The sequence below is a fragment of the Cupriavidus sp. SS-3 genome, from assembly GCF_035818815.1.
Taxonomy (GTDB): domain Bacteria; phylum Pseudomonadota; class Gammaproteobacteria; order Burkholderiales; family Burkholderiaceae; genus Cupriavidus; species Cupriavidus taiwanensis_C.
Genome location: NZ_JAYLVT010000005.1, coordinates 224,663 through 332,280 on the forward strand (window position 1 = coordinate 224,663; position 107,618 = coordinate 332,280).

The 107,618-nt window shown below is 68.4% G+C and carries 107 protein-coding genes and 1 pseudogene (1 of these 108 cut by a window edge); 31 read left to right on the plus strand and 77 right to left on the minus strand.

The annotated features are described in order from the left end of the window. Both U9J39_RS10640 and U9J39_RS10645 read right to left on the minus strand, forming a co-directional pair. On the minus strand, window positions 1–1,307 hold the 5' portion of the coding sequence (locus U9J39_RS10640; RefSeq protein ID WP_115708033.1) for a M16 family metallopeptidase. The gene continues 76 nt to the left of window position 1, outside the view; the window shows 1,307 of its 1,383 coding nt (coding positions 1–1,307); the start codon lies at window positions 1,305–1,307; its stop codon lies beyond the left edge, outside the window. A 10-nt stretch (window positions 1,308–1,317) separates the two neighbouring features. Then, on the minus strand, window positions 1,318–2,865 hold the full coding sequence (locus U9J39_RS10645; protein ID WP_326347020.1) for a M16 family metallopeptidase: 1,548 nt from the start codon (window positions 2,863–2,865) through the stop codon (window positions 1,318–1,320). A gap of 227 nt (window positions 2,866–3,092) precedes the next feature. On the opposite strand from U9J39_RS10645, the gene ftsY reads away from it, so the two are divergent. After that, window positions 3,093–4,274, plus strand: coding sequence for a signal recognition particle-docking protein FtsY (ftsY, locus tag U9J39_RS10650; RefSeq protein WP_326347021.1), 1,182 nt, complete (start codon window positions 3,093–3,095; stop codon window positions 4,272–4,274). 69 nt (window positions 4,275–4,343) lie between these two features. On the opposite strand, the gene maiA is transcribed toward ftsY, so the two are convergent. Next, the gene (gene maiA / locus U9J39_RS10655; protein WP_116312105.1) at window positions 4,344–4,991 is read right to left on the minus strand and encodes a maleylacetoacetate isomerase; all 648 of its coding nucleotides are present in this window, start codon (window positions 4,989–4,991) and stop codon (window positions 4,344–4,346) included. A 3-nt stretch (window positions 4,992–4,994) separates the two neighbouring features. Then, window positions 4,995–5,696, minus strand: coding sequence for a fumarylacetoacetate hydrolase family protein (locus U9J39_RS10660; protein ID WP_326347022.1), 702 nt, complete (start codon window positions 5,694–5,696; stop codon window positions 4,995–4,997). Window positions 5,697–5,903: 207 nt separating this feature from the next. On the opposite strand from U9J39_RS10660, the gene U9J39_RS10665 reads away from it, so the two are divergent. From U9J39_RS10665 to ybiB, 5 genes are all read left to right on the plus strand, one after another. Then, window positions 5,904–6,548: an ANTAR domain-containing response regulator gene (locus U9J39_RS10665; RefSeq protein ID WP_115708025.1), complete on the plus strand. Its 645-nt coding sequence runs from the start codon at window positions 5,904–5,906 to the stop codon at window positions 6,546–6,548. 374 nt (window positions 6,549–6,922) lie between these two features. Beyond that, window positions 6,923–8,251, plus strand: coding sequence for a CmpA/NrtA family ABC transporter substrate-binding protein (locus tag U9J39_RS10670; RefSeq protein ID WP_116312103.1), 1,329 nt, complete (start codon window positions 6,923–6,925; stop codon window positions 8,249–8,251). Between the two features lie 31 nt (window positions 8,252–8,282). After that, a complete protein-coding gene (gene ntrB / locus U9J39_RS10675) occupies window positions 8,283–9,173 on the plus strand; it encodes a nitrate ABC transporter permease (protein ID WP_116312102.1) in 891 nt (296 codons plus the stop codon). A gap of 18 nt (window positions 9,174–9,191) precedes the next feature. Continuing rightward, a complete protein-coding gene (locus tag U9J39_RS10680) occupies window positions 9,192–9,995 on the plus strand; it encodes an ABC transporter ATP-binding protein (protein ID WP_116312101.1) in 804 nt (267 codons plus the stop codon). A gap of 85 nt (window positions 9,996–10,080) precedes the next feature. After that, window positions 10,081–11,073: a DNA-binding protein YbiB gene (ybiB, locus tag U9J39_RS10685; RefSeq protein WP_116312100.1), complete on the plus strand. Its 993-nt coding sequence runs from the start codon at window positions 10,081–10,083 to the stop codon at window positions 11,071–11,073. Window positions 11,074–11,092: 19 nt separating this feature from the next. On the opposite strand, the gene U9J39_RS10690 is transcribed toward ybiB, so the two are convergent. Continuing rightward, the gene (locus tag U9J39_RS10690) at window positions 11,093–11,968 is read right to left on the minus strand and encodes a pirin family protein (RefSeq protein ID WP_115708016.1); all 876 of its coding nucleotides are present in this window, start codon (window positions 11,966–11,968) and stop codon (window positions 11,093–11,095) included. A 345-nt stretch (window positions 11,969–12,313) separates the two neighbouring features. Here U9J39_RS10690 and rpoH point away from each other — a divergent pair, with 345 nt between their 5' ends. Then, window positions 12,314–13,243, plus strand: coding sequence for an RNA polymerase sigma factor RpoH (gene rpoH, locus U9J39_RS10695; protein WP_092307491.1), 930 nt, complete (start codon window positions 12,314–12,316; stop codon window positions 13,241–13,243). 104 nt (window positions 13,244–13,347) lie between these two features. Here rpoH and U9J39_RS10700 read toward each other — a convergent pair whose 3' ends face one another. From U9J39_RS10700 to U9J39_RS10720, 5 genes are all read right to left on the minus strand, one after another. Beyond that, window positions 13,348–13,968 carry an SCO family protein gene (locus U9J39_RS10700; RefSeq protein ID WP_115708014.1) on the minus strand — a complete coding sequence of 207 codons (621 nt, stop codon included), beginning with the start codon at window positions 13,966–13,968 and terminating at the stop codon, window positions 13,348–13,350. A 113-nt stretch (window positions 13,969–14,081) separates the two neighbouring features. Continuing rightward, a complete protein-coding gene (gene cyoE, locus U9J39_RS10705) occupies window positions 14,082–15,026 on the minus strand; it encodes a heme o synthase (protein WP_115708012.1) in 945 nt (314 codons plus the stop codon). Continuing rightward, window positions 15,023–16,126: a COX15/CtaA family protein gene (locus U9J39_RS10710; RefSeq protein ID WP_115679284.1), complete on the minus strand. Its 1,104-nt coding sequence runs from the start codon at window positions 16,124–16,126 to the stop codon at window positions 15,023–15,025. The genes cyoE and U9J39_RS10710 overlap by 4 nt, the downstream gene beginning before the upstream one ends. A gap of 9 nt (window positions 16,127–16,135) precedes the next feature. After that, complete coding sequence (locus tag U9J39_RS10715; protein ID WP_116313223.1) at window positions 16,136–16,786, minus strand: SCO family protein; 651 nt, start codon at window positions 16,784–16,786, stop codon at window positions 16,136–16,138. Window positions 16,787–16,857: 71 nt separating this feature from the next. Further along, window positions 16,858–17,613 carry an SURF1 family protein gene (locus U9J39_RS10720; protein ID WP_116312099.1) on the minus strand — a complete coding sequence of 252 codons (756 nt, stop codon included), beginning with the start codon at window positions 17,611–17,613 and terminating at the stop codon, window positions 16,858–16,860. Between the two features lie 90 nt (window positions 17,614–17,703). Here U9J39_RS10720 and U9J39_RS10725 point away from each other — a divergent pair, with 90 nt between their 5' ends. Continuing rightward, a complete protein-coding gene (locus U9J39_RS10725; protein WP_012351630.1) occupies window positions 17,704–17,913 on the plus strand; it encodes a twin transmembrane helix small protein in 210 nt (69 codons plus the stop codon). 144 nt (window positions 17,914–18,057) lie between these two features. On the opposite strand, the gene U9J39_RS10730 is transcribed toward U9J39_RS10725, so the two are convergent. The 8 genes from U9J39_RS10730 to U9J39_RS10765 form a co-directional block, all read right to left on the minus strand. Next, entirely contained in the window at window positions 18,058–18,918 is an 861-nt protein-coding gene (locus U9J39_RS10730) for a cytochrome c oxidase subunit 3 (RefSeq protein WP_115705699.1), read from the minus strand. 144 nt (window positions 18,919–19,062) lie between these two features. Next, the gene (locus U9J39_RS10735) at window positions 19,063–19,287 is read right to left on the minus strand and encodes a DUF2970 domain-containing protein (RefSeq protein WP_062796590.1); all 225 of its coding nucleotides are present in this window, start codon (window positions 19,285–19,287) and stop codon (window positions 19,063–19,065) included. A 37-nt stretch (window positions 19,288–19,324) separates the two neighbouring features. Continuing rightward, complete coding sequence (locus tag U9J39_RS10740) at window positions 19,325–19,948, minus strand: cytochrome c oxidase assembly protein (protein ID WP_116312098.1); 624 nt, start codon at window positions 19,946–19,948, stop codon at window positions 19,325–19,327. Between the two features lie 17 nt (window positions 19,949–19,965). Beyond that, entirely contained in the window at window positions 19,966–20,097 is a 132-nt protein-coding gene (locus U9J39_RS10745) for a cytochrome oxidase small assembly protein (RefSeq protein ID WP_217449847.1), read from the minus strand. 75 nt (window positions 20,098–20,172) lie between these two features. Then, entirely contained in the window at window positions 20,173–21,780 is a 1,608-nt protein-coding gene (ctaD, locus tag U9J39_RS10750; RefSeq protein ID WP_018008672.1) for a cytochrome c oxidase subunit I, read from the minus strand. 38 nt (window positions 21,781–21,818) lie between these two features. After that, the gene (gene coxB, locus U9J39_RS10755) at window positions 21,819–23,081 is read right to left on the minus strand and encodes a cytochrome c oxidase subunit II (RefSeq protein ID WP_115708004.1); all 1,263 of its coding nucleotides are present in this window, start codon (window positions 23,079–23,081) and stop codon (window positions 21,819–21,821) included. 58 nt (window positions 23,082–23,139) lie between these two features. Continuing rightward, a complete protein-coding gene (locus U9J39_RS10760; RefSeq protein ID WP_018008670.1) occupies window positions 23,140–23,649 on the minus strand; it encodes a DUF2244 domain-containing protein in 510 nt (169 codons plus the stop codon). A gap of 269 nt (window positions 23,650–23,918) precedes the next feature. Continuing rightward, a complete protein-coding gene (locus tag U9J39_RS10765) occupies window positions 23,919–24,872 on the minus strand; it encodes a methyltransferase domain-containing protein (protein WP_172581716.1) in 954 nt (317 codons plus the stop codon). On the opposite strand from U9J39_RS10765, the gene U9J39_RS10770 reads away from it, so the two are divergent. After that, entirely contained in the window at window positions 24,861–25,718 is an 858-nt protein-coding gene (locus U9J39_RS10770) for a ComF family protein (protein ID WP_240987644.1), read from the plus strand. The genes U9J39_RS10765 and U9J39_RS10770 overlap by 12 nt on opposite strands. Before the next feature lie 96 nt (window positions 25,719–25,814). Next, entirely contained in the window at window positions 25,815–26,285 is a 471-nt protein-coding gene (trmL, locus tag U9J39_RS10775) for a tRNA (uridine(34)/cytosine(34)/5-carboxymethylaminomethyluridine(34)-2'-O)-methyltransferase TrmL (protein ID WP_115708000.1), read from the plus strand. 15 nt (window positions 26,286–26,300) lie between these two features. On the opposite strand, the gene U9J39_RS10780 is transcribed toward trmL, so the two are convergent. From U9J39_RS10780 to U9J39_RS10800, 5 genes are all read right to left on the minus strand, one after another. Further along, window positions 26,301–27,278: a Bug family tripartite tricarboxylate transporter substrate binding protein gene (locus U9J39_RS10780; protein WP_115679274.1), complete on the minus strand. Its 978-nt coding sequence runs from the start codon at window positions 27,276–27,278 to the stop codon at window positions 26,301–26,303. 39 nt (window positions 27,279–27,317) lie between these two features. Continuing rightward, the gene (locus tag U9J39_RS10785; protein WP_326347023.1) at window positions 27,318–28,334 is read right to left on the minus strand and encodes an NAD(P)H-dependent glycerol-3-phosphate dehydrogenase; all 1,017 of its coding nucleotides are present in this window, start codon (window positions 28,332–28,334) and stop codon (window positions 27,318–27,320) included. A 114-nt stretch (window positions 28,335–28,448) separates the two neighbouring features. Continuing rightward, window positions 28,449–28,970: a protein-export chaperone SecB gene (gene secB / locus U9J39_RS10790; RefSeq protein ID WP_062796574.1), complete on the minus strand. Its 522-nt coding sequence runs from the start codon at window positions 28,968–28,970 to the stop codon at window positions 28,449–28,451. A 204-nt stretch (window positions 28,971–29,174) separates the two neighbouring features. Continuing rightward, the gene (gene grxC, locus U9J39_RS10795) at window positions 29,175–29,432 is read right to left on the minus strand and encodes a glutaredoxin 3 (protein ID WP_012351615.1); all 258 of its coding nucleotides are present in this window, start codon (window positions 29,430–29,432) and stop codon (window positions 29,175–29,177) included. A 79-nt stretch (window positions 29,433–29,511) separates the two neighbouring features. Next, window positions 29,512–29,925, minus strand: a complete 414-nt coding sequence (locus U9J39_RS10800; RefSeq protein ID WP_326347024.1) for a rhodanese-like domain-containing protein — start codon at window positions 29,923–29,925, stop codon at window positions 29,512–29,514. Window positions 29,926–30,125: 200 nt separating this feature from the next. Between U9J39_RS10800 and gpmA the strand changes: the two genes are divergently transcribed. The 3 genes from gpmA (at window position 30,126) to U9J39_RS10815 (ending at window position 33,488) form a co-directional block, all read left to right on the plus strand. Next, window positions 30,126–30,872 carry a 2,3-diphosphoglycerate-dependent phosphoglycerate mutase gene (gene gpmA, locus U9J39_RS10805; RefSeq protein ID WP_115679271.1) on the plus strand — a complete coding sequence of 249 codons (747 nt, stop codon included), beginning with the start codon at window positions 30,126–30,128 and terminating at the stop codon, window positions 30,870–30,872. A gap of 179 nt (window positions 30,873–31,051) precedes the next feature. Beyond that, window positions 31,052–32,659, plus strand: a complete 1,608-nt coding sequence (locus tag U9J39_RS10810; RefSeq protein WP_326347025.1) for a S41 family peptidase — start codon at window positions 31,052–31,054, stop codon at window positions 32,657–32,659. A gap of 31 nt (window positions 32,660–32,690) precedes the next feature. Next, window positions 32,691–33,488, plus strand: a complete 798-nt coding sequence (locus U9J39_RS10815; RefSeq protein ID WP_115705679.1) for a HesA/MoeB/ThiF family protein — start codon at window positions 32,691–32,693, stop codon at window positions 33,486–33,488. Window positions 33,489–33,571: 83 nt separating this feature from the next. Here the strand turns inward: U9J39_RS10815 and mnmH are convergent, their stop codons facing one another. The 12 genes from mnmH to U9J39_RS10875 form a co-directional block, all read right to left on the minus strand. Then, a complete protein-coding gene (gene mnmH, locus U9J39_RS10820) occupies window positions 33,572–34,678 on the minus strand; it encodes a tRNA 2-selenouridine(34) synthase MnmH (protein ID WP_326347026.1) in 1,107 nt (368 codons plus the stop codon). 11 nt (window positions 34,679–34,689) lie between these two features. Continuing rightward, window positions 34,690–35,733 (minus strand): selenide, water dikinase SelD, encoded by a 1,044-nt coding sequence (gene selD / locus U9J39_RS10825; RefSeq protein WP_115707988.1) that lies wholly within the window; start codon window positions 35,731–35,733, stop codon window positions 34,690–34,692. A 185-nt stretch (window positions 35,734–35,918) separates the two neighbouring features. Then, window positions 35,919–36,398: a bacterioferritin gene (gene bfr, locus U9J39_RS10830; protein ID WP_012351604.1), complete on the minus strand. Its 480-nt coding sequence runs from the start codon at window positions 36,396–36,398 to the stop codon at window positions 35,919–35,921. Between the two features lie 123 nt (window positions 36,399–36,521). After that, window positions 36,522–36,827, minus strand: coding sequence for a (2Fe-2S)-binding protein (locus tag U9J39_RS10835; RefSeq protein ID WP_026164535.1), 306 nt, complete (start codon window positions 36,825–36,827; stop codon window positions 36,522–36,524). 214 nt (window positions 36,828–37,041) lie between these two features. After that, window positions 37,042–38,814: a phosphoenolpyruvate--protein phosphotransferase gene (gene ptsP / locus U9J39_RS10840; protein ID WP_326347027.1), complete on the minus strand. Its 1,773-nt coding sequence runs from the start codon at window positions 38,812–38,814 to the stop codon at window positions 37,042–37,044. Window positions 38,815–38,863: 49 nt separating this feature from the next. Next, window positions 38,864–39,133, minus strand: a complete 270-nt coding sequence (locus tag U9J39_RS10845; protein ID WP_115679265.1) for an HPr family phosphocarrier protein — start codon at window positions 39,131–39,133, stop codon at window positions 38,864–38,866. Further along, window positions 39,102–39,557 (minus strand): PTS sugar transporter subunit IIA, encoded by a 456-nt coding sequence (locus U9J39_RS10850; protein WP_012351600.1) that lies wholly within the window; start codon window positions 39,555–39,557, stop codon window positions 39,102–39,104. Before U9J39_RS10850 ends, U9J39_RS10845 begins: the two co-directional genes overlap by 32 nt. 78 nt (window positions 39,558–39,635) lie before the next feature. Further along, the gene (gene gshB, locus U9J39_RS10855; protein ID WP_326347028.1) at window positions 39,636–40,601 is read right to left on the minus strand and encodes a glutathione synthase; all 966 of its coding nucleotides are present in this window, start codon (window positions 40,599–40,601) and stop codon (window positions 39,636–39,638) included. A gap of 8 nt (window positions 40,602–40,609) precedes the next feature. Beyond that, window positions 40,610–41,905: a glutamate--cysteine ligase gene (gene gshA, locus U9J39_RS10860; RefSeq protein ID WP_062802025.1), complete on the minus strand. Its 1,296-nt coding sequence runs from the start codon at window positions 41,903–41,905 to the stop codon at window positions 40,610–40,612. A 558-nt stretch (window positions 41,906–42,463) separates the two neighbouring features. Then, window positions 42,464–44,023: an ammonium transporter gene (gene amt, locus U9J39_RS10865; protein WP_326347029.1), complete on the minus strand. Its 1,560-nt coding sequence runs from the start codon at window positions 44,021–44,023 to the stop codon at window positions 42,464–42,466. 32 nt (window positions 44,024–44,055) lie between these two features. Then, window positions 44,056–44,394 (minus strand): P-II family nitrogen regulator, encoded by a 339-nt coding sequence (locus tag U9J39_RS10870; RefSeq protein WP_115679261.1) that lies wholly within the window; start codon window positions 44,392–44,394, stop codon window positions 44,056–44,058. Between the two features lie 52 nt (window positions 44,395–44,446). Next, window positions 44,447–45,229 carry a TorF family putative porin gene (locus tag U9J39_RS10875; protein ID WP_115679260.1) on the minus strand — a complete coding sequence of 261 codons (783 nt, stop codon included), beginning with the start codon at window positions 45,227–45,229 and terminating at the stop codon, window positions 44,447–44,449. Between the two features lie 389 nt (window positions 45,230–45,618). Between U9J39_RS10875 and U9J39_RS10880 the strand changes: the two genes are divergently transcribed. Then, on the plus strand, window positions 45,619–45,897 hold the full coding sequence (locus tag U9J39_RS10880) for an accessory factor UbiK family protein (protein ID WP_012351595.1): 279 nt from the start codon (window positions 45,619–45,621) through the stop codon (window positions 45,895–45,897). Between the two features lie 88 nt (window positions 45,898–45,985). Next, window positions 45,986–47,527, plus strand: a complete 1,542-nt coding sequence (locus U9J39_RS10885) for a YifB family Mg chelatase-like AAA ATPase (protein WP_326347030.1) — start codon at window positions 45,986–45,988, stop codon at window positions 47,525–47,527. Between the two features lie 30 nt (window positions 47,528–47,557). Here the strand turns inward: U9J39_RS10885 and U9J39_RS10890 are convergent, their stop codons facing one another. From U9J39_RS10890 to U9J39_RS10980, 19 genes and pseudogenes are all read right to left on the minus strand, one after another. Next, on the minus strand, window positions 47,558–48,694 hold the full coding sequence (locus U9J39_RS10890) for a porin (protein ID WP_326347031.1): 1,137 nt from the start codon (window positions 48,692–48,694) through the stop codon (window positions 47,558–47,560). A gap of 194 nt (window positions 48,695–48,888) precedes the next feature. Continuing rightward, the gene (locus U9J39_RS10895; protein WP_326347032.1) at window positions 48,889–49,389 is read right to left on the minus strand and encodes an aromatic-ring-hydroxylating dioxygenase subunit beta; all 501 of its coding nucleotides are present in this window, start codon (window positions 49,387–49,389) and stop codon (window positions 48,889–48,891) included. Continuing rightward, complete coding sequence (locus U9J39_RS10900) at window positions 49,386–50,720, minus strand: aromatic ring-hydroxylating dioxygenase subunit alpha (protein ID WP_326347033.1); 1,335 nt, start codon at window positions 50,718–50,720, stop codon at window positions 49,386–49,388. Before U9J39_RS10900 ends, U9J39_RS10895 begins: the two co-directional genes overlap by 4 nt. A 16-nt stretch (window positions 50,721–50,736) precedes the next feature. Then, on the minus strand, window positions 50,737–51,726 hold the full coding sequence (locus U9J39_RS10905) for a PDR/VanB family oxidoreductase (protein ID WP_326347034.1): 990 nt from the start codon (window positions 51,724–51,726) through the stop codon (window positions 50,737–50,739). Further along, window positions 51,723–53,060, minus strand: a complete 1,338-nt coding sequence (locus U9J39_RS10910) for an aromatic ring-hydroxylating dioxygenase subunit alpha (RefSeq protein WP_326347035.1) — start codon at window positions 53,058–53,060, stop codon at window positions 51,723–51,725. The genes U9J39_RS10905 and U9J39_RS10910 overlap by 4 nt, the downstream gene beginning before the upstream one ends. After that, on the minus strand, window positions 53,057–53,599 hold the full coding sequence (locus U9J39_RS10915; RefSeq protein WP_326347036.1) for a V4R domain-containing protein: 543 nt from the start codon (window positions 53,597–53,599) through the stop codon (window positions 53,057–53,059). The genes U9J39_RS10910 and U9J39_RS10915 overlap by 4 nt, the downstream gene beginning before the upstream one ends. A gap of 16 nt (window positions 53,600–53,615) precedes the next feature. Beyond that, complete coding sequence (locus U9J39_RS10920) at window positions 53,616–54,947, minus strand: MFS transporter (RefSeq protein WP_240987703.1); 1,332 nt, start codon at window positions 54,945–54,947, stop codon at window positions 53,616–53,618. A 38-nt stretch (window positions 54,948–54,985) separates the two neighbouring features. Then, window positions 54,986–55,972 carry an amidohydrolase family protein gene (locus U9J39_RS10925; RefSeq protein WP_326347037.1) on the minus strand — a complete coding sequence of 329 codons (987 nt, stop codon included), beginning with the start codon at window positions 55,970–55,972 and terminating at the stop codon, window positions 54,986–54,988. Between the two features lie 3 nt (window positions 55,973–55,975). Beyond that, window positions 55,976–56,926: a VOC family protein gene (locus U9J39_RS10930; protein WP_326347038.1), complete on the minus strand. Its 951-nt coding sequence runs from the start codon at window positions 56,924–56,926 to the stop codon at window positions 55,976–55,978. Then, window positions 56,923–58,515, minus strand: coding sequence for an FAD-dependent monooxygenase (locus U9J39_RS10935; protein WP_115707968.1), 1,593 nt, complete (start codon window positions 58,513–58,515; stop codon window positions 56,923–56,925). Before U9J39_RS10935 ends, U9J39_RS10930 begins: the two co-directional genes overlap by 4 nt. Then, window positions 58,512–59,276: pseudogene (locus tag U9J39_RS10940) on the minus strand (SDR family NAD(P)-dependent oxidoreductase). The gene U9J39_RS10935 and the pseudogene U9J39_RS10940 overlap by 4 nt, the downstream one beginning before the upstream one ends. After that, on the minus strand, window positions 59,260–60,204 hold the full coding sequence (locus U9J39_RS10945; RefSeq protein WP_115707967.1) for a fumarylacetoacetate hydrolase family protein: 945 nt from the start codon (window positions 60,202–60,204) through the stop codon (window positions 59,260–59,262). Before U9J39_RS10945 ends, U9J39_RS10940 begins: the two are co-directional and overlap by 17 nt. Window positions 60,205–60,234: 30 nt before the next feature. Further along, window positions 60,235–60,633, minus strand: a complete 399-nt coding sequence (locus U9J39_RS10950) for a RidA family protein (RefSeq protein WP_115679247.1) — start codon at window positions 60,631–60,633, stop codon at window positions 60,235–60,237. Continuing rightward, window positions 60,630–61,754, minus strand: a complete 1,125-nt coding sequence (locus U9J39_RS10955) for an Ldh family oxidoreductase (protein WP_197722696.1) — start codon at window positions 61,752–61,754, stop codon at window positions 60,630–60,632. Before U9J39_RS10955 ends, U9J39_RS10950 begins: the two co-directional genes overlap by 4 nt. Beyond that, the gene (locus tag U9J39_RS10960; RefSeq protein ID WP_115679246.1) at window positions 61,735–62,151 is read right to left on the minus strand and encodes a cupin domain-containing protein; all 417 of its coding nucleotides are present in this window, start codon (window positions 62,149–62,151) and stop codon (window positions 61,735–61,737) included. The genes U9J39_RS10955 and U9J39_RS10960 overlap by 20 nt, the downstream gene beginning before the upstream one ends. Window positions 62,152–62,206: 55 nt before the next feature. Then, window positions 62,207–62,965, minus strand: coding sequence for an SDR family NAD(P)-dependent oxidoreductase (locus tag U9J39_RS10965; protein WP_115679245.1), 759 nt, complete (start codon window positions 62,963–62,965; stop codon window positions 62,207–62,209). Next, complete coding sequence (locus U9J39_RS10970) at window positions 62,962–63,366, minus strand: Zn-ribbon domain-containing OB-fold protein (RefSeq protein WP_115707966.1); 405 nt, start codon at window positions 63,364–63,366, stop codon at window positions 62,962–62,964. The genes U9J39_RS10965 and U9J39_RS10970 overlap by 4 nt, the downstream gene beginning before the upstream one ends. Further along, window positions 63,363–64,547: a thiolase family protein gene (locus U9J39_RS10975; RefSeq protein WP_326347039.1), complete on the minus strand. Its 1,185-nt coding sequence runs from the start codon at window positions 64,545–64,547 to the stop codon at window positions 63,363–63,365. Before U9J39_RS10975 ends, U9J39_RS10970 begins: the two co-directional genes overlap by 4 nt. A 22-nt stretch (window positions 64,548–64,569) precedes the next feature. Further along, window positions 64,570–66,189, minus strand: coding sequence for an AMP-binding protein (locus U9J39_RS10980; protein WP_326347057.1), 1,620 nt, complete (start codon window positions 66,187–66,189; stop codon window positions 64,570–64,572). 227 nt (window positions 66,190–66,416) lie between these two features. On the opposite strand from U9J39_RS10980, the gene U9J39_RS10985 reads away from it, so the two are divergent. Beyond that, on the plus strand, window positions 66,417–66,926 hold the full coding sequence (locus U9J39_RS10985) for a MarR family winged helix-turn-helix transcriptional regulator (protein ID WP_115679241.1): 510 nt from the start codon (window positions 66,417–66,419) through the stop codon (window positions 66,924–66,926). 25 nt (window positions 66,927–66,951) lie between these two features. Here U9J39_RS10985 and zwf read toward each other — a convergent pair whose 3' ends face one another. Further along, window positions 66,952–68,439: a glucose-6-phosphate dehydrogenase gene (gene zwf / locus U9J39_RS10990; RefSeq protein WP_115707958.1), complete on the minus strand. Its 1,488-nt coding sequence runs from the start codon at window positions 68,437–68,439 to the stop codon at window positions 66,952–66,954. Between the two features lie 560 nt (window positions 68,440–68,999). Between zwf and U9J39_RS10995 the strand changes: the two genes are divergently transcribed. Further along, window positions 69,000–69,722: a GntR family transcriptional regulator gene (locus U9J39_RS10995; protein ID WP_115707956.1), complete on the plus strand. Its 723-nt coding sequence runs from the start codon at window positions 69,000–69,002 to the stop codon at window positions 69,720–69,722. Here U9J39_RS10995 and U9J39_RS11000 read toward each other — a convergent pair. The 3 genes from U9J39_RS11000 to U9J39_RS11010 all read right to left on the minus strand — a co-directional run bounded on the left by U9J39_RS11000 (window position 69,704) and on the right by U9J39_RS11010 (window position 71,295). Then, window positions 69,704–69,892, minus strand: a complete 189-nt coding sequence (locus tag U9J39_RS11000) for a hypothetical protein (RefSeq protein ID WP_111521806.1) — start codon at window positions 69,890–69,892, stop codon at window positions 69,704–69,706. The two genes, U9J39_RS10995 and U9J39_RS11000, sit on opposite strands and share 19 nt — an antisense overlap. A gap of 77 nt (window positions 69,893–69,969) precedes the next feature. Beyond that, entirely contained in the window at window positions 69,970–70,611 is a 642-nt protein-coding gene (locus tag U9J39_RS11005; RefSeq protein ID WP_115679238.1) for a LysE family transporter, read from the minus strand. An 81-nt stretch (window positions 70,612–70,692) separates the two neighbouring features. Beyond that, window positions 70,693–71,295, minus strand: a complete 603-nt coding sequence (locus U9J39_RS11010) for a hypothetical protein (RefSeq protein ID WP_326347040.1) — start codon at window positions 71,293–71,295, stop codon at window positions 70,693–70,695. Window positions 71,296–71,435: 140 nt separating this feature from the next. On the opposite strand from U9J39_RS11010, the gene U9J39_RS11015 reads away from it, so the two are divergent. From U9J39_RS11015 to U9J39_RS11025, 3 genes are all read left to right on the plus strand, one after another. Next, window positions 71,436–71,939: a thioredoxin fold domain-containing protein gene (locus tag U9J39_RS11015; RefSeq protein ID WP_116312084.1), complete on the plus strand. Its 504-nt coding sequence runs from the start codon at window positions 71,436–71,438 to the stop codon at window positions 71,937–71,939. 134 nt (window positions 71,940–72,073) lie between these two features. After that, window positions 72,074–72,607, plus strand: coding sequence for a TlpA disulfide reductase family protein (locus tag U9J39_RS11020; RefSeq protein ID WP_115679235.1), 534 nt, complete (start codon window positions 72,074–72,076; stop codon window positions 72,605–72,607). A 152-nt stretch (window positions 72,608–72,759) separates the two neighbouring features. Beyond that, complete coding sequence (locus tag U9J39_RS11025; RefSeq protein WP_326347041.1) at window positions 72,760–74,868, plus strand: ATP-dependent helicase; 2,109 nt, start codon at window positions 72,760–72,762, stop codon at window positions 74,866–74,868. Between the two features lie 18 nt (window positions 74,869–74,886). On the opposite strand, the gene U9J39_RS11030 is transcribed toward U9J39_RS11025, so the two are convergent. From U9J39_RS11030 to U9J39_RS11050, 5 genes are all read right to left on the minus strand, one after another. Continuing rightward, window positions 74,887–76,083, minus strand: a complete 1,197-nt coding sequence (locus U9J39_RS11030; RefSeq protein ID WP_116312082.1) for a class I SAM-dependent rRNA methyltransferase — start codon at window positions 76,081–76,083, stop codon at window positions 74,887–74,889. Window positions 76,084–76,203: 120 nt separating this feature from the next. Continuing rightward, complete coding sequence (locus U9J39_RS11035) at window positions 76,204–76,512, minus strand: YbeD family protein (RefSeq protein ID WP_111521801.1); 309 nt, start codon at window positions 76,510–76,512, stop codon at window positions 76,204–76,206. Between the two features lie 61 nt (window positions 76,513–76,573). Beyond that, window positions 76,574–77,773 (minus strand): D-alanyl-D-alanine carboxypeptidase family protein, encoded by a 1,200-nt coding sequence (locus U9J39_RS11040; RefSeq protein ID WP_116312081.1) that lies wholly within the window; start codon window positions 77,771–77,773, stop codon window positions 76,574–76,576. Window positions 77,774–77,835: 62 nt separating this feature from the next. After that, complete coding sequence (locus U9J39_RS11045) at window positions 77,836–78,477, minus strand: alpha/beta hydrolase (RefSeq protein WP_012351581.1); 642 nt, start codon at window positions 78,475–78,477, stop codon at window positions 77,836–77,838. 168 nt (window positions 78,478–78,645) lie between these two features. Next, a complete protein-coding gene (locus U9J39_RS11050) occupies window positions 78,646–78,966 on the minus strand; it encodes a (2Fe-2S) ferredoxin domain-containing protein (RefSeq protein WP_012351580.1) in 321 nt (106 codons plus the stop codon). 388 nt (window positions 78,967–79,354) lie between these two features. Here U9J39_RS11050 and U9J39_RS11055 point away from each other — a divergent pair, with 388 nt between their 5' ends. The 8 genes from U9J39_RS11055 to U9J39_RS11090 all read left to right on the plus strand — a co-directional run bounded on the left by U9J39_RS11055 (window position 79,355) and on the right by U9J39_RS11090 (window position 89,200). After that, window positions 79,355–80,656 carry a dicarboxylate/amino acid:cation symporter gene (locus U9J39_RS11055; RefSeq protein WP_326347042.1) on the plus strand — a complete coding sequence of 434 codons (1,302 nt, stop codon included), beginning with the start codon at window positions 79,355–79,357 and terminating at the stop codon, window positions 80,654–80,656. A 79-nt stretch (window positions 80,657–80,735) separates the two neighbouring features. Continuing rightward, window positions 80,736–82,739, plus strand: a complete 2,004-nt coding sequence (locus tag U9J39_RS11060) for a sensor histidine kinase (protein ID WP_326347043.1) — start codon at window positions 80,736–80,738, stop codon at window positions 82,737–82,739. Between the two features lie 11 nt (window positions 82,740–82,750). Then, window positions 82,751–84,076, plus strand: coding sequence for a sigma-54-dependent transcriptional regulator (locus U9J39_RS11065; protein WP_115679231.1), 1,326 nt, complete (start codon window positions 82,751–82,753; stop codon window positions 84,074–84,076). A 249-nt stretch (window positions 84,077–84,325) separates the two neighbouring features. Beyond that, window positions 84,326–85,459, plus strand: a complete 1,134-nt coding sequence (locus tag U9J39_RS11070) for an NAD(P)/FAD-dependent oxidoreductase (protein WP_326347044.1) — start codon at window positions 84,326–84,328, stop codon at window positions 85,457–85,459. Between the two features lie 9 nt (window positions 85,460–85,468). Next, the gene (gene creB / locus U9J39_RS11075) at window positions 85,469–86,164 is read left to right on the plus strand and encodes a two-component system response regulator CreB (RefSeq protein WP_277343476.1); all 696 of its coding nucleotides are present in this window, start codon (window positions 85,469–85,471) and stop codon (window positions 86,162–86,164) included. A 9-nt stretch (window positions 86,165–86,173) separates the two neighbouring features. Next, entirely contained in the window at window positions 86,174–87,604 is a 1,431-nt protein-coding gene (creC, locus tag U9J39_RS11080; protein WP_326347045.1) for a two-component system sensor histidine kinase CreC, read from the plus strand. A 131-nt stretch (window positions 87,605–87,735) separates the two neighbouring features. Next, a complete protein-coding gene (locus tag U9J39_RS11085; protein ID WP_326347046.1) occupies window positions 87,736–88,713 on the plus strand; it encodes an NAD(P)H-dependent flavin oxidoreductase in 978 nt (325 codons plus the stop codon). 85 nt (window positions 88,714–88,798) lie between these two features. Continuing rightward, window positions 88,799–89,200: a YbaN family protein gene (locus tag U9J39_RS11090; protein WP_115707940.1), complete on the plus strand. Its 402-nt coding sequence runs from the start codon at window positions 88,799–88,801 to the stop codon at window positions 89,198–89,200. A gap of 78 nt (window positions 89,201–89,278) precedes the next feature. Here the strand turns inward: U9J39_RS11090 and U9J39_RS11095 are convergent, their stop codons facing one another. The 7 genes from U9J39_RS11095 to U9J39_RS11125 form a co-directional block, all read right to left on the minus strand. After that, entirely contained in the window at window positions 89,279–90,529 is a 1,251-nt protein-coding gene (locus U9J39_RS11095) for a phenylacetate--CoA ligase family protein (protein ID WP_115679228.1), read from the minus strand. Window positions 90,530–90,702: 173 nt separating this feature from the next. After that, window positions 90,703–91,518, minus strand: a complete 816-nt coding sequence (locus U9J39_RS11100) for an ABC transporter ATP-binding protein (protein ID WP_018003769.1) — start codon at window positions 91,516–91,518, stop codon at window positions 90,703–90,705. Window positions 91,519–91,629: 111 nt separating this feature from the next. Then, a complete protein-coding gene (locus tag U9J39_RS11105; protein ID WP_115707936.1) occupies window positions 91,630–92,967 on the minus strand; it encodes an ABC transporter substrate-binding protein in 1,338 nt (445 codons plus the stop codon). 93 nt (window positions 92,968–93,060) lie between these two features. After that, window positions 93,061–94,137, minus strand: coding sequence for a branched-chain amino acid ABC transporter permease (locus U9J39_RS11110; RefSeq protein ID WP_115707934.1), 1,077 nt, complete (start codon window positions 94,135–94,137; stop codon window positions 93,061–93,063). 120 nt (window positions 94,138–94,257) lie between these two features. Further along, complete coding sequence (locus tag U9J39_RS11115) at window positions 94,258–95,172, minus strand: branched-chain amino acid ABC transporter permease (RefSeq protein WP_062796483.1); 915 nt, start codon at window positions 95,170–95,172, stop codon at window positions 94,258–94,260. 11 nt (window positions 95,173–95,183) lie between these two features. Then, window positions 95,184–96,146 carry an ABC transporter ATP-binding protein gene (locus U9J39_RS11120; protein WP_115707933.1) on the minus strand — a complete coding sequence of 321 codons (963 nt, stop codon included), beginning with the start codon at window positions 96,144–96,146 and terminating at the stop codon, window positions 95,184–95,186. Between the two features lie 31 nt (window positions 96,147–96,177). After that, the gene (locus tag U9J39_RS11125; protein WP_326347047.1) at window positions 96,178–98,136 is read right to left on the minus strand and encodes an AMP-dependent synthetase/ligase; all 1,959 of its coding nucleotides are present in this window, start codon (window positions 98,134–98,136) and stop codon (window positions 96,178–96,180) included. Window positions 98,137–98,416: 280 nt separating this feature from the next. Here U9J39_RS11125 and U9J39_RS11130 point away from each other — a divergent pair, with 280 nt between their 5' ends. Both U9J39_RS11130 and U9J39_RS11135 read left to right on the plus strand, forming a co-directional pair. Beyond that, window positions 98,417–99,085 (plus strand): Crp/Fnr family transcriptional regulator, encoded by a 669-nt coding sequence (locus U9J39_RS11130; protein ID WP_012351564.1) that lies wholly within the window; start codon window positions 98,417–98,419, stop codon window positions 99,083–99,085. 1 nt (window position 99,086) lies between these two features. Then, window positions 99,087–99,509: a DUF3293 domain-containing protein gene (locus tag U9J39_RS11135; protein WP_115681368.1), complete on the plus strand. Its 423-nt coding sequence runs from the start codon at window positions 99,087–99,089 to the stop codon at window positions 99,507–99,509. 39 nt (window positions 99,510–99,548) lie between these two features. Here the strand turns inward: U9J39_RS11135 and U9J39_RS11140 are convergent, their stop codons facing one another. From U9J39_RS11140 to U9J39_RS11165, 6 genes are all read right to left on the minus strand, one after another. After that, a complete protein-coding gene (locus U9J39_RS11140) occupies window positions 99,549–99,857 on the minus strand; it encodes a hypothetical protein (protein WP_326347048.1) in 309 nt (102 codons plus the stop codon). A gap of 170 nt (window positions 99,858–100,027) precedes the next feature. Further along, on the minus strand, window positions 100,028–100,180 hold the full coding sequence (locus tag U9J39_RS11145) for a hypothetical protein (RefSeq protein ID WP_326347049.1): 153 nt from the start codon (window positions 100,178–100,180) through the stop codon (window positions 100,028–100,030). 197 nt (window positions 100,181–100,377) lie between these two features. Next, complete coding sequence (locus U9J39_RS11150) at window positions 100,378–101,232, minus strand: 3-hydroxybutyryl-CoA dehydrogenase (RefSeq protein ID WP_442784897.1); 855 nt, start codon at window positions 101,230–101,232, stop codon at window positions 100,378–100,380. 44 nt (window positions 101,233–101,276) lie between these two features. Beyond that, window positions 101,277–101,714: an HIT family protein gene (locus tag U9J39_RS11155; protein ID WP_115679221.1), complete on the minus strand. Its 438-nt coding sequence runs from the start codon at window positions 101,712–101,714 to the stop codon at window positions 101,277–101,279. A 158-nt stretch (window positions 101,715–101,872) separates the two neighbouring features. Then, window positions 101,873–105,172 carry a fused isobutyryl-CoA mutase/GTPase IcmF gene (gene icmF / locus U9J39_RS11160; protein ID WP_326347050.1) on the minus strand — a complete coding sequence of 1,100 codons (3,300 nt, stop codon included), beginning with the start codon at window positions 105,170–105,172 and terminating at the stop codon, window positions 101,873–101,875. 265 nt (window positions 105,173–105,437) lie between these two features. Continuing rightward, complete coding sequence (locus U9J39_RS11165) at window positions 105,438–105,785, minus strand: DUF2917 domain-containing protein (protein ID WP_115679219.1); 348 nt, start codon at window positions 105,783–105,785, stop codon at window positions 105,438–105,440. 201 nt (window positions 105,786–105,986) lie between these two features. On the opposite strand from U9J39_RS11165, the gene U9J39_RS11170 reads away from it, so the two are divergent. Next, entirely contained in the window at window positions 105,987–107,396 is a 1,410-nt protein-coding gene (locus tag U9J39_RS11170) for an aminotransferase-like domain-containing protein (protein ID WP_326347051.1), read from the plus strand. 3 nt (window positions 107,397–107,399) lie between these two features. On the opposite strand, the gene U9J39_RS11175 is transcribed toward U9J39_RS11170, so the two are convergent. After that, the coding region (locus U9J39_RS11175; protein ID WP_326347052.1) for an amino acid permease C-terminal domain-containing protein at window positions 107,400–107,618 on the minus strand (219 nt) is incomplete at its 5' end.

Sequence of the window (107,618 nt, forward strand, 5' to 3'; positions counted from 1 at the left end):
TGGCGCTGGAACGCCGCCCTGACCTGTTCGCGCGTGACCTTGCCGATCTGCGCGGTCCAGGTATCGAGGTAATCGAGCGGCAGCCCGTACCAGCCGATATTGGCGACGTTGGTCAGCAGCTTGCGGTTGTTGTCGATGCGCAGCGGAAAGCCGTTGATCAGGTTGTCCTTGGCCGCGCGCAGCTCCTTTTCGCTCGGGCCTTCGGCGACAAAGCGCGTCAGCACCTGGCGCACCAGCGCCAGCGCCTCGTCGGTCTGGGCCTTCTTGGTCTGCAGGCTGATGCCGAACGGCCCCGGCTGCTTGGACGGTGCGAAGTAGCTGTCCACGCCGTAGGTCAGGCCGCGCTTCTCGCGCACTTCGTCGGTCAGGCGCGAGCTGAAGCCACCGCCGCCCAGCACGTAGTTGCCCACCAGCAGCGCGAAATAGTCGGGGTCGCCGCGCGCGATCGCCGGCTGGCCCAGCGCCACGCTGGACTGCTGCGCCGGGTGCGGCAGGCGCTGCTCGCTGGGCGCGATCTTCAGTTTCACCTGCGGCAGCGCCGGTGCGGCGCGGCCGGGCGGCAGCCCGCGCGTCAACTGCTCGGCGATGGCCTCGGCCTGCTTGCGGTCGACCGCGCCGATCAGTGTCACCACCGCGCGCTGCGCGCCGTAGTTGTCGCGCCAGAAACCGACGATGTCGTCGCGCGTGATCGACGCCACGCTCTCGGGGGTCGCGGCGACGCCGTAGGGATGGTCGGGATACATGGCCCGGGCCAGCGCCTTGTCGGCGATCACGCCCGGCTTGGTGTCGGCTTCGCGGATGGCGGTGATCAGGCGCTGCTTCTCGCGACCGACCACGGCATCCGGGTAGGTCGGCGCCTTGATCAGCTGCGCGGCCAGCGCGACCGACTGGTCCAGTTCCGGCTGCGCGGTCAGGGTGCGCAGCCCGATGCCGCCGCGGTCGCCGCCGGCCGCGCCGCCGAAGGCGGCCCCGGTATCGGCAAAGGCATCGGCGATCCTGGCCTCGTCGCGCGCCGGCTGGCCGTCCTGCGCGGCCGCGCCCTTGTCCAGCAGGGCCGCGGTCAGCGTGGCCAGCCCGGCCTTGCCCTGCGGGTCATAGCGGCTGCCGGCGTCGAAGTCGATATTGATATCGAGCATCGGGATTGACGGGCTGTGCACGAGGAATACCCGGGCGCCGGTGGATGCGGTCCAGTGTTCGATCGGGATCGCTGCCTGCGCCAGTTGCGCGGCCAGCAGCACCACGGCGCCCAATGCGGCGCCGGCCAGTTTGCGCAGCGGACGCGGCGCGGAAGTGACGGACTGGGTCATCGCCTTGTTCTCAGTGGCGCAGGCCCGAAGGGGCCTGCGACTTGGGCTTGTTCGGATCGATCGGCTGCGGCACCAGGGTGGCCACGGTCAGGTTGTCGTCGTTGAAGTACTTGGCGGCGACGGCTTGCACCTGCGCCGGCGTGACGGCCTTGATCTTGTCGAGCATGCGATCGATCTGGCGCCAGGAGATCTCCGAGATCTCGGACACGCCGATCTCCATGCCCTGCCCGAATACCGAATCGCGCTTGTAGATCTGGCCGGCCACCACCTGCGCCTTGACGCGCTTGAGCTCCTCCGGCGACACGCCCTCGCGGGCGATGCGCTGGATCTCCGCGCGCAACGCGCGCTCGATCTCGTCGGTGTTGTGGCCCGCCGCCGGCGTGCCGTCGAGCACGAACAGCGACTCGCCGCGGTTGATGCTGTCGTAGCCGACATTGACGTCGTCGGCCAGGCGCTGCTCGCGCACCAGTTCGCGGGTCAGGCGCGCGTTGTCGTAGCCGTTGAGCACGGCCGCCAGCACCTCGAGCGCATAGGGGTCGACGTCTTTCTCGACGTCGCGCAGGCGCGGCACCTTGTAGGCCATCACCATGTACTGGTTCTCGGCGGGTGCCTTGACCCAGATGCGCTTGATGCCCTTCTGCGCCGGCTCTTCCTGGTCCTTGCGCACCGGCAGCGCGCGTGGCTTGAGCTTGCCGTAGTAGCGCTCGGCCAGCGCCCTCACTTCCTCGGCCTTGACGTCGCCCGTGACGATCACCGTGGCGTTGTTGGGCACATACCAGTGGCGATACCAGTCCTTGACGTCGTCCACGCGCATGTTGACCAGGTCGTCCATCCAGCCGATCACCGGGTGCCGGTAGGCGGCCGCGGTGTAGACCGTCGCCAGCAGCTGCTCATAGACCGTACCGCGCGCGGAGTCGTCGGTACGCAGGCGGCGTTCTTCCATCACCACCTTCATCTCGCGCTCGAACTCGTCCTTGGTGATGACGAGGTTGGCCATGCGGTCGGCTTCCAGCTCCATCATCTTCGGCAGGTACTGCTTGCCGATCTGCTGGTAGTACATGGTGAAGTCGCGGTTGGTCATGGCGTTCTCGCGCCCGCCCAGGGCCGCCACCTGCTTCGAGAACTCGCCCACGCCGACCTTGGGCGTGCCCTTGAACATCATGTGTTCCAGCATGTGGGCCACGCCAGTGGTGCCACTGACCTCGTCGATGCCGCCCACGCGGTACCAGACCTGGTGTGCCACGGTCGGGGCGCGGTGGTCTTCCTTGACGATCAGCCGCAGCCCGTTGGACAGGCGGTACTCGGTCGTGCCGTGGGCGGTGGCGCCGGCGGGCGCGGTCTGCGCCGCCGGCATCGGCGAGGCCACCACGCCCTGCGCCGCCGCGGGCAGCGACCACGGCAGCAGCGCCAGCAGCAGCGTGGGAATGACACGCCGCGCCAGTCGCGCGGCGGGCGTGGATGGCGCCTGCAAGGGCGGTGCGTGGCGTTGGCTGCGCGTTTGGGCGGTGGCGTTGCTGCCCGGTACGCCCGTTGCGGTCATGACAGCGCAATGGTTCATGCGACCCCGTCTGCTAAAATTTTGCCGATCGATTCGCGTGCGCGACGCTGCGCGCGAATCTGCCATGTAGTGAACTCATGTAGCGAACTATACGCAATCGCCGGCGGGGACCACAACGGTTTCTCCCCTGCCATCGCGAAGCCTGCGTAACCCATTGATTAATCACCGGTTGCCTGCGGCAGTGGCTGCCGCCAGGGTTTCGGCCCCGGTATTGACCCCGTTCCCCAATGTTTAGTTTCTGGAAGAAGCGCAAGGCCGAGCCGGCGCCCGTCGAGGCGCCAGTGGAGGCCGCCGTCGAGGCGCCCGCGCCAGCCCCGGCCCCCGCGCCGGAGGTCCCCGCACCCGCCCCGGCACCGTCCCCGACACCAACGCCAACGCCCACGCCAGCCCCCGCGACCGTGCCGGTTCCCGTGCCCGTCCCGGTGCCGGCACAAGTGCCTCCGCCCGCGCCGGCGCCGGTGGCTGCCGAGGCGCTGGAACTGGTGCCGCCGCCCGCCCCCAGCGCAGAAGCCAGGCAGGGCTGGATGCAGCGCCTGCGCACCGGCCTGTCCAAGACCAGCCGCAACCTCGGCACGCTGTTCGTCGGCGTCAAGGTCGACGAGGACCTGTTCGAGGAACTGGAAACCGCGCTGCTGATGGCCGACGCCGGCGTCGAGGCCACCGAATACCTGCTGGGCGAACTGCGCAAGCGCGTCAGGTCCGAACGCATCGAAACCGCCGAGGGCGTCAAGGCGGCGCTGCGCGAGCTGCTGACGCAGCTGCTGCGCCCGCTCGAAAAGACCATGGCGCTGGGCCGCGAGCAGCCGCTGGTGATGATGATCGCGGGCGTCAACGGCGCCGGCAAGACCACCAGCATCGGCAAGCTGTGCAAGCACTTCCAGCGCTATGACCAGAAGGTGCTGCTGGCCGCCGGCGACACCTTCCGCGCCGCCGCGCGCGAGCAGCTGGCGATCTGGGGCGAACGCAACAACGTCACCGTGGTGGCGCAGGAAAGCGGCGATCCCGCGGCGGTGATCTTCGACGCCGTGAACGCCGCCAAGGCGCGCGGCATCGATATCGTCATGGCCGACACCGCCGGGCGCCTGCCTACGCAGCTGCACCTGATGGAAGAGCTGAAGAAGGTCAAGCGCGTGATCAGCAAGGCCATGCCCAGCGCCCCGCACGAGGTGCTGCTGGTGATCGACGCCAATACCGGACAGAACGCCCTGCAGCAAACCCGCGCCTTCGACGACGCGCTCGGGCTCACCGGCCTGATCGTGACCAAGCTCGACGGCACCGCCAAGGGCGGCATCCTGGCGGCGATCGCGCGCCAGCGCCCGGTGCCGGTCTATTTCATCGGCGTGGGCGAGAAGGTGGAAGACCTGCAGCCGTTCAAGGCGGAGGAGTTCGCCGAGGCGCTGCTGGGTTAAATCTCGACGTCCTCCAAGACAAAACACCCCGGCAGTGCCGGGGTGTTTGCGCTTTGCCGGGGTGCAATACTATTCCGCGTCGGGCTGCGACTTCGGCTCCGCCTTCTGGAACGCCGGCAGCGCCATGCACGCTTCATAGATCTTCGCGATCGCCGGATAGCGCGCCACGTCGATATTGAAGCGTTGAGCGTTGAACACCTGCGGCACCAGGCACAGGTCGGCCAGCGTGGGCGTGTCGCCGAAGCAGAAGCGCCCGGCCTTGCCGCTGCGCTCGAGGTTGGCTTGCAGCGAGGCGAAGCCCAGCTCGATCCAGTGGCGGTACCAGGCGTCCTTGACCTCGTCGGCCACGCCCACCGTGTGCTTCAGGTACTTCAGCACGCGCAGGTTGTTCAGCGGATGGATCTCGCAGGCGATCTCCTGCGCCAGGCCACGCACATAGGCGCGGTCCAGCGCCGTGCCGGGCAGCAGCTTCGGCTCGGGATGGACCTCGTCGAGGTACTCGACGATGGCCAGCGATTGCTGCAGCACGTGCTCGCCGTCGGCCAGCGCCGGTACCAGCCCGTCGGGGTTCACCGCGCGGAACTCCGGCTTGAGCTGCTGGCCGCCTTCCTTGAGCAGGTGCACCGGCACGTAGTCATAGGACAGGCCCTTGAGTTCCAGCGCGATACGCACGCGGAACGAGGCCGAACTGCGGAAATAGCTGTAAAGCTTGAGCATCGGTCAGACTACCTTGATGGTGAGATCGCCCACGCCGCCGACGTGGCACTGCATGACATCGCCCTTGACCACCGGGCCCACGCCCTCGGGCGTGCCGCTGAAGATCAGGTCGCCGGGCTGCAGCTCGAACAGCTTCGACAGGTACGACACCATCTCCGGCACCGACCAGATCAGGTCCGACAGGTCGCCGCGCTGCTTTTCGACGCCGTTGACCGACAGCGTGACCTCGCCCTTTTGCGGATGGCCGATGGCCGCGACCGGCACTATCGGGCCGATCGGCGCAGAACGGTCGAAGGCCTTGCCGGTCTCCCAGGGGCGGCCGGTCTTCTTCGATTCGTTCTGCAGGTCGCGGCGCGTCATGTCCAGGCCCACGGCATAGCCGAACACATGGCCGGCGGCCTGCTCGACCGGGATGTCGCGGCCGCCCTTGCCGATCGCCACCACCAGCTCAACTTCATAGTGGCAGTTGCTGGTGCCCGGCGGATAAGGGAAGGCGCCCTCGGTGCCGTCGGCGACATAGCTGACGGCATCGGACGGCTTGCAGAAGAAGAACGGCGGCTCGCGGTCCGGGTCCGAACCCATTTCCCGGGCATGGGCGGCATAGTTGCGGCCGACGCAGTACACGCGCCGGACCGGAAAGCTGGCGTGGCTGCCGCGCACAGGCACGCCAACGGGCGCGGGCGGGGCGAACACGAATTCGGTCATTCATCTCTCCAGATAGGTCAGATCGGTGCTGCGACGGGGCCCGGTGCCGGGCGCAGCAGGCCAACAGGATACACCGCGCGCTGTGCCCTGCGTACGGCCGCATACAATGGATCCAGGCACGCTTGCAAACGCCGCCGCACCGGACTGGCGCACCATCCGAGGCCCCCCGGCGCGAATCTTGCATGGCGCACTGCAACAGAGCCAGCCATGACAAGACGCCATCCGCCCCCCTCGCCCACGCCAGCGAACCCGGCCACCCCCGCCGCCGGCCGGGTGCTGCGTATCCTGCTCGTGCGCGACCCGCTCGACGCCGATCCCCTGAACGTCGAGACCATCCGCAGCGGGCTGGTGAACGCTGGCTTCACCGAGATCCAGGTAGTCGACGCGGACCTGCGGCTGCCCGACGTGATCAACGCCAGCCAGCCTGACATGCTGATCATCGCGTCCGAGTCCGCGGCGCGCGACACCATCGAGCACGTGTGCGTCTCGACCCAGCATGCCCCGCGCCCGATCGTGCTGTTCACCGACAATGACGACAGCCAGCGCATCAAGGCCGCACTCAGCGCGGGCATTACCGCCTATATCGTCGACGGCCTGCGCGCGGAGCGCGTCAAGACCGTGCTCGACGTCGCCTATGCACGCTTCGAGCTGGACCAGCAGCTGCGCGCCGAACTCGACGCCACGCGGCTGAAGCTGGCCGAGCGCAAGGTGGTGGAGCGCGCCAAGGGCCTGCTGATGCAGGCGCGCGGGCTGAGCGAGGAAGACGCCTACAAGCGCCTGCGCAGCATGGCGATGGAACGCGGGCTGAAGCTTGTGGATGCCGCGCAGCGCGTGATCGACGTCATGGGCTGAGCCCTGCCATCGCCGTCGCGGTGCAACGCCGCACGCGGCTGGTGCGCTGCACCCTCCTGGCGCCGCCCTCCTTCCCGCCTCGCCGGTCCATCTCCGCCAGAGTGCGGCGGCTGTGTCCGGACCGCGTCACGTACGCACCGACCTCGCCCATTTCGCCCCGCTCCGGCACTACGTTCCCCGAAATGCTGCACCGCATGATGCTGGCACACGGCTTGCGTCATGCTGGTATCGGCCAACGGCGGCCGATCGACAATTCAGGCGGACATGGCCAACGCGGGCCGCGTCACGCCACGGACAACGGCGTCCCCGCAACGCACCGGTCTTCTGGCGAAGCCGGCGGCGGCAGGGGACGCTTTTTTTCTTGGAGCCAAGCAATGCCCACTCGCCTTAGCCATGCCAGGCCGCTGCACGCAGCCGTCCAGAACGCCGACGCCGCTGTCGACGCGGTACCGGCCAGCAGCGGCCGGCGCCGTGCGCTGGCCACCATCGCCGGCGCCAGCGTGATGACGCTGGTCGATCCGCTGGTGCGCGCCGGCGCCTGGGCGGCGGGCTCCGACGCGCCGGAGAAGACCGAGGTGCGCATCGGCTTTATTCCGCTGACGGACTGCGCCTCGGTGGTCATGGCAGCCACGCTCGGGCTCGACAAGAAATACGGCATCAAGATCACGCCGACCAAGGAAGCCTCCTGGGCGGGCGTGCGCGACAAGCTGGTCAATGGCGAGCTGGACGCCGCCCACGTGCTCTACGGCCTGGTCTATGGCGTGCAGCTCGGGATCGGCGGGCCGAAAAAGGACATGGCCGTGCTGATGAGCCTGAACCACAACGGCCAGGCCATCACGCTGTCGTCCAAGCTGGCCGAGAAGGGTGTGCGGGACGGCGCCAGCCTGAAAGCGCTGATGGCAAAGGAAAAGCGCGACTACACCTTCGCCCAGACCTTCCCGACCGGCACGCACGCGATGTGGCTGTACTACTGGCTGGCGGCCAACGGCATCAACCCGATGCAGGACGCCAAGGCCATCACGGTGCCGCCGCCGCAGATGGTGGCCAACATGCGCGTGGGCAATATGGATGGTTTCTGCGTGGGCGAGCCGTGGGGCGCGCGCGCGATCGCCGACAAGATCGGCTTTACCGCCGAGACCACGCAGGCGATCTGGAAGAACCACCCGGAAAAGACCCTGGGCACCACCGCGGAGTTCGTGCAGAAGCATCCGAACACGGCGCGCGCGATGGTGGCGGCGGTACTCGAGGCCTCCAAGTTCATCGATGCGTCGGCGTCCAACCGCCGCAAGACCGCCGAAACCATCGCCGCCAAGTCCTACGTCAACACCGACATGGACATCATCCTCGACCGCATGCTGGGCCGCTACACCAACGGGCTGGGCAAGACCTGGGACGACCCCGACGCGATGAAGTTCTACCAGGACGGCAATGCGAACTTCCCGTTCCTGTCCGACGGCATGTGGTTCCTGACGCAGCACAAGCGCTGGGGCCTGCTCAAGGCCCACCCGGATTACCTCGCCGTGGCCAGGCAGGTCAACCGCATCGACATCTACAAGCAGGCCGCCACCGCCGCGCAGGTGCCGCTGCCCAAGAGCGACATGCGCAGCTCGAAGCTGATCGACGGCGTGGTCTGGGACGGCAAGGACCCGAAAGCCTACGCCGACGGTTTCAAGATCAAGGCCGCCGGCACGCCCGCCGCCTGATCCGCTGTGCCCCTGACCAAAGGAGCCCGACATGAATGCCATTGCCTCCACCACGCCCGATGCCGCAGCCGACCCCGACACCAAGGAACGGACACGCCGGCGCGAACAGGAAATCTCCGCGCAGGCCCGGCGCGCGGCACGCCGCGAGACCGCTGCCGCGCTGGTGCTCAAGGCGGTGCCGCCGCTGCTGGGCTTCGCCCTGTTCGTACTGGCCTGGCACGGCATCGCCAGCATGATCCCGGCCATCCCCACGCCGGGCGCGACATGGAACGCCGCGGTGCCGCTCTTTGCCGACCCGTTCTACCGCAACGGTCCCAATGACCAGGGCATCGGCTGGAACGTGCTGGCGTCGCTGGCGCGCGTGGCAGCAGGCTTCGGCCTGGCCGCGCTGGTCGGCATCCCGGCCGGCTTCCTGATCGGGCGCTTCGCCTTCCTGAACGCCATGACCGCGCCGGTGATCAGCCTGCTGCGGCCGGTTTCGCCGCTGGCATGGCTGCCGATCGGGCTGCTGCTGTTCAAGGCGGCCAATCCGGCCGCGATCTGGGCGATCTTCATCTGCTCGATCTGGCCGATGGTGATCAACACCGCGGTGGGTGTCACGCGCGTGCCGCAGGACTACCTGAACGTGGCGCGCGTGCTCGACCTGTCGGAATGGAAGGTGTTCACGCGGGTGCTGTTCCCCGCGGTGCTGCCCTACATGCTGACCGGCGTGCGGCTGTCGATCGGCACCGCGTGGCTGGTGATCGTCGCGGCCGAGATGCTCACCGGCGGCACCGGCATCGGCTTCTGGCTGTGGGACGAATGGAACAACCTGAAGGTCGAGCACATCGTGATCGCGATCTTCGTGATCGGCATCATCGGGCTGCTGCTGGAGCACGCGCTGCTGGCGCTGGCCCGGCGCTTCAGCTACGGCACCAACTGATACGCGGGGAGAATCGCCATGGACAAGTTCGTCAGCATCGAAAACGTCGGCCAGACCTTCAAGACCCGCAAGGGACCGTTCGTCGCCCTGCGCGATATCAACCTGCATATCGCCGAGGGCGAGTTCATCACGCTGATCGGCCATTCCGGCTGCGGCAAGTCCACGCTGCTGAACCTGGTCGCGGGACTGGCCACGCCCACCGCGGGCGCGCTGATCTGCGCCGGGCGCGAGATCGCCGGGCCGGGGCCGGAGCGCGCGGTGGTGTTCCAGAACCATTCGCTGCTGCCGTGGCTGACGTGCTTCGAGAACGTCTACCTGGGCGTGGAGCGCGTCTTCGCCACCAGCGAGAGCAAGCCGCAGCTCAAGGCGCGTACGCACGACACGCTGGCGCTGGTGGGCCTGACGCACGCCGAGAACAAGTATCCGCACGAGATCTCCGGCGGCATGAAGCAGCGCGTGGGCATTGCCCGCGCGCTGGCGATGGCGCCCAAGGTGCTGCTGATGGACGAGCCCTTCGGCGCGCTAGATGCGCTCACGCGTGCGCACCTGCAGGACGAGCTGATCAAGATCGTGGCAGGCACCCGCAGCACGGTGGTGATGGTGACGCACGATGTCGACGAGGCCGTGCTGCTGGCGGACCGCATCGTGATGATGACCAACGGCCCGGCGGCCACCATCGGCGAAATCCTCAAGGTGGACCTGCCGCGCCCGCGCGACCGCGTGGCGCTGGCGGACGATCCGGCCTACCACCGCTGCCGCACCGCGGTGCTGGACTTCCTCTACCGCAAGCAGCGCAATCCGGCGCTGCTGCAAGCGGCGTAGCGGCGCGGTGGCGTGCCCGGCGGCCATGGGCGAGGCCGCCGCGCTCCGCTATCATGAACCCAGAACACACTACCCCCACGCCACCATGACCACGACCGCCGCCCCATTTCCCGCCGCCCGCTTTATCAAGGAGATCGGCCGCGGCGTCAACGGCGCGCGCGCGCTGCCGCGCGAGGACGCGCAGGCCCTGTTCGACGCCATGCTGGCGGGCCGCGTGTCCGACCTGGAGCTGGGCGCCATCCTGATGGCTTATCGCATCAAGGGCGAGGCCCCGCACGAGCTGGCCGGCATGCTGGAGGCCGCGCATGCGCACTGCGAGCCGCTGCCGGCGCCGCCGGACCGGCAGGTGGTGGTGATCCCCAGCTACAACGGCGCGCGCAAGCAGCCCAACCTGGTGCCGCTGCTGGCGCTGTTGCTGGCCCGCGAAGGCGTCCCCGTGCTGGTGCACGGCACGCGCGAGTTCGAGGGGCGCGTGACCAGCATGGCGCTGTTCGAGGCCCTGGGCGTGCCCCTGTGCGCGAGCACCGCCGAAGCCGCGGCCAGGCTGCGCGATGGGGACGGCAATGGCCCGCTGGCGGTGCTGCCGGTGGATGTGCTGTCGCCCGGGCTGTCGCGGCTGCTGGAGCGGCGCACCGTGATCGGCCTGCGCAATTCGTCGCATACGGTGGCCAAGATGCTGCAGCCGGTGGGCGAGCACTCGCCCGCCGAAGGCCTGCGGCTGTACAGCTACACGCACCCTGAATACCGCGAGACGCTGACCGACTACTTCTCCCACGAACCCGCCAACGTGCTGCTGGCGCGCGGCACCGAGGGCGAGGTGGTGGCCGATGCCCGGCGCACCGGCCGCATCGACTGGCTGCATGAAGGCCACCAGCACACACTGGTGGGCCAGGCCGGCGGCTCGATCGGCGATGTGCCGGAGCTTCCGCCGGGCAGCGATGCCGGCCTGACCGTGGCCTGGATCCGGCGCGTGCTGGACGGCGCGGTGCCGGTGCCGGCGCCGATAACCATCCAGATCGAGGCTATCCGCGAATGCCTGCGCCAGGGCACCCGCGTGACCTGGGCCAGTCCGGTCTGAGCCAGCCCCGGCACCACCGTCAGGGCTTGCGCGGGGGCAGCGGAATGCGCTCGGTCTCGCCGGGCACGCGCGGGAACTGGTCGTCCTCCCAGCGCTGGGCCGCGGCCTCGATCGCCACCTTGCTGCTGGCAACGAAGTTCCAGTAGATAAAGCGGTGCCCGTCGGTCGGGTCCCCGCCGAGCAGCATCACGCGCGACGGCGCCGTGGCCGTCAGCGTGGCCGGCTGGCCCGGCGTGAGCACCACCATGTGCTCGGCCGGCAGCGGCTCGCCGTCGAGCGCGACCGCGCCGTCGACCGGATAGATGCCGCGCTCGGCGTGGTCGGCGGGAATCTCCACGCTGGCGCCCGCGTCCAGCTCGATTGCCACGTACAGCGTGCGGCTGAAGACCTGGACCGGCGAGGTCTGGCCGAACGCATCGCCGGCAATCACCACCATGCGCAGGCCGGGCCGCTCGATGCGCGGCAGCGTCGCGGCGGGATGGTGGAAAAACGACGGTTCGGCGCCCTCGTGCTGCCGCGGCAGCGCCACCCAGGTCTGGATGCCGTGCAGGCGTGCGCCCTCTGGCCGCACGTGCTCGGGCGATCGCTCCGAATGCACGATGCCGTGGCCGGCGGTCATCCAGTTGACGTCGCCAGGGCGGATCGCCTGGTCGCTGCCAAGGCTGTCGCGATGGATGATCTCGCCCTCGAACAGGTAGGTGACCGTGGCCAGGCCGATATGGGGATGCGGACGCACATCGGCGCCCTGGCCCGGTGGCAGCTGCACCGGTCCCATATGGTCGAAGAAGATAAACGGCCCGACGGTCTGGGTTGCCGCGGCGGGCAGCAGCCGGCGCACGGTGAAATCGCCCAGGTCGCGCACATGCGGCTTGAGCAAGTGTTCGATAACAGACATAACTCCTCCGATCCGATAAGAGAGGCTCGCAAGCATGCCAGTGCGCTGCCCGCCGGTCGAGTGTAGTCGCTGGTGGAACAGAGCATTGCGACGGCCGGCAGAACCCCGTTGCCACCCCGGGCTCTAACTACCAGTGCGCGGCGGCAGCGGTATCGTTGCCGTCTCATTTCGATCCACCTGACTATCCGAACAGACAGATCGATACTTGGGAACTATCGGAGCCACCGGCACTCCAATTAGCACTCACCCGGCCAGAGTGCTAAGATGCGTTGCAGTGCCGCCGATTCCCCCAAGGGGCCGCGGCGCACCGGCAACCAAACCGCCGGACGCGAAAGGAGCCATTGAGTGAACGCAGTCTTGTCTGCCGACCAAACCCTGACGAACAACCGTCTGCCGACGGTGCCCCGGAACACGGGCAGCTTTGCGCTGACCTTTCCGGCGACCGTGGGCAACCTCGACAGCTACATCCAGGCTGTCCACCGCATTCCGCTGCTGACCGCGGAGGAAGAGCAACGCCTGGCGCGCGAGCTGCGCGACCACGATTCCGTCGATGCGGCCCGCCGCCTGGTGATGTCGCACCTGCGGCTGGTGGTGTCGATCGCCCGCCAGTACCTCGGTTACGGCCTGCCCCATGCCGACCTGATCCAGGAAGGCAATATCGGCCTGATGAAGGCGGTGAAGCGTTTCGATCCGGACCAGGGTGTGCGCCTGGTGTCGTACGCGATGCACTGGATCAAGGCCGAAATCCATGAATACGTGCTGAAGAACTGGCGCATGGTCAAGGTGGCCACCACCAAGGCCCAGCGCAAGCTGTTCTTCAACCTGCGCAGCCACAAGCAGGGCGGGCACACCTTCACGCCGGAACAGGTCGAGGCCGTGGCGCGCGAGCTGAACGTCAAGCCCGAAGAAGTGATGGAGATGGAAACCCGCCTGTCGGGCGGCGATCTGGCGCTTGAAGGCCAGGTCGACGACGGCGAAGAGGAATTCGCCCCCATCGCCTACCTGGCTGACAATCACAATGAGCCGACGCGCGTGATGGAAGCCAAGCGCCACGACCGCATGCAGGTCGAGGGGCTCGAAGAAGCGCTGGGCAAGCTCGACGAGCGTAGCCGCCGCATCATCGAGGCGCGCTGGCTCAACGTCGAGGACGACGGCTCCGGCGGCGCCACGCTGCATGAGCTGGCCGACGAGTTCGGCGTATCGGCCGAGCGCATCCGCCAGATCGAGGCGGCGGCGATGAAGAAGATGAAGGGCGCGCTGCAGGCATTCGCCTGATCCCCAGCCGCAACCATGCAAAAGGCCGGTCCCTGGACCGGCCTTTTTTGTTGCCCGCGAAGCGTTGGTGCGACGTTATGCCGCACCCGTGCGCCCCGCTTGCGTCAGGACATCAGCTGCTTCAGGTCGTGCGCGATGGGCTCCGGACCCTGGCCATGGCGGATGAACAGCCGCAGCTTGCCCTGCGGGTCGAACACATAGCTGCCGGCCGAGTGATCCACGGTGTAGTTGTTGGGTGAACTGCCCGGCACCTTGGCATAGAACACCTTGAAGTCCTTGGCCAGCTTCTGCAGCGCGGCCTCGTCGGCCGGGCGCAGCCCGACGAAGCGGGGATCGAAGGCGGGCACGTACTGCGCCAGCAGCGCCTGCGTATCGCGCTCCGGATCCACCGTGACGAACAGCACCTGCACGCGGTCCGCGTCCGGCCCCAGCTGCTCCATCACCGCCTTCAGTTCGGCCATGGTGGTGGGGCAGACATCCGGGCAGTGGGTGTAGCCGAAGAACATCACCACGGCCTTGCCCTTGTAGTCCGCCAGGGTGCGCACCTTGCCGGTATGGTCGGTCAGCGAAAAGTCCTTGCCGAAGTCTGCGGCGCCGGTGATATCGACATTGCGAAACGAGGCCTTCTGCTGTCCGCAGGCGGCTACGGCCAGGGCCAGCGCGGCCAGCAGGGAAAAGCGGCGGAAGGCGGCGAACAGGCCGGAAACGGGGCTGAGGCGTGGCATGCGGGGGACCGGTCAGGAATGAGAAGGAGACAGCATGCAGTATCGCCGATCATGCTGCCGCGCTCGCGCCGGCGCGGCAAGATGCCGCAGCCGGGACACGCGAAAAGAGCAGGTCAGACCTGCGGCACGAACTTGAAGTAGTGGTCGACCAGCAGCGCCGCGAACAGCAGCGACAGGTACAGGATCGAGAAGCGGAAGGTGCGCTGCGCCAGTTCGTCCGAATAGTTCCGGTACAGCTTCCAGGCATAGGCGAGGAAGCCCGCCCCAAGCGCCAGCGCGGCCGCCAGGTAGATGTAGCCGCTCATGCCGTAGACAAAGGGCAGCAGCGTCGCCGCGATCATGATCAGCGTGTACAGCAGGATATGCAGCAGCGTGTAGCGCTCGCCGTGCGTCACCGGCAGCATCGGCAGCCCGGACTTGGCGTAGTCGGCGCGGCGGTACAGCGCCAGCGCCCAGAAGTGCGGCGGGGTCCAGGTGAAGATGATCAGCACCAGGAACCAGGCCTCGGCCGGCACCTCGCCCGCCACCGCGGCCCAGCCCAGCGCCGGCGGCATCGCCCCGGACAGGCCGCCGATGACGATGTTCTGCGGCGTGGCCGGCTTGAGCAGGATGGTGTAGACCACCGCATAACCCAGGAAGGTGGCAAAGGTCAGCCACATGGTCAGGTCGTTGGCGTAGACGTGCAGCAGCCACATGCCCGCGCCGCCCAGGATGGCGGAGAACACCAGCGTCTGCCGCGTGGTGATCTCGCCGGTGGCGGACGGGCGCCAGGCGGTGCGGCGCATCAGTGCATCGATCTTCTGCTCGACCAGGCAATTGATGGCGAAGGCCGCGCCGGCCAGCAGCCAGATGCCGGCGGCGCCGCCGATCAGCACCGACCAAGGCACCATGCCGGGCGTGGCGAGGAACATGCCGATGATGGCGCAGAACACGGCCAGCTGCGTCACGCGCGGCTTGGTCAGGGCGGCATATTGCCGGGCCAGGTGCCGTATGCGGCTCAACCTGCCCAGGGAATGGGGATGGGTAGCGGTAACCACGGAAGGGGTCTTGTCTTTCATGTGGCGCGGGCGGCAGTCGGCACGGCAGCGGGGGCGCCGGCGGCCCGGGTCGTCAGCCCGATATTGTAGTGGAGACGGACCAGCAGCAGCAGCAGCACCGCGGCGCCGCCGTTATGCGCGACCGCCGCCACCAGCGGCCAGTCGAACACGATATTCGACATCCCGGTGGCCAGTTGCAGCACCAGCGTCGCCAGCAGCCAGCCGGCGGCGCGGCTGAGCCCTTCGAGCCGGCGCGCACGCAGGGCGAACCATGCCAGGTAGCCCAGCACGATCACGGCAAAGCCGCGATGCACCCAGTGGATCGCCACCAGCGCCGCGTGCGGGATGTAGTCGCCGTCCGCGGTCATGCCCAGCTGGCGCCACAGCGTAAAGCCATGGCGGAAGTCCATCTCCGGCACCAGCTGGCCATTGCACAGCGGGAAGTCGGTGCAGGCCAGCACCGCGTAATTGGTGCTGACCCAGCCGCCCAGGAAGATCTGGATCACCAGCAGCAGCAGGCCGATGCGCACCGGCCAGCGCAGACGCGCCGCCTGCGGCGCGACCGGGTGCGGCGGGTCGTTGCGCGAGCCCAGCTGGATCAGCACCGCCAGCAGCGCCATGCCGAGCATCAGGTGCGTGACGACGATGATGGGCTGCAGCTTCAGGGTCACGGTGAAGGCGCCGAAGGCGCCCTGCACGCACACCAGCAGCAGCACCCCGGTGGCGAACCACGGCGACTGCTTCAGTTCGCGCCGCTTGACCCACGCCAGCACCATCAGCGTGATGATCAGCACGCCGACGGCCATGGCGAAGTAGCGGTGGATCATCTCGATCCATGCCTTGGCCAGCGTCACCGGTCCGCTGGGCATGGCGGTCTCGGCCGCGCGGATCGGCTCCATGGCGGCATGCGGGTTGGAATGCCCGTAGCAGCCCGGCCAGTCCGGGCAACCCAGCCCGGAGTCGGTCAGCCGCGTGAAGCTGCCGAACATGATCAGGTCCAGCGTCAGGAACGCCGTGATCCAGGCAAGCTTGCGGTACTTGTTGCGGTCACCCTTCACCATCACGTAGGACAGCGGAAACAGCGCGATCAGGACGCCGATAATGGCCAGTTGCAGCAGCATGCCGTCCCCTCAGCCGATGCGCGAGACCTTGAGCAGCTTCTTCAGGTCGCCGCTCATTTTCTTGGGATCCGGGTCCTGCGGGAAGCGCATCATCAGGTTGCCCAGCGGGTCGACCAGGAACAGCGTGTCCTCGGCGCGCTTGCCCGGCTCGGCCGGCAACCACTGCTGCGCGGCCTGGCGGTCGATACGCAGGAAGCGCACGCCCGCGTAGGGCTCGTTGTAGGCAGAGACCAGGCGTTCGTCGATCTTGCCGTCGTCGGTCACCAGCCACACCGGCACGATGCGCAGGCGGTCCTGCCCCTGCCCGGCGCGGATCTGGCGGATGGTGAACAGCTTCTTCGCGCAGGCCTCGTCGCAGGCCGACGGATCGGCGCTGACCAGCAGCCACTTGCCGCGGAACTGCTCCAGCGGCACGGCCTGGCCCTGCTCGTCGGTGACGCGCACCGGCGGCATCGGCCGCTGCGGGTCGACCAGCGCGCCGTAGTTGGTGGCGCCGCCGCGCGGCTTGATCACGTAGTAGGTAAAGTACGAGGCAATCACCGGCGACGCGCATACCAGCAGCAGCATCAGCATCTGCAGGCGGCCACGGCGCGTGCGCGCGTCGATGCGGGGGTCGCGCGGCGAAGCCGCGGCGGCCGGAGCGGAGTCTTGCTGTGCCATGGAGTACGTCTGTCCTTTGTTCGGCAAGCCCATGCACCGGTACGCGGCGCAAGGGCGGTCAATTCATTCGATCAGGGTGCGGCCAGCCGCCGTGCGCGGCGCCAGCCCAGCACAACCACCAGCACCACCGTCAGCGCGGCCAGCCCGAACCACTGGAAGGCATAGCCATAGTGGCGCTCGGCGCCGACGTCGGCTGGCAGCCAGTCGCGCGCCAGGCCGTCGCCGCTATCGCTGCGCTGCTCGATCACCAGCGGGTGCAGGGCCAGCCCGGTTTCGGCGGCATACGGCGCGATCTCGAGGTTCTGGCGGATCCGGCTGCCGGCCGCCTCCTGGCCCAGGCTATAGACCCGCGGCACACCGGCCAGTGCCGTGCCGGTGATGGTCACCTCGCCCTCGGGCGTCGGGAACGGCGCGATCCGGGTGCGGTCCTGTGCATCGCGCGGCAGCCAGCCGCGCAGCACCAGCACCGCGCGTTGAGCGCCGGCCTCATCGGGCGCCGCGCCGATCACCAGCGGCGTCACCACCAGGAAGCCGGCGCGGCTGTCGCCGCTGCGGCCGCCGGTGCCGTGGGGGCGATTATCCAGCAATACGGTGCGCGATGCGTCGAAGCGACCGGTCACGCGCACCACGCGATCGGTCACAACTTGTGACAGCGGCGCCGTGCCGAGCATGACGGGCGGCTGCGCGCCGAGCGCCTGCAGCCGCGCGGCGCGAGCTTCCTTCTCATGCGCGCGATCGAGCTGCCAGTGGCCCAGCGCGCAGGTCACCGCGATCACGACCATTGCGGCGGCCAGCGGCAAGGGGCTGGCGAAGCGGCGCCAGCTCATCGCCGCGGCGGCACTGCGCAGCGGGTGCCGGTGCGATAATGGCCCTGTGCGCCGCACGTCGCGCCGCGCCTGCCCCCAATCCGCCCCGCCATGCGCTTTGTCATCATCATCGCCTTCATCCTGATCATCGCCAGCCTGGCCTCGGCCCTGTTCTTCATGATGCGCGACCGCGGCAAGACGCCCAACATGATGCGCTCGCTGATGCTGCGCGTGGGCTTCTCGGTGGCGCTGTTCCTGTTCATCCTGTTCTCGAGCTGGATGGGCTGGATCCACAGCACTGGCATCCGCATGGCGCCTTGAACGGGCGCGCCGCGCCGGCTCCGACCGCAGCCCGCAAAAGACAAACGCCGCAGGCTGGCCAGGCCCCTGCGGCGTTTCTCTTTTGCGTTGGCGCCGGCGGTCCCGGTCAGTCCCGGGGCCCGCCGGCCGGTACGGCAGCCGGATTTACAGCCAGTACACCACGATGTAGAGGAACAGCCACACCACGTCAACGAAGTGCCAGTACCAGGCCGCGCCTTCGAAGGCGAAGTGGTGCTCGGGGGTGAAGTGGCCCTTCAGCACGCGGATCAGCACCACCGCCAGCATGATCGCGCCCATGGTCACATGGAAACCGTGGAAGCCAGTCAGCAGGAAGAAGGTCGAGCCGTAGATGCCCGAGCTCAGCTTCAGGTTCAGGTCCGAGTAGGCGTGCATGTACTCGTACACCTGGAAGCCCATGAAGATCGCGCCCAGCAGGATGGTCAGCGACAGGCCCTGGATCAGCTGGCTGCGCTTGCCGGCCAGCAGCGCGTGGTGCGCCCACGTCAGCGTCACGCCCGACATCAGCAGCAGCGCGGTGTTGATGGTCGGAATCGGCCACGGGCCCATGGTCTGGAAGTTTTCCACCACGCCGGCCGGGCCGGTGTTGGGCCATACCGCGGCAAAGTCGGGCCACAGGATCTTGTTGTTCAGGTCGCCGAGCCACGGCATGGCGATGGCGCGGGCATAGAACAGCGCGCCGAAGAACGCGGCGAAGAACATCACCTCGGAGAAGATGAACCAGCCCATCGACCAGCGGAACGACAGGTCGATGTTCTTGCCGTACATGCCGCCTTCGGACTCGCTGATGGCGTCGCCAAACCAGCTCTTGAGCACGAACAGGAACCACAGCAGGCCGAAGCCGCACAGGTACGGCGCCCAGGGCTGCCCGTTTACCCAACCGGCGGCGCCGGCGCCCGTCATCAGCAGGCCGAAGCTTGCGGTGATGGGGTGGCGCGACGGGCCCGGTACGAAGTAGTACGGAGCGTTTGCGCGATTCGCACTCATTCTTTTATCTCCAGCTCAGAGTCTTTGATTCAGTATTCGTTGTCCCCGCCTTGGCACTGCAGGCCAACCGCCTCCTCTGGTTGGCCCCGCCGCCGCGGTTGCTTTGTTCTGCGACTGCTTTTGTTGTCTACCCTTCCTGCCCTGCTACGCCGCCGCCTGGCTGACCACCATGCGCACGATCACGACCAGGACCGCGATGAACACCGCCGCCGCGATCAGCCCGGCGATCACCACATGCACCGGGTTCAGCCGGGCCATGTCGCGTTCGTGCTCCGCGCCCTTGCGCAAGCCGATGAACGACCACAGCACCGCGCGCATGGTCTGCGCAAACGACAGCTTGCGCTTGACCGCGTCCTTCATCTCATCCATCGCCCGTCCTCCGCTTGACCGGCCCCGGCCGCTCGCTTCAGATGCCCTTGCCGGCCGGTGCGGGCTGCGGCGCCAGCTGGCCTTCGGGCGCCTGCGCCACCGGCGCGCCCACCTCGAAGAAGGTGTACGACAGCGTAATGCTCTTCACATCCTTGGGCAGCGCGGGATCGATCACGAACACCACCGGCATCTCGCGCGCCTCGTTCGCCTTGAGCGTCTGCTGCTTGAAGCAGAAGCACTCCAGCTTCATGAAATACTGGGTCGCCTGCTTGGGCGCGTAGCTCGGGATGGCCTGCGCCGAGATCTCGCGCGGCTGCCCGTTGGCCACCTCGTAGACGATCGTCGCCATCTCGCCGGGATGCACTTCCATGCTGTTCTTCACCGGCCGGAAGGCGAAGGGCCCGCGCGCGTTGGAGTCGAACTCCACCGTGATGGTGCGGCTCTTGTCGATCTGCGTGTTTTTCACCGTGCCATGCAGTTCGCGCGTGGTGATCACGTTGAGGCCGGTGATTTCACAGATCTTCTTGTACAGCGGCACCAGCGCGTAGCCAAAGCCGAACATCACGGCAACGATCACGACCAGCCGCAGCATCATGCCGCGGTTGAACCGCTTGTCCGCTTCCTTGTCCGCTTCCCTTCGCGACTGCTGCTCGATGCTCATCTCGCTACCCTGCCGCCTCAGCCAAGGAATTTCATCTTGGCGAAGAACCCCAGAAAGAAAACCACCACGATCGACAACAGGATCAGGCCAAGGCGCCGGTTGGCGGCCTTGTGGTCCGGGCGTGACGGGCTTTTGTCTGGAGACTGCATAACGGTCTTGATACCTGCCGGCGCGGAGGGACGAACGCTGTCGCCCCTCCGCGGCCTGGTTACGCGGGTACCGCCTTAGCGGACCTGCGGGGGAACTTCAAAGGTGTGGAACGGCGCCGGCGACGGCACGGTCCACTCCAGGCCCTCGGCGCCATCCCAGGGCTTGTCCGAGGCCTGCTGGCCGCCGCGGTACGACGGCAGCACCACGAAGAAGAAGAAATACACCTGCATCAGGCCGAAGCCGAGCGCACCGATCGACGCGATCGCGTTGAAGTCGGCGAACTGGGTCGGGTAGTCGGCATAGCGGCGCGGCATGCCGGCCAGGCCCAGGAAGTGCATCGGGAAGAAGGTCACGTTGAAGAAGATCAGCGAACCCCAGAAGTGGATCTGGCCGCGAGCCTCGTTGTACATGAACCCGCTCCACTTCGGACCCCAGTAGTAGAAGCCCGCGAACAGCGCGAACAGCGAGCCGGCCACCAGCACATAGTGGAAGTGCGCGACGATGAAGTAGGTGTCCTGCAGCTGGATGTCGATCGGGGCCACGGCCGGCATCAGGCCGGTGAAGCCGCCGATGGTGAACACGAAGATAAAGCCGATCGCGAACAGCATCGGGGTCTCGAAGGTCATCGAGCCGCGCCACATGGTGGCGATCCAGTTGAAGATCTTCACGGCCGTCGGCACCGCGATCAGCATGGTCGCGTACATGAAGAACAGCTGGCCGGTCACCGGCATGCCGGTGGTGAACATGTGGTGCGCCCACACGATGAACGACAGGATGGCGATCGACGCGGTGGCATACACCATCGAGCTGTAGCCGAACAGGCGCTTGCGCGCGAACGCCGGCACCACGTGCGAGATGATCCCGAATGCCGGCAGGATCATGATGTAGACCTCGGGGTGGCCGAAGAACCAGAAGATATGCTGGTACATCACCGGGTCGCCGCCGCCGGCGGCCGAGAAGAAGCTCGTGCCGAAGTGGCGATCGGTCAGCACCATGGTGATGGCGCCGGCCAGCACCGGCATCACGGCGATCAGCAGGTAGGCGGTGATCAGCCAGGTCCAGCAGAACATCGGCATCTTCATCAGCGTCATGCCGGGGGCGCGCATGTTGAGGATGGTCACGATGATGTTGATCGAGCCCATGATCGACGACGCGCCCATGATGTGCATGGCGAAGATGGCCATGTCCATGCCCGGGCCCATCTGCACCGACAGCGGCGCGTACAGGGTCCAGCCCGCGGCGGTGGCGCCGCCCGGCACGAAGAACGAGCCGGCCAGCAGCAGCGCGGCCGGCGGCATCAGCCAGAAGCTGAAGTTGTTCATGCGCGCGAACGCCATGTCGGAGGCGCCGATCTGCAGCGGGATCATCCAGTTGGCGAAGCCGACGAAGGCCGGCATGATCGCGCCGAACACCATCACCAGGCCGTGCATGGTGGTGAACTGGTTGAACAGCTCGGGGCGGAAGAACTGCAGGCCGGGCTCGAACAGTTCCAGGCGGATCAGCAGTGCCAGCACGCCGCCCGACAGCAGCATGATGAACGAGAACAGCAGGTACAGCGTACCGATGTCCTTGTGGTTGGTGGCGAACAGCCAGCGGCGCCAGCCATGCGGGTGATCGTGCGCGTGGTCGTCATGCGCGTGATCGTGCGGATGGGCGAGTGCGTCCGGGGTAGCAGTACTCATCGCAAATGCTCCTCTAATCCTGTTCTGTCTTCAGCGGGTCAGCCCGCGACGCGGTTGCCCGCGAGGCTGGCCTGCTTGTCAGCCTGAGCGGCCGGCTTGGCCTCGGCCTTCGGCGCTTCGCCGCCGGCCGCGCCGCCGCCTTCGGGGAACTTGCCCGCGCGGGCGCCCACGAATTCGCTCGGCTGGATCACTTCACCCGTCTTGTTGCCCCAGGCGTTGCGCGTATAGGTCATGACCGTGGCCAGCTCGGTGTCCGACAGCTGCTTCCACGACGGCATGCCGCCCTTGCCTTCCAGCAGCATGTGCATCTGGCCGGCCTTCGGGCCGGTCACGATCTTGGAGCCGTCCAGCGCCGGGAACGCGCCGCCGCCCTTGCCGTTGGGCTGGTGGCAGACCGCGCAGTTGGCCGCGTAGATCTTCTCGCCGCGCACCTTGGCTTCGTCCAGGGTCCAGGTCTTGTTGGGATCGTCGGCCTTGGCCGCCAGCTCCTTCTTCTTGCCGTCGACCCACTTGGTGTAGTCGGCGTCGGAGACCACGCGCACCACGATCGGCATGAAGGCGTGTTCCTTGCCGCACAGCTCGGCGCACTGGCCGCGGTACACGCCGATCTTCTCGGCCTTGAACCAGGTGTCGCGCACGAAGCCCGGGATCGCATCCTGCTTGACGCCGAAGGCCGGGATCATCCAGGCGTGGATCACGTCGTTGGCGGTGGTGACGATGCGGATCTTCTTGTTGACCGGCACGACCAGCTCGTTGTCCACCTCCATCAGGTAGGTGTTCGACTTGGCCTGCTCGTTGTTGATCTGCTCGCGCGGAGTGGTCAGGGTCGAGACGAAGGAGATGCCCTCGCCTTCGCCCTTCAGGTAGTCATAGCCCCACTTCCACTGGTAGCCGGTGGCCTTGATGGTGACGTCGGAGTTGGTGGTGTCCTTCATCGCGACCACGGTCTTGGTGGCCGGCAGGGCCATCGCGATCACGATCAGGAACGGGACGATGGTCCACACCACCTCGACGGTGATGCTCTCGTGGAAGGAGGCGGGCTTGGCGCCCTTGGCCTTGCGGTGCGTGAAGATGGAATAAAACATCACCGCGAACACCGCGATGAAGATCACCGTGCAGATGATCAGCATCATCCAGTTCAGCCAGTGAATCTGTTCGGCGATCTTGGTAACCGGCTCGGTCAGGTTGAGCTGGCGCACGGCGGGGCCGCCCGGCATGTCGCTGACCGCGGATGCCGCCTGGCTGGCAAGCAGGGACGCGCCGGCCAGACAAACTGCGGATGCCTTCTTCCACATTTTCATTTGTTATCTACCCAATTTACAGATTCAAATCTGTCCCCGCCGCCGCTTGTGCCGCCTCTCAGAGGCGGCGCAAGGCCGCTGCGAGCTCCTGCGCGAACTTGCGTCGCCGGTACGGGTCCACGTAACACCCCACCTGTACCGCACGCCTGCCCGAGCGCAGTGTCACCAGCGCGCGGAACGATTCACCCAGTTCGATCCGCACCCAGCACGGATTGAATTCCTGGCGCGTCACCCGTCCGGCGCTGGCTGTCTCCACGACCAGCGTGCCGTCGGTGATGCTGACGCGCTCATAGTCCGTCGCATGGCGCGCATACACAAGCAGGGCGATGCCCAGCCCGATCAGCTCGATGCTGGCAAAGGGCAGCACGAGCCACGACCCTTGCCAGGCGAAAAACAACGCGATGGCAAGCGAAACCGTGAGGATCGAGAGGTAAAACCAGCCGACCTGGCGTGGACTCAGCGAGCAATTCCGCTTCATCAGCCAGTCGTGGGGCGAGGAGGAAGGTCCGTCGAGATTTCCGCCGGAGTCACCACCTGCCGTCTGGAATGCGATACCCAAGTCTTGCATCGCCAACCACTCTGCATCGGATGCACACCCGGGACGATGGCGTCCGGACCGCACAGTGCGTGCAAACCAGGACGTTCTTGTGCCAGGGGACCACTGCGACAAACTGGCGCATTATAGGGCGCTTCCCATACACGGACAAGGGCGCGCCTTGACCACAAGGCTTGCGCGCCGCCTGATTCTGTGCATGGGCCGTAATGCTGCCATCGCCCTGCCCGCCGCGCCGGCTCTATGTTTGCGGCAATCCGCCACCGGCGCAAGTTAACTCAGTTTTAACCTGCGCGACGCGGTTTTGCACGGCCGATCTGGTCCAGCGGCACCACCGCGCGGCCCTCGCCGTCACGCGCCTGCGCGCCGCGCGGCGCCAGCTTCCAGGCATGGCCGTAGACGATCTCGAAGCTCAGCGGGATCACGCCCTCGGCGTTGCGCCGCCGCTCCAGCGCCTGCGTCAGCGCCTGGTACCAGCCGCGGCCGCGCAGGCCCTGCGGCGGCGCCCCGGCCGGCGCGCGCAGGCCGCCGAAGGCCTGCACCTCGCGCAGCAGCGTGGCGGGCGACTCGTAGGTCACGGTCAGGGTCTCCATGTCCATCACCGGGGTCGACCAGCCGCTGTGCACCAGCATGTCGCCGATGTCGTGCATGTCGACAAAGCGCAACGTATGGGGCACGTCGTCGACCTCGGCGAAGGCCGCGCGCAGCTCCTTCAGGGAGTCGGGGCCGAACAGCGAGAACAGCACCAGCCCCTCGTCGCGCGCCACCCGGTGCCACTCCGGGAACACGCGGTGCGGCTCCGGATGCCAGTGCAGGGCCAGGTTGGACCACAGCAGGTCGAAGCTCGCGGGCGCAAAAGGCAGTGTGGCAAGATCGCCCTGGACCAGGTCGAACAGCGGCCGCTTGCCCAGCATGCGGCCGATCCAGCCGGGCCGGCGCTGCGGATCGCGCTGGCCGGCCTCGGCCAGCATCGCGCCGGAGATGTCCAGGCCGGCGATCTGCGCATCCGGAAAGCGTGCGCGCAGCCCGGCCAGGCCCTGGCCGTGGCCGCAGCCGATATCGAGCGCACGCTGCGGCGCCAGGCGGATCACCTCCATGCGCTCCTGCATGCGGCGCCCGATCTCGCCCAGCAGGAAATCGAGCTGGCCGAAGCCGCGGCTGCGCCGGTCGAAGGCGAGCCGGGTCAGGCGCGCGGGCGGCAGGAAGGCATCGGGAGAATCGGCGGCATGCAGGGACACGGGCAGACAGGGCAGCAAGGAAAACAGGAACCGGCGCGCGGGCGGGCTCTGCCCAAGGCGCCGGACGAACAAGGCCGCCGCGCCCGATGGGCCGCGACCGGACGGCAAGTATACGCGCGCGCCGCGCAGGCTGCCGGCGCTGCCGGCCGCGCCTGGTCCAGTGCGCGCGAACAGTTGTTGCCGAGCGCCTGCGCGCTGTGCGGGACGGTGCAGCGGCAGGTGGTGTGCGCGCCCTGCGCCGCCGACCTGCTGCGCCCGGTGCGGCGCTGCCCGGTGTGCGCGCTGGCGCTGGGGCGGCATTTCCACTGCCCGGCCTGCGGCGCCTCGCCGCGCGCCTTCGACCATGCCCATACGCTGGGCGACTACGCCTCGCCGCAGGACCAGCTGGTGCTGGCGCTCAAGTTCGGCCACGCCCTGCCGCTGGCGGCGTGGCTCGCCGCCAGGCTGGCGGAGGGCTTGCCCGGGGCCTGGGCCGCGGTCCGGCATGCCGCACCCGACCTGATCGTGCCGGTGCCGCTGTCGCCGCAACGGCTGGCCGCGCGCGGCTTCAACCAGGCCTGGGAAATCGCGCGGCCGCTGGCGCGCCGCCTGGGCCTGCGCGCCGACCCGGTGCTGCTGCAACGCCAGCGCGACACCGGCAGCCAGCGCGCGCTGGACCTCGCCGCGCGGCAGGTGAACCTGCGCGGTGCGTTCGCGCCCACGCGCGCCACGCGGCTCGACGGCCTGCACGTGGCGCTGGTGGACGATGTGATGACTTCCGGCGCGACCCTGCACGAGGCCGCCGCCGCGCTCAAGGCGCGGGGCGCGGCCCGGGTCAGCGTGATCGTCGCGCTGCGCACGCCATAGCGGGCGGGATGACAGGGGCACAGGCGCGCGGTAAGCTGCGCACCGTTCTGACGAAGGGCGCCCCAGCGCCCGCCATCGCCCGCCATCGCCCGCATCATGTTCAACGTCGTCCTGGTCGAACCGGAAATCCCGCCCAACACTGGCAATGTGATCCGCCTGTGTGCCAACACCGGCGCGCAGCTGCATCTGGTCAAACCCCTGGGATTTCCGCTGGAAGACGCACGCATGCGCCGCGCGGGACTGGATTACCACGAGTACGCCACCATGCGCGTGCACGACAGCTGGGATGCGCTGATGGCCAGCGAACAACCCGACCCGACGCGCATGTTCGCCCTGACCACGCGCGGCTCCACCCCGTTCGGCCAGGTGGCGTTCCGGCCGGGCGACTGGTTCGTGTTCGGCTCCGAGACGCGCGGACTGTCGCCCGAGCGCCGCGAGTGGTTCCCGCCCGCGCAGCGCATCCGGCTGCCGATGCGGCCGGACAACCGCAGCCTGAATCTGTCCAATACGGTTGCCGTGGTGGTGTTCGAAGCCTGGCGGCAGAACGGCTTCGCGGGCGGCAGCTGAAGCTGCCGCGGCGGCTTACTCCGGCTGCACGCCGGCTGCGCGGATTACCTTGTCCCAGCGCGCCTTCTCGCTCGCCATGGTCTGCCGCAGCGATGCCGGCGCGGTGCCGGCCGGCACGAAATACTGCGCGCGCATCTTGTCGCGCACGTCGGCGCTACCGATGATTGCCACCAGTTCGCGATAGAGCCGGTCGATCACCGCCTGCGGCGTGCCCGCGGGCGCCAGCACGGCCTGCCAGGAAATCGCCTCGAAGCCGGGGTAGCCGGATTCCGCCACCGTAGGCACCGACGGCAGCACCGCGGTGCGCCCCGTGGTGGTCACCGCCAGCACGCGCAGCTTGCCGGCGTTGACCTGCGGCATCGCGATCGCCGGCACCATGAAGGCCGCCTGCACCTGCCCGCCGACCATCGCCGTGGTGACCTGCGGGAAGCCGGGATACGGCACGTGCTGCAGGTCGACGCCCGCCATCGCTTTCAGCTGCTCCATCGCCAGGTGCGAGGCGCTGCCGTTGCCGGGCGAGCCATAATTCAGCTCACCCGCCCGGGACCGCGCCAGCGCGACGAACTCGCGCAGGTTGTGCACCGGCAGCCTTGCATCGACCACCAGCACATTGGGCGAGGTCGCCACCAGCGTGACCGGCGCCAGCTGGCGGAACGGGTCGTAGTTGAGGTTGCGCGACAGCGTGGGCGCGGTCACGAGCGGACCGTTGATGGTGAACAGCAGCGTGTAGCCGTCCGGCGCGGCGCGCGCGACCATGCCGGTGCCGATGTTGCCGCCGGCGCCCGGGCGGTTTTCCACCACCACCGGCTGGCCCAGCGCGGCGGCCAGCTTTTCGGTCAGGATGCGCGCGATCAGGTCGGGCGACGAGCCCGGCGGGAACGGCACCACCATGCGCAGCGGCCGCGCCGGCCAGGGTTGGGCGAAAGCGCTGCCGGAGGCCCCGGCGGCGCAGGCGGCAGCGAGCGCGATCAGCGCCTGGCGTCGTGTTGACATGCGATGCAGAAGCTCAGGAATCAGTGGATACGCGGCCTGTCATTCGTCGCGCGCGTCGCGTTGCAGCAGCTGCGCCACCGCGTCGGCGGCGCTGAGCCCGTCGAACAGCACCGCGCAGACGGCGCGCGCGATCGGCATCTCGATGCCGTGCGTGGCGGCCAGCTCGGCCACCGCCTGGGCACAGCGCACACCTTCGGCAACGTGCCCCAGCCCGGCCAGGATCTGCTCCAGGCTCTGCCCCGCCGCCAGTTGCTGGCCCACCTTGCGGTTGCGCGACAGGTCGCCGGTGGCGGTCAGGATCAGGTCGCCCACGCCGGCCAGGCCCATGAAGGTCTCGACCCGGCCGCCCAGCGCCAGCCCCAGGCGCGTCATCTCGGCCAGCCCGCGCGTGACCAGCGCGGCGCGCGCGTTCAGCCCCAGGCCCAGCCCGTCGCTGGCGCCGGTGGCAATCGCCAGCACGTTCTTGACTGCCCCGCCGACTTCCACGCCGGTCAGGTCGTCGCTGCCATAAATACGCATGGCGTGATGGTGGAAAGCCGCCTGCGCGCGGTCCGCCAGCGAGGGCTCGGTGCCGGCCACGGTCAGCGCGCACGGCAGCCCCAGCGCCACCTCGCGGGCGAAGCTGGGGCCGGTCAGCACGCCATAGACAAAGCCCTCGGTGCGCCCGACGGCATCGAGCTCGGCCCGCACCATCTGGTGCGGCAGCAGGTGGGTGCCGGCCTCGAAGCCCTTGCACAGCCACAGCATCGACACCGGCTTCGCGCTGCGCGCGGCCAGCCGGCGCGTCATCTCGCGCAGGCCCGCCACCGGCGTCGCCACCACCACGATGCCGTCCGCATCGTCGGCGGCGTGCGCCACCGCCTGCTCGAAATCCGCCTGCACCGCCAGCCGTTCGGACAGTGTCACGCCGGGCAGGTAGGCAGCATTCTCGCGCGTGGCCGCGAGCGCCGCGAGCTGCGCCGGGTCGCGTCCCCACAACACCACGTCATTGGTGGCCGCGGCATGGCTGGCGAGGGCGGTGCCCCACGCCCCGGCACCCAGGAAGGTCAGTTTCATGGCAGCTCGAACAGTAGTTGGCGCAAGCGCTTTAGCCGCTTGCGCCAACGATGGTAGCCCAAAGGCAAAACGGGGCCGCAGCCCCGTTTCAGTGGATGGCGCAGAACGCCGGGATCAGTGGCGAGCCTGGCTGCCGTCGGGCATGACGATGCCGCTGTTGCCGCCTTCGGCACCACCTTGGGCCTCTTCCATGGCGGCCTGCAGGCGTTGCTCGTACAGCGCCTGGAAGTTGATTTCCGACAGGTGGATGGCCTGGAAGCCGGCGCGCGTGATCACGTCGGCGATATTGCCGCGCAGGTACGGGTAGAGGATGGTGGGGCAGGCAATGCCCAGCAGCGGGTCCAGCTGCTCGACCGGCACGTTGCGGATATCGAAGATACCGGCCTGGTGCGCCTCAACCAGGAAGGCTACCTTGTCCTGCACCTTGGTCGTCACGGTGCCGGTCACCACCACTTCGAAGATGCCTTCCTGCAGCTGCGAAGCGCCGACGTTGACCTGCACTTCGACCGACGGGGCTTCCGATTCCAGGAAGATGGCCGGCGAATTGGGCTGCTCCAGCGACATGTCCTTCAGGTAGACGCGCTGGATGTTGAAGAAAGGTTGATCGTCCTGCTGGGTGTTTTGCTGGTCGCTCATGAAAGGCTTCCGGGAGGATGGGCTGGATGCGTGTCGGGTACGGCGACGGCAACGCCTGCATCGTGCAGGGCCGGCCGGTGCCCGGTTGGAAAACGCATATGGTACATGACGCGAGTGGCGAATTCACCCGCGCCGGAGGGGATGGCGGGACCAGCCCGCGCGAAATCAGACGATTCTGCGCAGGGGCCGTCCCAATGCGCTGCCTCAGGCGGCCAGCAGCGGCACCAGGCCGCCCTGGCGGTCGAGCGCCGAGAGGTCGTCGAAGCCGCCCACGTGGGTGTCGTCGATGTAGATCTGCGGCACGGTGCGGCGGCCGGTGCGACTCATCATCTCTTCACGCTTGCCCGGTTCGCGGTCGATCAGGATCTTCTCGATCGTTTCCACGCCGCGGGACTTGAGCAGGCGTTCAGCCATGACGCAATACGGGCACACCACGGTGCTGTACATGACGACGCGGGCCATGTGGGTTCTCCTTGAATGGCAGTGGGCGCGCCCTGGCCTGGCCGGGAAACGCCGTGACGGTTACGACAGGTTGCCGCGCTTACTTCACCAGCGGCAGGCCGGCCTGCTGCCAGGCGGCAATGCCGCCCTCGAGCGCGTAGATCTCACTGTAACCGGCTTCCTTCAGCGCTGCCTGGGCCTTGCCCGAGCGCTGGCCGGTCTGGCATACCACGATGATTGGGGCAGCCTTGTCCTTTGCAAGCCCGGCCGCGCGCGAGGGCAGGTCGGCCAGCGGCGCGCTCTTGGCCTGCGGCAGGTGGCCCTTGGCGTACTCCGCGGGCTCGCGGATGTCGACCACGACCGCGCCACGCTTGTTGATCATCTGGGTCGCGATGGCCGTATTGACCGACTTGCCGCCCGCGCTGCGCGAGATCGCGGGCCAGGCCAGCAGGCCGCCCGACACCACGGCGAGGGCGATCAGGGCGAGGTTGTTGTAGTCGGCGAAGAAATTCACGTTGGCTTTCCGGTAGGTTGGGTCGGCGGCATTATAAAATACGCGGTTTGGCGTCCAGGCCCTGCCGTTGCACGGCCATCCGCCATTGTCGCCTGTCCGAGACATGGGATGTTTACCGAATCCCGTCCTGGCCCTTCTTACGGCCCCTCCAGGTGACGGCGCGGACGCATGCAGGTTACCTACTCTCTGGAAGCAGCAGCATGTACAAGCTTGTCCTCATCCGCCACGGCGAATCCACGTGGAACCTCGAAAACCGCTTCACCGGCTGGGTCGATGTCGACCTGACCGAAACCGGCGCCGCCCAGGCGCGCCAGGCCGGCAAGCTGCTCAAGGAGGCTGGCATGGGCTTCGACGTGGCCTACACCTCGGTGCTCAAGCGCGCCATCCGCACGCTGTGGCATGTGCAGGATGAAATGGACCTGATGTGGATTCCGGTGCGCAACGAATGGCGCCTGAACGAGCGCCACTACGGCGCGCTGGCAGGCCTGAACAAGGCCGAGACCGCGGCCAAGTTCGGCGACGAACAGGTGCTGGTCTGGCGCCGCAGCTACGACACGCCGCCGCCGGCGCTGGAGCCGACCGATCCGCGCGCCTCGTACGACGATCCCCGCTACGCCAATGTGCCGCGCAACGAAATCCCGCTGACCGAGTGCCTGAAGGACACCGTGGCCCGCGTGATGCCGTTGTGGAACGAATCCATCGCCCCCGACATCCAATCCGGCAAGCGCGTGGTCATTGCCGCCCATGGCAACAGCATCCGCGCGCTGGTGAAATACCTGGACCAGATTTCGGATGACGACATCGTCGGCCTCAATATCCCCAACGGCACCCCCCTCGTCTACGAGCTGGACGCCGACCTGCGCCCCCTGCGCCATTATTACCTGGGTGACCAGGAAGCCATCGCCGCGTCGCTCGCGGCCGTGGCCAGCCAGGGCAAGGCGCGCTGAGATCCGCCCGGGCGGCCGCGCACGGATGTGCGGCCGCCCACCCTGAGCCGGGACGGGACAGGTCCATTTCTCCACTCGCACTTATACTGTCGGACAAACCGCCCGGCGCCGGGCGGCCGCAGCCGGCATAATCCCCATACCGTACACCCGTACTTCGCGTACAAGTTCAGGCAGCCCTCATGCGCAAGACGCTCAAGAACATCAGCCTAGTTTCTGTCGGCCTCGTCGCCGGCGTGCTCGCCACGCTGCAGATTTCGGCGACCGCGCAGAATTCATCGGGGCCCCTGCCGCTGGACCAGTTGCGGCTGATGGCCGATATCTTCGGGCAGATCAAGCGCGAGTATGTGGAGCCGGTCGATGACAAGAAGCTGCTGACCGAAGCCATCAAGGGCATGGTCGCCAGCCTCGACCCGCATTCGTCCTACCTCGACGAGAAGGATTTCAAGGAGCTGCAGGAAGGCACGCGCGGGCGCTTTGCCGGCCTGGGCATCGAGATCTCGCAGGAAGAAGGGCTGGTCAAGGTGATCAACCCGATCGAGGACACGCCCGCCTTCCGCGCCGGCATCCAGCCCGGCGACCTGATCACCCGTATCGACGACAAGCCCGTGCGCGGCCTGCCGCTGGAGCAGGCGGTCAAGCGCATGCGCGGCGAGCCCGGCACCAAGGTCACGCTGACGATCTATCGCAAGAGCGAGGAACGCACCTTCCCGGTCTCGATCACACGCGCCGAGATCCGCGTGCAGTCGGTCAAGGCCAAGATGCTGGACAACAATATCGGCTGGATCCGCCTGACCAGCTTCCAGGAACGCACCATCTCCGACCTGTCCCGCAAGCTGACCGAGCTGGCGCAGAAGAACCCCAACATGAAGGGCCTGGTGCTGGACCTGCGCAACAACGGCGGCGGCGTGCTGCAGGGCGCGGTCGGCGTGGCCGCGGCGTTCCTGCCGGAAGATGCCACGGTGGTGTCGACCAACGGCCAGGTGCCCGACGCCAAGCGCGTGTACAAGGCTACGTACAACAACTACCGCCTGTCGTCGCTGGAAGATGATCCGCTCAAGGACCTGCCCGCGCTGTACAAGAAGATCCCGATGGTGGTGCTGACCAACGCCTACTCGGCCTCGGCGTCCGAGATCGTGGCCGGCGCGCTGCAGGACCACCACCGCGCGCAGATCATGGGCAAGACCACCTTTGGCAAGGGCTCGGTGCAGACCGTGCGCCCGCTCACCAACGACACCGGCATCAAGCTGACCATTGCGTACTACTACACGCCGAGCGGCAAGTCGATCCAGGCCAAGGGCATCCGCCCGGATATCCCGGTCGATCAGAACCCGGAAGGCGATCCGGACGACGCGCTGATCACGCGCGAGATCGATACCGAGCGCCACCTGCACAACAAGCAGGAATCGGAAGAACCGGAAATGACCGAGCGCGAGCAGCGCCGCGTCGAGGAACTGCGCCGCCTGGAAGAAGAGAACGCCAAGAAGACCCCGGAAGAGCGCGAGAAAGAGCGCCGCAAGAAGCCGGTGGAATTCGGCTCGGCCGACGACTTCATGCTGCAGCAGGCCATCGCCCAGCTCAACGGCCAGCCGGTCAAGCGCTCCAAGTCCAAGCTCGAAACGAACCCGCCCGCCGACAACGGCAAGGCGGCGAAGCCTTCGGGCAAGAGCGGCGCCAGGGGCGCCAGCGCACCGGCCGCCAAGCCGGCGGCACCGGCCCCCGGCAAGCAGCCGCCGGCCAGCGCGCCGATCGGCGAGCCGCTGGGCACGCCGACCGGCAAGGCACCGTAAACTCCAGACGCCTTTCATTGAGGCTGCCGGCATGAGCGACGCGATTCACGCAGGCCCGCAGGACGACCCGTCCGACGGCCTCGACGACGAACAACTGCTGCGCTATTCGCGCCACATCCTGCTCGACGAGCTGGGCATCGAAGGCCAGCGGCGCCTGCTGGCCGGCCACGCGGTGGTGATCGGCGCCGGCGGCCTCGGCGCCGCCGCCCTGCCATTCCTGGCCTCGGCCGGCGTCGGCCGCATCACCGTGGTCGACAACGACGAGGTCGACCTGACCAACCTGCAGCGTCAGATTATCCACACCACCGCCAACGTGGGCCGGCCCAAGGTCGACTCCGCCCGCGAAGGCATGCTGCGCATCAACCCTGGCCTGGACATCGTCACCGTGCCGGCGCGCGTGGGCGATGCCGAACTGGACCAGCTGGTGGCGTCGGCCAGCGTGGTGCTGGACTGCTGCGACAACTTCGCCACGCGCCAGGCCGTCAACCGCGCCTGCGTGCGCCACAAGGTGCCGCTGGTCTCCGGCGCCGCGCTGCGCTTCGACGGCCAGATCAGCGTATTCGACCGCCGCCAGCCCGACGCGCCCTGCTACGCCTGCCTGTTCCCGCCGGCCGAACCCGCGCCGGAAGTCGCCTGCGCCACCATGGGTGTGTTCGCGCCACTGGTCGGCATGGTCGGCACCGTGCAGGCAGCCGAGGCCCTCAAGCTGCTTGCCAATGTGGGCGACAGCCTCGCCGGCCGGCTGCTGATGGTCAATGCGCTGTCGATGGAATGGACCACCATGCGGCTGGCGCGCACGCCGGATTGCCCGGTGTGCGGCGGGCACTGAGCCCGGCGGGCTGATCCACACCCCGATGAGTGGCGGTGCCGGTCTTGCCGGCCAGCCGCACTCGCTTGCAGCCCCGGATCTCCCTATTCCCCTTGCCGCGCCGTGTGCGCCAGCAGCCAGTCCGTCACGGCATCGCGGTCGCCGCGGAAGACGATGCGCGCCTCGCGCTGGGCGCGCTGGAAGTCATACATGGGGTCGTAGTAATCGCGCAGCAGCACTTCGATCCAGCCGCGATGCAGCGCTACCTCGCCGGATTCGGCCTGGCACGCCAGCGCCTGGTCCAGCAGCGCCGACAGCTTGCCGTAGCGCGCGCCGCCCAGCCGCGGCGCGATCGCGGCCATGGCTTCGCGCAGGCGCGTGGCGTAGGCGCCGAAGCCTTCGGCGCTGCCCTTCGTGTCGATGAATTCCGCCGCCAGCCCCTGCACGTAGTCGCGCAGCACGCGTTCGACGCGGGCGTCGAACGGCGCTTCCAGCCATACCAGCGGACTGGCCTGCATGCGCTGCGACAGCGCCTGCGGCACGTCGCGGCTGCCGATGAAGCGGCCTTCGTCTTCCACCACCAGCGCGCGCCAGCCGGCGTCGAGATGACGCAGCACGTCGATGGCCAGGGCGTTCTCGAAGTCGATCTGCGGCGGCTGCGGCAGCGCGCGGCGGCCGAAGGCGGAGCCGCGGTGGCGCGCATGGCCTTCCAGGTCGATCGACGCGGGCACGTCGGCCAGCACGTCGGTCTTGCCGCTGCCGGTCAGCCCGCCCACCACGAACCACGGCTGCGCTGCCGCCGCGGTATCGATGGTTTCGATCAGGAAGCCGCGCATGGCCTTGTAGCCGCCGGTCACGCGCGGATAGTCGACACCTGCCTCGCGCAGCCACTGCTGCACCAGCTGCGAGCGCAGCCCGCCGCGGAAGCAATACAGGTAGCCGTCCGGATGGGCGCGCGCAAACTCCGCCCAGGCGGCGATGCGCGCCGCCTTGCGCTGACCGGCCACCAGTTGGTGGCCGAGTTCGATCGCTGCCTGCTGGCCCTTCTGCGCATAGCACAGGCCGACCTCGTGGCGCTCGGCATCGTCCATCAGCGGCAGGTTGACCGCGCCGGGGAAGGCCCCGCGCGCGAACTCCAGCGGCGCGCGCACGTCTAGCATGGCGACGCCACTGAGGAACAGTTTGCGGAAGTCGGCGGTATCTGGACGCATCAACGGGCGCATCAGCGGATCTCTACGGCCAGCGCGGCGCGGGCCACCATCTCGCCGATCGGGGCGAGCGAAAGCCCCAGGCGCTGGCATTCGGCCAGGAACGCGGCTTCGCCGGCAGGCTCGACCGCGACCAGCAGGCCGCCGCTGGTCTGGGGATCGCACAGCAGCGCGCGTTGCGCCTCGGTAAGCGGCGCGATGCGGTGGCCGTAGCTGTCGAAGTTGCGCTGGGTGCCGCCCGGCACGCAGCCCTGGCCGATGTAGTCGGCCACGTCATCCAGCACCGGCACCGCGGCATAGTCTATGCGCGCGGTCAGGCCGCTGCCCTCGGCCATTTCAACCAGGTGGCCCAGCAAGCCGAAACCGGTGACGTCGGTCATCGCGCGCACGCCGGGCAAGCGCCCGAAGGCGGCGCCGGGCTTGTTGAGCACGCACATCCAGTCGCGCGCCAGATGGCGGTTGTCGGCGCGCAGCAGCCCCTTCTTTTCCGCCGTGGTCAGCACGCCGATGCCGAGCGGCTTGGTCAGGTAGAGCCGGCAGCCGGGCGTGGCGGTGTCGTTGCGCTTCATGTGCGCGCGCTCGACCAGCCCCGTCACCGCCAGGCCGAAGATGGGCTCGGGCGCGTCGATCGAATGACCGCCCGCCAGCGGAATGCCGGCGTCGTCGCAGGCGCGGCGCCCGCCCGCCACCACTTCGCGCGCCACCTCGGGCGGCAGCACGTTGACCGGCCAGCCCAGGATGGCGATGGCCATCAGCGGGTCGCCGCCCATGGCGTAGATGTCGCTGATCGCATTGGTCGCGGCGATGCGGCCGAAGTCGAACGGATCGTCGACGATGGGCATGAAGAAATCGGTGGTCGAAACCACGCCGCGCTGCCCGTCGGCGCCATCCAGCGCATACACCGCCGCATCATCGCGCGAGGCATTGCCGACCCACAGGCGCGGGTCCAGGTGCTGCGCGCCGCTGCCGGCCAGGATCACGTCGAGCACCTTGGGGGAAATCTTGCAGCCGCAGCCGGCACCGTGGCTGTACTGCGTCAGGCGGATGGGACTGGTCATGGGCGTGGGCTCCGCGCGGCGCGCCGGCGGGTCAGGAGCCTTGGCCCCGCCGGCAACGCCTGGATGAAGAGAGGAATTGGAATGAGAAGGGTTACTGCCTGCAGGCGAGCAACCAGGCGGCACCGATCGGCGCCGCGCGCTGGGGCGGGCCGCCCCGTCGGAGCGGCCGCGCCGAAGACGGCGGCTTATTGCTCGCCCGGCTCCATCTGCGACTGCAGGTAATTCTGCAGCCCGACCTTGTCGATCAGGTCCAGCTGCGTTTCCAGGTATTCGATATGTTCCTCGGTATCGGTGAGGATATCGACCAGAATTTCGCGGCTGACGTAATCGCCGACCGATTCGCAATAGGCGATGCCTTCCTTGACGGTGGTGTGCGCGGTCTGTTCCAGCTTCAGGTCGCACTTGAGCATCTCGGGCGTGTCTTCGCCGAGCAGCAGCTTGTGCAGGTCCTGCAGGTTGGGCAGGCCGTCCAGCATCAGGATGCGGTCGATCAGGCGGTCGGCGTGCTTCATCTCGCCGATCGATTCCTTGTACTCCACGTCGCCGAGCTTCTTCAGGCCCCAGTGGCGATACATGCGGGCGTGCAGGAAATACTGGTTGATCGCGGTCAGCTCGTTCTTGAGCTGGGCGTTCAGATGCTGGATGACCTTCTTGTCACCTTTCATTGGCGGCTCCTGTTGCATCGGGCCCGCGCAGAAATACGAAACGGCGCCAATGGCGCCGTGCAGTCAGAAAAAAGGAATGCGCAAAAACGCGCCGTGAACTGAACTTTCAGTTCATGGGCGCGTTCAGGCCACCAGCGCCTTGCGCTGGTCGTTCGCGACTGCCGGGTCCCGAGTGTCCATTATGGTACATGGGCCCGAAGCGGAACAGGAAGAAATCTCCACAACCTGGATGCTGGCGAGGGTCGCCACCGTGACATTGCGTACCGCGGCCACGCCTTCCTGCAACACCTGCTGCGCGCACTCGCGGCAACGGCCGCAGCACGTGCCGACGCCGAGCGTTTCAGCCAGTTCGTCGAGGGTTTCGACGCCCAGGTGCGCAGCACCGTGAATCTCACGATCGGTGATCTGGTTGCAGATGCAGACGTACACAAGTCCCTCCGTTGGGGCGCGGGACACCGGCATGTCCCTGCGAATGAACGTCAGAATATCAGAGATCAATAATGATAACAATTCCCATTAAGCCACATCACGGAAGGTCGGGAAGACGTCACTGGACGCAAAAAGAAGGCGGCTGGCGCGGCACTTTTCTGCTTAAGGAAGTGCCGCGCCAGCCGCCTTTTTGCCTCAGAAAACCCTGACGCCGTCAGGGTCGTGCGATCTGCCGCAGCACCGCGGCCTGTTCCTCGGGGTCGTAGGCCTGCAGCAGCTGGTCGACCAGCGGTTCCAGCCGTTCGCAATTGGCGTGCAGGATTTCCTGCTTGACCCGCAGCAACTGGGCGGGGTGCATGGAGAATTCGCGCAGTCCCATGCCCAGCAGCAGCCGCGTCATCGACGGGTCGCCCGCCATCTCGCCGCACACCGCCACCGGCACGCCGGCGCGATTGGCTTCGCGGATGGTGCGCGCCACCAGCTGCAGCACCGCCGGATGCAGCGGGTCGAACAGGTGCGCCACGGCGTTGTCGGCGCGGTCGATCGCCAGCGTGTACTGGATCAGGTCGTTGGTGCCGATGGACAGGAAATCCATCTTGCGCAGGAACAGCGGCGGCAGCAGCACCGCTGCCGGGATCTCGATCATGGCCCCGACCTTCAGGCCGGGGTCATACGGTTCGCCGCGCTCGTCCAGCTGGCGCTTGGCCTTGGCGATCAGCGCCAGGGTCTGGTCGATCTCGCTGGCATGCGCCAGCATCGGCACCAGCAGCCGCACCGGGCCGAAGGCCGACGCGCGCAGCAGCGCGCGCAGCTGGGTCAGGAACATGCCTGGCTCCGACAGCGACCAGCGGATCGCGCGCAGCCCCAGCGCCGGGTTCAGCGCGGTCTCGAAGTCATCGGCGCGGCCGTCCCCGCGGGCGTCGAGCGGCTTGTCGGCGCCGATATCGATGGTGCGGATGGTCACCGGCAGCCCGTGCATGGCATCGACCGCGCCGCGGTACGCCTGGAACTGCTCTTCCTCGCCCGGCAGCTCGTCGCGCCGGTTCATGAACAGGAACTCGGAGCGGAACAGGCCGACGCCGACCGCGCCGGCGGCCAGCGCGGCGCCGGCATCCTCTGCCATCTCGATATTGGCCAGCAGCTCGATCTCGATCCCGTCCAGCGTCACCGCCGGCGTATGCCGAAGGCGCTGCAGGCGCTTCTTCTCCAGCACGCGCTCGCTCTGCCGGTGGCGGTATTCCTCGAGGATGATGGCGGTGGGGTCGACGATCACCAGGCCGGCGTCGCCGTCGATGATGATCCAGTCATCCTGGCGGATCAGCTCGCTCGCGCTCTGCACACCGACCGCGGCCGGGATGTCCAGGCTGCGCGCGACGATGGCGGTATGCGAGGTGCGCCCGCCCAGGTCGGTGACAAAGCCGTGGAACACGGTGTGGCGGAACTGCAGCATGTCGGCGGGCGCGATATCGTGGGCCACCACGATCACGCCCGGCGCGGGCTCGCCGTCGGCGGCCAGCGCGGGCACCGGCGCCGGCACCAGCACCGGCGCGCCGGCCAGCGCCTTCAGGATGCGCTCCACCACCTGCTGGATGTCGGCCTTGCGCTCGCGCAGGTATTCGTCCTCGATCTCGTCGAACTGGCGCATCAGCTCTTCGAGGCGCGTGGTCAGGGCCCACTCGGCGTTGTAGCGCCGGCCCCGGATCAGCGCCTCGGGCTCGCGCGCCAGCGCCTCGTCGTCGAGGATCATCGCGTGCACGTCGAGGAAGGCGCCCATTTCTTCGGGCGCGTCGCGCGGCAGGTCGCGCTTGAGCGCGGCCAGTTCGGCCCGCACCGCGGCGCGCGCGGCGCGCAGCCGTTCCACCTCGGCGTCGAGCTGCTCTTCATCGACCAGGTAGTGCGACACGTCCAGCGCCGCGGGCGCAAGCAGGTGCGCGCGGCCGATGGCGACGCCGCGCGAGACCGGGATGCCGTGCAAGGCGAAAGGCATGTACCGCTCCGTCAGGAACGTTTATCAATTCGGGTCAAGGCCGCCGGCCTCACTCCCCTTCACCAAAGCGGTTGGCGATCAGTGCCAGCAGCGCGTCCATCGCCTCCTGCTCGTCGGGACCCTCCGTCTCGATCGTGATGGTCGAGCCGATCCCGGCGGCCAGCATCATCACGCCCATGATGCTCTTGGCATCGACCTGGCGTCCGTTGCGGGACATCTTGACCTGGCTGACGAAGTTGCCGGCGAGCTGGGTCAGTTTGGCGGACGCGCGTGCGTGCAGTCCGAGTTTATTGATGATGGTGGTGTCCCTCTGCAGCATATTTGTCGGGATGATTGGCGGTTTGATTCTGGACGGTGGTGGTGCCGACCTGCAGCACGCCCTGCGAGCCGCCGGCCAGCGCCTTGGTGGCGAGCTGGTCCAGCTTTTCGGCCCGGTAGCAGATGGCACGGACCAGCATGGGAAGGTTGACGCCGGCCAGCACGCGCACGCGGCCAGGCTCGGCCAGGCGCGCGGCGATATTGGCGGGGGTGGCGCCGAAGATGTCGGTCAGGACCAGCGCGCCGTTGTCTTCGCAGATGGCTTCCAGCCGGCGCCTGGCCTCGGCCAGCACGGCGGCGGGATCGGCATCGGGAAGGACGTCGATGGCTTCCAGCCGCTGCGGCTGGCCACAGTAGACGTGGGCGGCGCAATCGCGCAAGGCTGATGCCAGCGGGGTGTGCGCGATGATCAGGATGCCTGCCATGATGGTGAATCCGTTGGATTGCCCCGATTGTAGCAGGCGCCCCCCGGCGCTCCCGCTGCCCGCCCGGACCGCTGGCGCCTAGCTGCCGGCAGCGTCGACGGCGTGCTCGAGCGCGTCGATGAACATCGCCGCGACATGGAAGCCGGTCTGCTGCGTGATCTCCTGGAAACAGGTCGGGCTCGTCACATTGACCTCGGTCAGGTAGTCGCCGATGACATCCAGGCCAACCAGCAGCAGGCCCTGCTCCCACAGCCCCGGCGCCAGCGCCTCGGCGATCTCGCGGTCGCGCCGGCTCAGCTCCTGGGCGCGGCCGGTGCCGCCCGCGGCGAGGTTGCCGCGCACTTCGCCGGCCATCGGCACGCGCGCCAGCGAATACGGCACCGGCACGCCGCCGATCAGCAGCACGCGCTTGTCGCCGTCCTTGATCGCCGGGATATAGCGCTGCACCATCAGCGAGCGGGCGCCGTCCTGGCCCAGCGTCTCGACGATCGCGGCCAGGTTCATGCCGTCGGCGCCGACCCGGAACACGCCCATGCCGCCCATGCCGTCGAGCGGCTTGACGATGATGTCGCGATGTTCGGCGTGGAAATCGCGGATGCGCGCCAGGTCGCGCGTGACCAGCGTCGGCGTGATGAATTCCGGATACTGGGCAATCGCCAGCTTCTCGGAATGGTCGCGGATCGCCCGCGGCTTGTTGAACACGCGCGCGCCCTGCCCCTCGGCCAGCTCCAGCAGCCAGGTGCTGGTCACGTATTCCATGTCGAAGGGCGGGTCCTTGCGCATCAGCACCGCGTCGAAGGCCGACAGCGGCTCAAGCGCGCTGTTGCCCTCGCGGTACCAGGCGCCATGTTCCGCGCCATCCTCGCCAGTCAGGTGCAGCCGCGTGGCCACGGTCTCGACCGTGCGTCCGGACAGCGCCAGCTGCGGCTGCAGGCACCAGTACAGCTCGTGGCCGCGCGCGGCGGCCTCGGCCATCATGGCGTAGGTGGAGTCCTTGTAGGTCTTGAAGGTCTCCAGCTGATCGGTGATGAAGAGGATGCGCATGGTGGCGTTCAGATGATCGGGTTGGGGTCGGTCTTCTCGAGCTCCAGCGACGCCGCCAGCAAGGCCAGCCGCGCCACCACGCCATACATGTAGAAGCGGTTCGGCACCGCCGCGCCAGGCTTGGCGTGGCTGTCCGGGATGCCGTTGGGCGCGAACGCCAGCGGCACGAAATGCATGCCCGGCGCGTTGAGGTTTTCGTCGTTGCCGCGGCCGGTGTGCACGCGGTAGAAGCCGCCCACCACGTAGCGGTCGATCATGTACACCACCGGCTCGGCCACCGCCTCGTTGACCTTCTCGAAGGTGTGCACGCCCTCCTGGATGATGACGTCGCTGACCTCCAGGCCCTCCTTGACCACGCTCATCTTGTTGCGCTCCTTCCGGTTCAGGCCCTTGATCTCGGACGGGTCGCGCACGGTCATGATGCCCATGCCATAGGTGCCGGCATCGGCCTTGACCACCACGTACGGCGTTTCCTTGATGCCGTACTCGCGGTACTTCTTGGCGATCTTCTTCAGCACGCCTTCGACCGCGTCGGCCAGCTCTTCCTCGCCCACGCGCTCGTGGAAATTCACGCCGGTGGTACGGGCGAAGTACGGGTTGACCATCCACGGGTCGATGTCGATCAGCTTGGCGAACTTCTTCGCCACTTCGTCATAGGCGGAAAAGTGGCTGCTCTTGCGACGCGTGGACCAGCCGGCGTGCAGCGGCGGCAGCAGGTACTGCTCGTTGATGTTTTCCAGGATCGGCGGAATGCCGGCCGACAAGTCGTTGTTGAGCAGGATCGAACAGGGATCGAAGTCCTTCAGCCCCAGCCGGCGGCCCTTGGTGCCCAGGCGCGCCAGCGGCTCGACCACCAGGGTCTGGCCGTCGGGCAGCTCGATCGGGGTCGGTTCGGTGATTTCCTCGGAAAGCGAGCCCAGGCGCACGTTCAGCCCGGCCTGGCGCATGATCAGCGACAGCCGCGCCACGTTCTGCAGGTAGAACATATTGCGGGTGTGGCGTTCCGGAATCAGCAACAGGTTCTTGGCATCCGGGCAGATCTTTTCGATAGCCGCCATCGCGGCCTGCACCGCCAGCGGCAGCATCTCGGGGGCCAGGTTATTGAAGCCGCCGGGGAACAGGTTGGTATCGACCGGCGCCAGCTTGAAGCCGGCGTTGCGCAGATCGACCGAGCAATAGAAGGGGGGCGTATGCTCCTGCCATTCCAGCCTGAACCAGCGCTCGATGGACGGGGTCGCGTCCAGGATCTTCTTTTCCAGTTCGAGCAGCGGACCGTTCAGCGCGGTGATGAGATGCGGGACCATATCCATCCTATAGATCGTCTTAATCGTTCGCCCCGATTGTAGAGGAACGGCCAACCGGGCGCTGGCACACCCTTTATAAGGATATGCAGCGCCTGGCATAAGGGATAACCATATGGGGATGGGCGGCGCGAAATAAAGAGGGCCGCGCCGGCGTGGCGTGCGGGCAAAAAAAAAAGCGCGGCGATGCCGCGCTTTTAAATGGCCTGACAGATACGGGGAGCGTTCTGCAGGTGGAGGAAACTGCCTCAATGGCAATGTATGTGCGCCGCACATTAAAGACAATTGAAGCTTTTTAAGATCGGAGTTAAGCACTTTGCGAAAAGCCCGCGCGCGGCGCGCGGGATTGCCGGCTGGCCCGCGCCAGCACTGGCTTCGCGGGTTTCGCTGGCAATCCGGGCAGGCGTCGCGACGGGCTTGTCCGCGTCGCCATGCGTGATCGCCGCAGGCTAAATGTCTGCAACCCCGGTCAACGCAACAAAGAAAAAAGCCCGGCACGCGGCCGGGCAAAACTCCTGAGAGCAGATTCCCAATCAGCCCTCCAGCACAACACCTTTGCGATCAGCCTTCGTACGCGGTCTCGCCGTGCGAGGTGATATCCAGGCCTTCGCGCTCTTCGTCTTCCGGCACGCGCAGCCCGATCAGCATGTCCACCAGCTTGTAGGCGACGAAGGCCACCACGCCGGACCACACCACGGTGGTGAGCACGCCTTCGAACTGCACCCACAGCTGGCCAGCGATCGAATAGTCGTCGGCCACCTTGTTGGCGACGTAGTCGTAGATGCCGGTGCCGCCCAGGCTGGGCGCGGCGAACACGCCGGTCAGCAGCGCGCCGACGATGCCGCCCACGCCGTGCACGCCGAACACGTCCAGCGAGTCGTCCATGCCCAGCATGCGCTTCAGTCCGGTCACGCCCCACAGGCACAGCAGGCCGGCCACCAGGCCCATCACGATCGAGCCCATCGGGCCGACGAAGCCCGCGGCCGGGGTGATCGCCACCAGGCCGGCGACCGCACCCGAGGCGCCGCCCAGCATCGACGGCTTGCCCTTGCCGATCCACTCGCCGAAGGTCCACGACAGCACCGCGGCGCAGGTCGCCAGCAGCGTGTTGACGAAGGCCAGCGCGGCCGAGCCGTTGGCTTCAAGCGCCGAGCCGGCGTTGAAGCCGAACCAGCCGAACCACAGCAGCGAGGCACCCACCATGGTGAAGGTCAGGCTGTGCGGACGGATCGCCTCGCGGCCGAAGCCGATGCGCTTGCCGAACATGAAGGCACCCACCAGCCCGGCCACCGCGGCATTGATGTGCACCACGGTGCCGCCGGCAAAGTCCAGCGCGCCCTTCTGGAACAGCCAGCCGGCCTTGGCCGTTGCGGCGGTGCCGGCGGCGGCGTCGGTGTAGGCGTCAGGGCCCGGCCAGAACCACACCATGTGGGCGATCGGCAGGTAGGCGAAGGTGAACCACAGCACCACGAACACCAGCACCGCCGAGAAGCGCGCGCGCTCGGCGAAGGCGCCGATGATCAGGCCGCAGGTGATGCAGGCGAAGGCACACTGGAAGGCAAAGTAGCCCAGTTCCGGCAGCACCACGCCCTTGCTGAAAGTGGCGGCCACGGCGTCGACCGTCAGCCCCTTCATGAACAGCCGGTCCGTGCCGCCGAAGAACGCATTGCCCTCGGTGAAGGCGAAGCTGTAGCCGTAGATGGCCCACAGCAGCGACACCAGCGAGAAGATCACCAGGCACTGCATCAGCACCGACAACATGTTCTTGGAGCGCACCAGGCCGCCATAGAACAGCGCCAGGCCAGGCAGCGTCATCAGGATCACGAACGCGGTCGAGACCAGCAGCCAGGCAGTGTCGCCCTTGTTGGGCACGGGCGCAGCCGGCGCAGCGGCGGCTTCCGCCGGCGCGGCCGCGGCGGGCGCTGCTGCAGGGGCGGCAGCGGGCGCCGCAGCCGGGGCTGCCGCAGCCGCTGCAGCGGCCGGCGCGGAAGTGGCGGCGGCCGAGGCTTCGGCTGCCGGCTTGTCTTGCGCGGCGGCCGGGCTCGACATGCCGACGCCGGCGGTGCCGACGGCCAGCGCCATCGCGCCCGCCGCCAGGAATCGCTTGATCCAGGATTTCATGGGATTCACCTTTGTCTCTATGCTGTCTTGGGTCACAGGGCATCGCCGCCGGTCTCGCCGGTGCGGATGCGGATGACCTGCTCGATCGGGGTCACGAAGATCTTGCCGTCGCCGATCTTGCCGGTGCGGGCCGATTTCTCGACCGCCTCGATGGCGCGCTCGACCACGTCGTCTGGTACCGCCACCTCGATCTTCACCTTGGGCAGGAAGTCGACGATGTATTCGGCGCCGCGGTACAGCTCGGTATGGCCCTTCTGGCGGCCAAAGCCTTTCACTTCGGTCACGGTGATGCCGGACACGCCCACGTCCGACAGCGCTTCGCGCACCTCGTCGAGCTTGAACGGCTTGATGACTGCGATGATGAGTTTCATCAGGATTCTCCTGGGAGCGGACCGGCATCAGCCCGCCCGGGCTGCGTCAGAGTTAGAAAGTCTTGGTGATCGAGGCCCAGGCCGCGGCCTTGCCCAGGTAGCGGCCGCGGTTGGCGCTGGTGTAGGCCACTTCCTTGGCGTTGGTGTCGACATAGGCGACCGCCAGCGCAAAGCCCTTGCCCAGGTCCTTGGTCAGGCCGATCTTCCAGTCGGTGTACGAGGCATCGCTGTTGTGCTTCACGCCCTGGTAGCCGACGTGCGCGTTCAGCGTCAGGTCCCAGAAGTTCAGCGGCACGTTGGCACTCAGGTCGACGTAGTAGCTGTTCTTGCTGTCGGCCCAGCCGAACAGGTTGGTGACCGAGTGCGAGTACTTCAGCATGACCGGGCCCCAGCCGATCCCCGCATACAGTTCGGTGGTGTACGGGCGCGGATTGTTGTAGCCGCCCGGGTAGTAGTACTCGAGCACGCCCAGGTCATAGGCGAATTCGGTGCCGGCCACCTTGAAGGTGTTCTTGAAGCCGCCGTAGAAGTCCATTTCCACGGGCGCCGAGACCGCAGGGTTGGCGTCTTCCAGCCAGCTGATGCTGGAGTTCCAGTTGCCCAGGTAGAAGCCGCTTTCGTGCGCGTAGTCGAAACCGCCCTGAATGGCCGGTCGCAGGTTGGTCTGGCTGATGCCGCGATAGCGGTAATCCGTGACCAGCGACACGTTGGCCGTGAACGTATGCGGCGAGGCCGGCGCGGCAGCCGGGGCCGCGGCGTCGGTGCTCTGCGCCAGGGCGCCGCCGGCGGCACTGGCCAGGACCATCGCGCTGACTGCAAGGGCCAACTTCTTCATGGGATTTTTCTCCTTTTCCTGATGGCTCGGATTTCGTTTATTTGGATTCCGGTAAAGCTTTGAGGCAGCTCGCCCTCACTACTGCAACTGCCGTGCCACCCCATGAAAAGCGGCGGTCCGTGCGCTGCGACGCGTGGTGGACCGGAGCCCGGGCAGCCTGGAAACCGCCGCGCAGCAACGCCAGATCGGGTTAAAAGGTGTGAACGGCGCGGCGCCGATGCTTTCGCCGGCGTGCCGCTGGGGCGATAATCGAGGTCTGACGGTGGCTGCATATGGCCCGCGCGCGCAGGAACCGCCCGCATTCAGGGCGCCCAATTCCTGTGCGAAAGCGCGCCATACGCCAGATGCCCACCCGGATTGGCACCACTCAGGTGCGCAAAGGAGAAACCATGAAACCGACCGACCTCTTCAACGACCTGCAGAACAAGGTCAGCGAGGCGCTGCGCAATTCGCCGGCAAGGGATATCGAGAAAAACGTGCGCAGCATGATGACCCAGGGCTTTGCCCGGCTGGACCTGGTCACGCGCGAGGAATTCGACGTCCAGTCGCAGGTGCTGGCGCGCACCCGCGCCCGCCTGGAGGAACTGGAAAGCCGCGTGGCCGAGCTGGAGCGCCGCGCCGGCATCCCGCCCGGCGCCGGCTCGGTGGACTCGACCGGGGGCGCGTGAGCCCGCCGGTTCCGCCGCCATCCCGCCTGTATGAAGGCCGCCAGTGCTGGCGGCCTTTTTCGTTAACAGTTCCGTGCGGTTCGACGCCATGAGCCTTGCCGTCCTACGCAGCCGGGCCCTGACCGGCATCGCCGCGCCGCCGGTGCGGGTCGAGACCCACCTCGCCAACGGCCTGCCCGCCTTCACCATCGTCGGCCTGGCCGACACCGGGGTGCGCGAAAGCCGCGAGCGCGTGCGCGCCGCCATCCTCAACAGCGGCTACGAGTTTCCCAACCGTCGCATCACCGTCAACCTGGCGCCGGCCGACCTGCCCAAGGAGTCCGGCCGCTTCGACCTGGCCATCGCGCTGGGCATCCTGGCCGCCAGCGGCCAGATCCCGGCCGACGCGCTGGACACGCACGAATTTGCCGCCGAGCTGTCGCTGTCGGGCGAACTGCGCCCGGTGCGCGGCGCGCTGGCCATGGCGATGGGGCTGGCGCGCGACAACGCCGCCCGCGCCGGCTCGGGCGAGGCGCCGCGCGCCTTCCTCGTCGCCGCCGGCAACGGCGCCGAAGCCGCGCTGATCGAAGACCTGGCGGTGCACGCCGCCACCACGCTGCGCCAGGCGTGTGAACACCTCGGCCCGCTGGCCGAGGCGCGGCTGCCGCGCGCCATGCCGCCCCTGCTGCCCCCCGCCGCGGAGCGCGGCGCCGACATGCGCGACGTGCGCGGCCAGGCGCAGGCGCGCCGGGCCATGGAGGTGGCGGCCGCCGGCCAGCATTCGGTGCTGCTGGTGGGCCCGCCTGGCACCGGCAAGTCGATGCTGGCCCAGCGCCTGCCCGGCCTGCTGCCGCCAATGTCGCTGCAGCAGGCGCTGGAAGCCGCCGCCGTGATGAGCCTGACGCCAGGCGGCTTCCGCGCCGAGGCATGGGGGCTGCGCCCGTGCCGGGCCCCGCACCACACCGCGTCGGGCCCGGCCATGGTCGGCGGCGGCGGCAATCCGCGCCCGGGCGAAATCTCGCTCGCGCACCACGGCGTGCTGTTCCTCGACGAGCTGCCCGAGTTCGACCGCCGCGTGCTGGAAGTCCTGCGCGAGCCGCTGGAATCCGGCCGCATCACCATCGCGCGCGCCAACGGCCACGCCGACTTCCCCGCCTGCTTCCAGTTCGTGGCGGCGATGAACCCCTGTCCGTGCGGCTACCTCGGCCACCCCGACCGCCCGTGCCGCTGCACGCCCGACCAGGTGCGGCGCTACCAGTCGCGCATCTCCGGCCCGATGCTTGACCGCATCGACCTGCAGGTCGAGGTGCCCGCGCAGGACCAGGGCGAAATGCTCGACGGCCCGCCCGGCGAAGCCAGCGCCGTGGTGCGCGCGCGCGTGCTGGCCGCGCGCGAGCGGCAACTGGCGCGGCAGGGCAAGCCCAACAATGAGCTGGGCGGGCGCGAGATCGAGCAGCACTGCGCCATGGACCCGCAGGCGCAAGCCTTGCTGCGCGGCGCGATGACACGGCTGGCGTGGTCGGCGCGCTCGTACTTCCGCGTGCTGAAGGTGGCGCGCACCATTGCCGACCTGGCCGGCGCCGACCTGCTGAATGCGGCGCACGTGGGCGAGGCGATCCAGTACCGGCGCGCGCTGCGCATGGGTGGCTAGGGCGATTCGCCGGCAGCGGTGGCATGGCCGTCAGAACTTGTGGCGGATGCCCGTGACGAACACCAGCTGCCCGCCGTTGCTGGAGGGCGCGAACAGGTAGATGTCCGCCCTGGCCGACCGCGCGCGCTGGTAGACGCCATAGACATAGACGTCCGTGCGCCGCGACAGCGCATAGTCGAGGCTGAGCTGGCCCATGTGCCATCTGGGCCGGGCTTCCGTGCCGGTGTAGTGGCCGTCGGTGAAGACATAGGCTGCGCCCAGTTCCAGCGCCGGCGTCAGGCGGTAGCCGAAATTGACGTCGTAGTTGTTCAGCCGCATGGCGGTGCCGTCCTGGTAGCGGTACCGGGCCGTCGTGACCATCGCATTGACGCGGGCCGCACCAACGCTGTAACCCGCCGCGACGCCGCCCACGCGTTGCCGTGCCACGCCGGCCGCCGGCGTCAGCGGGCTGCTGTGGAACAGCACGAAGGGCGCGCCGGCATAGTCGTCGGTCACCGCGCCGGCGGCGTTGTTGCTGGCGAGCAGGCCCGGGTGGTCCAGCTGCATGTAGGCCGCGGCCAGCTTCAGCGGGCCGCTCGCGTAGCTGGTGCCGAGGCTGAATGAACGGTTGTTGGCCGACTGGCCGGTATCGGACAAGGCATAGGTCGCTTGCGCGCGCAGGCCGCCCCACGACGGCGAGATGTACTTGACCGCGTTGTTGTGGCGGAAACTGCCGAACACATTGTCGTTGTCCCCCACATGCGCCGCCAGCCCGCCCGCCGCCACCGGCGCCGACATCGCGCCGAGCGTGTCGAACACGGCATCGTACTGGCGCCCGAACGTGACCGTGCCGTAGCGGTCATGGCTGAGGCCGACATAGGCCTGGCGGCCGAACAGCCGTCCCCCCTGCTGGGACTTGCCGTCGTCAAGGCCAAAGCCGCTTTCCAGCACGAAGATGCCTTTGGCGCCGCCGCCAAGGTCCTCGGTGCCGCGCAGCCCCCAGCGGTTGTTCTGCATGGTCCCGGGCACCATCCTGGTGGCGGCGTGGCCGCCTTCGTTGTTGACGTAGGCCACGCCGACGGACAACAAGCCGTACAGCGTGACCCCTTCCTGCGCGTACGCCGAACCCGCCAGGCCCAGCGCGCCGGCGCACAGCCGCGCCAGCTTTCGTTTTCCACTGCTTGTCATGCCATGTCTCCTGTAGTTTTTATGCGCACGGAACCCCCCACTGCTTGCCGCTTCCGGCAACGCAGGCATGAGCGCGCCCCGTGCCCGGCGCGCGGGCACTTCCCCCTTTTTCCCTTCCCTGATATGCCGGCGCCGCGGCAGCGGCGCCCGGCGCGTGGGCTAGCAGCCGACGCGCTGCGGCATGCCCGTGGCGATCACATGAACAGCTGGACCGAAGGCAACGCCGCGTCGCAGTTCAGCAGGTCGACCCGCTTCTGGCGGATCTTCAGCCGGCCGTCCTGCTGCGACAGCGTGTGCTCGGCCGTGCAGGCGTAGACCTGCTGCATCTCCCCGGCGGTCTCCACATAGATGTAGCGAGTACGCGTCAGGTAGGTGTTTTCGTGGTGCGCCATGGCGACGATCTCGGGACACTGCAGCACGTGCAGGCAGCGCGGCTCCGGCTGCAGCGAGAACGCACGCGGGTTGCGCATGCGCTCGATGCGCAGCTGCAGCAGCAGCCGGTCTTCATACATCAGCGAGGCGTGGTCGATGCCGTCCTGCTGGCCGGGCACCAGCGGAATCCAGTAGTGCCCGTCATCGGCGAACAGCGCCAGCCATTGGTCGAAGCGCTTCTCGTCGATCAGCCTGGCTTCCTCATAGACCAGCGCGACCAGGTCATCCCGGCCCGGCGGCATGGCTTGCTGGGTTGCATTCATGTTGCGTCTCCCGTGTTGAAATCCGGCGCCATGTAGCGGATCCATGCGCGGAACTGGTTGCGCATCGAGATCTCGCTGGTGCCATTGGCAGTGGTGTCGTGCTGGCCGAGTTCATTCGCGTCGAAGTTGCGGTGCAGGCTCACCCACTCATTGCCATCCGCGCGCAGGCCCTGCTGCATCGCCCGGTAGGCGTGCAGGTCGTCATGGCCGACCACCGACATCGGCGAGTTGATCAGCCGCGTGTACATCAGCGTGCGCCGCAGCAGCGTGTCCGGCGCCCCCTTGGGCCGGAAGGTCCACGACTCGACCACGGTCTGGTCCGCCGCCAGCGGGCGCACCACGCGGATCGCCTGGATCGCGCCCTTGAGGGTCAGGCTGGGGTAGAGCACGGTGTTGTGCCGCACCGTAGCCAGGATCTGCGCCGCGCGCTCGGCGCCATACGCCTGCGCCATGCGCGCCTCGTACTCGGGCAGCCCCACATAGCCGGCATGCAGCGACACCGCGCCGACGCCGGTATAGCTGTGGCCGTTGGCCAGCACCCTGACCCCCATCTCGTCCGAGAAGGCATAGCCCGAGGTGAACGGCACCAGCTGCTCGATCGCCATCGGCTTGGGCGCGTCCTCGGGCTGGTCCGCCCACAGCTCCTTGGCCGTGCCCGCCGATGACTCGTGCGCCACCATCGGATGCATGGTGTCGTTCAGGTTCTCGACGAACATCTTCCAGTTGCAGTCGTGGCGATAGCGCAGCACGCCGCCGGCGATTTTCAGCTCGCCGTCGGGAGAACGCTCGACCATGTTGTCGATCGAGGATAACGTCGCGCCAAAATAATCGCGGAAGCCCGGCCCCTCATCGGACAGCCGCACGAAGACAAAGCCGCGGTAGTTCTCGACGTGGCGCAGCGCGCCCATGCCCTGGCCGGCGGGACAGGCCTCCAGCCCGGTGCCCGCATAGCCCTGCCGCAGCGGGATCGACAACAGCGCGCCGTCGGTCTTGTAGGTCCATGCGTGGTAGGGGCAGCGGAAGAAGCGGCCGGTGTTGCCGCTCGGTTGCGACACCAGCCTGGCGCCCTTGTGCGCGCAGCGGTTGCGCAGCACCTTCACGGTGCCGTCGGGCTGGCGCACCATCACCACCGGCTGTCCCGCGATATCGGCCGTGATGTAGTCGCCGGCCGCCGGCACCTGGCTGTCGTGCCCCACGTACACCCACGCCCGCGCCCACAGCCGCTCCATCTCCAGCGCGAACACTTCCTGGTCCAGGTACACGTCGCGGTGCACCTGCCGGTCTTGCACCAGGCTGCGCAAGGCCTCGGCATTGTCCCGGTATCTGCTCATTGGTCTTTCCTCCCGTTCATGCATCGAGCACCAGCCGTCCGCTGCTGGCGCGCGACACGCAGATCTGCATGACGTCGCCAGCGCAGCGCTGCGCCTCGGACAGGCAGTAGTCGCGGTGGTCGATGTCGCCGGCCAGCACCGGCACCTGGCACACGCCGCACTCGCCGCGCTTGCAGTCGTAGAGCGGGTCGAGCCCGGCCGCGAGCATCGCGTCGAGAATCGTCTGCCCGGCAGGCACCGCCAGCACCCGCCCGGACTGGCGCAGCTCGACCTCGAAGGCGCGGTCCGCGGCGCCGGGCGCCGGTGCGGAGAACAGCTCGAAATGGATATCGTCGCGCGACCAGCCGCGCGCCGAAGCCAGCGCCAGCACCGCGTCGATCATGCCGGCGGGGCCGCAGGCATAGATCGGCTGGGTCGGCGCCAGGCCGTCCAGCAGCGCGGCGAGATCCAGCGCCGGCATCGGCTCCTGGTCGGCATATAGCGACAGGTTGCCCCCCGCCAGCGCCATCAGTTCATCGACCAGTGCCAGCTGGTCCGGATGGCGCGCGCTGTAGTGGACGCGGTAGCGGCGCCCGGCGGCCGTCAGCGCGGCGGCCATCGATACGATCGGCGTCACGCCGATGCCGCCGGCGATCAGTACCGCGTCCTCGGCGCGCTCATCGAGCGCGAACGCGTTGACCGGTGCGCTGGTGACCAGCCGGCTGCCGGCCTTCACCTGCGTGTGCATCCACAGCGAACCGCCCTGCCCGCCATCGTCGCGGCGCACCGCGATGCGATAGACGGATGGTGCGGCCGTGGCCCCGGCACGCCCGTCGCCGTTGACCAGCGAGTAATGGCGCCAGGCCGCCGTGCCGCCGGGCGCCACCTGCACGCGCAGGTGCGCGCCCGCGGCAAAGCCCGGCAAGGCCTTGCCGGCGGGGTCGCGCAAGCGGAACTCGGTGATCGCGTCGGTCAATGCGATCACGTCTTCCACCACCAGTTCCAGGGTCTTGTGGTCGGGGCTCATGCGTGGCCTCCGCCTTGCGCCAGGGCATCCCCGGCGTGCATCAGCGCGGCCCACGCGCGAAACTGGTTGCGCATCAGCAACTCGCTGGTGCCGCTTACATCCTGTATCGGCTGCAAGCGCTCGTCGTCGCGATACTCGCGATGCAGGCTGACCCACGGGTTGCCCTGCGCGGCCAGCGAGGCCTGGATGCCCTCGAAGATATGCACGTCGTCATGCGCCACCACCGACATCGGCGAGAAGGTCAGGCGGTTGTACGTCAGCGTTTGCCGCAGCAGTTCCGGCGGCGCGCCCTTGGGCGCCAGCCCCCAGATCTCCACCAGCGTGCGGTCCACCGCCAGCGGCCGGATCACGCGCAAGGTTTGCGGCGAGCCCTTGAACGCCAGCGACGGAAACAGCACCACGTTCTGCGGCGCAAAGCCCAGCACGTGCTGCGCCCGCTGGTCGCCGTGGACCTGCGCCAGCGCCTGCCGGTAGGCCTCGGGCACGGCGTAGGCGGAATGAATGCTGGCCTGGGTGCCGAGCACGCTGTGGCCATGCGGAAATACGCGCGCGCCGGTGCTGGCGAAGAAGGCGTAGCCCGAGCCGAATGGCAGCAGCTGGTCCAGCGCCATGGAGGCCGGCGCATCGGCGGGCCGGGCGCCGTGGATGGCGCTGGCGGTGGCCGACACCGATTCGTGCGTCGACACCGGATGCACGGAGTCATTGATGTTCTCCAGGTACATCTTCCAGTTGCAGCGCACCACGCTGCGCAGGCAGCCGCCGGCAACCTGCAGCGCACCCTCCGGCGAGCGGTCGGCGAGGTCGTCCAGCGCGCGCAGCACGGCGCCGAAGTAGTCGTCGAACCCCGGGCCGTGTTCGGACAGGCAGGCAAAGACAAAGCCTCGGTACACCGCCACCCGCGGCGCCACCAGCCCCGCGCCCGACTCGCAGGCGTGCAGGCGCGTGTGCTCGTAGCCTTGCTTCAGCGGCACGGCGAGCGGCGTGCCGTCGGTGCGGTAGGACCAGGCATGGTAGGGGCAGCGGAAGAACTTGCCGGTATTGCCCCGGACCTGGCACACCAGCCGCGCGCCCTTGTGAGCGCAGCGGTTCATCAGCACGCGCACGCTGCCGTCGACATGGCGCACCATGATCAGCGGCTGGCCGGCGATATCCGTGGTGTAGTAATCGCCCGCATCGGGTACCTGGCTTTCGTGGCCAACGTAGTTCCAGCTGCGCAGGAACAGGCGCTCGCGTTCGAGCTGGAACAGCGCCTCGCTCAGGTAGACGTCGCGATGCACGCGGTCTTCCTCCACCAGCGCGGCAATCGCGCCGGCTTCGTTGCGGTAGTCGGTCATGGTGAGACTCCTTGCGCGGCCGGCCGGGCCACGAAGCGGCATGGGTCATGCCCGCCCATGGCGGCGCATGCGGTTTCCTCGACTTGCACCGGGCAGGCCAGCACGGTCTCGGCGATGGTGCGGAACATGCCGGCAATTGGCGCGCACACGGGCTGCGCGGCGGGGCCGTAGCCGGCGGCGAACGGGCTGTTGGCAACGGCGAGGACCAGCCCGTTGCCGCGCCGTGCCAGGTCCCAGCAGCCCCATCCGAGCGCCGGCGAGGTGCGGCGGATCAGGTCGAGCAGCGCCTCGCCGGCGTCCGGCCCCAGGCCGGCAACGTAGGCCAGGATGCTGCGCCGCCCGTGCACCGCCGCGGACTCGGCGAATGCAGCCAGCACGCACGCGCGGGTCGCGTCATCGAGCAGGCGCAGCGTTCCCATCAGCACGTCGGGGCGCATCAGCAGATAGCGGCGGTCCTGGTCGCGCACCTCGCCGCGCTGCGCGTCGAACTGCAGGCGCTGCGCCAGCGGCGTTTCCAGGCGGGCGGCAACGGTGGTCATGGCAGGCTCCATCGGCTCAGGCCCGGTCCACGCCACGCGCCTCGCGCGGCAGCGTTTCCGGCGTGAACAGCAGCGCGATCACGGTGACCAGCCCCAGCAGGATCAGGTAGATCGCCACCGGCGTGCCGGAGTGGTATCTGGCCAGCAGCGCGGTCGCGATCATCGGCGCGATGCCGCCGCCGATCACCGAGGACAGTTCGCGTCCGATGCCCATGCCCGAATAGCGCACCTCGGTCCTGAACAGCTCCGCCATATAGCTCGGCTGCACGCCCACCATCGCGGCCAGCACCACCGAGTCGGCCAGCACATAGGCCAGCAGCACCAGCGACGGCTCGCGGGTATCGATCAGCCAGAAGAACGGGAACGCCACCAACATCAGCCCGATGGCGCCCGCCATATAGACCGTGCGCCGGCCGAGCCGGTCCGACAGGTGCCCGTAGCACAGCGCCGTGACCGTGACGAGCATCATCGAGATGGTCAGCCCCTCGAGCATCACGTGGTTGGGGATGCCGCGATAGGCGCCGTACGCCAGCGAGAACGCGAAGAAGATATAGGACGCGCCGCCTTCGGCCATGCGCAGCCCCACCACCATCAGGATCTGCTTCGGCTGCTGGCGCAGCACTTCCACCACCGGCATGCGCACGTCGTGTCCGCTGCGCCTGGCCGCGACGAACTCCGCGCTCTCCGGAATCCGGCTGCGGATGTAGTAGCCCGCCACCACCAGCACCATGCTTGCCAGGAAGGGCACGCGCCAGCCCCACGCCATGAAGTCGTCGGCAGGCAGCTTCTGCACCGCCCAGAACGCCGCCGCCGACAGCACGAAGCCGATGGTTGCGCCGCTGGGGCTCCACGCCGACAGGAAGCCGCGCCGCGCGGGTGGTGCGTTCTCGCTGATGATCAGGATGCTGCCGCTCCATTCGCCGCCGGCCGCCAGGCCCTGCAGGAAGCGCAGCGACACCAGCAGCACCGGCGCCCAGATGCCGATCTGCTGGTAAGTGGGCAACAGGCCCATCGCGGTGGTGGCCACGCCCATCACCACCAGCGTCAGCACCAGCACCAGCTTGCGCCCGTAGCGGTCGCCCAGGTGGCCGCAGATCACGCCGCCCAGCGGGCGCGCGACAAAGCCCACGGCAAAGCCGCCGAATGCCGCCAGCGTGCCAACCAGCGGATCGGTGCCGAGCGGAAAGAACAGCTTGCCGAAGATCAGCGCCGCGGCCGTTCCATAAAGAAAAAAGTCATACCACTCGAGCGCCTGCCCGACGATCGACGTGATGATGGTCCTGCGCAGCGTGGCCTGCTGCGTGCCGGCCGCCGCGGGCATGCCGGTGGTGATGCTTGCCTCTTCCATGCTCATGCTGTCTCCCCCTTGTCCTTTCTGGAATTTGGTCAGGTGTTGCCTGTGGTGGTTGCGTGGTCTTGCGGCATGGCGGCGCCCCGCCAGGTGCGCGCGCTGCCGTCGGTGCCGGGTGACGGAATTCCCATCGGGAATGGCCAGTCGGAGCCGAACAACAGGTGCGATGCGCCAAACACCTCCGCGGCCAGCCGCAATCCGGCCGGGTGGTGTGCAATGCAATCGGCGTAGAACCGCCTTGCCGCCTGCAATGGCGGTTCGATCCCGGCAGGCACCCCGGGCCGGCCGGTGTCGAAGCCGCGCTGCAGCCGCCCGCATGCCGCGGGGAACAGGCCGCCGGCATGCGCCAGGCAAAAACGGATGCGCGGGTACTGCCGCGGCACATCGGCCAGCACCAGTTGGGTGGCCGCCAGCGCGGTTTCGTAGGGGTTGCCGAGCAGGTTGTCCAGGTAGGCGCGCGCCAGCCGGCCATCGCCGCAGCGGCCCGGGTGCAGGAAAACGAAGGCGCCGCGCCGGTCCAGCAGCTCCCATAGCGGCCGATGCGCGGGATCGCCGTAGTCGAGCGCCGGGTTGCCGCCGGCCGCCAGCGCAAACCCCGCGCACGGTGCCCCGTCATAGCTGTCGGCAAGCGCATGCGCGAGCGCGGCATGCTCGATCGGCAGGTGCAGCAGCGCGCCGAGCCGCTCGCGATGGCGCGAGGCCAGCACCATCAGCCCGTCGTTCAGGTAGCGCGCCCACTCACGCGCCGCCGGCGCGTCCAGCTGCTGGCGGTACAGCGGCGGCGGCACCGACACCAGCGCGCGCTGCACGCCCTGCGCTGCCATCCAGGCCAGCAGGCGCCCGGGGTGGTACAGGTCTGACTGCCGGAGCGGCTGGCCGTCGATCACCAGCACGCCGTCGGCCTCGCGCCACCAGACGCCGTCGAGCCGCCGCAGTGCCGCGGTGTCCACCGGCACCAGGTGTGCATGCACGTCCAGTGCGATCGCGGACGCGGCGCCGGCCTCGGATTGGATCGGTTCCATGGCTTAGCGGGGCTCGAGGTTGGCATTCATCTCGCCGCCCCAGAATTCCGGCGACCATTCCGGCCCCCAGATATAGGGCAGCACCGACCAGTCGCGGCTGACCCAGCGCTCGCTGATCTTGTCCATGTCGGCGTAGTACTCGACCCAGCTGCCCCATGGATCGCGCACATACTGGAACAGGTTCGACGCCAGCGCATGGCGCCCCGGGCCGAAGCTGTCCCGGTAGCCGGCCTCGCGCATGCGCCACGCGCCCAGGCCGATATCGTCGATGCCGCCGACCTGGAAGCTGGCATGCTGGAAGCCGCGGTGCGTGCTGTGGACCAGGCCGAAGCAGTGATGGTCGATCACCCCCTCGCCGGCGGCGAGGAAGCTGACCTTGCCGACCGCGCGGTCGGCCACGCGCAGGCCCAGCACGTCGCACAGGAAGCGCTCGGCCTCGGCCAGCTGCGGCGTGAAGATCAGCACGTGGCCAAGCTTGCGCGGCGGCCGCGGCGCCTCCAGCGCCTGCCAGGCGGCAACGTCGACGCGCGCGGCCCAGCCGGCATCGCCCGGGCCGCCTTCGCGGCGGCGCGTCGAGGCCGGAAGCTGCGGGCACAGGTGGATCCATGTGCCCCACGGGTCCTGGAACCACAAGCCGTCGCGGCCGCCGCCCGGCGGCGGCTGGTCCCGCACCGCGAGGCCGGCGCGGCCCAGCCGGTCGGCAAAGGCGTCGCGTTGCAGCGGGTCGAAATAGAACGACAGGTGATGCAGGCGCTTGGCGCTGCCCGGCACCAGCACCAGCTCGTCGTTGCTGCGGCCCGGCGAGCGCAGGCGCAGCGCGCCCGACGGCTGGTCCGGCCCGGGCTGCGCCGCGACTTCGAGGCCGAAGGTTTCATAGAAAGTCCTGGCGGCGGCCAGGTCGGGCACTTCCAGGCCGAAGCCGTTCAGGCCCAGCACTTTGGGTCCGGCGATCATTGGGGGCTCCCTTGCGGCGCGGGCGCGCCGACGATGGCTGCATACAGGTCTTCGGCGCGCCGCGGCGCGATCGGCACGATCGCGGCAACGTGGTCGTCGGGACGGACCAGCACCAGCGTGCCGTCGGGCACGCCCAGGCGTTCGCGCAACTGGTTGCCGACGTCGAGCAGCGCGCGCTCGCGCAGCCCGGAATCGAGCGGCGCATCCCAGCGCGACACCACGAAATGCCGCAGCGCCGGCGAGGTGTTGTGCGGGATCTCGGGCTGGCGGCGCACGTCGGCGAAATACAGCGCGAGGAAGTTGCCGTCGACCAGGTCATGGAGCCGCAGCGGCCGTCCCGCCGGGCCGTGCAGCAGGAAATCCGGAATGCGCTCGCCCACGCGCAGCGGTGGCGGCTCGGCTTCGGCGCGGATCATCGACCAGTCGCCGCTGCCGTCGATGTCCAAGCGCACGCCCAGCAGCGTGCGGGTGCAGGCATTGCCCCAGTCCTGCAGCGCCGTGGGCGCATTGGCGCCGCCTTGCATGGCCATGTGGTGGCGCGCGGCCTCGGCCATCTCGCCGGCGCCTTCGGTCGCCACCGGGCGCTGCTCGCGCTCGTAGCCGTCGAGCAGGCTGCTGTCGGCCCAGCCGCGCAGCACCCACGCCAGCCGCCATGGCAGGCTGATGGCATCGAGCACGCCGGTATTCAGCCCGAGCGCCCACATCGGCGTGATCAGGTGCGCGGCATCGCCCATCAGGAACACGCGCTCGCGCCGCCACTGGCGCGCGATGCGGTGATGCACGCGGTAGGTCACGCGGCCGAGCAGCTCCACCTTGTCGACCTTGCCGATAAAGCGCAGCACCTTGGCGCGCAGTTCCTCGTCGCCGGGCTCGTCGGCATCCTTGGCCAGCGGATACAGGAAGCGCCAGCAATGCGGCTGCCGCACCAGGATCATCCACTCCTGCGCATCCGAGAAATACGCCAGGTACGGATAGTCGCGCGGGTTGGCCACGTCGAGGTCGAGCTTCAGGTCGACCAGCATGTAGCGCACATCGAGCGACATGCCGTCGACCGGCACGCCGCATTGCGCGCGCACGGTGCTGCGGCCGCCGTCGCACGCCAGCAGGTAGCTGCCCTCGACGCTGCGCGGACCTGCCGGCGTATCCAGCTGGACCACCACGCCGTCCGGGCCGGAACTGAATGACTCGAGGCGGTGCTGCATATGCAGGCTGCCCTGCGGCACGCGCTCCACCGCCGCGCGCAGGATCGGCTCTAGGTGGTGCTGCGGCAGGTTGACCACGAACGGATAGCGGGTTTCGTCGCGCAGCACCGCGGTGCGCACCGACTGGCGCGCCAGGTTGGCTTCGCGCTCGATCTCGCCGATCTCTTCGACGCGCAGCGCGCGCGCCAGCACGTCGTCGGCCACGCCATAGCGGCGGAACGCTTCCAGCGTGCGCGTCAGCAGCGTGCCGGCCTTGGTGTCCAGCGACAGGCTGCCGTCCTCCTCGAAGATCTGGAACGGAATGCCGTAGTACGCCAGGCCGAGCGCGGTGGTCAGCCCGACCGGCCCCGCGCCCACGATCAATACGGGCTTCATGCCGGGGGTCATGGGGTGTCCTTGGTGGCGGCAGCGGGCGCGCTGGCGGGATAGGCATGGTCGCGGCTCAGCAGCGACGCGGTCATGGTGGCGGCATCCGACAGCAGGAACATCAGCGGGCCCACCACGTCTTCGGCCCGGCCCACGCCCAGGGTGTTGGCCCAGTGCGCGTCGTCGCTGCCGGCGTTGGCGTTGCGGTACTGCGCCGTGTCGATCACGCCCGGCGCGATCAGGTTCACGCGCACGCGGTGCTGCGCCACCTCCTTGGCGGCGCTCCTGACGAAGGCCCCCAGCGCGGCCTTGCTCGAGGCATAGGCCGCGGCCTGCGGCCAGCCGCTGTGGGCCAGTCCCGACGAGAACGCCACCACGCTGCCGCGCCGGCGCCGGATCATGCCCGGCACCACGGCCTAGTAGCACCACACCACGCCGTTCAGGTTGATCGCCAGTGCCTGCTGCCACGCCTGCGGCTCGGTCGCGTGGACTTCCCGGCGCGGCTGCACCGCGGCGGCGCACACCAGCCCGTCGATGCGGCCATGCTCGGCCTCGATCGACTGCATCGCCCGCATCACCGCGTCGCGGTCGCTGACATCGAGCCGGCAGAAGCGCAGCCGCGGCTCGCCAGCCAGCAATTGCGCGGCGGCGTGCTCGTCGACATCGCACACCACCACGGTGGCGCCGGCCTGCGCGCAGCGGCGTGCCAGCTCGGCGCCGATGCCGTTGGCGCCGCCGGTGATCACGATCACATCGCCGGCCGCATCAAAGATTGCCTGCATGGGCGCCTCCCGTGTCGTTGCCGGTCATCGCGGGGACGCTCGACTGGTGGTACAGGTCGGTGTCGACCAGCCGGTTCACCAGCTGGCCCAGTCCGGTGCCGCGCACGGTGACGGTGTCGCCAGCGCGCAGGAACACCTGCGGCTCGCGCGCATTGCCGACGCCCGCCGGGGTGCCGGTGATGACCAGGTCGCCGGCCTGCAGGGTCATGCCGAAGGACAGCTCGGCAATCAGCTCCGGGATCGGGAAGGCCATCTGCGCCACCGACGCGTCCTGCATCAGCTCGCCGTTGACCAGGCACTGCAGCCGTACCGACTCGGGGTCGAGCTCGTCGGCGGTGACCAGGAACGGGCCCAGCGGCATGGTGCCGTCGATGCTCTTGCCCTTGAGCCACTGGCCGCCATGGCGCCGCTGCAGGTCGCGCTGCGAGACGTCGTTGGCCAGGCAATAGCCCCACACATGCCGCATCGCGCTGTCGGCGCGGATGCTGCGTCCGTCGGTGCCGATCACCAGCGCCAGCTCGGCCTCGTAGTCCCATTTGGCCGAGATGCGCGCATCGAAGGCGATATCGTCGCGCGGCCCGATCACGGTGTCGGGGCTCTTGGTGAAGAACGTCGGCGCCTGCGGGCGCGGCACGTCCTGGCCCTCGCGCTTGCCCTTGCCTTCGTCGAAGTGGTCCCAGTAGTTCCAGCCGACGCAGAGCACGTCGCGCCGCAACCGCTGCAGCGGCGGCAGCAGCCGCAGGCGGTCCAGCGCCAGGCGCGGCAGCTTGCCGGCACGCTGCGCCGCGGCCACCGCCTGCAGCGCGGCGTCGCCGCCCGCGATCACGTCGCGCAGGTCGCCCAGCGCCAGCGGCAGCAGCGCGACTTCCTCGCCTTCGACCACGCCGATGCGGGCCTGGCCGTCGCAGGTAAAACTTGCGAATCGCATGATTGAGTTCCGGTACGGATAAGGGTGGGCTCAGGCGTCCGGCAGGACGGCCACGGCGCTGATCTCGATCAGGTAGTCCGGCGACACCAGCTTGCTGACTTCGACCATGGTCGAAGCCGGCAGCGGCGCGCGGAAGTATTCGCGCCGGACCTTGTGGATGCGGTCGAAGTTCTCGATGTTGCGCACATAGACGTCGACGCGGCAGATGTCGTCGAGCGTGCCGCCGGCGGCTTCGGCCGCGGCCTTCAGGTTTTCGCAGACCTGCCGCGTCTGCGCCTCGATGTCGCCGATGCCGGCGATGCTGCCGTCGGGCCGGCGCGCGGTCATGCCCGAAATGAACACCAGCCGGCCGCGTGCCTCGATGGCTGTCGCTTGCGAGAAGTGGCCGTTGGGCTGGCGCAGGGCGTCGGAATGGATCTGGGTCTTCATGGTTGTGAATCGGTAAGGTTGGCAATGGATGACGGAACCGGCGCCGCAAGTGCGCGCGCCACGCTGACGATTTCGGCCAGCACCACCCGTTCGATGCTGCAGCGGCTGCCCTGCCGGCAGCGCGTGGCCCAGCCCAGTTCGCCGGGGCTATAGACGCGCTCGACCCCGGGCGCGTGGTCTGAGCCGCGTACCGCGGCGGCGGCGGCGCTGGCATTGCGCGCGAACGCGGCCGGGTCGCGGAAATGCGCCACGTCGAGTGCAAGGAAGAAGTGCGCGCAGTTGTACGGAACGGCGCTGTCGCCATAGAGCGGGCGCACCGCCGCACCGGTGCCGCCGCCGGACAAGCCGCCGCACAGCAGGTCGACCATGAAGGCCAGGCCGAAGCCCTTCGCGCCCGCGGCCGGCAGCAGCATGCCGCTCAGCGCGGCCACGGCGTCGGTGGTGGGATTGCCCTGCGCATCGGTGGCCCAGCCCGGCGGCAGCTCGAGCCCCCGGGTCGCGGCCAGCCGGATCTTGCCCATCGCGCTCGCGCTCATGGCCATGTCGAGCTCGATCGGAATCGGGTCTGCGCCCGGCAGCGCGATCGCCAGCGGGTTGTTGCCGACCACGCTCTGCGCGCCGCCCGGAGCGGGCATCAGCGGGCGCGTATTCGACATCACGATGCCGACGCAGCCGTCCCGGGCGAGCGCGCGCGCATACAGTCCTGCCGCGCCGAAGTGGAAGGCGTTGCGCACCGCCACGGCACCGATGCCGTGCGCGCGCGCCCGGTCGCGCGCCAGCGCCACCGCCTGCAAGGCCGACAGCTGCCCGAGCATGTTGGCAGCGTCCAGCACCACGCAGCCACCCCGGTCGCTAACCACGGCGGCGTGCGCGGCCGGCGTCACCGAACCGCTGCGCAACCGCTGCACATACATGGGCACCAGCATCACGCCGTGCGACGGAATGCCTTCGAGGTCGGCGTCGACCAGCGCATCGGCCACGCGCACCGCGTCCGCATCGGCCACGCCAAGCCGCGCGAAGATGGCACTCACGGCCGCGCTGAGCGCGCCCGCGTCGACTTCGCAGTGCGTGCGATGGCGATGCGCGTCGCCGCCGGTGAAGTCAGTGGGCATCGCGTTCATCGGTGTACCAGCTCGGTTTCTGCGGATAGTGCGGACCGTCGTAGATCTCGACCACGATGGTGTCCTCATGCGCCAGCGTGGGGCCGTGGACGTTGCCCTTCGGATTCCAGTAGAAGCATCCGGGCGTCAGCACCACCTGGGTTGCGGTGTATTCGTAGCGGCCCTGCAGGCAGAACATGAACTGGTTCGACGCGTGCGAATGGGGCTCGGGGATCGACACCCCCTTATCGAAGCGGATCAGCGCAATCGAAGCGCCGGTTGCCTCGTCGCGCCACAGCATCTTTTCGTAGAGGCCGGGCAGGGACTTGGGACGCCAGGGCATGTCGGCGCTTTGCAGCAGCACCTCCTCGAGCGGTGGAATGCCCGGCAGCGCCGGTTGAGGACAGGACGGGTTCATCGTGTTATCTCCGATCGTTCTGGTTGTATTGCGTGGCAGGCGCCGGTGACGGCGCTTACAAGGCCAGCGACGCGGCCAGGCTGCCGCCGCCGCAGACAAAGAGGTTCTGGCCGGTGATCCAGCTGCTGGCCGGGTCGGCGAAAAACAGCGCGGCGTGGGCCACGTCTTCGGGCAGGCCCAGGCGCCGCGCCGGCAGCGAGGCGGCCAGCGCGCGGGCGCGCTCGCCGTCCTCGGGAAAATCGCTGATCAGCATGCCGGTGACGGTCGGGCCGGGGGACACGGTATTGACCGTGATGCCCCACGGCCCCAGCTCCAGCGCCCAGGTGCGCGTCATTGCCGCCAGCGCCGCCTTGCTGGCGCCGTAGGCCGTGCGTCCGGCCAGGCCGACGATGGCGCGCGAGGCCACGTTGACGATGCGGCCGAAGTGCCGCGCCTGCATCCGCGGCAGGCATGCCTGCGCCAGTTGCATGGCACAGCGCGCATGCAGGTTCATCATCAGGTCGAATTCGGCATTGCCGACGTCGGCCAGCGCGGTGTTGCGCACCACGCCGGCGTTGTTGACGAGGATGTCGATGCGGGGCTCGTGCGCAACCGCGGCCACCAGCGCCGCAACGCCGTCGGACGTGGACAGGTCGGTCACGACACTGGTCAGCAACGGGTGCGCCGTCTCCGCCGGCGCGAGGCCCGCCGCGATCACGCGGGCCCCCTGTTTCAGCAGTGCATGGCTGATTGCCAGCCCGATGCCGGCGTTGCCGCCGGTCACCAGCGCGGTGCGCCCCGCAAAACGCAAACCTTGTTGGGTGCGCGGGCTCATGCGTGGTCTCCGTCCTGGTCCATGGGGAGGCAGCGGGCGCGCAGCACGCCATCGGGATGTGCATGGTCTCGGTCCAGCCATACCGTCACGCGCGTGCCGGCGGCCAGCATGGTGTCGGCGAGCGCGAACAGCGTCACGCCGGCATCCAGCCGCACCGCGGCCACGTGCACCGGCAGCCGGTCCGCGAAGCGCGGCTCGAGCGTGTAGTGCAGCACCGCCACCGACAGCACCACGCCGGCGCCGCCGTCGGGCAAGTGTTCGATATCGCCGTGCAGGCACCGCGGGCAGTACCGCTGCGGCGGATAGAAGCGGTGGCCGCAGGCCGCGCAATGCGGCAGCGCCAGGCCGTTGGACGGCGTCGCCGCGGCCAGCGCCTGCCAGGCGGGAGAATGGGCGCTCATGCCGGGACTCCTTCGATGATGGCGGCGCCGGTCGCCAGGCAGCGGTCGTACACGGCCATGCCATAGCCGCTGGCAAGCCCGAGCCGTGCGCCCGGCACCTGGTTGGCGCCGGCCTGCCCGGTGACCTGGCGCAGCACCTCGACCAGACCCAGGTAGCCGCCGGCCGCGCCGGCCTGGCCGCAGCCGAGCTGCCCGCCGCTGGTGTTGTGCGGGAAATCGCCGCGAAAGCCCAGGTCATGCGCCTGTATAAAAGCCGCGGCGGTGCCAGGCTGGCAAAAGCCGAGCCCTTCCAGCTGCAGGAACACCACGGCGGGGTAATCGTCATAGGTGGCCAGCACGTCGATGTCTTGCGGCGTCGCGCCGGCCTGCCGGTACAGCCGCGCCTGCTCGAGCGCCCAGCCGCCGCGCAGGATGGCGTCGTCGTCGGCATAGGCGTTGTGGCGCTCCACCACCGCGCGCAGGTGCGCGTGCGCCAGGCCCAGACGGCGTGCCCTGCCGCGCGACATCACCAGGAAACCTTCGGCGCCCGCGCACGGCATCACCAGGTCGAGCTTGTGCAAGGGCTCTGCGATCGGCCGCGCGTGCAGGTAGTCGTCCAGCGTGATCGCGGTGCCCAGCAGGGCATGCGGTACGGCGCTGGCGTTCTGGCGCTGGCTCACGCACAGGCGGCCGAAGTCTGCGCGGGTGGCGCCGGTGGCATCCATGTAGCGCCGCGTCAGATGCGCGAACGGCATGCCTGGCCCTGCCGCGCCGTACGGGTGGATGGCGTCGATGGCCGCCCACGAGAAGCGGCTCGCCAGCCCGGCAAAGCCGCCTTGCGGATTGGCGTCGGCACCGATGCAGGCGACCACGTCGGCGTCGCCGGCCTGCACCGCGCGCGCGGCGCGGCGCAGCGCGATCACGCCGCTGGCGCCGCCGAACGGCACCGATTCCAGCCAGCGCAAGGACAGGCCGAGCGAGCGGGACAGGCTGGCCACCGGGTCCGGCGGCAGCGTGAAGCTGGATACCGCCAGGCCATCGACGCTGTCCTTGCGCAGGCCTGCGCGCGCCAGCAGCTCGCGCAGGCATTGCGCCACGTACCAGTCGGCCGGCTCGGTGCTGTAGCGCGTGTAGGCCGTGGTGACCGGCACGGCGAGCACCACATCGTCGTCCGTCGCGGCATGATCGCAGGTGTTATGCATGGATTTCCCCCGGCATGCCGCGTCAGCCGCGCCCGGCGGCGCCGGACACGGAACGCTTCTTCATCGCGCGCAGGTCGAACACCGCCTGCTCGCTGACGAGGGCGCGCATGGTTTCCTTGAGCGCGCCGCGCTGCAGCTTGTGCGAGGCGGTCAGCGGCAGCTCGCTCACGAAGGCGATATAGCCGGGCAGCTTGAAGTACGGCAGCCGCTGCGCCGCTGCCGCAAAGATTTCCAGCGCCAGCGCATGCGCGGGTGCATGCCCGGGGGCGAGCTCGATGCAGGCCATGACTTCCTCGCCCCGGATTTCGTCGTCGACCGGACCCACGCCCACCTGGTGCACCATGGGCAGCTGGTTGAGCACTGCCTCCACTTCCAGCGAGGCGATGTTCTCGCCGCTGCGGCGGATGATGCTTTTCTTGCGGTCGACGAAGTACAGCGAACCGTCGCGGCCCTGCCGGACGATGTCGCCGGTATGGAAATAGCCGCCCGCCCATGCGGCTTCGGTCAGCTCCGGCTGGTTGGCATAGCCCGAGAAGAAGCCGGCGCGCGGATCGCTGCCGGCGGCGCGCACCTGCAGCTCTCCGGCTGCGCCCGGCAGCACGTCGCTGCCGTGCTCGTCGACGATGCGGTATTCCATATGGGGCGCGGGCCGGCCGAAGCAGCGCAGGCCCGGATGCCGCGGCTCGACATTGGCCGCCACCGCCGCGCCCGCCCCGACTTCCGTCATCGACCAAGATTCGACCAGCGGGAAACCGAAGCGGGCTTCGAATGCGGCCTGGTGCTTCGGGTGCGCGCCGGCGCCGAAGCCGAATCGCACCGCATGCGCCTGGTCGCCCGGCTGCGGCGGCAGTTGCAGCAGCATGGCCGGCATCACGCCGAGGTAATGCACGATGGTGGCGCCGCTCTGCGCGACGGTTTGCCACCACGTATTGGGATGGAAGCGGTCCAGCTGCACGATGCAGCCGCCGCTGAGGATCATCGCCATCGACGAACACGCCAGCGCATTCATGTGCACCAGCGGCAGCGGCGTGATCAGGCGCTCGGCGCCGGGCGCGAGCGCGCACAGCCCGCCCAGCGAGATATACCAGCGGCCGAACGCCAGCATGTAGGCGTTCGACAGCATGCAGCCCTTGGGCAGGCCGGTGCTGCCCGACGTATAAACCAGCGCGCACTCGTCGTCGGCCGCAGTGCGGCCGCCCCGCGGCGCTGGCAGCGCCGCCGCCCCGCCATCGACGCTGTACACCGGCGGCAGCGCCAGGCCGGTGGCGGCCAGTGCCGGCGCGAGCGCCTGCCAGCGCTCTGCCAGCGCCAGCACCAGCGCGGCGCCGCTGTCGCGCAGCACATGCGCAAGCTCGGCCGCGCTGCTCTCCGCGTTCAGCGGCACCACCGAAGCGCCGATGCCGTTGAGGGCCAGCCACCACAGGAAGAATTCAGCGCGGTTGTCGAGCAGCAGCGCCACGCGCTGCCCACGGGCCAGCCCGGCATGGCGCAGCGCGGCTTCCAGTTCCCGGATGCGCTGGCCGGCGTGGCCATAGGTCCACTCCACCGGCTGATTCCCATACGCGGCGGCAGCTTGCTGCGGGATATGAAGGAACGGCCGGTCCGCGTAGCGGCTGCAAGCCGCATCGAACGCCTCGCGCACCGCGCGCGGGCAACCCGCCCCACCTTCCTCGCACCGCGCCGGGTGGCTTGCGGCAGACCCGTCGTGCGTGTGCACCCCTGAAAAACCACCAGACATCGTTGTTGTCCCCGTTCGTTGCGGTGGCGTCCAGCGCCTCCCGATTCGTGATGGCTCGAATGCTATATCTCAAGTAACTTGAATTCAAGTTATTTTTTGTCGAATGATTTGGACTCAAGTAGAATGGCCGCATGACTACTTATGACTACGTCGACCAGTTTCTTGCCGAGTGGCGCACGGCGCGCCCGGATCTGCAGTTGGAGCACGCGGACCTGCTGATCCGCGTGATACGCCTCGGCGGCATCCTGGAGCGGGAGCTCGGCCGCCTGTCGCAGGCGCACGGCATCTCGGCCGGGCAATTCCAGGTGCTGGCGGCGCTGCGCCGCCGCTATCCTCAAACCGCGTCGCCGTCAGACCTGAGCCGGATCGCGATCCTGACCACGGGCACCATGACGGTGCTGCTGGACCGGCTGGAAGAAAAAGGGTTGGTGCGCCGCCTGCGCGACCCCAACGACCGGCGCCGCCTGGAAGTGGAGCTGACACCGGCCGGCAAGGACCTGATCGACCGCGCCCTGGACGAGCGTGTGGCGCGGCTGCACGCGCTCACGGCCGGGATGGATGCCGACGACAGCAGCGCGGCAACACGCGTGCTGCGCCATCTGCTCGCCGAAATCGACGATCAGGCCGCGGGCGGCACCTGAGGCAGGACGGCGCGGGCGCTGTGCCTCAGGCCTCTTCCGACCACTGCACGCCCTCGCGCGCCATGAACGCCGACGATGCCGCCGGCCCCCAGGTGCCGGCGGTATAGGGGCGCGGGCCCTCGTCCTGCGCGCGCCAGGCCTCCAGGATCGGATCGACCCAGGTCCATGCGGCCTGCAGTTCGTCGCGCCGCACGAACAGCGCCAGCCGGCCGCGGATGACGTCGAGCAGCAGGCGCTCGTAGGCTTCTGCGCGGCGCGTGGTGAAGGCCGAGTCGAGGTTCAGCGCCAGGCTCAGCGGCTTGAGCTTCATGCCCTCGCCCGGCTGCTTCACCATCAGCGTCAGCCGCACCGATTCTTCCGGCTGCAGCCGGATCACCATGCGGTTGGGCTGCAGCGTGCTGCCCGGGTCGAAGATGGAGTGCGGCACCTCGGCGAAGTGGATCACCACCTCGGTCACGCGCTCCTGCATGCGCTTGCCGGTGCGCAGGTAGAACGGCACCTGGTTCCAGCGCCAGGTGCCAAGCTCGGCCCGCATCGCGACAAAGGTCTCGGTGCGGCTGTCGGGCGGAATCCCGTCTTCCTGCAAGTAGCCGCGCACCAGCTCGCCGCCGATGGCACCCGCGGTGTACTGGCCGCGCACGGTATTGCGGCGCACGTCCTCGGGCGACATCGGCCGCAGCGAGCGCAGCACCTTGAGCTTTTCATCGCGCACCGCGTCGGAGTTGAGCGACGCGGGCGGCTCCATCGCCAGGATGCTGACCAGCTGCAGCAGGTGGTTCTGCACCATGTCGCGCATGGCCCCGGCCTCGTCGTAGAAGCCGCCGCGCGTGCCCACGCCCACGGTCTCGGCCACGGTGATCTGCACGCTGCGCACGAACGGCGTGCGCCACAGCGGCTCGAAGATCGAATTGCCGAAGCGCAGCGCCATCAGGTTCTGCACCGTCTCCTTGCCCAGGTAGTGGTCGATGCGGTAGGTGCGGTCCTCGCTGAAATAGCGGCTGACCACCTCGCCGATGTCGATCGCTGACGCCAGGTCCACGCCCAGCGGTTTTTCCAGCACCAGCCGGGTGTCGTCGGCAATCAGTCCGTGGCTGGCGAGGTTGTCGCAGGTGGCGGCGAACAGCCCGGGGGGCATCGCCATGTAGTAGATCCGCAGCGCATCGTTGCGCAGTTGCGCGGCCAGCGCCGGGTAGTCCGCCGCCTGCGCGGCGTCGAGATGGACGAAATCCAGCCGCTGCAGGAAGGCCTGCCATTTGGCGGCCTCGATATAGCGCGCATCGACAAACGGTTGTGCGCTTTCGTCGGCAAAATTGACAAAGGCCTCGCGGTCCCAGCGGTGCCGGCCCACGCCGAGGATGCGGGTGCCGTCGGGCAGGTTGCCGTCGCGGTGGCACATGTAGAGCGAGGGCAGCAGCTTGCGCGCCGACAGGTCGCCGGCGCCGCCGAAGATGACGAGGTCGAGCGGCCGGGCGTCGGCCGTGCCGAAGGCGGAGACGGTGCGGGAGGTTGGCATGACGGGCTCCTTGCGTGCCGATGGGGCGGATGAGGTTGGCCGGGGGCGGGGCAAGCCGGCATTGTTTGCGTTGTTCGTGCAGTCTGCCGGACCAGCATGTCTCGGTCACGTTGCGCGGCTATTGCGGCTGGCCGGCCGGCACAGCGGCAAACGCCATCGGACCATCCGCATCATCCGTGCCATCGCAAGCGGACGGAGCACCGGAGTCCTGCCCGGTCAGCGTAACGATGAACGATTCACGCCAAAACGGGGATACCGGTTCGAGCCACTTCGACCAAGATGCATTGAACTGGTATTCAACGACGGTGCTGCGGCAGTATCACAGGCAGGCGTGGGACGAAAGTTCGGTGGCCCACAAAAAAGCGCAAACCGCAAAGGGTTCCGTAGCCAAGTGCCCTGCCGCAATGCCGTCCGGGCATGCCCGGGCTATGCAGTACCAATTGACGGATACCGTGCGCATGGCATGGGCGTCACCCCCTGCACTCCACTCCCCCGCAGGGCGATTAAATGTCCTAAAGTGGTATCACCGACATCAGGCCCTGGTACCCATGAGGAGTCGCATGGATCAAAGGCTGCAGGCGCTGCGGCCCGACGAGGCCGACGCCACGCCGATCTACCTGCAGGTAGCGCGCAAGCTCACCGCGGCCATCCAGGCGGGGCAATGGCGGGCGGGGGATGCGCTGCCGTCGGAACGCACGCTGGTCGATTCGCTGGGGATTTCGCGTGTCACCGCGCGGCACGCGCTGCAGGTGCTGGCCGAGGAAGGCACCATTACGCGCAACCGCGGCGCGGGCACCTTCATCGCCCCGCGCGCCGAGCCCAGGCCGGCGCGGCTGGACAACTTCAGCGAGCTGGCGCGCCGGCGCGGCATGACGCCGGCGAGCGAGCTGGTGGGGTTCGAGCGCCGCCGCGCCACCGCGCAGGAAAGCGCGGAACTGGCCCTGGCCGAGGGCGACGAGATCGTCCGGCTGACGCGGCTGCGCAAGGCCGATGGACAGATCTACTGGATGGACGTGACCACGCTGGCGCTGGCCGTGGTGCCCGATGCCAGCGCCATCGGCGAATCGCTCTACGCCTTCCTGGAGCGGATCGGCAAGCCGGTGCTGCGCGTCACCGAGACGCTGCGCGCGGTGGTCGCCACGGCGGAACTGGCCGCGCGCCTGGGGATCGAGCCGGGCGAGCCGCTGCTGCATATCCGCCGCACTGGCTACACCCATGGCGACAAGCCGGTCGAGCTGACCGACGCGTACTGCCTGAACGACTTCTACGAACTGAAGCAGTAGCGCCCGGCGGCGCCGGCCACTGGTGGTTCCACCGGCGGCGGGGGCGGGTCGTCCTCGGGCGACAGCGGCACATCGGGCGGCACGCCCGGCGGCGCGGGCTCTTCCACCGGGGGCACGGTATGGCGCGGCTGCAGGCGCGCACCGGCGATCGGGTTCAGCGAGGCAGGCATGCGGGGACTCCGTGGCGGGCTTACTTCCTCATTGAAGCAAACCCCGCGAGCGCGCGCCAGTGCGGATGCCGCGCCGCTCAGGCGTGCTGGCGGCGCACGAAGAACAGCGCCGCGCCCACCGCCATCAGCACGCTGCCGAAAAACCGGTTCTGCCACAGCACCGCGCGGGCATTGCGGAACAGCCCCTGCATGCGCGACGCCAGCAGCGCGTAGCCATGCATCACCACCAGGTCGACGCAGCACATGGTGGCCGCCAGGATCGCCAGCTGCAGCGCCAGCGGCCGGTTCGGGTCGATGAACTGCGGCAGCACCGCGACCATGAAGATGATGCCCTTGGGGTTGGTCACGTTGGTCAGCAAGCCCGTCGCAAAACGGCGGCGCCGGCTCATCACGGCCACGCGCACCGGGCCGCCGTCCTGCGCCGCATCCGCTTCCACGCGGGCACGCCATTGCTGGATGCCGAGATAGATCAGGTACAGCGCGCCGATGGTCTTGACCACCATGAAGGCCTGCTCGGAGGCCAGCAGCAGCGCGCCCAGCCCGCCGCCGGCCACCAGCAGCACGATCACCAGCCCGGCTTGCAGGCCGAAGATGGTGGTGGTGGTCCGGCGCAGCCCGTATGACAGGCCATGGCTCATCGACAGCACCGCACCCGACCCCGGCGACACCGCGATCACCCAGCACGCGGCGAAATAGGCCAACCAGACTTCCCAACGCATTTCAACTCTCCTATGACTGCAACATGCGGGGCGGCGCATCGCCCCCCCGGCACCTGTGATTCGCTGCGGCGCGGCGGCGCCTCAGAGCGGGTGGAACCCGCCCAGGAACTGCTCCACCTGCTCGGCCTGGCGCGCGTCGCGCGCGGCCTCGCCGGATTCCAGCACCACCGCCTGGAAGGCGCGCGTGCCCACCGCCACCAGCCGCGCGCTGAGCCGGCGCGGCGACTGGTCCTGCGGCGACACGCCGCTGGCCTGCAGCTCCAGCCCGGCCAGCGGGCGGCCCGGCCGGTCCGCGCTCATGATGGTGACCGGCCGCGTGCGCGGCTCGCCCGACAGCGTGCCCAGGTTGGCCAGCAGGCCGGCCTGCATCGCCGCCAGGGCCTCGCGCCGCAGCGCTTCATCGTCGGCGGGCAGGGTCACCACGCCGACGGCGAAGAGCGTGTCGTCGACGCGTGCGGCCTCCATCGTCATCGGCAGCTTGCGCCCGGCAATGGTCACGTCGCGCGCGGCGCTGGTGGGCTTGCCGGGATAGAGCGCGGCGTAGCCGCCCTCGCCCGACTGGATGGTGCGCCAGTCATAGCGCGGCGAACAGGCGCACAGGGCCAGCGCGAGCAGCGCGGCACAGCATGTGAGGGACCAGCGGGGCGCGGCAGCAAGGCTCGGCGGGGGCGGCACGGGACGCATGGAAAACGGGACGGAAGCACAGGCTCGGGACGGCGCGCGCGGGCGCGGTCGCCGGCGCGCGGAAACCGGTATTATCCCGGAAGCGGCGCGCCAGTGCTTGCCGCGCCGCCTGTCCCACCTGTGCCGCCCCGCGAACCGCCATGCCTGCCTCCCGCCTCGCCCTAACTCCTGCCGCCGGCACCCGTCTGCACTGGCTGGCCGCGGGCGTGTTGCTGGCGGCGATGGCCGGCGTGTCCGCCGCGGGCCCGGCGCACCTGCCGCCGGCCACGGACCTCGCCGCCCACGGCGCCGACGCCGCGCGCCGCGGCGAGCCGCTGGTGGTGCTGGTGTCGATGCCGGGCTGCGGCTATTGCGACGCGGTGCGCCGCAACTACCTGGGCCCGCAGGCCACCGCGGGCGAAATCGCCGTGCGCGAGCTCGACATGACCGCCGACACCCCGCTGCGTGATGCCGACGGCAGCCAGACCACCGCGCGCGCCTGGGCCCGCGCGCACCAGGTCCGGGTGGCGCCGACGGTGCTGTTCCTGGACCGCCAGGGCCGCGCCGCCGCCAACCCGCTGCGCGGCATGCAGCCCGACTTCTACGGCGCCTACCTGGAACAGGCGCTGGCGCAGGCGCGCGCCGCCGTCGCCGCGCGCAAGTGACGGAAGGGTTCCAGCGCATCACCGCAAGGCGGTACCGCGCAGCGCGCGAACGCCTGCCGCATTAGAATGTCCCACTGCTGATCGGCCCCGCCCGGTCCTCCCTGCACCAACGAAGCGGCTTCAGCCGGATTCCCATGACCACTACCCCCGCCTCCAAGACCTCCCGCAAGCCCTGGCCCATCGTCGCCGCCGTGGTGGTGCTGGCGCTGCTGGGCTGGTTCGGCTACCGCGCGCTGTCGCCGTCCGGTACCGCGCCGGCCGCCACCTTCACGCTGCTGTCCGGCGAAAAAGTCAGCACCGCCGACCTCAAGGGCAAGGTCTACCTGGTCAACTTCTGGGCCACCAGCTGCGCCACCTGCATCAAGGAGATGCCGGACATGGTCAAGACCTACGAGCAGTTCAAGGGCAAGGGCCTGGAATTCGTCGCGGTGGCGATGAACTACGACCCGCCCATGTACGTGATGAACTTCGCCAAGACGCGCGGGCTGCCGTTCAAGGTGGCGATGGACAGCGACGGCAGCGCGGCCAAGGCCTTTGGCAATGTGGGCCTGACGCCTACCACCTTCGTGATCGACAAGGAAGGCCGCATCCTGAAGCGCTATGTCGGCGAGCCCGAATGGGAAGCGCTGCACAAGCTGCTCGACGGCGCGCTGGCAAAGTCAGCGTAACTCAGCGCTGCGAACACACGACAAAAGGTGCTCATCGAGCACCTTTTTTTGTTTTCGGGACCGATCCCGCGCGCGGCGGGTTGCGCCCGCGGGCTGTATGGATATACAGTTGGCGCCAGTTTTCTCATCGCGTGTCCTGCCCGCCCCAACCCGTGACCCTGGACCTTGCCCCCGCGGCTGAATCAGCCGAAGCCGCCACCCCTGACGCCGAAGCGCTCCCCGCCTACCTGTCCCGGCTCAATCCGGAGCAGCGCGCCGCGGTCGAGCACGGCAGCGACGCGCCGCTGCTGATCATCGCCGGCGCCGGCTCGGGCAAGACCAATACGCTGGCGCACCGGGTCGCGCACCTGGTGCTGGCCGGCGCCGATCCGCGCCGCATCCTGCTGCTGACGTTCTCGCGCCGCGCCGCGGCGGAGATGGGGCGGCGCGTCGAGCGCATCGTCGACCAGGCGCTGGGCACCAGCACCGGCGCCGGGCGCGCGGCGCTGCAGTGGTCCGGCACCTTCCACGCCATCGGCGCGCGGCTGCTGCGCGAATACGCCGAGACCCTGGGCCTGTCGCCGGCCTTCACCATCAGCGACCGCGGCGACTCCGCCGACCTGATGCACGTGGTGCGCCACGACCTGGGCCTGTCGGAGACCGCCAGCCGCTTCCCGAAGAAGGAAACCTGCCTGTCGATCTATTCGCGCGTGGTCAACACCCAGGCGCCGCTGGAAGACGTGCTCAGGCAGCAGTTCCCGCGCTATGCGATGTGGGCCGATGCGCTGCGCACGCTGTTCGCCGGCTATGTCGAGGCCAAGCAGAAGCAGCACGTGCTCGACTACGACGACCTGCTGCTGTACTGGGCCCAGGCCATGGCCGAGCCCGCCATCGCGCAGGACATGGGCACGCGCTTCGACCATATCCTGGTCGACGAATACCAGGACACCAATGCGCTGCAGGCGTCGATCCTGCTGGCCATGCGCCCCGATGGCCGCGGCCTGACCGTGGTCGGCGACGACGCGCAGTCGATCTACGCCTTCCGCGGCGCCACCGTGCGCAATATCCTGGATTTCCCGTCGCAGTTCACGCCGGCCGCGCAGCAGGTCACGCTGTCGCAGAACTACCGCTCGACGCAGCCGATCCTGCAGGCCGCCAACGCGGTGATCGGGCTCGCGGCCGAGCGCTATACCAAGGACCTGTGGTCCGAGCGCGCCTCGGCCGAGAAGCCCGGCGTGATCGTGGTCAACGATGAGGCCGACCAGGCCCGCTACGTGGTCGAGCAGGTGCTGGCGCGGCGCGAGGCCGGCCTGGCGCTGATGGCACAGGCGGTGCTGTTCCGCGCCGCCGACCACAGCGCGCAGGTAGAGATCGAGCTGGCGCGGCGCAATATCCCGTTCGTGAAATTCGGCGGGCTCAAGTTCCTGGAATCGACCCACGTCAAGGATGTGCTGGCGGTGGTGCGCTGGCTCGAGAACCCGCGCGACCGCATGGCGGGGTTCCGCACGCTGCAGCTGCTGCCCGGCATCGGCCCCAAGACCGCGGCACGCGTGCTCGATGCCATGGCGCTGGCGACCGAGCCGCTGTTCTCGCTGCAGGAATTCGAGCCGCCGCCGGCCGCCGCGCCGGCGTGGGCCGACCTGCTTGCGCTGGCGCGCGCGCTGATGGCACCGACCTCGCCGTGGCCGTCCGAATTCGAACAGGTGCTGGCCTGGTACACGCCGCACCTCGAACGCCTGCACGACGATGCCCCCGCGCGCCAGGCCGACCTGCAGCAACTGGAGCGTATCGCCGCCACCTATGGCGCGCGCGAGCGCTTCCTGACCGAGCTGACGCTGGACCCGCCCAGCGCCTCCAGCGATGAATCCGGCGTGCCCTCGCGCGACGAGGATTACCTGATCCTGTCGACCATCCATTCGGCCAAGGGCCAGGAGTGGAAGGCGGTCTATGTGCTCAATGCCGTCGACGGCTGCATGCCGAGCGACCTGGCCACCGGCACCACCGAAGAGATCGAGGAGGAGCGGCGACTGCTCTATGTGGCGATGACGCGGGCCAGGGACCACCTCGATGTCATCGTGCCGCAGCGGTTCTACGTGCACCAGCAGGTGGGCTTCGGCGACCGGCATGTGTATGCGTCGCGCACGCGCTTCTTGCCGAACCGGGTGATGCCGAACTTCTACAGCCGCTCGTGGCCGCCACCGCCGATGCCGGGGGAAGGCGCAGTGAAGCCGGCGCTGGCGCCGGTGGATCTGGCCAGTCGGATGCGGAATATGTGGCGGTGATGGGAATTAGCCTTCAGCTCAGGCCACTTTTTCCAGCAGCAACCCCTTCAAATACTCGCCTTCCGGGAACGCCGCCAGCATCGGATGATCGGTTCCCGCCGACAGCCTGCGCAGGATGCGCGCATCCGCCCGAGCATCGGTCACCGCGCCCGCCACGATCTTCTGGAACAGCTCCATGCTGATCGCTCCCGAGCATGAGTAGGTGAACAGCAGCCCGCCCGGGCGCAGCAGCTGCGTGCCGACCAGGTTGATCTCCTTGTAGGCGCGCGCGGCACGATCGATATGCTGCGCCGACGGCGCGAACTTGGGCGGGTCCAGCACGATCAGGTCGAACTGGCGGCCCTCGGCGCGGAATTCGCGCAGCGTCTTGAACACGTCGGCGTCGAGCCAGGTCGCGCGCTCCGGATCAAACCCGTTCAGCGTCACGTTGCCCGCGGCGATCTTCAGCGCCTCGCCCGACGAATCGATCGACGTCACCGCTTTCGCCCCGCCACGCAACGCCGCCAGCGAGAAGCCGCCGGTATAGCAGAAGCAGTTCAGCACCTCGCGCCCTTCGGCGAGGTCGCCGACCAGCTTGCGGTTGTCGCGCTGGTCGACATAGAAGCCGGTCTTGTGGCCGTTGCGCACATCGACGTAATAGCGCACGCCGTGCTCGGTCACGGACAGTGCCGGATCGGGCTCGGCGCCGGCCAGCACGCCGGTGACCAGCTCCAGCCCCTCGCGCTGGCGCACGGCGGCGTCGGAGCGCTCATAGACATTGGGGCAGCCGGTCTCCTTGACCAGCGCCTGCACGATCGCGCTCTTCCAGTGCTCGACGCCGGCGGAATTGAACTGGCACACCAGCTGGCCCGTGGCGCCGCTGCCGTAGTAGTCGACGATCAGGCCGGGCAGGCGGTCCGATTCGCCGAAGATCAGCCGTACCGCGTCGCTGTCCCGCACCCACTGGCGCCGGTAGGCGATGGCCGCCGCCACGCGGCGCTTGAACAGCGCGTGGTCGACCGGCTCGTTCTCGTCGAAGGTCCACACCCGCGCGCGGATCTGCGATTCGGGGCTGTAGGCGGCCTTGGCCAGGAAGCGGCCGTCGGCGGCGCGCACGATCACGGTGGCGCCCGGCTCGCAGCGGCCTTCGGTGGTGGCAATGCCGGTGGCATAGATCCACGGGTGGCGGCGCAGCAGGGATTTTTCCTTGCCGGGTTTCAGGGTGATGGTGTTCATGTTGGTATGGGAAGGGAGCGTGCCGCGGCCCGTGCGCTTCACACGCTGCGGGAGTGGCTCCCCTCTCCCGCAGGCGGGAGAGGGGAGCAAACAGAGCGGGAGGGAAAGTCTTCTACTGCCTTACAGCACCACCTTCACCATCGGATGCGCAGTCAGCGCCCGGTACAGGTCATCCAGCTGCTCGCGGCTGGTGACCCATACCGTCACGGTCAGGCCCAGGTAGTTGCCCTTGCTCGACGGGCGCATTTCCATCTTGCCGGCGTGGAAGTCCGGATCGAACTCCTGCACCAGCGCGACGATGGCTTCGGCGAAGCCGTCCTGCATCGCGCCCATCACCTTGATCGGGAAATGGCTCGGGTATTCGATCAGCGACTGCTCCGGCGGAATATCGCCGGGCTTGTTGCCGCTGCCTTGGTTGTCGGTCGTCATCTCGGATTCTCCGGCGCGAGGCCGGCGCGCCGCGTGGCGCTCCGGCTCGCGCGCATTCAGGTCACTTGCGCTTGAACCACAGGCGGATGGTGTCCCACAGGCGGCCGAAGAAGCCGGCCTCGGGCACCTCTTCCAGCGCCACCACCGGGAATTCGGCCACCTTGTTGGCGCCGTCCATCAGCTTGACCATGCCCACCTGCTGGCCCGCCGAGATCGGCGCGATCAGCAGTTCCTGGCGCTCCAGCACCGGCTTGAGGCGCCCGCCGGTGCCCTTGGGCACGGTGACGAAGGTCTCGTTCTGCACGCCGATCTTGACCGTGCCGCTCTTGCCCTTGTAGATGTCCGGCGTGGCCAGCACCTGGCCCTTGTCGTACAGGCGCAGCGTGTCGAAGAACTGGAAGCCGTAGTTGAGGATCTTCAGGCTTTCCTGGGTGCGCACCTGTTCGGTGGTGGTGCCGATCACGATCGAGATCAGGCGGCGCGAGCCGTCCGGCACGTTGGCCAGCGGCCGCTTGGCCGACGAGATCAGGCAGTAGCCGGCCGACTTGGTGTGGCCGGTCTTGACGCCGTCGACGGTCGAGTCGATGTACAGCAGGCGGTTGCGGTTGGGCTGCCTGATCTTGTTATAGGTGAACTCCTTCTGCGAGTACATGCTGTAGTACTCGGGGAAGTCCTTGATCAGGCGCGTGGTCAGTGTCGCCAGGTCGACCGCGGTGGTGTAGTGGTTGGGGTCGGGGATGCCGTCGGTATTGGTGAAGTGGGTGTTCTTCATGCCCATGCGCTGGGCCTCGCGGTTCATCATCGCGACGAAGCCCTCTTCCGAGCCGCCGACGGCCTCGGCCAGCGCCAGCGCGGCGTCGTTGCCCGACTGCACGATCAGGCCCAGCAGCAGGTCCTGCACCGTGACCGGCTTGTTGGGCTCGATGAACATGCGCGACTCGTCGCTTTTCACCTTGAGCACCAGGTTGGTCGGCACCACCGCCTGGTCCAGCGTCAGGCGCTTTTCCTTGAGGGCCTCGAACGCCAGGTAGGCGGTCATCAGCTTGGTCAGCGAAGCCGGCTCGATGCGCGCATCGGCATTCTGCGAGGCCAGGGCCTGGCCGCTGGTGACGTCATACAGCATCCACGACTTGGCTGCGACCTGGGGCATCGGCACGCCCTGCGCCAGCACGGCGGCGGGCGCGGTGGCCAGCACGATGGCGGCGGCGATGGCGGCGGGAGCAAAGGCGGACGAAAGGCGTGTCGTGGCTCTATTCAGCATGTTTCTGTTTTCCGACAGTAAGAAGGTGGCGCGGGAAGTTCCGGGACGGCGGCGTGCCGGCCTTACCGGTCCCACGCATTGACGACGAGCTGCTTGATCAGGTGCAGCTTGCGGTGAAAGAAATGGTCGGCGCCGGGGATCACGATCACCGGCAGTTCCTGCGGGCGGGCCCAGTCGAACACGCTGGCCAGCGGCACGGTGTCGTCCTGTTCGCCATGGATCACGATGGTGTCGGCCGGCACCTGCGCGACTTCCCAGCGGCTGGCGGCGGTGCCCACCAGCACCAGGCGCTGCACCGGGGTGCCGGCCTCGGCCAGGCGGCGCGCCACGTGAGTGCTGACAAAGCTGCCGAACGAGAACCCGCCCAGCGCCAGCGGCAGCGTCGCGGCCTGCGCCGACCACGCGGTCTGCTGGCGCATCCAGGCCGCCACGGCGAGCAGGTCGTCCTGTTCGCCGATGCCGTTGTCATGCTCGCCGGCGGTTGCGCCGACGCCGCGGAAGTTGGGGCGCACGGTGGCATAGCCCAGCTGCACGAAGGCGCGCGCCAGCGTCTGCGCAACCTTGTTGTCCTTGGTGCCGCCGAACAGCGGATGCGGGTGCGCCACCAGCGCCAGGCCTCGGGGCTCGCCTTGCGGCAGGTCCACCGACACATCGATCGCGCCGACGGGGCCGGCGATGGAAAGTACCTGGGTATGCGCGTTCATAGGGCGGTCTGGAGCGATCAGGAGGCCAGCTGGCTCAGGTGGGAAACTCAGGCGGGAAATCCCGGGGCAAAAATGAAAAAACCGTCCGGCGTGCGGGCGGCGGGGTCTGGCATCGGCGCTGCGGCATCGGCAGCGCCGCGGACTTCGTTCTCGTTCAGCGGTCCACCATCAGCGGTCCACCATCAGCCGCTCGACCGGCTTGCCCTTGAGCAGGTGGCTGTCGATGATTTCATCGATGTCATGCTCGTCGACATAGGTGTACCAGATGGCCTCGGGGTAGACCACCAGCACCGGGCCGAGTTCACAGCGGTTCAGGCAGCCCGCCTTGTTGATGCGCACGCGGCCTTCGCCGCCGGCGATGCCCAGTTCCTTGCAGCGCTTCTTGGCGTATTCCTGCATGGCCTTGGCGTTGTAGTTGGCGCAGCAGTTCTCGCCGGCCTCGCGCTGGTTCAGGCAGAAAAAGACGTGGTGCTGGTAGTAGCTGCGCATGCGTACGTGTGAAGACGGCCCCGGACGGCGGCACGGCCCGGACGGCATTGAACGGAAGCTCGGAATTATACGGCGTTGCGAGCGCCGGGCCGCGATATGCGGCAGCTTTGCGCGCACCGCCATGCACCCCGGGCCCTGCCAGGTGGCGCCTCGCGCACCCTGTGCCCGCCCGCTATTCCGGATTGCCGGATCCGCGCCGTCCGGGATTCCGGAATCCCGGAGGCGGGGCGCCCGCCCGCGGCCAGCCTTTCCTTGTGAATCAACCAGTTAGCGATACCGGTTGGACTGGCATGCCGGTTGCGAATTCCCGCCCCTGAACGCGCCGCAAGCGTGACGGCGCGCGCCCGCGCGGACCCGCCCGGGTACGGTCAACACCGAGGACGACATCATGAGGAAACCCTTCTACAAGATCCTGTACGTGCAGGTCCTGTTCGCCATCTGCATCGGCATCCTGCTTGGCCACTTCTGGCCCGACACCGGCGTCGCCATGAAGCCGCTGGGCGATGGCTTCATCAAGCTGATCAAGATGATCATCGGCCCGATCATCTTCTGTACCGTGGTGACCGGCATCGCCGGCATGAGCGACATGAAGAAGGTCGGCCGCGTCGGCGGCAAGGCGCTGCTGTACTTCGAGGTGGTGTCGACCTTCGCGCTGCTGATCGGGCTGGGCGCCGCGCACCTGCTCAAGCCGGGCGTGGGCTTCAACATCGATCCGGCCACGCTCGACACCAAGGCCATCGCCCAGTACGTGTCGAAGGCGCACGGCCAGAGCACGGTCGAGTTCCTGATGCACATCATCCCCGACACCGTGTTCAGCGCCTTCGCCAACGGCGACATCCTGCAGATCCTGCTGGTGTCGCTGTTCTTCGGCGCCGCGCTGGCGGTGCTGGGCGAACGCGCCCGCATCGTGGTGCAACTGATCGAGCAGGTCTCGAAGGTGTTCTTCCACATCGTCCACGTGATCACCAAGGTGGCCCCGATCGGCGCCTTCGGCGCGATGGCGTTCACCATCGGCAAGTACGGCCTGGGCTCGCTGGTGCCGCTGCTCAAGCTGATCGGCACCTTCTACTTCACGGCTATCATCTTCGTGCTGGTGGTGCTGGGCACGATCGCACGCATGACCGGCTTCAGCATCGTGCGCTTTATCTCGTACATCAAGGAAGAGCTGCTGATCGTGCTGGGCACCAGCTCGTCCGAAGCCGCGCTGCCGCACATGATGGAAAAGCTGGAAAAGCTGGGCTGCTCCAAGTCGGTGGTGGGCCTGGTGGTGCCGACCGGCTACTCGTTCAACCTGGACGGCACCAACATCTACATGACCATGGCGGTGATCTTCATCGCCCAGGCCACCGGCATCGAGCTGACGCTGATGCAGCAGCTGACCATCCTGGCGGTGGCGATGATCACCTCCAAGGGCGCCAGCGGCGTGACCGGTTCGGGCTTCATTACGCTGGCGGCGACGCTGGCGGTGGTGCCGACCATTCCGGTGGCGGGCATGGTGCTGATCCTGGGCATCGACCGCTTCATGAGCGAGTGCCGCGCGCTGACCAACATCATCGGCAACGGCGTGGCCACGGTGGTGGTGTCGGCGTGGGAACGCGAGCTGGACCGCAAGCGCCTGGCGCGCGTGCTGCAGCACGGTGCCGGCGACGATGCCGATACGCTTGGCGAAGCCGGCCAGCGCGCCGCCTGAAACGGTCGCGCCCGCGCGCGCGGCTGCCCCCGCCGCGCGCCTGCGGGTATCATCGGCGCGACACCCCTCGCGCGCGCCGATGCCACACTCCGACGACTTTCTCGCCGTGCATGACCCCGCCGCCACCCGCCCGGTGCACGCGCCGGAGACCGGCAGCGGGCGCTGGTGGGGCTTTGCCGTCGCCCTTGCCGCCGGCCTGCTGCTGCTGTGCGCGCTGACCTGGCTGGTCTCGGTCCAGCGCGGCCTGGCCAGCCTGCAGCAAGGCACCGCGACGCGCGCCGACCGCTACGCCGCCACGCTCGAAAGCACGCTCGACCGCTACGAGTTCCTGCCCGCGCTGGTGTCGCTGCATCCGTTCGTGCGCGAACTGCTCGCCGCCCCCGACGACGCGCAGCGCGTCGCCGCCGCCAACCAGTACCTGGCCGAGGTCAACCGGCGCGCGCATGCGTCGGCCACCTATGTGATCGCCGCCAACGGCATTGCGCTGGCGGCCAGCAACCACGGCCAGCCCGGTAGCTTTGTCGGCACCGACTACCGCTTCCGCCCCTACTTCCAGACCGCCGCGGGCGGCAGGATGGGGCGCTTCTATGCCATCGGCATCACCAGCGAAGAGCCCGGCTACTACCTCGCGCAGCCGATCGAAGCCGGCGGCAAGGTCATCGGCGTGACCGTGGTCAAGCTCAACCTGGAGTGGTTCCAGCGTGCCGGCAGCGGCGCCGAGCCGCTGATGGTCAGCGACGACCACGGCGTGATCTTCCTGTCGTCGGTGTCGGCGTGGCAATACCGCACGCTGCGCCCGCTGCCGCCGGCGCTGCGCGCGGAGATGGAGCGGACCCGCCAGTACCACGGCCGCGCGGTGACGCCGCTGCCGCTGGAGCCGCTGGCGTCGCCGCTCACGCGCTGGCTGGCCGACACCACGCTGGCGCACGGCGCGCGCCTGGTGCGCGTGCGCGATGAGGCCGCGGCCGGCCGCACCACCTTCGCGCCGGACGGCGCCGGGCGCGCCGACCGCTATCTGGCGCTGAACCGCACCGTGGGCCCGGCCGGCTGGACCATGCAGGTGATGGCGCCGCTGGAGCCGGTGCTGGCCAACGCGCGCAACGCCACCGTGGCCGCGGCGCTGGGCTATGCCTGCATCTGCCTGCTGCTGGTCAACTGGCGCCAGCGCCGCCAGCGCGCGCGCGACATGCAATACAGCCGCCGTTTGCTGGAGGCTGCCTACGACGAGCTGGAGCGCCGCGTCGAGGCCCGCACCGCCGACCTGATGGCGATCAACGAAAAGCTGGAAGACGAAGTGGCCGAGCGCACCCGCGCCGAAAGCGAGCTGCGCGCGGCCCAGGACGAGCTGGTGCAGGCCAGCAAGCTGGCCGCGCTGGGACAGATGGCGGCCGGCATCACGCATGAGCTGAACCAGCCGCTGGCGGCGCTGCGCACGTTCTCGGACAACACCCGCGTGCTGCTTGAGCGCGGCCAGCTGGCCGCGGCCGAGGGCAACCTGACGGCGATTGCCGACCTGACCGAGCGCATGGGCAAGATCACCGGCCAGCTCAAGCTGTTTGCCGGCAAGGCCCGCCCGGTGCGCCGCCCGGTGGCGCTGCGCGCGGCCGTCGAGCACGTGCTGGCGCTGCTGGCGCCGCGGCTGGGCGCGGTCACGGTCAGCGTCGCCGGGCTGGATGCGGTGCCAGGCCTCGCCGTGCGCGCCGACGAGCTGAAGCTGGAACAGGTGCTGCTGAACCTGCTCGGCAACGCGCTCGATGCGATCGCCGCGGCCGCGCCGGCCGCTCCGGCACACGGCCGCATCGACCTGGAAGTGCAGGCCGGCGAGCACGCCGTCACCATCGTCGTGCGCGACAACGGCACCGGCATCGCGCCGGAAGCGCTGCCGCGCCTGTTCGAACCCTTTTTCACCACCAAGGAAACCGGCCAGGGGCTGGGCCTCGGGCTGGCGATCTCGTCGTCGATCGTGCGCGAGTTCGGCGGCCAGCTCAGCGTCGCCAATGTCCCCGGCGGCGGCGCGCAGTTCACGCTGGTGCTGGCGCGCGCGCCGGCCGTCGATCCGGCGCCATCGGTTTCCGCGTCCTGATGAGTATTGCCATGCAAGATGGTCTGCGTGTCCTGTTTGTCGAAGACGAGCCGCTGGTGCGGCAGGCCACCGCGCAAAGCCTGGAACTGGCCGGCTTCCGGGTGCTGGCGCTGCCCTCGGCCGAGGCCGCGATCCCGCACCTGCACGGCGCCTTTGCCGGCGTGGTGGTGACCGACGTGCGCCTGCCCGGCGCCAGCGGGCTGGACCTGCTGCAGCACTGCCGCAACGCCGCGCCCGGCGTGCCGGTGATCCTGGTGACCGGCCACGGCGACATCACCATGGCGGTGCAGGCCATGCGCGAGGGCGCCTATGACTTCATCGAAAAGCCCTTCGGCGCCGACCGCCTTACCGACACCGTGCGCCGCGCGCTGGAACGGCGCGCACTGGAGCTGGAAAACCAGGCGCTGCGCCGCGAACTGGCGGGGCCCGCCGCCGGCACGCGCATCATCGGCCGCTCGCCGGCGATCGAGCAGGTGCGCGCGCTGGTGGCCAATGTCGCGCCCACCGACGTGCCGGTGATGATCAACGGCGAGACCGGCACCGGCAAGGAACTGGTGGCGCGCAGCCTGCACGCGCTGTCCGGGCGCGCCGAGGGGCCCTTTATCGCACTGAACTGCGGCGCGGTGCCCGAGGCCATCTTCGAGAGCGAGATGTTCGGCCACGAGGCCGGCGCCTTCACCGGTGCCGGCAAGCGCCGCATCGGCAAGCTCGAGCATGCCTCGGGCGGCACGCTCTTCCTCGACGAGATCGAAAGCATGCCGCTGGCGCTGCAGGTCAAGCTGCTGCGCGTGCTGCAGGAGGGCTCGCTGGAGCGGCTGGGCTCGAACGCCTCGGTGCAGATCGATGTGCGCATCGTCGCCGCGGCCAAGGGCGACATGGACGCGCTGGTGGCGCAGGGCACGTTCCGCGAAGACCTGTATTACCGGCTCAATGTCGTCACCATCGCGCTGCCGCCGCTGCGCGAGCGGCGCGAGGACATCGTGCCGCTGTTCGAGCATTTCTCGCTGGTGTCGGCGGTGCGCTACCAGCGGCCCGCGCCGCTGCTGTCCGAGGCGCAACGCCAGGCGCTGGCCCAGCGGCCGTGGCCGGGCAACGTGCGCGAGCTGCGCAATGCCGCCGACCGCATGGTGCTGGGCGTGCCAGAGGGCGGCCAGGCCGGCGCGCAGGCGGCGGGCCCCGACGAAACCGCGCCGCTGCGCGAGCGCATGGAGCACTTCGAGCGCGCCGTGATCGCCGACGCGCTGGCGCGCACCGGCGGCGCGGTCAGCCAGGCGGCGGACCTGCTGCAGGTGGGCAAGGCCACGCTCTACGACAAGATCAAGCGCTACGGGCTGTGATGTCATGCGCGGTTCATGTCGCTGCCACGGCGCCGTCACATTGGCGGCCTATGCTTCGTGTGCGGCTGCGGCATTGGCAGGTGCCCGCCGTGTGTATCAGTCTTCGTGGTAATTGATGGCCCCGCGCATGCGGGGCGTTTTTTTGCGCGAATGGGTCGGATCTGGCGCCGCCGCGCCGCTTCACACCCGCCACACATTGCCCTCACCCCGGCTGGCCAGACTGGAGCCCTTCGCTCTCCGGAAACCGCCATGCCCTCCTTCGACTACGACCTCGTCATCGCCGGCGCCAGCTTTGCCGGTGCCGCCTGCGCCCTGGCCGCCGCGCGCGCCGGCCTGCGCGTGCTGGTGCTGGAACGCAAGACCGATCCGGGCGACCGGCTCCACACCACCGGCATCCTGGTCAAGGAAACCATCGAACAGACCTGGCTGGGCCAGGCGCCGGCCGACTGCGTGCATCGTGTCGAGCAGGTGCGGCTGTACTCGCCGCGGCTGCGCAGCCTCGACCTGCGCGCGCCTGGCTACTACTTCCACACCACCGACACGCCGCGCCTGATGCGCTGGCTGGCCGCGGAGCTGGTGCGCCACCGGGTCGAGCTGCGGCTGGGCCAGGCCTTCATCGGCGCGGTGCCGCGCCACGGCGGCTGGCATGTCACGGGCGCGGGGCATACGCGTTATCTGGTCGGCGCCGATGGCGCGCAGTCGCGCGTGGCGCAATGCGCCGGGCTGGGGCGCGTGCACAGCTTTCTGTACGGCGTGGAATATGAATTCCCCGGACTGGCCTTGCCCGAGCCGAACGCGCTGCACTGCTTCATCACGCGCCGCTTCGCGCCCGGCTATATCGGCTGGATCGCGCAGAACCCCACTGGCGTGCAGGCCGGGCTGGCGCTGCGCTACCTGCCGCGGCGCGGCCGCGCGCCGGACCTGGACGGGCTGCTGGCGCACGTGCGCGAACGCGCCGGCCTGCCGCTGCTGACGCGGCCGGCGGCGACGCGCGCCGGGCTGATCCCGTGCGGTGGGCCGGTGTGGCCGCTGGCTCGCGACGGCGCGATCCTGACCGGCGATGCCGCGGGCATCGTGTCGCCACTCACCGCGGGCGGCATCCACCATGCCTTTGCCCACGGCGAAGCGGTCGGCGACGCAGTGGCCGCGCACCTGCTGCGCGGCGGCCCGGCGCCGGAAGCCGTGGCCAGCGCCAGCGCGCCGCGCTTTCGCGCCAAGCGCGCGCTGCGCTGGATGTTCGAGCGCTTCCAGTGCGACTGGCCATTCGACCTGATGCTGTATTCGCCGCCGCTGCGCCGGGCCGCCGAGCAGATCTATTTCCACCAGCGCGGCGCGGAAGCGGCGCCTCCCGCGGCGCCGGCGCGCGCGGCGGCCCGCGGCTGAGCGGCTAGAATGCCGGGCATGGAACAACCGCGCATCCTGGTGGTGGAAGACGAGCAGGCCATCGCCGACACCATCCTCTATGCCCTGCGCACCGACGGCATGCTGGCCGAGCACTGCACGCTGGGCGGCGACGCGCTGGCTTGCCTGCGCGCCGCGCGGGCCGACCTGGTGATCCTGGACGTGGGGCTGCCGGACCTGAGCGGCTTCGAGGTCTGCCGCACGCTGCGCACCTTCAGCGACGCGCCGGTGATCTTCCTGACCGCGCGCCATGAAGAGATCGACCGCATCGTCGGGCTGGAGATCGGCGCCGACGACTACGTGGTCAAGCCGTTCTCGCCGCGCGAGCTGGCCGCGCGCGTGCGCGCCATCCTGCGCCGGGCCCGCGCCGCCGCGCCGCCGGCAACGCCTGGCGCGGCGGCCGGCTTCACGCACGACCCGGACGGCGCCCGCCTGGCCTACCACGGCCACTGGCTGGCGCTGACGCGCTACGAGTACCTGCTGCTGGCCTGGCTGGTGGCGCATCCGGGCCGCATCTACTCGCGCGCGCAGCTGATGGACGGGGTCTGGGCCGGCGCGCTCGACACCAGCGACCGCACCGTCGACACCCATGTCAAGACCCTGCGCGCCAAGCTGCGGGAGGCGTCCCCCGACGGCGCCGAGCGCATCCGCACCCATCGCGGCATGGGCTATTCGCTGGAGCCCTGAGCGCGCGCCATGCATATCGGCCTGCGCATCTTCTTCGGCTTTTTCCTGATCGTGGGCCTGGCCACGGTGCTGACGCTGCGCGTGTTCGTGCAGGAGGTCAAGCCCGGGGTGCGCCAGGCCATGGAAGACACGCTGATCGATACCGCGCACGTGCTGGCCGCGCTGGCCGCCGACGACCTCAAGGCCGGCCGCATCGCCGATGGCGCTTTCGCCCGGCATATGGCGGCGCTGCGCGAGGTGCCGGTCAATGCCGAGGTCTCGGGGCTGCACAAGGACAGCATTGGCTACCGCGTCTACGTGACCGATGCCGGCGGCATCGTGCGCTTCGATTCCACCGGCACCGACGTGGGCCGCGATTATTCGCGCTGGAACGACGTCTACCTGACGCTGCGCGGCAAGTACGGCGCGCGCAGCACGCGCGCCGACCCCGCCGACGAGGCCAGCACCGTGATGCACGTGGCGGCGCCGGTGCGCGATGGCGAGCGCATCATCGGCGTGCTGACCGTGGCCAAGCCCAATGCGGCGATGGCGCCGTTTATCGCGCGCAGCCAGCGCAAGATCCTGCTCTACGGCGGCCTGCTGATCGGCACCGCCTGCGTGATCGGGCTGGCCTGCACACTGTGGCTGGTGCATGGCCTGAGCCGCCTGCGCGGCTACGCGCGCGCGGTGGCGGCCGGCGAGCGCGCCGAGATGCCGCTGCGCGGCGCGGGCGAGCTGGCCGAACTGGGGCGCGCGGTGCAGGGCATGCGCGAGCGGCTGGAAGACAAGCAGTATGTCGAGCACTACATCCACACCCTGACCCACGAGATGAAGAGCCCGCTGGCGGCCATCGGCGGCGCGGCGGAGCTGCTGCAGGAAGAGATGCCGGCGGCCGACCGCCAGCGCTTCGTCGCCAATATCCGCACCCAGTCCGGACGGCTGGAAACCATGATCCGCAAGCTGCTGGCGCTGGCCGAGGTGGAACAACGGCAACGGCTGGAAACCCGCGAGCCGGTGCGATTGGGCGAGCTGCTGGCCCAGCTGTGCGCAGAACTGGAACCGCGCGCGCGGCAGCGCGGCGTGGTGCTGCGGCTGGAGCCGGCGCCAAACCCCGATGTGGTGGCGGGCGACCCGTTCCTGCTGCGCCAGGCCATCGCCAACCTGCTCGACAACGCCATCGACTTCGCGCCCCGGGACAGCGCCATCGCGGTAGCGCTGGAACGGCGCGGCGCGCAGCTGGCGATCACCGTGGCCGACCACGGTCCCGGCGTTCCGGACTATGCCCTGCCGCGCGTGTTCGAGCGCTTCTACTCGCTGCCGCGCCCGCAAGGGGCCGACAAGGGCACTGGCCTGGGCCTGTGCTTTGCGCGCGAGGTGGCGGCGCTGCATCACGGCAGCGTGATGCTGGCCAACCGGGCGGGCGGCGGGGCGCTGGCCGAGCTGACCCTGCCCGCGTACTGATCCGCCCGCCATGGCGCGCAGGATCGGCATAGACTTGGGCTTCTAGCGACGCAGCCCATAAACTCCCTATAATCGAACGACCGTTCATTTAGGGCACGACCAGCGTGCCCGCCAGTGGTTCAGGAGACACCATGCCCGCCGCCAAGCAACTGCCCCAGGTCTTGCAGAACCTGGCCCTGCCCGTGATTGCCTCGCCCATGTTCATCGTCAGCTATCCCGAGTTGGTGCTGGCGCAGTGCAAGGCCGGCATCGTCGGTTCGTTCCCCGCGCTCAATGCGCGTCCGGCGGAGCTGCTCGACGAGTGGCTGACGCAGATCGAGCAGGAACTGGCCGCGTTCAAGGCCGCCAACCCCGGCGCGCCGGTCGGTCCGGTCGCGGTCAACCAGATCGTCCACAGCTCCAACGCGCGCCTGGAGCATGACATCAAGGTCTGCGTCGAGCACAAGGTGCCGATCTTCATTACCTCGCTGCGCGCGCCGCCCAAGGAGCTGATCGACGCGGTGCACAGCTACGGCGGCATCGTGCTGCACGACGTGATCAGCCTGCGCCATGCCGAGAAGGCGATCGAATCCGGTGTCGACGGCCTGATCCTGGTCGCGGCGGGCGCCGGCGGCCATGCCGGCATGCTGTCGCCGTTCGCGCTGGTGGGCGAGGTGCGCAAGCTCTTCGACGGTCCGATCGCGCTGTCGGGCTCGATCGCCACCGGCGAGGCGGTGCTGGCGGCGCAGGCCATGGGCGCGGACTTCGCCTACGTGGGCACGCGCTTCATCGCCTCGCAGGAGGCGCACGCGGCCGAGACGTACAAGCAGTCGATCACCAGCTCGGCCGCCGCCGATATCGTCTACACCAACCTGTTCACCGGCGTGCACGGCAACTACATTCGCGAAAGCATCAGCAACGCGGGCCTGGATCCGGACAACCTGCCGGTGGCGGACAAGAGCAAGATGGACTTTTCCAGCGGCAGCTCCAAGGCCAAGGCGTGGAAGGATATCTGGGGCGCCGGCCAGGGCGTGGGCCAGATCCACGACATCCCCAGCGCCGGTCAAATCGTCGCGCGCATGAAAGCGGAGTACGATGCGGCCAAGGCGCGACTCGGGATTTCGCGCTGACCGATCCAGCACCGGGGCCGCTTAGCGGCCCTTTGTTCGACCATTGCCCCGTTCCGGCCCTGACCTTTCGCCCGATCCTGAAGCCGTGCTGAGCCACCGCCAGCGCGTGCTGCGCGCCGTCTGGGTGGCGCTGGGCGGACTCTGCCTGCTGCTGGGCGTGATCGGGATCTTCCTGCCGGTGCTGCCGACCACGCCATTCGTGCTGCTGGCGGCGGCGTGCTTCGCGCGCGGCTCGACGCGCTTCCATGAATGGCTGATGGGACATCCGCGCTTCGGGCCGCTGGTCAGCGACTGGCAGCGGCATCGGAGCATCCCGTTCAAGGCGAAGTGCCTGGCGCTGTCGATGATGTGGCTGTCGATGGGGACCACGGCGTGGCTGCTGCGCGGGCGGCCGCTGGTGTCGGCGGCGTTGCTGGCTTGTGCGGTGGGGGTCAGCGTGTGGATGATCCGCTTGCCGACGCGGCCTGAGGATGGGGGGAAGACTTGAGTCTTTCTGGCCTTTCGACGCCCGTCACTTCGTTGACGTTCCGGCCCCGCACCCCCACTCCTCGCCCGGCAAGCTCCTTCACTCGTACTTGCGTGCATCCTCGATCAGCCGCCCGTCCTGCGGCAACGACCCCGCCGCCACGAACGCCACCTCGCCTCTTAGCCGCATCACCTCGCGCAGCGACTCCGCCACCGCGCGCTGCAGGTCGGCGTCTTCACGCGTGGCCTCGCAGCGCAGCGTCATCACGTCGGCGCCCGGATCGCCGGTCACCACCAGCCGCGCGGCGCGGATTTCCGGGTGGCGGCGCAAGACGTCGGCCACCTGGCCCGGATGCACGAACATGCCCTTGACCTTGGTCGCCTGGTCCGCGCGTCCCAGCCAGCCCTTGAGCCGGATATTGGTGCGCCCGCACGGGCTCGGCCGCCGCGAGGACTCCGCCACCACCGCCGACAGGTCGCCGGTGCCAAAGCGGATCAGCGGATAGTCGCCGTTGCCCAGCACCGTCACCACCACCTCGCCGGTCTCGCCTTCGGGCATGGGGCGCGAGCCGCCGGGCTCGACGATCTCGACCAGCACGCCCTCGTCCACCACCCAGCCGTCGCCGCCTTCGGTTTCATACGCGATCAGCCCGACATCGGCGGTGCCGTACATCTGCTGCACGCGCACCCCGCGATCCCGGAACCAGTTGCGCAGCGACGGCGGCAGGGCCTCGCCCGAGACCAGCGCCTTGGCCAGGCTGGTGCAGGGCGTGCCGAGTTCATCGCCGCGCTCCAGCAGCAGCTTGAGGAACGACGGCGTGCCGGCATAGGCGGCCGGCTGCAGGCTCGCCAGCGCCTGCACCTGCGAATCGGTCTGGCCGACGCCGGCCGGGAACACGCAGCAGCCCAGCCGGTGGGCGCCGCTTTCCATCATCATGCCGGCCGGGGTGAAGTGGTAGGAGAAGGTGTTGTAGACCAGGTCGCCGGCGCGAAAGCCGGCGGCGTGCATGGCGCGGGCGGTGCGCCACCAGTCGGCGTCGTGGCCGTCGGGCTCGTGGATCGGGCCGGGCGACTGGAACACGTGGCGCAGCTTGCCCAGCGGCGTCGCGTTGAGCCCGCCCAGCGGCGGCAGCGCGCGCTGGCGTGCGCTCAGGTCGGACTTGCGCGTCACCGGCAGTTGGGCCAGTGCCGCGCGCGAGGTCAGCAGGCGCGGATCGACGCCATCCAGCAGTTCGGCAAAGTATGGCGCTTGGTCGCGCGCATGGGCCACCTGGCGTGCCAGGGCGGCAAGGAGCGCCTGCTCGCGGACTTCCGGCGCGCGGGTTTCGAGCGGATCGAAGTGTTCTGGCATGGTCAATGCTGCCGGGGGTGGCAAAGGTTTGCGTTAATGGTCGAGCGTTTCGAGAAGGGCGCAGAGACCGCCGCGAGCGGGCCCGTAGCGAGTCCGGGAAGCGCAGCCGTACACCGGTACGGCGAGCATCGCAGGGCTCGATACCGCCCGCGCAGCCGGTCTATGCGTCCTTCTCAGGCCAGCCAGCGCTTGCGGCGGCGGTAACTTTTGACGTCGCGGAACGACTTGCGGCCGGGGCCGTCGGCGTCGTTGGCGGCCACGCCCAGGTAGAACTCCTTGACGTCCTCGTTGGTGCGCAGCGACTCGGCGTCGCCATCCATCACCACGCGGCCGTTCTCCAGGATGTAGCCGTAGTCGGCGTAGCGCAGCGCCACCATGGTGTTCTGCTCGGCCAGCAGGAAGCTGACGTTCTCGCGCGAATTCAGGCCGCGCACGATCTCGAAGATCTCCTCGACGATCTGCGGCGCCAGCCCCATCGAGGGCTCGTCCAGCAGGATCATCGCAGGCTTGGCCATCATGGCCCGGCCGATCGCGCACATCTGCTGCTCGCCGCCGGAGGTGTAGCCGGCCTGCGACTTGCGGCGCGTCTTCAGGCGCGGGAAGTATTCGTAGATCTTCTCCAGCTCGTCGCGCGTCTGGCCGCGCGACAGGCCGCGCGTGTAGGCGCCGGTAAGCAGGTTTTCCTCGATGGTCAGGTGCGCGAAGCAGTGGCGCCCTTCCATCACCTGGATCACCCCGCGGCGCACCAGGTCGTTGGGCGTGAGCTGGTCGACGCGGTCGCCGCGGTATTCGATCGAGCCCTTGGTGACATCGCCGCGCTCGGCCTGCAGCAGGTTGGAGATGGCCTTGAGCGTGGTGGTCTTGCCCGCGCCGTTGGCGCCGAGCAGCGCCACGATCTTGCCTTCCGGCACTTCGAGCGAAACGCCCTTGAGCACCAGGATCACGTGATCGTAGATGACTTCGATATTGTTGACGGACAGGAGGCTCATGGTGCGGCTCGTGGTGGTGTGGCGATGTTGCGTTGGACTTTCAGCTTGCTGCCGGTGTACTCCCTCTCCCGCTAGCGGGAGAGGGAGTACACCGTCGGGAGTCGAGGGCCATCAGCTCTTCGAGCACCCCGGCGTAATCCCCTTCTCCTTCGCGTACTGCGCCGCGGTGGCCTTGAACAGCGGGTGGATCAGGCCCTTGTTGCCCTCGATCCAGTCCGACACCACCACCCACTTGCTGCCGTCCCACTGCTGGATCTTCACCTTGCCCGAGCCCTCGTGGTTCTCGCAGCTGGTCTTGATTTCAGGCAGCAGGCCGGTGGCACCCAGCTGCTGCAGCCGGGCATTGGTCAAGTTCAGGTTCTCGAAGGCCCAGCGCATCTGCTCGCCGCTCATGGGCTTGCCCTTGCCGAACTTGGCCTGCGCCACGCGCACCGCTTCCACCGTCACCACCGCCGCCGACACGCCGCGGTTGTACAGCACCGAACCGACCTTGTTCTTGTCCTGCATGTTGCCCTTGCCGGCACCGTAGACCACCTTCTCGATATCGGCGATCAGCGGCACGCTCTTGCCCGCCACGTTCCAGGTCGCGCTCATGTAGCCCTTGGAGGCATCGCCGGCCGGCACCGTGTCTTCCTCGGAGCCCGCCCACCACGAGCCGATCATCTTCTCGCGCGAGAAGCCCACCTTCTGCGCCGCCTTCAGCGCGGTCTGGTTCATCACGCCCCAGCCCCAGAAGATCACGTAGTCGGGATTTTCCTGGCGGATCTTCAGCCATTGCGCGCCCTGCTCGTTGCCCGGATGCGCCACCGGGATCTCCACCAGGTTGAACTTGCCCAGCCGCGCCTCGGCCTGCAGCGCCACGATCGGTTCCTTGCCATAGGCCGAGTCGTGGTACAGGTAGACGATCTTCTTGCCGGCGAGCGAGCCGCCGCTCTTGCCGGCCAGGTACTTGACGATGGCCGAGACCTGCATCTGGTATGTGGTCACCAGCGGGAACGCGTACGGGAACACCGAGCCGTCGACCGCGTCGGTGCGGCCGTAGCCCATCATCACCAGCGGCACCTTGTCGGCGGCGGTCTTGTCGACCAGCGCGTAGGAGATGCCGGTCGACATGGCGTGGTAGGCGGTGCCCTTGGTGGTGGCGTTCTTGGACTTCAGGCGCTCATAGCACTCGACGCCCTTGGCGTTGTTGTATTCGGTCTCGCACTCTTCCCAGCTCAGCTTGACGCCGTTGACGCCGCCATCCTTCAAATTGACGTAGTTGAGGTAGTCGATGAAGCCGCCATACCAGGACTGCCCGTTGGCGCCGTATGGTCCCACGCGATAGCTCGGCAGCGCGATGAACTGCTCGTTGCTTTGCGCCAGTGCCGGCGCCGCCGGCGCCAGCAGTGCAGCCGCGGCGCTGACCACCAGGGCGGCGCGTTGCACGTTGCGGATCAGGTTGGTCATGACAGTCTCCTTCGCCCTCGGTGGGGCGTTTCGTTATGCGTAGGCTTCAGTACTTCACTCAGGACCTGCGTTCAGACAATAGACCCCGCTCCGTCAGTGCGGGAACGGCCACAGCCTCAGCTTCTCCTTGGCGATCTGCCACAGCCGGGCCAGCCCGTGCGGCTCCACGATCAGGAAGAAGATGATCAGCCCGCCGAACACCATCAGCTGGATGTGCGACACAGTGGCATTGGTAAAGGGCAGGTGCAGCAGCGACGCCAGCGGCGGCAGCACGTTGTCCAGGAAGATCGGCAGCAGCAGGATGAAGGCGGCGCCCAGGAACGAGCCCATGATGCTGCCCACGCCGCCGATGATGATCATGAACAGCACGCGGAACGACAGGTCCAGCGAGAAGCCGTCCGGCTCCACCGAGCCCAGGTAGCAGAACGCATACAGCGCGCCGGCCACGCCGCAGTAGAACGAGCTGACCGCGAACGCCAGCAGCTTGGTGCGCATCAGCGGGATGCCGATCACCTCGGCCGCCACGTCCATGTCGCGCACCGACATCCAGGCGCGGCCGGTGGCCGAGCGCACCATGTTCTTGGCCGCCAGCGCCAGCACCGTGACGATGGCCAGCACGAACAGGTACTTCTTCACCGGCGTATCGATGGCGTAGCCGAACAGGTCCAGCCGCTGCGCCGTGATCACGCCCGACGAGCTGTTGTTGGAGAACCAGGGAAACTTGGTCAGCGCCCACACCACGAAGAACTGCGCCGCCAGCGTCGCCACCGCCAGGTAGAAGCCCTTGATGCGCAGCGACGGCAGCCCGAACGCCACCCCCACCAGCGCCGCCGACAGCCCGGCCAGCAGGAACGACAGCAGCACCGGGATGCCTTCGATGCGCAACTGGAAGTTATAGGCCGCGTAGGCACCCACCGCCATGAAGGCCGCGGTGCCGAGCGACAGCTGGCCGGCATAGCCGGTCAGGATATTCAGCCCCAGCGCCGCCAGCGAAAAAATCAGGAACGGGATCAGGATGGCCGAGAACCAGTATTCCGAACCGATGAACGGGATCGCCACGAAGGCGATCGCCATTAGCACCGCAAAGCCGATGCGGTCCTGGCGGATCGGGAAGATCTGGCTGTCGGCAACGTAGCTGGTCTTGAACTGGCCGGCTTCACGATAAAACATGGGGAATCTCCTAACGTCTTCGCCCCTTCAGGCGACATCGAAGTGCTTTTGGCTTCGGCCGTCGCTTCGCGACTTAACTTTGCTGCGCAAAGTTAGCCTTCGCCGAAAACACATTGCTCGCTATACGCGATCAATGTGTTTTTCGCCGAAGAGGCCCTCGGGCCGCACCAGCAGGAAGAGCAAGGCAAACACGTACGGGAACCACCCTTCGATGCCGCCGAAATTGCCCCCGAACATCGACTGGAACACCGGCGGGATATAGATCTCGGCCAGCTTTTCCGAGGCGCCGATGATCAGCCCGCCGACAATGGCGCCGGGCACCGAGGTAAAGCCGCCCAGGATCAGCACCGGCAGCGCCTTCAGCGCGGTCAGCGTCAGCGCGAACTGCACGCCATTGCGCGAGCCCCACAGCATGCCCGCCACCAGCGCGACGAAGCCGGCCACGCCCCAGACGATGGCCCAGATGTTCTGCAGCGGGATGCCCAGCGACAGCGCGGCCTGGTGGTCATCTGCCACCGCGCGCAGCGCGCGCCCCACCTTGGTGTACTGGAAGAACAGCGCCAGCGATCCCACCAGCACGCCGGCAATGGCGGCCGCCGCGAGGTCGAACTTGGAGATGACGATGTTGAACGTGGTCAGGATCGACTCGATCGGCTCGTCGACGATGCCCAGGTTGATCGGACGCACCTCGTTGCCGAACAGCAGCGGCCCCAGCCCTTCCAGGAAGAACGACAGCCCGATGGTCGCCATGAACAGCGTGATCGGCGGCTGGTTGACCAGCTTGCGCAGCACGAAGCGCTCGGTGCTCATGCCCACCAGGATCATCACCACGAAGGCGCCGATCACCGCCGCCCACATCGGCATGCCCTTGTCCATCAGCCCCACCACCGCCAGCGCGGCAAAGTAGACCATCGCGCCCTGGGCAAAGTTGAACACGCCCGAGGCCTTGTAGATCAGCACGAAGCCCAGCGCCACCAGCGAGTACATCAGTCCCGACAGCAGGCCGCCAAGCAGGATTTCAAAGAAGAACGTCATGGTTCAGACCCTCAGTGCGAAGTGCCCAGGTATGCCTTGATCACGTCAGGGTTGCCCTTGACCTCTTCCGGCGTGCCGTCGCCGATCTTCTTGCCGTAGTCCAGCACCACCACGCGGTCCGAGATATCCATCACCACGCCCATGTCATGCTCGATCAGCACGATGGTGGTACCGAACTGCCGGTTCACATCGAGGATGAAGCGGCACATGTCCTGCTTCTCTTCCACGTTCATGCCGGCCATGGGTTCGTCGAGCAGCAGCATCGACGGCTCGGCCGCCAGCGCGCGCGCCAGCTCCACGCGCTTCTGCAGGCCGTACGGCAAGCGCCCCACCGGGGTCTTGCGGATCGACTGGATTTCCAGGAAGTCGATCACCTCCTCCACCTTCTGCCGGTGCCGCATTTCCTCGTTGCGCGCCGGGCCCCACCACAGCGCATGCGCGAACCACGAGGTGCGGAACTGCGTGTTGCGCCCGGTCATGATGTTGTCCAGCACCGTCATGCCCTTGAACAGCGCGATGTTCTGGAACGTGCGCGCAATGCCCTGGCGCGCCGCGGCGGTCGGGTGCATCTGCTTGCGCTCCTCGCCGCGGAACACGATGCGTCCCTGCTGCGGGTGGTAGACGCCGTTGATCACGTTCAGCATCGAACTCTTGCCGGCGCCGTTGGGGCCGATGATGGCGCGCACCTCGTGCTCGCATACGTCGAACGAGATATCGGTCAGCGCCTTGACCCCGCCGAACGACAGCGAGATGTGCTGCAGGTCCAGGATCACCTCGCCGCCGGTGCGCGCCTGCGCGCCGGTGCGCTGCGCGTGGCGCGTACCGGGATGCACGCCGCTGTCTTCCGCCAGCCCCGCCGGGGGCAACGGTCCTGCCGGCGCCATCGCACCGCCACCGCCGGCACCGCTCGCATCGGTGCGTGCCGCCGCGCTCCATTCGCGCTTGCCGGCGCCTTGCCAGGCCACTTGTGTCATATTGCTGCCTCCACCTGTGCTGTTATGGCGCTTATGCCGCGCGCGCCGCTACCGGCAGCCGCCTGGCATCCACCAGCTTCAGCGTGGCCGACACGCTGCCCTCGCGCCCGTCTTCAAACTTGACGCGCGTCTCGATGAACTGCTCCGACTTGCCCGCATAGAGCGCGTCGACCAGCACGCCGTACTTCTCCGCGATAAAGCCGCGCCGTACCTTGCGCGTGCGGGTCAGCTCGTCGTCGTCCGGGTCCAGCTCCTTGTGCAGCACCAGGAAGCGCGCCACCTGCGACCCCGCCAGCATCGGGTCGTTGGCAAGATCCGCGTTCACCTGGTTTACGCATTCGGCGATCATCTCCAGCACCTCGGGCTGCGCGGCCAGGTCGACGTAGCCGGCATACGGCAGGTGGCGGCGCTCGGCCCAGTTGCCCACCGCCTCGAAGTCGATGTTGATGAAGGCGCAGACCTGGTCGCGGCCGTTGCCGAAGGCCACCGCCTCCTTGATGTACGGAAAGAACTTGAGCTTGTTCTCGATGTACTTGGGCGCGAACATCGAACCATCGGCCAGCTTGCCCACGTCCTTGGCGCGGTCGATGATCTTCAGGTGGCCGTCGGCGTCGATCACGCCGGCGTCGCCGGTCATGAAGTAGCCCTCGTCGTTGATGGCCTCGCGCGTGGCATCGTCGCGCTTGTAGTAGGACTTGAGCAGGCCCACGCCGCGCACCAGCACCTCGCCGTTGTCGGCGATGCGGATTTCCATGCCCGGCGCCGCCGGGCCGACTGAATCGAACTTGACCTTGCCGTCAGGCTGCAGGCACACATAAGCGCAGGTCTCGGTCTGGCCGTAGAACTGCTTCAGGTTCACGCCGATCGAGCGGTAGAAGCGGAACAGGTCCGGGCCGATCGCCTCGCCCGCGGTATAGCCCACGCGGATGCGGCTCATGCCCAGCACATTGCGCAGCGGGCCGTAGACCAGCGCCTCGCCCAGGGCATAGCGCGCGCGGTCCGCAAGCGATACCGGCTGTCCGTCGAGGATATCGGTGCCGCAGCGCTTCGCCACGTCCATGGCCCAGTGGAACAGCTTGCGCTTGATCCAGCCTGCGTCCTCCATGCGGATCATCACCTGCGTCAGCAGGCCTTCGTAAATCCGCGGCGGCGCGAAGTAATAGGTGGGGCCGATCTCGCGCAGGTCGGTCATCACCGTCTCGCGCGATTCCGGGCAGTTCACCGTAAAGCCCGCCACCATCGCCTGCGCATAGGAGAACAGGTTGTCGCCGACCCACGCCATCGGCAGGTACGACAGCACGTCGTCGTCGGCGCTGAGCTTGTCGAAGGCGCAGCCATTGCGCGCCGAGCCGATCAGGCCCTGGTGCGAATGGCACACGCCCTTGGGCTTGCCGGTGGTGCCGGACGTATAGAGGATGATCGCGGTGTCGTCGGGCTGCCCGGCGGCGATGACCTCGTCATAGAAGCCCGGGTGGGCCTGGTCGAACTCGCGCCCCAGTTCCTGCAGGCGCTCGTACGACATCAGCGACGGGTGATCGTAGTCGAGCAGGCCGCGCGGATCTTCAAAGATGACGTGGCGCACGGCGCGGCCGGATTCGGCCAGCTGCGCTTCGACTTCGAGCAGCTTGTCGACCTGCTCCTGGTCCTCGACGATGGCGAATTCGATTTCGGCATCGTTGAGCACGTAGACCATCTCGTTGGCGATGGCGTCCTGGTACAGCGGCACCGGCACGCCGCCCAGCGCCTGCGCCGCGGTCATGGCCCAGTACAGGCGCGGACGGTTGTCGCCCACCACCGCCAGGTTCATGCCGCGCTTGAAACCGAGCGCGGCCAGACCACATGCCAGCGCCCTCACCTGCTGTGCCGCCTGGGCCCAGCTGTATGTCTGCCAGATGCCGAGATCCTTCTCGCGATACGCCGGATGCTCCGGCCGCTGCTGGGCGTGCGCCAGCAGCCATCGCGGGAAGGTCGTCGCCGACGATTCCTGCATCGCTGTCTCCTGTCCCTCCGGCGTGGGGGTCCACGCCCGGTGTCAAGCGCCGGTCCGGTCGTTATACTTGGCTTGCTTTGCCCGGCGGCATCTGCCGCGTCGCATCAAGCCCGTCTGTGCCTTGTCTTGAGGGGCCGGGAGAAGCGTCTTCTGCCTTCCCGGCGTGCCCCTGGTGGCACCCGCGGCTCCGTTGTGATCGTACGATAGCCCATGCCAACACCCCCAGTTGTCACGCCGGTGACAATTCCGGGTTAATCCCTACCGGAGCTTCCGCGAGGCCATGCTGAACGATTTTGTCGACCGCTGCGTGTGGGCAGCAGACCTGAGTCCGGAGCAGCGCGAGCGCGTGCGCCGCGCCATGTTCGTGCACGAGTACAGCCAGGGCGACTACGTCTGCCACAAGGGCGACAAGGCCGAGCACTGGCTGGGCGTGCTCGAAGGGATCGTCAAGATCACCACGGTGTCGCCGTCGGGCAAGTCGGTCACCTTCACCGGCGTGCCTACCGGCGGCTGGTTCGGCGAAGGCGCGGTGCTGAAGTCGGAGATCCGCAAGTACGACGTGATGGCGCTGCGCCGCTCGACCATCGCCTTCCTGCCGCGCGACACTTTTCAGTGGCTGCTGGATACCAGCCTGCCGTTCACCCGCTTCCTGCTGACGCAGTTCAACGAGCGCCTGGGGCAGTTCATCGCGGCGGTGGAATATGAACGGCTGCTCGACATCGATTCGCGCGTGGCGCGCGCGGTGTCGTCGCTGTTCAACGAGCACCTGTATCCGGGCATCGGCAAGACGCTGGAGATCTCGCAGGAAGAAATCGGCCTGCTCGCGGGCATCTCGCGCCAGCGCGCCAACCAGGCGCTCAAGGTGCTGGAACAGCAGGGCCTGGTGCGGGTGGACTACGGCGTGATCGAGGTGCTGGACCTCGACGGACTACGGCAGTACGGGGAGTAGCGTGGCCAGCGCCATCGACGCCGAGACCCTGCGGGCGTATCGCGAAACGCACTACCGGGTGCTGGGCGACACGCCGATGACGTTGCGCATCGACCAGCCCAGCGCCGCGCTGGCCGCGCTGCACCGCGCGCTGGGCGTGGACTGCAGCGCCTTCATTACCGCTGCCAACCCCTTCAGCCAGCGCTGCGACGATACCGCCAACGCGCGCCGGCAACAGGCACTGGCGCAGGATCTCGGGGCGCAGGGATGGCGCGCGATCGAAGCCGCCGGCGAGCACCCCGATAACGGCTGGCCCGCCGAACCGAGCTTCCTGGTGCCCGGGCTGGCGCTGGCCGAAGCGCGGGCCCTGGGCCAGGCCTACCAGCAGAACGCCGTGGTCTGGAGCGGCGCCGACGCGGTGCCGCGACTGGTGCTGCTGCGCTAGCCGGGCCGACCCGCCCTGTCAGCGCCGCGGTCAGGTCGATCAGTGCCCGTGGCCGCGATGGCCGTGATGACCGTGATGACCACGGTGTCCATGGCCATGGTGGCGGTAGTGGTGATGCCGGTGATGATGGTGCCGGTAATGGTGATGCCGGCCGCGCCACTCATGCCGCCCATACCAGCGCCGGCCGTCCCAGTAACGGTCGCCATGCCAGCCGTGATAGCGCGGCGCGTACACCACGGGAGGCGGCGGCGCCACATAGACCGGCGCCGGCGCGGCATAGACCGGAGTGCCGATATGCACCCCCACGTCCACATGCGCCATCGCCGAACGCGCCGCGAGCAGGGACATGATGCCAGCAAGCAGCGCTGCAAAAAGAACCGGATGAGCCATGATGCGGTGTTGTCGTAAACGGAATGGGTGCACTCTACCGCGCATTCCTGTTACCAGATGCGGCGGATTGTTTCGGTATATAACGCGGTGTAAGCGGGATTACAGATGGCCTGGGAATAAGGCGATGGTCACGGTTTTTTGACCACAGTACCGTCAAGCTGCTGCTCGATTCGTTCCAGCGCCGCAACATCCTCGGCGCGTCGGCGGGTCAGACGCAACCCTTCAGCATTCCTTAATTGTTGCTGCCTTTCCAAGCATGCTTCTGCGGCAAATATGGACATTGGAGATCGGGACATTCGAAACGGCTTCGGCATTTTCAGCTGCGACAGCCAGAGAGTCCCCCCGCAGCCTGATTCGAACGTGCCGATGCAACGTTGAAGGTCATCACAAACGAAAAAGGCCGGCGCTGACCCTAAGCCCAGCCGCCGGCCTCGCTCAGACCAGACCAGCCCATTGCACGGGCCGGTCCCGGTCCGATTTACTTGCTATACACGTACACCCCACGCCCCGTCTTGCGCCCCAGATACCCCGCGGCCACCATCTCGCGCATCAGCATCGCCGGACGGTACTTCGGATCGGCAAACTCGGTGTACAGCACCTCCATCACCGCCAGCATGGTGTCCAGGCCGATCATGTCGGCCAGCGCCAGCGGACCGATCGGGTGGTTGCAGCCCAGCTTCATGCCCTCGTCGATCTCTTCCGGCGAGGCCAGGCCTTCGCCCAGCACGCAGAAGGCCTCGTTGATCATCGGGCACAGGATGCGGTTGACGACGAAGCCCGGGCTGTTCCTGACCGTGATCGGGTACTTGCCCAGTTGCTTGGACAGGGCCTCGACGGCGGCGTGGGTGGCGTCGCTGGTCTGCAGGCCGCGGATCAGTTCGACCAGCGCCATCACCGGCACCGGGTTGAAGAAGTGCATGCCGATGAAGCGGTCGGCGCGCGCGGTCACGGCGGCGAGCTTGGTGATCGAGATCGACGAGGTGTTCGACGCGATGATGACGTTGTCGCCGACGATGCCGTCGATCTGCTTGAGGATCTTGACCTTCAGGTCGTAGTTCTCGGTCGCGGCCTCGATCACGATGTCGGCGGCCTTGAGGTCGTCATAGGCGGTGCTGCCCTTGATCAGCGCCAGCGCGGCGACCTTCTGCGCCTCGGTCAGCTTTTCCTTCTTGATCAGCCGGTCCAGGCTGCCCGACACCGTGGCCACGCCCTTCTGCACGGCGGCGTCGCTGATGTCGACCATCACCACGTTCAGTCCCACGACCGCGCAGGCCTGCGCGATGCCATTGCCCATGGTGCCGGCACCGACGATGCCTACAGTCTTGATTGCCATCTTGTCTTCCTCTGCTTGCTTGGTTGAATGCTTGGATGCGTGGTTCAGGACGCCTGCTCGCGCAGCGCGGCGATGATGCGTTCGGCATGCCCCTGGAGCACTTCCGGCTCCTGCATGTCGCGCGCGTGGCCGCGCAGCGACTGGTCGTTGTAGCGCGGCACGATATGGAAATGGATGTGCGGCACGGTCTGGCCCGCCGCGGCGCCGTTGAACTGGCCGATCGAGATGCCGTCCGGGCTGAAGGCCGCGCGCACCGCGCGCGCCACGCGCTGGGTGGCGACGATGGCGGCCTGGGCGCCGCGCTCGGACAGGTCGAACAGGTTGACCGCGGCTTCCTTGGGCACCACCAGCGTATGGCCGTCGGCCTGCGGCATGATGTCCATGAAGGCGATGGTGTCGTCGTCCTCGTACACCTTGATGCACGGCATTTCGCCGCGCAGGATCTTGGCAAAGATATTGTTCGGGCTGTACTGGGTGTCCATGGTCTTGTGTTGCGGTGGTCTCGGGATGGGTTGCCGCCAGGCGCCGGATGGTCGGGCTTGCCTGCGATGACGGTGCGGCGCAGCATCCGAGTGTAACGCAGGGCGGCCCTCCATCGCGGCCGCCCTGCGCGATTACCGGTCAGCGCGTGGACCGGGGTCTACATATTGCGCCGATACTGTCCGCCGACCTCGAACAGCGCATGCGTGATCTGTCCCAGCGAGCAGACCCGCACCGCATCCATCAGCACCGCGAACACGTTCTGGTTGTCGATCACGGCCTGGCGCAGCCGCTGCAGCATCGCCGGGGCCTCGCCGGCGTGCGCCTGCTGGAACGCCTGCAGGCGCTCGAGCTGGCTTTGCTTCTCGGCTTCGCTGGAACGCGCCAGCTCCAGCTTCTGCGGCACCGGGTCGCCGTCCGGATTGCGGAAGGTGTTCACGCCGATCAGCGGCAGCGTGCCGTCGTGCTTGAGCTGCTCGTAGTAGAGCGATTCCTCCTGGATCTTGCCGCGCTGGTAGCCGGTCTCCATCGCACCGAGCACGCCGCCGCGCTCGGCAATGCGCTCGAACTCCTGCAGCACCGCCTCTTCGACCAGGTCGGTCAGCTCCTCGATCAGGAAGCTGCCCTGGTTGGGGTTCTCGCACTTGGCCACGCCCCACTCGCGATTGATGATCAGCTGGATCGCCAGCGCGCGGCGCACCGATTCGCCGGTGGGCGTGGTGATGGCCTCGTCGTAGGCGTTGGTGTGCAGCGAATTGCAGTTGTCGTAGATCGCGATCAGCGCCTGCAGCGTGGTGCGGATATCGTTGAAATCGATCTCCTGCGCATGCAGCGAGCGGCCCGAGGTCTGGATGTGGTACTTCAGCTTCTGGCTGCGCTCGTTGGCGCCGTACTTGTCGCGCATGGTCACGGCCCAGATGCGGCGCGCGACGCGGCCCAGCACGCTGTACTCCGGGTCCATGCCGTTGGAGAAGAAGAACGACAGGTTGGGCGCGAAATCATCGATATGCATGCCGCGCGCCAGGTAGGCCTCCACATAGGTGAAGCCGTTGGACAGCGTGAAGGCCAGCTGCGAGATCGGGTTCGCCCCCGCCTCGGCAATGTGGTAGCCCGAGATCGACACCGAATAGAAGTTGCGCACCTGTTGGTGGACAAAGTACTCCTGGATATCGCCCATCACCTTGAGCGAGAACTCGGTGGAGAAGATGCAGGTGTTCTGGCCCTGGTCTTCCTTGAGGATGTCGGCCTGCACCGTGCCGCGCACGTTCTGCAGCACCCAGGCGCGGATCTTGGCCTCTTCGTCGGCGGTGGGGTCGCGGCCGTTGTCGGCGCGGAACTTGTCGAGCTGCTGGTCGATGGCGGTGTTCATGAACATCGCCAGGATGGTCGGCGCGGGGCCGTTGATGGTCATCGACACCGAGGTGCTCGGGCTGGTCAGGTCGAAGCCGTCGTACAGCACCTTCATGTCGTCGAGCGTGGCGATCGACACGCCCGAGTTGCCGACCTTGCCGTAGATATCGGGGCGCACATGCGGGTCTTCGCCATACAGCGTGACCGAGTCGAACGCGGTCGACAGGCGCTTGGCATCCATGCCCTGGGACACCAGCTTGAAGCGCCGGTTGGTGCGGAAGGCATCGCCCTCGCCGGCGAACATGCGCGTCGGGTCTTCGTTCTCGCGCTTGAAGGCGAACACGCCGGCGGTGTACGGGAAGCTGCCGGGCACGTTCTCGCGCATCAGCCACTTCAGCACCTCGCCGTCGTCATCGAAGCGCGGCAGCACCACCTTGCGCACCTTGGTGCCCGACAGCGTGGTGGTGACCAGCCCGGTGCGGATTTCCTTGTCGCGGATCTTCACCACGTATTCGTCGCCGCTGTAGGCTTCGCGCATCTGCGGCCACATCGCCAGCAGCTTGCGTTCGACCTGGCCCAGCGCGCTGTCGCGCTCCGCGGCCAGCGCAGCCAGCGCGTCCAGCGCGGCGCCGTCGCCCTGCGCGGCCTGCAGCATGCGGCTGGATTCGCGCAGCTGCTGGCGTTCGCGCGCGATGCGGCTCTGCTCGGCGACGCGGCGATGGTAGGCGCGCACGGTGTCGGCCAGCTCGGCCAGGTAGCGGCTGCGCGCGGGCGGCACGATCACGTTCTGGCCGGTGGAGATGCGTCCCGCGAGGACCGGCAGCGTGCCGGCCTTCACCTTCAGTCCGTGTCCGGCCAGCGCCTCGCGCAGGCCCTGGTACAGCATGGTGACGCCATCGTCATTGAAGCGCGACGCCTGGGTGCCATACACCGGCATGTCCTCCGGCTTGCCGTGCCATTGCTCGCGGTTGCGCTGCACCTGCTTGGCCACGTCGCGCCAGGCATCCTGCGCGCCCTTGCGGTCGAACTTGTTGATGGCGACGAAGTCGGCGAAGTCCAGCATGTCGATCTTCTCGAGCTGGCTGGCGGCGCCGAACTCGGGCGTCATCACGTACAGCGACAGGTCCACGTGCGGCACGATGGCGGCATCGCCCTGGCCGATGCCGGAGGTCTCGACGATCACCAGGTCGAAGCCCGCCACCTTGCACGCGGCGATCGCGTCGGGCAGCGCCTGCGAGATCTCGGAACCCGCCTCGCGCGTCGCCATCGAGCGCATGAAGATGTTCGGGTGGTTGATCGCGTTCATGCGGATGCGGTCGCCCAGCAGCGCGCCGCCCGACTTGCGCCGCGACGGGTCGATCGAGATCACGGCGATCGACAATGCGTCCTGCTGGTCCAGCCGGAAGCGGCGGATCAGCTCGTCGGTCAGTGACGACTTGCCGGCGCCGCCGGTGCCGGTGATGCCGAGCACGGGAATCGATGCCCGCTGCGCCTGCGCATGCATCGCCGCCACCAGCGCCGCATCGGCCTTGCCGTTCTCGAGCGCGGTGATCAGTTGCGCCAGCGCGCGGCGGTCGCCGCCGGCGACGGGGTCGAGCGACGTCGGCGCGTAGCGGCTCAGGTCCAGGTCGCAGCGCTGCACCATATCGGCAATCATGCCGGCCAGGCCCATGCGCTGGCCGTCCTCGGGGCTGTAGATGCGGGCCACGCCGTAGGCCTGCAGCTCGCGGATCTCGTCGGGCACGATCACACCGCCGCCGCCGCCGAACACCTGCACCTGCTCGCCGCCCTTGTCGCGCAGCAGGTCGACCATGTACTTGAAGTATTCGACATGGCCGCCCTGGTAGCTGGAGATGGCAATGCCCTGCGCGTCTTCCTGCAGCGCCGCGGTCACGATCTCTTCGACGGAGCGGTTGTGGCCGAGGTGGACCACCTCGCAGCCATGCGACTGCAGGATGCGGCGCATGATGTTGATCGAGGCGTCGTGGCCGTCGAACAGCGACGCTGCCGTGACGAAGCGCACCTTGTTGGCCGGGCCGGTGCCCGGCTGCACCGGCTTGGGCTGGGGCGCGCCGCGGCGCACATCGTGGACATCGGAAAGGTCGGTCATTGTCTCCACCGTGTCGGGTGTTGGCTGCGACCGCGGCGTCCGCCGGCGCCGCTCTGTGCCGGCTTGGCTGGAAACGCGCGGGCCGCGCCCCGGGGTTGGGGCGGGTCGATTGTATGACGTTGACGTTAACGTAAATCAATGGGGCGGAACCCGGACGGCGGGGTGCCAGCGTCCTTATAGAGTAGGTGTCTGCGGGCCGCGGACAAACAAAAGGCCACCTTGTCGGTGGCCTCTGCGCCGCATCCTGGTTTGACTGCCGGCCAACTCACCGGCACAGCGCCCCGATCCGCGGGCACTCGCCAAATGCATCGGTGCTGTGCTCGTCGACCCGATGCCGCAGCGCCCGCAGCCACGCCGCCATCCGCTGCATCGACCACGGTGCCGGCGTCTGCGCCAGCGTGAAGCGTGCCCCCGCACCATCGCCGGACAGCCAGACCCGATAGCCCTCCGGCAGCGCCAGTTCCTGGCCCGGTTCCAGCCAGATATCGTTGGGATTGCCTTCCACCGTCACCCACAGCTTGCCCGCCACCGCGCAGACGGTCTGCCCGTAACCGGCGCGCCAGCTCACCGGCAATCCGGGTTGGTCCAGTTCGAAAGTCCGTAGTTCGCGCATGTTGCACTCCTTGTCAGACCGGCGGTCATCGCGGGGGCCGGAGCATCCTGGATGCGGATGCCGGCGCCTTCGTCCGCCATGCTTCCATTATTCGCATCCCTCACTACAATCCCATGTACAGTTGTGAACAGTTTTCGATGGACTGTTCAGTAGTTTTTCCTGACAGTTGCGCCCTCGCCGGCTTTCCCGGCAGATCCGCCCATGAAACTCATCTTAGATGCTTCCACCGGAATTCCGCTGACCGAGCAGATCGTCGAAGGCGTGAAGGCGTGGATCGGCAACCGCGAGGCGCGCCCCGGCGCGCGGCTGCCGTCGATCCGGCAGCTGGCGGCCGAGAACGGCATCAGCCGCTTCCCGGTGATCGAGGCTTATGACCGGCTGGTGTCGCAGGGGCTGCTCGATTCGCGGCAGGGCTCGGGTTTCTATGTGGCGGACAGTCCGCTGGCGGGACGCTCGGCGCGCGGCTGGTCGGACCCCAGCCTGGCCGAGGACCTGTCCGACCATATCCTGGAGCAGTTCAACCACCCCAGCGGCACGCTCAAGCTGGCGGGCGGCTTCGTCCCCGAGAACTGGCGCGACGTGGAGGGCCTGACCCAGGCGATCCGCGCGATCTCGCGCAACGAGATCGACAGCGTGATCCACTACGCCACGCCGATGGGCCATCCGGAGCTGCGCCGCCAGGTGCTGCTGCGGGTGCGCCAGCTTGGCATTGCGGCGGAATTGCCGCAGGTGCTGATCACCACCGGCGCCAGCCAGGCGCTGGACCTGGTGGTGCGCCACCTGCTCAAGCCGGGCGACACGGTGTTCGTCGAAGACCCGGGCTACTACAACCTGTTCGGCCTGCTGCGGCTGCACGGGGTGCAGCTGGTGGGCGTGCCGCACACGCCCGACGGGCCCGACCCGGACGCCACCGAGGCGCTGCTGCGCCAGCACAAGCCCAAGCTGTTCTTCACCAACAGCGTGCTGCAGAACCCGACCGGCTCGACCCTGGCGCCGCCGGTGGCGTTCCGGCTGCTGGAGCTGGCGCGCCGCCATGGCTTCCGCTTTGTCGAGGACGATATCTTCTCGGACTTCCAGACCCACTTCACCGACCGGCTCGCCACGCTGGACCAGCTCGAGCACGTGATCTACATCGGCGGCTTTTCCAAGACGGTGTCGGCGTCGCTGCGGATCGGCTACCTGGTCGCCGACAAGGCGCTGGTCAAGGACCTGGTCGACGTGAAGGTGCTGACCAGCGTGGCCGGCTCGCACTTTGCCGAGGCGGTGACCGCGGCGCTGCTCGAGCGCGGCGGCTACCGCAAGTACGTGGAGCGGCTGCGGCTGCGCGTGCGCGAGGCCGTCGCCAACGCGGTACGGCAGCTGCACGGCAACGGCTGGGAGGTGTTCTGCCAGCCCTCCGGCGGCAACTTCCTGTGGGCGCGCCCGCCGGGCATCGAGGACTCGCGCGAACTGGTGACGCTGGGCGAGCAATTCGGCGTGACGCTCGCGCCGGGCAACTACTTCCGCCCGGGCGGCGAGACCTCGGCGTGGATCCGCATCAACGCCGCCTATGCCAACGAGCCGCGCGCGGTGGCGTTCATGCAGGCGGCAGCGCAGCGCGGCGCGCGCTGACGTTCAGCCGCCGTGGTTATGCAGCACGGCATTGCGCCGCGCATAGGCGAAGTAGATCACCAGCCCCAGCGCCAGCCACACCAGGAAGGCGACCCAGGTCAGCGCCTGCAGGTGCGCCATCAGGAACAGGCAGAAGCCGATCGATAGCAGCGGCACCACCGGCACGCCCGGGCAGCGGAACGCGCGCGGCAGCTCGGGCCGGGTCTTGCGCAGCACCAGCAC

Coding starts and splice junctions, on each gene's coding strand:
- U9J39_RS11155 (WP_115679221.1), bottom strand. CDS start 101,714: ATGGACACCCAGTACAGCCCGAACAATATCTTTGCCAAGATCCTGCGC.
- U9J39_RS10960 (WP_115679246.1), bottom strand. CDS start 62,151: ATGAACCCGTCCTGTCCTCAACCGGCGCTGCCGGGCATTCCACCGCTC.
- U9J39_RS10690 (WP_115708016.1), bottom strand. CDS start 11,968: ATGTCTGTTATCGAACACTTGCTCAAGCCGCATGTGCGCGACCTGGGC.
- ybiB (WP_116312100.1), top strand. CDS start 10,081: ATGACCACGACCGCCGCCCCATTTCCCGCCGCCCGCTTTATCAAGGAG.
- icmF (WP_326347050.1), bottom strand. CDS start 105,172: ATGACCGACCTTTCCGATGTCCACGATGTGCGCCGCGGCGCGCCCCAG.
- U9J39_RS10725 (WP_012351630.1), top strand. CDS start 17,704: ATGCGCTTTGTCATCATCATCGCCTTCATCCTGATCATCGCCAGCCTG.
- ftsY (WP_326347021.1), top strand. CDS start 3,093: ATGTTTAGTTTCTGGAAGAAGCGCAAGGCCGAGCCGGCGCCCGTCGAG.
- coxB (WP_115708004.1), bottom strand. CDS start 23,081: ATGAAAATGTGGAAGAAGGCATCCGCAGTTTGTCTGGCCGGCGCGTCC.
- U9J39_RS11120 (WP_115707933.1), bottom strand. CDS start 96,146: ATGACACAAGTGGCCTGGCAAGGCGCCGGCAAGCGCGAATGGAGCGCG.
- U9J39_RS10810 (WP_326347025.1), top strand. CDS start 31,052: ATGCGCAAGACGCTCAAGAACATCAGCCTAGTTTCTGTCGGCCTCGTC.
- U9J39_RS11145 (WP_326347049.1), bottom strand. CDS start 100,180: ATGTCCATATTTGCCGCAGAAGCATGCTTGGAAAGGCAGCAACAATTA.
- U9J39_RS11140 (WP_326347048.1), bottom strand. CDS start 99,857: ATGTCCCTGCTCGCGGCGCGTTCGGCGATGGCGCATGTGGACGTGGGG.
- ntrB (WP_116312102.1), top strand. CDS start 8,283: ATGAATGCCATTGCCTCCACCACGCCCGATGCCGCAGCCGACCCCGAC.
- U9J39_RS11015 (WP_116312084.1), top strand. CDS start 71,436: ATGCCTGCCTCCCGCCTCGCCCTAACTCCTGCCGCCGGCACCCGTCTG.
- U9J39_RS11165 (WP_115679219.1), bottom strand. CDS start 105,785: ATGCGCGAACTACGGACTTTCGAACTGGACCAACCCGGATTGCCGGTG.
- U9J39_RS11100 (WP_018003769.1), bottom strand. CDS start 91,518: ATGAGCCTCCTGTCCGTCAACAATATCGAAGTCATCTACGATCACGTG.
- U9J39_RS10945 (WP_115707967.1), bottom strand. CDS start 60,204: ATGCGATTCGCAAGTTTTACCTGCGACGGCCAGGCCCGCATCGGCGTG.
- U9J39_RS10710 (WP_115679284.1), bottom strand. CDS start 16,126: ATGCTGCTGCAACTGGCCATTATCGGCGTCCTGATCGCGCTGTTTCCG.
- U9J39_RS11085 (WP_326347046.1), top strand. CDS start 87,736: ATGCCCGCCGCCAAGCAACTGCCCCAGGTCTTGCAGAACCTGGCCCTG.
- mnmH (WP_326347026.1), bottom strand. CDS start 34,678: ATGCGTCCAGATACCGCCGACTTCCGCAAACTGTTCCTCAGTGGCGTC.
- U9J39_RS10875 (WP_115679260.1), bottom strand. CDS start 45,229: ATGAAGAAGTTGGCCCTTGCAGTCAGCGCGATGGTCCTGGCCAGTGCC.
- U9J39_RS10845 (WP_115679265.1), bottom strand. CDS start 39,133: ATGCTGCAGAGGGACACCACCATCATCAATAAACTCGGACTGCACGCA.
- U9J39_RS11150 (WP_442784897.1), bottom strand. CDS start 101,232: ATGGCAATCAAGACTGTAGGCATCGTCGGTGCCGGCACCATGGGCAAT.
- U9J39_RS11070 (WP_326347044.1), top strand. CDS start 84,326: ATGCCCTCCTTCGACTACGACCTCGTCATCGCCGGCGCCAGCTTTGCC.
- gshA (WP_062802025.1), bottom strand. CDS start 41,905: ATGGTCCCGCATCTCATCACCGCGCTGAACGGTCCGCTGCTCGAACTG.
- U9J39_RS10915 (WP_326347036.1), bottom strand. CDS start 53,599: ATGACCACCGTTGCCGCCCGCCTGGAAACGCCGCTGGCGCAGCGCCTG.
- gshB (WP_326347028.1), bottom strand. CDS start 40,601: ATGCGCATCCTCTTCATCACCGATCAGCTGGAGACCTTCAAGACCTAC.
- U9J39_RS10785 (WP_326347023.1), bottom strand. CDS start 28,334: ATGAAACTGACCTTCCTGGGTGCCGGGGCGTGGGGCACCGCCCTCGCC.
- U9J39_RS10645 (WP_326347020.1), bottom strand. CDS start 2,865: ATGAACCATTGCGCTGTCATGACCGCAACGGGCGTACCGGGCAGCAAC.
- U9J39_RS10895 (WP_326347032.1), bottom strand. CDS start 49,389: ATGAATGCAACCCAGCAAGCCATGCCGCCGGGCCGGGATGACCTGGTC.
- maiA (WP_116312105.1), bottom strand. CDS start 4,991: ATGCTCAAGCTTTACAGCTATTTCCGCAGTTCGGCCTCGTTCCGCGTG.
- U9J39_RS11095 (WP_115679228.1), bottom strand. CDS start 90,529: ATGCCAGAACACTTCGATCCGCTCGAAACCCGCGCGCCGGAAGTCCGC.
- U9J39_RS10735 (WP_062796590.1), bottom strand. CDS start 19,287: ATGGATGAGATGAAGGACGCGGTCAAGCGCAAGCTGTCGTTTGCGCAG.
- U9J39_RS10955 (WP_197722696.1), bottom strand. CDS start 61,754: ATGAACGCGATGCCCACTGACTTCACCGGCGGCGACGCGCATCGCCAT.
- cyoE (WP_115708012.1), bottom strand. CDS start 15,026: ATGAAAGACAAGACCCCTTCCGTGGTTACCGCTACCCATCCCCATTCC.
- U9J39_RS10890 (WP_326347031.1), bottom strand. CDS start 48,694: ATGACAAGCAGTGGAAAACGAAAGCTGGCGCGGCTGTGCGCCGGCGCG.
- U9J39_RS10900 (WP_326347033.1), bottom strand. CDS start 50,720: ATGAGCAGATACCGGGACAATGCCGAGGCCTTGCGCAGCCTGGTGCAA.
- U9J39_RS11045 (WP_012351581.1), bottom strand. CDS start 78,477: ATGAACGCGCATACCCAGGTACTTTCCATCGCCGGCCCCGTCGGCGCG.
- U9J39_RS10925 (WP_326347037.1), bottom strand. CDS start 55,972: ATGGAACCGATCCAATCCGAGGCCGGCGCCGCGTCCGCGATCGCACTG.
- U9J39_RS11030 (WP_116312082.1), bottom strand. CDS start 76,083: ATGAACACCATCACCCTGAAACCCGGCAAGGAAAAATCCCTGCTGCGC.
- U9J39_RS11020 (WP_115679235.1), top strand. CDS start 72,074: ATGACCACTACCCCCGCCTCCAAGACCTCCCGCAAGCCCTGGCCCATC.
- U9J39_RS11010 (WP_326347040.1), bottom strand. CDS start 71,295: ATGCGTCCCGTGCCGCCCCCGCCGAGCCTTGCTGCCGCGCCCCGCTGG.
- U9J39_RS10965 (WP_115679245.1), bottom strand. CDS start 62,965: ATGAGCCCGCGCACCCAACAAGGTTTGCGTTTTGCGGGGCGCACCGCG.
- U9J39_RS10930 (WP_326347038.1), bottom strand. CDS start 56,926: ATGATCGCCGGACCCAAAGTGCTGGGCCTGAACGGCTTCGGCCTGGAA.
- ptsP (WP_326347027.1), bottom strand. CDS start 38,814: ATGCCTTTCGCCTTGCACGGCATCCCGGTCTCGCGCGGCGTCGCCATC.
- U9J39_RS10740 (WP_116312098.1), bottom strand. CDS start 19,948: ATGAGCATCGAGCAGCAGTCGCGAAGGGAAGCGGACAAGGAAGCGGAC.
- U9J39_RS11065 (WP_115679231.1), top strand. CDS start 82,751: ATGCAAGATGGTCTGCGTGTCCTGTTTGTCGAAGACGAGCCGCTGGTG.
- U9J39_RS10920 (WP_240987703.1), bottom strand. CDS start 54,947: ATGGAAGAGGCAAGCATCACCACCGGCATGCCCGCGGCGGCCGGCACG.
- ctaD (WP_018008672.1), bottom strand. CDS start 21,780: ATGAGTACTGCTACCCCGGACGCACTCGCCCATCCGCACGATCACGCG.
- U9J39_RS10815 (WP_115705679.1), top strand. CDS start 32,691: ATGAGCGACGCGATTCACGCAGGCCCGCAGGACGACCCGTCCGACGGC.
- U9J39_RS10910 (WP_326347035.1), bottom strand. CDS start 53,060: ATGACCGACTACCGCAACGAAGCCGGCGCGATTGCCGCGCTGGTGGAG.
- amt (WP_326347029.1), bottom strand. CDS start 44,023: ATGAAATCCTGGATCAAGCGATTCCTGGCGGCGGGCGCGATGGCGCTG.
- U9J39_RS10745 (WP_217449847.1), bottom strand. CDS start 20,097: ATGCAGTCTCCAGACAAAAGCCCGTCACGCCCGGACCACAAGGCCGCC.
- U9J39_RS10950 (WP_115679247.1), bottom strand. CDS start 60,633: ATGAAGACCCAGATCCATTCCGACGCCCTGCGCCAGCCCAACGGCCAC.
- U9J39_RS10780 (WP_115679274.1), bottom strand. CDS start 27,278: ATGTCAACACGACGCCAGGCGCTGATCGCGCTCGCTGCCGCCTGCGCC.
- U9J39_RS11125 (WP_326347047.1), bottom strand. CDS start 98,136: ATGCAGGAATCGTCGGCGACGACCTTCCCGCGATGGCTGCTGGCGCAC.
- U9J39_RS10670 (WP_116312103.1), top strand. CDS start 6,923: ATGCCCACTCGCCTTAGCCATGCCAGGCCGCTGCACGCAGCCGTCCAG.
- U9J39_RS10995 (WP_115707956.1), top strand. CDS start 69,000: ATGGATCAAAGGCTGCAGGCGCTGCGGCCCGACGAGGCCGACGCCACG.
- U9J39_RS10970 (WP_115707966.1), bottom strand. CDS start 63,366: ATGAGCGCCCATTCTCCCGCCTGGCAGGCGCTGGCCGCGGCGACGCCG.
- U9J39_RS10730 (WP_115705699.1), bottom strand. CDS start 18,918: ATGAGTGCGAATCGCGCAAACGCTCCGTACTACTTCGTACCGGGCCCG.
- U9J39_RS10700 (WP_115708014.1), bottom strand. CDS start 13,968: ATGCCACGCCTCAGCCCCGTTTCCGGCCTGTTCGCCGCCTTCCGCCGC.
- U9J39_RS10665 (WP_115708025.1), top strand. CDS start 5,904: ATGACAAGACGCCATCCGCCCCCCTCGCCCACGCCAGCGAACCCGGCC.
- U9J39_RS10660 (WP_326347022.1), bottom strand. CDS start 5,696: ATGACCGAATTCGTGTTCGCCCCGCCCGCGCCCGTTGGCGTGCCTGTG.
- U9J39_RS10975 (WP_326347039.1), bottom strand. CDS start 64,547: ATGCATAACACCTGCGATCATGCCGCGACGGACGACGATGTGGTGCTC.
- grxC (WP_012351615.1), bottom strand. CDS start 29,432: ATGGCCCGCGTCGTCATGTACAGCACCGTGGTGTGCCCGTATTGCGTC.
- U9J39_RS10720 (WP_116312099.1), bottom strand. CDS start 17,613: ATGAGCTGGCGCCGCTTCGCCAGCCCCTTGCCGCTGGCCGCCGCAATG.
- U9J39_RS10760 (WP_018008670.1), bottom strand. CDS start 23,649: ATGCAAGACTTGGGTATCGCATTCCAGACGGCAGGTGGTGACTCCGGC.
- U9J39_RS11105 (WP_115707936.1), bottom strand. CDS start 92,967: ATGACCAACCTGATCCGCAACGTGCAACGCGCCGCCCTGGTGGTCAGC.
- U9J39_RS11060 (WP_326347043.1), top strand. CDS start 80,736: ATGCCACACTCCGACGACTTTCTCGCCGTGCATGACCCCGCCGCCACC.
- U9J39_RS11170 (WP_326347051.1), top strand. CDS start 105,987: ATGAAACTCATCTTAGATGCTTCCACCGGAATTCCGCTGACCGAGCAG.
- U9J39_RS11130 (WP_012351564.1), top strand. CDS start 98,417: ATGCTGAACGATTTTGTCGACCGCTGCGTGTGGGCAGCAGACCTGAGT.
- U9J39_RS11055 (WP_326347042.1), top strand. CDS start 79,355: ATGAGGAAACCCTTCTACAAGATCCTGTACGTGCAGGTCCTGTTCGCC.
- U9J39_RS10770 (WP_240987644.1), top strand. CDS start 24,861: ATGCAGGGACACGGGCAGACAGGGCAGCAAGGAAAACAGGAACCGGCG.
- zwf (WP_115707958.1), bottom strand. CDS start 68,439: ATGCCAACCTCCCGCACCGTCTCCGCCTTCGGCACGGCCGACGCCCGG.
- U9J39_RS10935 (WP_115707968.1), bottom strand. CDS start 58,515: ATGACCCCCGGCATGAAGCCCGTATTGATCGTGGGCGCGGGGCCGGTC.
- U9J39_RS10905 (WP_326347034.1), bottom strand. CDS start 51,726: ATGAGCCCCGACCACAAGACCCTGGAACTGGTGGTGGAAGACGTGATC.
- U9J39_RS10680 (WP_116312101.1), top strand. CDS start 9,192: ATGGACAAGTTCGTCAGCATCGAAAACGTCGGCCAGACCTTCAAGACC.
- U9J39_RS11035 (WP_111521801.1), bottom strand. CDS start 76,512: ATGACGACCGACAACCAAGGCAGCGGCAACAAGCCCGGCGATATTCCG.
- U9J39_RS11040 (WP_116312081.1), bottom strand. CDS start 77,773: ATGCTGAATAGAGCCACGACACGCCTTTCGTCCGCCTTTGCTCCCGCC.
- creB (WP_277343476.1), top strand. CDS start 85,469: ATGCCGGGCATGGAACAACCGCGCATCCTGGTGGTGGAAGACGAGCAG.
- bfr (WP_012351604.1), bottom strand. CDS start 36,398: ATGAAAGGTGACAAGAAGGTCATCCAGCATCTGAACGCCCAGCTCAAG.
- U9J39_RS11050 (WP_012351580.1), bottom strand. CDS start 78,966: ATGCGCAGCTACTACCAGCACCACGTCTTTTTCTGCCTGAACCAGCGC.
- U9J39_RS11005 (WP_115679238.1), bottom strand. CDS start 70,611: ATGCGTTGGGAAGTCTGGTTGGCCTATTTCGCCGCGTGCTGGGTGATC.
- trmL (WP_115708000.1), top strand. CDS start 25,815: ATGTTCAACGTCGTCCTGGTCGAACCGGAAATCCCGCCCAACACTGGC.
- secB (WP_062796574.1), bottom strand. CDS start 28,970: ATGAGCGACCAGCAAAACACCCAGCAGGACGATCAACCTTTCTTCAAC.
- gpmA (WP_115679271.1), top strand. CDS start 30,126: ATGTACAAGCTTGTCCTCATCCGCCACGGCGAATCCACGTGGAACCTC.
- U9J39_RS11115 (WP_062796483.1), bottom strand. CDS start 95,172: ATGACGTTCTTCTTTGAAATCCTGCTTGGCGGCCTGCTGTCGGGACTG.
- U9J39_RS11000 (WP_111521806.1), bottom strand. CDS start 69,892: ATGCCTGCCTCGCTGAACCCGATCGCCGGTGCGCGCCTGCAGCCGCGC.
- U9J39_RS10850 (WP_012351600.1), bottom strand. CDS start 39,557: ATGGCAGGCATCCTGATCATCGCGCACACCCCGCTGGCATCAGCCTTG.
- U9J39_RS11110 (WP_115707934.1), bottom strand. CDS start 94,137: ATGTTTTATCGTGAAGCCGGCCAGTTCAAGACCAGCTACGTTGCCGAC.
- U9J39_RS10880 (WP_012351595.1), top strand. CDS start 45,619: ATGAAACCGACCGACCTCTTCAACGACCTGCAGAACAAGGTCAGCGAG.
- U9J39_RS10870 (WP_115679261.1), bottom strand. CDS start 44,394: ATGAAACTCATCATCGCAGTCATCAAGCCGTTCAAGCTCGACGAGGTG.
- U9J39_RS10885 (WP_326347030.1), top strand. CDS start 45,986: ATGAGCCTTGCCGTCCTACGCAGCCGGGCCCTGACCGGCATCGCCGCG.
- U9J39_RS10985 (WP_115679241.1), top strand. CDS start 66,417: ATGACTACTTATGACTACGTCGACCAGTTTCTTGCCGAGTGGCGCACG.
- U9J39_RS10715 (WP_116313223.1), bottom strand. CDS start 16,786: ATGGCACAGCAAGACTCCGCTCCGGCCGCCGCGGCTTCGCCGCGCGAC.
- selD (WP_115707988.1), bottom strand. CDS start 35,733: ATGACCAGTCCCATCCGCCTGACGCAGTACAGCCACGGTGCCGGCTGC.
- creC (WP_326347045.1), top strand. CDS start 86,174: ATGCATATCGGCCTGCGCATCTTCTTCGGCTTTTTCCTGATCGTGGGC.